Below are 115343 nucleotides of genomic sequence, written 5' to 3' on the forward strand. Positions count from 1 at the left end.
ATCTATCGCGATATTTTTCTCAAGGTCTTTACGCAAGTTTTTAAGATAATGCTAAGCTTGAGTCGAAGAAATATTTCACGTTTTTTCGTATTTTTAAATAGCAAATGTCAATCGCATATAGTAGCGGTGTATTACAAATAAGAGACGCATTAACTGGCTAGCGTTGTTTTTATTACTTATAACCAAAATAATATAATAAGCTAGATGTAATCGTTTTTTCGTATTAAAAAAGTCTTGATCACTGTGTGTATTTACAGCACTTCATAAATCTGTAATATAGCGATGGCAGTCGAATGGTTAGTAACGACTTACATAAGGTTTTGTCTATTTGCACCAATCAACCGTCATTCTTAAGGCGCAGCCACTTATCCACTTTTTCTGTGGATAAGTCTGTGTATTAAAATGCGGACATGACGGAAAAAGTTTTACGTGCTATGTCAATAAAAAAAATCGCTTTTTTATGAAAAAATTACTTTTCTTATTGAAATCAGCTACTTAAAATTTTTTATACATTTTAAAATAAAGTTGTGGACAAAACACGTTCTAACACGTAACACCCTGTGTGTTATTTTTAAGATGAAAAACTAAAATCTTGATTTGTCAATGCTTTGACTGAGACTTATGTCATTTTTATGACAGTTAATATTTATAAGCATAATGTAAATTATTGATTGTAAGAGAAGTTTTTCGAACAACTAAATCGATTTTTCTGGACGTTTTATTTATTCCAGCAAAACCAACATGAGATTTGAATATAAGTGATAACTTTGTGAGTCGAAGGCCCAGAGATCTGACGAGCGGTGACATCGCAAGCACCCTAAAAAGCATGACGCTCCCGATGATCATCGGCATGATCATGTTGATGACATTTTCGCTGGTTGATACTTACTTCGTAAGCCTTTTGGGAACCGAGCAATTAGCCGCTATCAGTTTTACTTTCCCCGTCACTTTTACGGTTATTAGTCTAAACATTGGGCTAGGCATTGGCGCGTCAGCGGTTATTGGTAAGTTCTTAGGAAGCGGTGAAAGTGAGCATGCAAAGGCCATTGCTAGCGGCTCGCTTATGCTCTCTGTCATTTTGGTCAGTGGTTTGTGTTTTATTGGCTATTTGCTCATTGAACCGATTTTCTATGCAATGGGTGCCACCGATAATCTTATGCCTTACATTCGCGACTATATGTCGGTCTGGTATTTATCAGGCGTGTTACTTGCCATTCCTATGGTGGGTAATAGCGTGCTTCGGGCGGCGGGCGATACAAAAACTCCCAGTATTATAATGGCAGCGGGAGGCGGCATAAACGCCTTGCTCGATCCCATATTAATCTTTGGTTTCGGACCGATTCCAGCGTTTGGCATTATGGGCGCCGCTATTGCAACCTGTATTGCTTGGGCCGTTTGTGTGGTTTGGATACTTTACTTGTTGGCGTACCAACGAAAGCTAATAGAACCTCGTTTACTCAACTACACTGATTTCAAACATGCAGCGAGAGGGGTACTGAGCATTGGCATCCCGGCAGCGGGTGCGAATATGCTGACGCCAATTGCAGGCGGTGTATTAACCGCGGTAGTTGCAACATATGGCGCAGAAGCTGTCGCTGCATGGGGGGTAGGGAATCGGCTCGAGTCAATGGCAAGTATATTAGTGCTCGCTTTGTCAATGTCGCTTCCCCCGTTCATAAGCCAGAATTTTGGTGCAAATCAATTTGACCGCATAAAAACGGCCTATCGAATCAGTTTACAATTTGTAATGGTGTTTCAACTTGCCATGTTTGCCGTATTGGCACTTAGCGCACCGTTTATTGCTGAGGCATTCGCAAAAGAAGAAGTGGTAAGTGATTATATTCAACTCTTTTTATTAATTGTGCCTATTGGCTATGGACTGCAAGGCATCATTATTCTTACCAATTCCTCTTTTAATGCACTTCATAGGCCTATGTCCGCGCTCATTTTAAGCGTGGTGCGACTTTTTGTATGCTATGTGCCGATTGCGTACCTAGGCAGCATGCTTTTTGGCCTCCATGGCTTATTTTGGGGGTGTGTGGTAGCAAATTTTGTGACCGCCGTGCTCTCATATTATTGGTTTACGAAAGAATTAAGTGAGCAGCAGCATCGATTTGAAGCAAGCGTTCTTGCAAAGAACGTGACTTAAATTAAATGACAATGTGAAATTAGGAAATGAATGAGTAAAGGTTTTGATTTAGTCTCAAAGTATTCTCCAGCAGGTGATCAACCACAAGCGATTGATGCTCTGGTCGATGGACTCGACAGCGGCCTTGCTCGCCAAACACTTTTAGGTGTAACCGGATCCGGTAAGACCTTCTCAATGGCGAATATTATATCTCAAGTGCAGCGTCCAACGCTTATACTTGCTCACAACAAAACGCTTGCGGCGCAGTTATACGGGGAAATGAAAGACTTTTTTCCAAATAACGCAGTTGAATACTTCGTGTCTTACTATGACTATTATCAGCCTGAAGCCTATGTGCCAAGCACTGATACCTTTATTGAAAAAGACGCCTCTATTAATGATCACATTGAGCAAATGCGTTTGTCGGCAACAAAGGCGCTGATGGAGCGCAGGGACGTGGTGATTGTCGCTTCGGTGTCGGCGATTTATGGTTTGGGCGATCCACAAAGCTATATGAAAATGCTCCTGCATTTGCGAAAAGGCGATTTGATGGACCAAAGAGATATATTACGTCGCTTGGCCGAATTACAGTATAAACGCAATGACATTGCTTTTGAGCGCGGAACCTTTCGCGTGCGTGGTGATGTAATCGATATTTTTCCTGCTGATTCTGAAAAACAGGCGGTTCGCGTACAGCTATTTGATGAAGAAATTGAAAAAATATCTTTGTTTGACCCGCTAACAGGAGCCGTCGACAAAGACGTTATTCGCACTACCGTATTCCCGAAAACGCATTATGTGACGCCGCGTGAGAAGATAATTGATGCGATTGAGCATATTAAAAATGAACTAGGTGATCGCCAAAAACAGTTAAAAGAAAATCACAAGCTCTTAGAGGAACAAAGAATATCTCAACGTACACAGTTTGATATTGAGATGATGTTAGAGCTGGGTTATTGCTCTGGTATTGAAAACTACTCTCGCTATTTGTCAGGCAGAGCGCCCGGTGAGCCCCCCCCAACATTGCTCGATTATTTCCCAGCGGACGGATTGTTGTTTATTGATGAGAGTCATGTAACCGTGTCGCAAATAGGTGCAATGTATAAGGGCGATCGCTCGCGCAAAGAAACGCTGGTGGAGTACGGTTTTCGTTTGCCCTCTGCGCTCGATAATCGTCCGCTCAAGTTTGAAGAATTTGAACATATCTCTCCGCAAACTATCTACGTGTCGGCAACGCCGGGCAATTACGAGCTGGAAAAATCAGATGGAGACGTAGTTGAACAAGTGGTGCGGCCCACTGGCTTGCTCGACCCCGAAATTGAAGTGCGTCCGGTCGCAACGCAAGTAGATGATGTGCTGTCTGAAATTCATAAGCGTGTTGAGCTAAATGAACGTGTATTGATTACGACCTTAACCAAACGAATGTCGGAAGATTTGACCGAGTATCTGGCTGAGCATGGTGTTCGAGTAAGGTATTTACATTCAGACATTGACACCGTTGAGCGTATCGAAATTATTCGCGATTTGCGCATAGGTAAATTTGATGTGTTGGTGGGTATAAACCTATTACGAGAGGGCTTGGATATGCCTGAAGTATCATTGGTTGCCATTTTAGATGCAGATAAAGAAGGCTTCTTGCGTGCAGAAAAGTCTTTAATTCAAACCATAGGTCGCGCCGCACGTCACCTTAATGGCCGCGCTATTTTATACGCCGATAGAGTCACCGGCTCAATGCGCAAAGCCATTGATGAAACTGATCGCCGACGTGAAAAACAAAAAGCTCACAACCTTGAGAACGGTATAGAGCCTCAACAGTTAAATAAGCCCATCACTGATATCATGGATGTAGGGGACAGCTCTGCGCACCCAGCATCAAGTAAGGTAAAACTGAAGAAGGTTGCAGACAAGCAAAAAGCGAAGAAGGCCTCATCGGTTACCGAAATGATGTCGCAAATTGCTGATTTGGAAAAACGTATGTTTGAATATGCCAGAGATTTAGAATTTGAAAAAGCGGCATCGTTGCGAGACGAAGTCGAAACCTTGCGCGCAGAGGTAGTTAAGCTCTCCTAGTTTCTTTGCACTTGGATGTATTCGTTTGTAGCAGCGAAAATAAGCTGCTATTCACAAAAAGAGTAAAGTTTAAGTTATATAAAACGATAACTAACTTAAGATTATTAAAAATTGCTTCTGTTTGGCACGCATTGTGAAAGTCGCAATACATATTCAAAGCAAACGCGTTTCACTAGCGTCATACTTTTTTTGAGGATAGATCATGTTAAATCGACTGCAGGAATCTGATATAAAACTTCTGCGTGTTTTTTATGCGGTTGCATCTTGCAATGGCTTTACTGCCGCAGAGCCGGTGCTTCGCATGCAGCGCCCCAATATTAGCGCGGCAATAAAAAAGCTTGAAGAACGCCTTGATTTGGTTTTATGTCATCGTGGCCGCGGTGGTTTTCAGATGACGAAAGAGGGTGAGGTGGTTTTTTTGGAAACCAAGCGCATCTTCAATGCTTTTGACAATTTCGTGTTTAACCTGAAAAGCCTTCACGACGATTATTCGGGGCATATCACTATTGTGTTAATGTCTGGTTTGGCAACGTCGATGCAGCTTGCCGTCGCAAAAGCGGTTAAAAGCACGATGAAGAAGTTCGATGATATTCATGTGAACATTCAAACACGATTGTATAACGAAGTTGAGCATGTTGCGCTTTCGGGCGAGTGTCATTTAGTGTTGTCTACTTATGATATGGTTAAGCCAGAGTCGGTGATGTTTCATCCAGTGGGTATCGCAACAGAGGGGCGTTTGTATTGTTCTCCAACGCACCCTCTAGCACGCTATAGAGAGGCGGATGCCTTGCCAGATAATGTCAATATAGAAGACTATCCTGCAATTGGCATCTCGGGTTTGTCATCATCTAATTATATACATAATGACAAAAGGCTAAGTATTCAAACTTTTTCAGATTCGTTTGACGTGTGTATGGCAGCAATCATGACTGGCGAATATGTGGGCTTATTGCCTGATTACATGGCGAAAGAGCAGGGCGCCGCAACAGGGCTTGTCCCGATTGCTAAGGGTTCCTTATTCCCCTTCGCTCACGACTTATTTGTGATGAATGGCAAAAACACGCGTCTTAACCCAGTATTGCGTCACTGCATTAAAGAAATAGAATATTTCGTCTCTGAAAGTCAGAAGTAGCCATAATTGCTGAACAAAGAAAAAACGCTTTAGAAATACGCTATCGGATCGATAGCGTTATTTTTTTCAAACGCTTCTAAGCGCTCCTGACAAGAACCACATTTACCACAGGCTTTTTCTAAGCCCTTATAGCAAGTCCACGTTTCACTGTAGTCTAATCCAAGCTCAAGTCCAGTGCGTAAAATGTCGATTTTGTCACTTTGAAGAAATGGTGCACGAATCTCCACTGGCGAATAATTGGCAATTTGGCAAACAGCGTTCATAGCCTCTACAAACTCGGTTCGACAGTCTGGATATATGGCATGGTCTCCTGAATGAGCACCAAAATAGACCGCTTCAGCGTCTATGGAGACCGCATAGCCTACAGCCATGGAAAGCATGATCATATTTCTGTTGGGCACGACGGTCTGTTGCATAGAGGCTTCTTCATAGTGCCCTTCAGGTACGTCGATATCGTCGGTCAGTGCAGAGCCTTTAATTAGAGGATTAATATTCGAAACATCAACAAGTTGGAAGGCATATTGGTATTTTTCACATACCGCTTTGGCGACATCTAGTTCTTTGCTGTGGCGTTGACCGTAGTTGAAGGCGAGTGCGTGTACTTCATATCCAGCCATATCTGCTTGCCTTAAAACGGTGTATGAGTCCATTCCGCCTGAATAAATGACCACTACTTTTTTGTTTTGCGCTGCGTGTTGCTGCATCAACCGTATCCACCTAGATGTGCTTTATGTGTATACTTAGCATTTTAAGGTATTGGCGCACCAAATCCTATTGCTAATCGCACGCGCAAGCATAAAGGTAGAAGATGACAAACCTGCTGGTTAATGAAGTATTTGAATCTATTCAAGGCGAAGGCTCTTACACGGGAGTTCCGTCTATTTTTGTGCGTTTGCAAGGTTGTCCCGTAGGCTGTCCGTGGTGTGATACGCAGCATACTTGGAAAACAAAACCCGATAAGCTGCGCGACCAAAACATCATCATGCGACAATCTGGCGATACTGATGAATATTTTTCTGCTAGTCCTGATGATTTGTTTGCTCTATTTAAGCGTGAGAATTACCGCGCAAAACACATTGTGGTCACTGGTGGTGAGCCGTGCATGTTTGATTTACGAGCCTTAACTGCTGAAGCAAAGCGTCGCGGTTTCAGCACCCAAATTGAGACAAGCGGCACCTTTGAAGTGTTGTGCATCGACGATACATGGGTCACATTGTCGCCTAAAATCAATATGAAGGGCGGGTATGAGTTGCGCGATGATGCACTTTTGCGTGCAAACGAAATTAAACATCCTGTTGCCATGAAAAAGCATATTCATGAATTAGATGAAGTGCTTGATACCTTAGGTAACTTGCGCCAACAAGCTGACATTATCGCTTCATACCCGCAGGTATATTTGCAACCTATTAGTATGCAGGCACGTGCCACTGAACTTGCGGTGTCTACTTGTATCGAACGCAACTGGCGTTTGTCTTTGCAAACTCATAAATTTATTGGAGTTGAGTAAATGCGCACTGTTGCCATATTGCTATGCTTGTTTCCGATTTCGGTAAATGCAGCTGTGTGGGTGATTACCTACCCACAGTCGAGGGTTCAAAACGATTTACGATACGAATATCCCCTTGCGATGCTCGAGCTTGCACTTGAAAAGACGGGAGTACGCTATGAGCTTAAGCCGTCATCCACGCCAATGCGCCAAGGTCGTTCAGTAAAACGGCTTGAAGAAAATCTAGAAATAAATGTTATGTGGTCGATGACGGACGATGATCGTGAGGAAAGCCTGCTTCCCATTCGTATTCCCATTGCCAAAGGCTTAATTGGCTGGCGGTTTTTCCTAGCGCCGCGCGGCTCTGCGTTTTTGAAGGCCAAAATTAACGAAATCGATGGCTTGTTAGAGTATGAGCCCGTGCAGGGAATTGCATGGCCAGATACAAAAGTACTGCAGGCGAATGGTTTCAATGTGGTAACGGCGAGAGACTACTTAGAAGCAAAAATGATGGTTAGCAATAGGCTTGCAGATTTCTTCCCTAGATCGATTATAGAGGTGCTTAGGGAGTTGGAAAGTGACCCAGACGGGAAACTTGCTTTGCGCCCCGATTTGGCCTTGCAGTATTCCACAGCGATGTATTTTTTTGTGAACAAACGTAACGTGACGCTTGCTAAACTGATTGAAACCGGGCTTCAACGAGCCTTAGACGATGGTAGTTTTGATGCCCTTTTTTATAAGCATTTTGGCGATACGATTAAGCAACTTAAGCTTGATGAGATTAGGTATTTTGAGTTAGCAAATCCGCTGCTTCCAAGTTTAACGCCTATACACGACGAGTCGCTTTGGTATAAGCCGCAGAATTAATAAGGAAATAGTCAGCTAGACATGGGTAGAATAAAAAAAATATCGCTTTTGTGCGCTCTCAGTTTATCCATTGGTGCTTGCACACAATTAGGATCTAACCAGGTTGAAACCCAGCGCAATTCCTATACAGACGTTATTGCCCTCTCTGATAAACAAGAGCTTCTATCAAATATCGTGCGAGCAAAGTATAACGACCCGCCGGTGTTTTTGCAGATTAAAACCATTACCGTTGCGCCCTCTATTCGCTTTGCAAGCAATGCTAATCTCTCATACGATACACGGGAGTCAGGCCTTGGAACGTCTATAGGTCCCTCTATTGAGTACAAAGATGAGCCTCGCATTATTTTGTCACCACTGGAAGGTGCCGAGTTTGCCAACGAATTGCTACTTCCCACCGGTTTAATGCCGGTGTATTTAATGCTAATAAATGGTTTTAGCTTCGACAAAATAGCAGATCTCATGCTGATATCCGTCAATGACATTTCCAATCGGCGAAGTGCCAGTTTAGAAGAGCGTAAAAAATTTAGACAAACGGTACAGCTCATCCAGTCTCTTATTGATCAGGGCGTCCTGTATGTGACGGTGTCTGCACAAAGCGTTAAAGATGGCATTAGCAATCTGAATGTAAAGGTTAAGAACGATCAAGGCCTGCATCCTGAACTTCTCGTGCTTATGCAGCTTTTGGATATCAAGATTGAAAATGGCGATATTCCAATCAGCATTGGTCAAGAAGCCGGCGTTAATAAAATCAATGTTCACACGCGTTCACTGCTGTCGGTGATTAACTATCTTTCTAACTATGTTGATGTGCCTGAAATGGACAAAAGCAAGGTGTGGCCGGTTGATTTTTCCAATGAAACACAACGACCAATTCACGTTCGTACTTCCGACGGCGAGCCGACTAACGCAGATGTTGCCATTAACCATCGCGGGCAATGGTTTTATATTGATGAGACCGACATTGACTCGCAAAATGCGCTTTATTTACTTCGTGTGATGTTTGATTTGCAAGCAGAGAGAAATGAGAACAGCAGCAATTTGTTGCTGACGCTGCCTGTTCAGTAAACGCCTAATTCATAGCGTTCTAATATGTCATCAAACGCATTGTTTTGTAGGAGCTGATGAAAGGCGCTATTAAAGTCTCGTTCAAAAGTTTTTAATTTAGGGTTTGCTTCTAAATACTTTTCAGAAAAAGCGATATGTATCGACGTTTGTCCAATCACTGAGCTTTGAAATAATTTGGGCTTTGACGGTAATTCGTCTCGTTCAATCAACTTAGCGAGTTTGTAGGCATAAGTGGCTCGCTCAAAAATTCCGCAATCGACTGTCCCTAAATGAATCCCTCTTAATAAAAAATCGGGTGATGGAAATTCTAATACATTCATGGTTCCGAGGTTTCTCGCCTTTGCACCGAAGGTTAACCAATCAGAATAATCTCGCACCGTACCGAGTTTTGTTCCCTCATGTTCGTCTGGCCAATCTTTACCTGCACTTTTTTCAGAGTTACATATTAATAAGTGTTGTTCATAAAATAAGGGATACGAGTAGGGATAAACATCCTCCCATCTATTAATGCTGTAATATGCTCCTAAGTATCCAGCTGCATTACCATCGATAATATGCTGTGAAATTTTATTAAACGGCATACTCGTAATTTGCATATCGTAGTTCGGCAAATTTGGTGCGACTCGTTCAATAAACTCAAGTAGCGCACCTTTTTGCTGACCATTTTCCAAGTAGGCAAAAGGAGGGTAAAAGCTCGTAGTCACAAGAGGGACCACCGTTTTTGCATACGTGCTTGTGACGCTCATTATGGCGGCAACAATAGTCAGCCCTTTGAACATCAAACTGCGCAAACTTGAGCTTCTCATCTTATTCGGTTGCCCTTATATTAATCGCTTTTAAACTCACCTGAATGCACAGATGTCATGGAGCGCCCAGAGGGATCAGCCATTTCTTTAAATGAGGCATCCCACTCTAGAGCTTCAACCGTGCTGCATGCTATGGATTTCCCACCGGGTACACACTTTGCTGCTGTTTCTTGCGGGAAAAAGTCTTCAAAGACCGTGCGGTAAAAATACCCTTCTTTTGTATCGGGTGTGTTGATTGGAAAGCGATATTCAGCGGTTGCCAGTTGCTGGTCGCTAACTTGCGTGTCTACAAAATCTCGTATGGAATCTATCCAAGAGTAACCAACACCATCGCCAAACTGCTCTTTTTGTCGCCAAAGAACTTCCGCAGGTAAGTAAGACTCATCGTCAAACGCTTTGCGCAGAATCCATTTTTCCATACGTCCATCAATGCACATTTTGTCTTGAGGGTTAAGTCGCATGGCAACATCAATAAAGTTTTTATCTAAGAAAGGTACGCGTGCTTCTACCCCCCAGGCAGAGGTGGCTTTGTTTGCGCGTGCACAGTCAAACATATGTAGACGGTCGAGTTTACGCACGGTTTCTTCGTGCAACTCTTTCGCATTTGGTGCTTTGTGGAAATACAAATATCCACCGAAGATTTCGTCAGAACCTTCACCCGACAATACCATTTTTATGCCCATCGCTTTTATTTTTCGAGTCATCAGGTACATGGGAGTGGCTGCTCGGATAGTGGTCGTATCAAAGGTTTCTAAGTGATAGATAACGTCTTTGATCGCATCTAAACCCTCTTGAATTGTAAAATGAATCTCGTGGTGCACAGTGCCAATCATATCGGCTACTTTACGCGCGGCAATTAAATCAGGCGCGCCCTCAAGACCAACAGCAAAGCTATGCAATCGAGGCCACCACGCGTCACTCTGATCTTCATCTTCTACCCGTTTTGCGACATAGCGAGCTGCAACGGCTGATACTAAAGAGGAATCTAAACCACCCGATAGCAAAACCGCATAGGGAACGTCAGACATCAAGTGAGACTTAACGGCTTTTTCAAAGGCTTCTTTTAAATCTGCTAAATTAGTTTGCTTGTCTTTCACGTTGTCGTACTGCATCCAGTCGCGCTGGTAGTACTTTTGTAATTTACCGTTAAGCATGTAGTGCCCTGGGGGAAACTCTTGTACGGTTTTACAAATTGGTACAAGGGCTTTCATTTCAGACGCTACGTAAAAATTACCGAATTCATCAAACCCTGTATAAAGCGGAATAATACCGATATGGTCGCGCGCAACTAAATAATCACCGCTTTCTTTATCGTAAAGAATGAATGCGAACATGCCTTGAAGCTTGTCGATAAAATCTGCACCGTACTTTTTATACAAAGGCAAAATGACTTCACAATCAGAGCGTGTTGCAAAATTGTAATCCTCGCAATGTGCCTCTGCGAGTTCTTTGTGATTATAGATTTCACCGTTCACAGCCAGTATCTGATTTGAGTCTTCACTCACTAACGGTTGCGCACCTGTATCTACGTCAACAATTGCTAAACGTTCATGACACAAGATGGCGCGTTCATCGTGCCATATACCTGACCAGTCTGGCCCTCTATGGCGTAATAATTTGGAAAGTTCCAGCGCTTTGCTGCGCAAGTCTGCTACGTCAGATTTGATATCAAGGATACCGAAAATACCACACATATATGGGTCTGCCTTGGTCTTAGTTGGTCAGCGAGAAGTATTGCTGAGGGTCATATTACTGTTGTCGCCATGAATGTGCCATGATGACTAATAAATGCAAGTATTTATTGCGTCAAAGTGTGAAATTTCTTTTAAAAGCGGATGTGTATTGCGGTACTGGTGTCAGACGTCTTTGCTAGAGGGGGAAGCTTGGCCATAAAAAACCGCTGTGAACCCATCCATGGGCGCTCGGCGAAATCATCCCTGATTTCGACGTTTTTTATGGCCAAGCTTCCCCCTCTAGCAAAGACGTCTGACACCTTCGTTAATTACCGTTGAAACTCGCTAGTCGCATTCCATTGAGGCCAATCGCTAGTATTTGCCAAGTCATAGCCTACTTCAAATAGCAGCTGTGTATCTTCCGTTATGCCCTCAAAATTCCATGTTTCACGGAACTGATCACACACCTGATGGTAACAACCGGTCACAATTACATTCATGCGTTTACGATATTGTGCTATTTCGTCATTAATTGGCTGACTACCGCCTTTCGCATAAAGCGCTGGCACACCTAGTTTTGCAAAACTAAAGTGATCAGAGCGATAGTAATATCCCGCTTCAGGACGGTCTTCTTGGGTTAGCACTCTGCCTTGATTGGTCGCTGCTTTTTCTAAATAGCTTTCTAGCTCAGACTTGCCCATGCCAACAACCGACACGTCTTTTGTTGGGCCTAAAATATTCATTGCGTCCATATTGATATTGGCAACCGTCTTGTCCAACGGAATGATAGGGTTTTCTGCATAGTATTTGGAGCCAAGTAAGCCTTGTTCTTCAGCGGTGACCACTAACATGCTAATGGTGCGCTTGGGCGCAACTTCAAGGCTAGCGAAGGCTCGCGCCATTTCTATAATTGCCGCTGTGCCGGTGGCATTGTCGTGAGCCCCGTTGTAAATTTGATCGCCGTCTTTGGTTTCATCTTTACCAAGATGATCCCAGTGAGCCGTATATATAATGTGCTCATCGGGAAGTTCGCTACCAGGTAAACTTGCAAATACGTTGTAGCTTTTCGACTTCTCAATGCTGTTATTAACGGTAACTGATGCACTTAAATCCAGCGCTTGAGAGTAGGGGCCTTGTAATGCCTTTTCTTTCTCTTGGTCAAAGTCCAAACCTGCATCAGCAAACACCTTTATCGCAGCATCACGCGAAAGCCATCCTTCAACCTTTACTCTACTTTGTCCTTGGTCAGGGCTTACAAGCCCATATTGAGGCCCGCTCCAGCTATTGGCAACTACCGACCAACCATAAGAAGCAGGCGCCGTTTCATGCACAATGAACACGGCGTCGGCGCCTTGTCGGCTTGCTTCTTCATATTTGTAGCTCCATCGACCGTAGTAGGTCATCGTAGAGCCTTGGAATTTGCCTGAATCAGCCGCGGCAAAGCCCGGATCGTTTACAAGCACAATAACCGTTTTTCCGCTCACATCGACCTGGTCATAATCGTTCCAGTCATATTCTGGAGCATTAACACCATAACCCAAAAAAACAATGGGAGATTCAGATAATTCGATACTCGGCACTTCTCGTTTTGAGCTAGCCACCATGTTCACTTTATACACGAATTCATTTTCACCGATGCGCAAAGTCATATCGGGGTCGGCTGTGATCTGCATCAAGTCAACCTGCTGAAAGAAACTATCGCCATTTCCTGGCTTAAAGCCCGCCTCAGTAAATCCAGCCGTTAGGAAGTCGAGGGTTTTTGTTTCCCCCTCCGTTGTTGGTAGGCGTCCTTCAAATTCATCAGACGAAAGCACACGAATATCGTTTTTTAATCGCTCAGTAGATATGCTGTTGTATGCGGCTTCGAAATCAGCCTTGGCTTGTTCGGGTGTTTGTGATGCTTGTTCGCTGCATGCTGATACACTCAATAGAAGCGCGCCCGATAAGGCGCATAACGTTAATTGTTTTAATCTGCCTTTGAGGGCTGGAAAAGAAGTGATTGCTTTTATATTCTTATTTTTGTGCATGGTTTCTCTCTTAAAACGCGCGAAACATCAAGTTAATAGACAACGGTAAAGACCAAAACAGAGTCCTACTCGAAAACGTGAGCAACAGTATAAGGAATTTACATATTCATACAAGATTACCCGGCTCTGCCAACTCAAAAGCTTTTGCGCAATTCTCAAAAATGCTGGGTTTAGATAACATGGCCTCCTGTAAAACAAGCGACGCTGCCAGCCACATAGATGCATCCTTGTTAAATGCATTGGCAGTACATAAGCGATGGGGCAAGCATACAGAATTTGCCTATGAGTTTTACGCTCAAGATCAGTTTCCAGATGAACGATATTATGAAGAGATTATTTTTCAAGACAGACGCATTCCAACCCGAACAAACAACTTGCACGATTTCTTCAATGGCCTCATATGGTTGCAATTCCCGCAAACCAAGGCGCTATTAAATGCCTTACATTGGGAGGATATGGTAAGTGTTGGCCGTAAAAAACGCACGCCAAAGCGAGATCGCATCACACACTTCGACGAGTGTGGCCTGATTATTTTAAGTGATTTACCCGAACTAGAGTCACGACTTAGAGCGCATGATTGGCAGTGGCTATTTATTGAAAATAGAGATGCATGGTTCACGCGCATCCTTCCAATTCACTTCGGCCATGCGAATCTGGAAATGCTGTGTGAGCCTTTTATAGGCTTGACTGGGAAGGCCTTGGTTTTGAGTCAAGAGGAGGCGGGCGTAAGTCATTCAAACTCTTATGAAAATAGGATAAACGAACTAGACAGTCGTTTGGTAGCGCACATTAAAGAGCAGGGCGTATTTGATCAAAAAGGTGCGCTGTGCCCCTTACCCATATTAGGTATTCCCGGCTGGCATAAAGGTCATCAAGATACTGGCTTTTACGCTAACCGAGAATACTTTATGCCACACCCATCAAATCGTAAACGCGATGGTTAGGCCCCAAAGCAGCAGGCTAGGGATGATGGCGATGATTAGTGCTTTCGATTGACTAAAGTTTGTCCATGAACGCAGGCAAACCATGCCTAAAAATATACCCCAAAAGCTATGGATTGCGATGCCGGTTAATAAGTTTATCCATTTGTCGCCAATTTCTGCGCCTATCACAAATGCAACCGAGAGCGGCGCCAAAACAGCTTGCGAGATTTGAGCGCCGGGGTCTTGCATCGCTAAAACGATGCAGGCTAACAAAGAGTTAATGACAGTAGGCATACTCATCCACCACATTGCACCATACCAATCGGTGTAGCCATGCACACTTTTTTCGTCATTGCGCGTACACAAGGTAAAGTAACCCGCCAATATTGCCATAATGATGGGAAAGCCAATGGCCACGCTTAGAGCGGTAATAATCTGAGTTGAGCCAAGCTCCATGTAATTAGCGAAGGCTTCGATTTCAGCGGGACTTCCTTCAGGATTTTGGGCGAGGGCTACTGCATTTTTATACCAATCAAAGTCGACAATGTTAAAATATAAATAGGCTGGAATGGCGGCCGTGATAACGACTAATAAGAACGGGATCCATGACCAGTTGTCTTTCACGGCAATGGCGTCAAATACGGCAGTGGGTTTGTAAAAAATTTCACTGGCTGCTTGGATAGGGTTAGTCACTTCAAGCTCAGGTGGTTTAGGTACTTGGCTTTGTGCTTCTTGCGATTCTTGCATGTCTACTTCTCCTTGTGTGTTAAATGAACATTCAATACTTCTTAGCTTATGCGTTTTAGAAGATTATTGCGCCTATCATCAGATTTCACAATCCCCGAAGTTGTTACAAAGCGTAATTCAGGACCGATGTACAGGCTGTTTCCCTCAACTGGGAAACATATGATCGAGAAAGGATCCTAATCAATCGTAATTAATGAAACACTTTGGAACAAATTTTATTGGCTTTATGCATAGATTGCCATAAGCTTTGCAGTCGCCGATTTTGGTAAGATTCGATGTAGGGCGTTAGACATGTTTATGTTTGAATTTGCTGTAGAACACAATAACGGCACGCTCTCAACTAAAGGCTATTTTATTTCATGATTCAAATTTCCGGGCTTGCGAAAAAGTTCAAAGTAGAAAATCCCAAAAAGCTTAGCGACCAAGATAAAAAAGATCCACGGCTTGAAGGTCGGTTTTTTCACAGCGTACGCAATGTCGACTTATCTTGCAGTAAAGGCGAGGTGCTTGGTTTGCTTGGCCCTAACGGCGCAGGCAAAACCACTACTTTACGTTTGCTCTCGACGGCGCTAAAGCCAGATGCTGGCTCTATGCTGATTGGCGACACAAACGTCATTGCAGATCCGATTTCAGCGCGTAAAAAAATAGGGTTTTTGTCAGGCTCAACCGGCTTATATGGGCGATTGAGCGGGCGTGAGAATATTGCTTATTTTGGGCGTTTAAACGGTATGACGGAAAGTGACATTGAATCTCAAATCGACATGCTGGCAAATAAATTAGACATGCATTCTTTTTTAGACCGTCGCAGCGAGAACTTTTCAACGGGGATGAAGCAAAAAACTTCTATCGCCCGCGCCATGGTGCATCGTCCTGAGGTAGTTGTGCTAGACGAACCGACCACTGGCTTAGACATTATGGCCGCAAAAACTGTGATTGACTTCATTCACGATTTAAAAGACCAGCATGTTCCGGTGATATTTTCTACTCACCATCTAGAGGAAGTGACTGAATTGTGCGATAGCATCACCGTTATCGACCATGGTGAGACAACATTTTCCGGCACTCTCGATGCGTTTAAACAACTATCTGATGAAGGCTTACATGCATCTTTTATCGCCAGTTTAAAGCAAGGAGTTGCCTAATGTGGTTAATTTACAAAAAGGAAATTACTGAACTACTGCGCGACAGAAAAGCCGTTTTTTTCATGGTGGCTTTGCCTTTAGTTATTTTTCCGTTGATATTTGGCATTATGTTTTACTTCACCAGTCAGGCTGTCACTGAAGCGCAAACCAAAACGCTGACCTACGCAATTGTTGGTAAAAGCTTTGCGCCTGATTTAGTGTCTGAATTTGAAAGCATTGAAAATCTTGATTTAAAAACGCTGGATCTTGCATCACCGGATGAAGATAGCTTAAAGGCTGAAGTCAAAAATGGGAATTTCGATTTTATTATTTCTATACCTGACAACTACAGTGAAGACCTTTTCCGAGCTGGACAGATTGTCTTTACGATTTATTTAAATGATGCAGAGCTCAATACCGTACAGATGCGCTTGAGTGAGATAATAGACGAGTTTGCTTCACGCTATCAACGCACGGCATTTGAGTCACTTGGCGTAGATGAGCAAGCTCAGCTCTCGCTTATCGAGCCCATGGTTATTGAAAAGGTTAATGTCGCAGACAAACGCGAAAGTATTGGTGCACTCATTGGTGGCTTTATTCCTTATGTACTCTTTTTGATTTGTCTGCAAGGCGCTATGATGCCTGCCGCAGATATTGGTGCCGGTGAAAAAGAACGAGGGACTTTAGAAACCTTATTACTTTCTCCGGTCAGTCGAAAAGACATTGTTATTGGCAAGTTCTTTACAATATCCACCGCGGGGGTAGTCACGGCGCTAGTCACAGTGCTTAGCGCCGCCGTTTGGGCGCTAATTGTCGGGCAGGGCATGGCTGTGCAGGCCATTACAGAGTTTATGGCGGCGTTTGATATTATCGATATCTTATTGGTGTTTTTAATGTTGGTACCGATCGTTTCAATTTTTGCTGCCTTATTGTTATCGTTATCGATTTATGCGCGTTCATTTAAAGAGGCACAGGGTTATATGGGACCTCTTATGTTGATAGCGATTGTCCCCGTAGCCATAGCGCTTGCGCCAGGTATCGAACTAAAAGGCGTGTGGGCATGGATTCCACTCACCAATGTTGCGTTGGCGATAAAAGAGCTCGTAAAAGGCACGATGGACTACATGCAGCTATTTGCCATATTTGGCTCATCTGCAATCATTGCAGCGCTAGCCATGGCGTTTTGCGTCTACTGGTTCAATCAAGAAAAGGTGTTGTTCAGATAGACTCACGCAAAGTGCTTGTTAAAAAGTTCATTACAGGAAAATCGCTGCACAATGAGTAGTCTCGTAAACGAGTTCTTTGCGCAAGACGGCCCGCTGTCAGAAATCATCAACGGGTACAAAGTACGAGAGGCTCAAGCCGACTTGTCATGTGCGATTGCCGAAACTATCGAGGACAAGTCGACGCTTATTGCAGAAGCAGGCACGGGCACAGGTAAAACCTTTGCTTATCTCGTGCCTGCTTTACTATCAAAGAAAAAGGTAATTGTGTCTACTGGCACAAAAAATCTCCAAGAGCAGCTCTACGCTCGCGATTTACCCTTAATCAAAAACGCCATTGATAAAACGCAAGAAACGGCTCTTCTGAAAGGGCGTTCAAATTACTTATGTTTGCATCGACTAAAGCTAAACGGCGGCGAGCATATGCGTCTTGAAAAAGAAACGCTGAACGAGTACAGCGTCATTAAAAAGTGGAGTTCGAGCACACAATCTGGCGATATTTCAGAAGTCAGTAATTTGCCTGACAACGCCAAAGTCATTCCCCTTGTGACCTCTACGGTGGATAATTGCTTGGGCAAAGACTGCTCAGACTATCAAGATTGTTACTTAGTAAAAGCCCGTAAAAAGGCGATGGAAGCAGATGTGATTGTGGTAAATCATCATTTATTTTTTGCTGATTTAGCCCTTAAAGAAAGTGGTTTTGGTGAGCTTATACCCGACGTCGACCTCATGGTGTTTGACGAGGCACATCTGATTCCAGATATCGCAAGTGAATACTTTGGAGAGGCGATTTCGTCGCGTCAATTGGACGATTTACTGAACGATTTGGGAAAGACTCAACGCGTTAATTTGAAAGACGCAGATCAAATTCAGCTTGTGGCAGAAAAAACCCGACAGCTAATTGCTGATCTGCGGATGCAATTTGATATTGAGCCAAAGCGAGGTGATTGGGATGAAGCGATTACGCAAAAAGCATTAGGTCCAATGCTCGACCAAATATATGCACAAATTAAGCAGTTACTTGCCGTGTTGGATGTGCATTCGAGTCGTGACAAAGATATCGACCAATACGCAGAAAAGCTTTTAGGCATGAGCGAGACTTTTCATCAATTAATGAATACTAAGACACCTGATGTAAGCTTTTGGTATGAAACAACCCGACGCCACATCATATTGCATATGACACCTTTGTCTATTGCAGATAGATTCTCAAAAATTGTTGAAAAGAGCGATGCTGCTTGGGTATTCACATCCGCTACGCTGAGCGTAGATGGCACATTTGACCACTATCAGCAACAAATGGGGCTCAATGAAGCCCGTGTCATTGAAATGGAATCTCCGTTTGATTATCAAACACAGGCTATGCTTTGCGTACCGCGCTATTTGCCTGAGCCTCATGAACGCTCCATGACTCAGCATTTAGCCGATATATCACTGCGATTGATTGATGCGAGCAAAGGCCGGGTATTTTTGCTCTTCACGAGTCATTGGATGATGCGAGAAATTGCGAGTCGCCTCAAAGATGAGCATGATATGTCCGTATTAGTGCAAGGAGAAGGCAGCAAAACGCAGTTACTCGAGACCTTTAAACAGGAGCAAGACATGCCTCTATTGGCCACTGGTGCATTTTGGGAAGGGATTGATGTTAAAGGTGATGCGCTATTATGCGTGCTCATCGATAAACTTCCTTTTGCATCGCCGGATGATCCTTTGTTGCAGGCGCGCATAAAAGATTGCACAAACAAAGGTGGCAATGCTTTTGCAAGCATACAGATCCCGCAAGCGGTGATTAGCTTAAAACAAGGCGCGGGCCGTTTGATACGTGACAGTGATGACAGAGGCGTCTTAGTGATTTGTGATAATCGCTTGATGACCAAAAACTACGGCAAAACCTTTGTCGCTAGTTTGCCGGACATGCAGCGCACACGCTCGCTGGACAATATATGTGAGTTTTTAACCAGCATTGAATAAGTGATGAATCAGAATCTGGAATTTATAAAATGAAGCTACTGGCTGTTGATACCGCAACTGAAGCTTGCAGTGTTGCTTTGATGCTCGGTGACAAAACAGATCATATTTTTGAATTGTGTCCACAGCAGCAAAGCCAGCGAATTTTGCCAATGGTTGACGAAATTTTGACACGAAACCATACTAAAATTTCAGAGCTTGATGGTCTCGTCTATGGACGAGGGCCAGGCAGCTTTACGGGGGTGAGAATTGCGAGTAGCACGATTCAAGGTTTGGCGCTGGGGGCTGATTTGCAAGTGGCCGAAGTGTCAACACTTGCCGCAATGGCACAAGAAAATTTGGAAGTATATGGTCAAACGGACACACTTGCGCTAATTGACGCAAGAATGAGTGAAGTTTACTGCGCACGTTATGTCGCTTCGGAGTTAGGGCTCGTTGAACTATATAAGGCTGACGATAAAAGCGACGATAAATTGCTGTTAAAAGAACACGTGCTTCGACCCGAGTTAGTGCAGCAGTACCTTGGCAATCAACATAAAGAAATGGATAAAGCCGCGTTTGTTGGAACCGGATTTGAGACATACTCAGAGCAATTAGGCCAAAAATTGCAATCCATTGAAGTCAAGGTAAAATACCCAAATGCGCGATACATGCTAGCAATAGCAAGGTCGCAATTTGAAAAAGGCTTAGCAGTACCTCCAGAGCAGGTGAAACCCATTTATGTGCGCGACGAGGTTACATGGAAGAAACTACCCGGTAGAGAGTAATTATGGAAAGCATTTCGAGTATCAGTCAAAACGTCTATCTTGATAATAATGCGCACTCTAGTAAGCGTGCTGAGCTAGGGCAGCAGTCGCCACAGAATAAAAAACAAGATGCCGTCGAGCAACAGCAGGTCATTAAGCTGGGTTCTGCGCAAGCCAGGTCAGATGCTGAGGCCATATACGCAAAAGCAAATAGTTATTCTGAGGCGTCTTCCAAGGTACAAAAGAATTTGCAAGCTTACGAAGCCGTCGAAGTTTCTCTAAAGCGCGAAGCGGTCAGTCAGCTAATGGGCGTCGATTTATACGCGTAGTTTGCCAGTATCAGTAAAGAGAAGGTGACAGCAGGTAGTTTTTAAGGATGAACTAATTGCTTTGAACATGACTCTTAGCTTCATTAAGGGCTAGTATTAATTACCACGAGCTAGTAACTTAAGGTGTATTGTTATCTAACCCACATGTTTAGCATGTTCGCAAGTGCATGTTCATAATTTCATAGCAAGTGAGGCCTTATGAAAAAATTGCTCACCCTTATAGGGCTTATTTCGTCACTCGGTGCATGCACTATGGTGCCTGATCCAATCCGTGTCCAAGACGAGCTTGCGCTTGTTCCTTTTGATCAGATTATCAACAACCCTGTTACCGACCTCGCAAGCGGCGAAAACGCTCGTTGGGGTGGAAAAATTGTTGGCGTACAAAACTTAGAGTCGGTGTCCGAAATTGAAGTGGTGTATTTCCCTGAGAGCAGCAACGGAAAACCGCAAACCTCTGAACAAAGTGCTGGTCGCTTTAAAGCGGTAGTTGAAGGGTTTATTGATCCATTAGTTTTTGAGCAAGATCGTTTAATTACCTTTGTAGGTCAGGTTGGCTCGCCTGTGGATGGGATCATTGGTGAACAAAAATATAGCTATCCCACCTTAAACGCGGACGGCTACTACATGTGGCGTGATACCACTGAGGTAGATGTTCGCCAAACGGGTTTTAACAACATGGTTTGGTTTGGCGGCGCGCGGCCGGGGCTGTGGGATCCATGGTTTATTGGCCCACGCTACGGTTTCTACGATCCATGGCTTGCACACAGACGACACCTCCACCATTCTCGCTATCGTGTGGTACAAACCAACGCGAAGGCTCAAGGTGGGCAATTGAGACCGCCTACAAGGACAAATAGCCGAAATATTACGCGGCCTAGCCCTAACATCTCTGAACCTCGATCACCAAGAGTAAAGCAGTTGCGAGCAGAGCACTAAGGCGGTTGGCGATACACCTTTCACCATCACACAAGTGCGAGTTAATTGAGCGCCAGTTTCTTAAAAAAAAGATTGCTGCTCAGTGCACAAAGCGTTTTGGTGAATTGCATTGTGAAACGGTTAATCTGTTTGTTCACGGGTATTTGGACAATAGCCAAAGCTTTCGTCCCTTGCTATCAAAGTTCACTAACTTTGCTTGTGTAGCGATAGATTTGGCTGGGCATGGAAAGTCAATGCATCGCAGTGATGATGCGCACTACCATTTGACTGATTATGTTTACGATATACATCAGCTGCTGCTTGAGCAAAAGTGGACCAAAGTGAACCTTATTGGCCACAGCTTAGGCGGCATTATTTGCAGTATCTATGCTGCATCGTTCCCAGAACACGTCAATAAACTCATTTGTATCGAAACCTGCGGGCCCTTGTGCGAAAAGGAAAACACCACGGTTGCTCAACTTAAGGCGTCGATGCAAAGCCGAGAGCGCGCGAAGGGTGATATCAAACATCCGGACTCGTTGCAAAGTCTTGTATCTGCTAGAACGCGTATTAGCGATTTAAGTGAACAAAACGCAGCTTTGATTCTTGAGCGAAATCTTAGGCTTGCTGATAACCGTCTTAAATGGCGCACCGACAAGCGATTACGCACAAAGTCAGCCATACGCTTAACCCACGCACAAGCAATGAATGTCATAGAGAATATTTTATGCCCCACCTATGTGATTTTAGGTAACTCAGGCTTTGAAAAGGTAAAACTGCTTTGCGAGCAACGGGCAGGTAAGTTTAAAAATGTGTCAATTTCTGAATTTAAAGGCGGTCACCATGTGCACATGGAAGCCGTAGATGAGATTGCCGATTACATCCAAGCCCTTGTGTCCATTGACTAGCGCAATTTTGTATTGCCCAGCGAACATAGTGAATATATAAACAAACCTTAGCCATAATCTCTCGTTTCAATTTGAGCAATAGTCCTTTAATATGTCGAATGCTAGCCCTGCAATGGTATGACCATTCCGTAAACAGGATTCAGGTTATCTAAGGTATTTTGTGGAAAAGATTTGGATTAAGCACTACGACGACTCAGTTGCGCCTACCATCGACCCCGATAGAGTTCCGTCGTTACTTGAAATATTTGAAAGTGCGGTGACGACATACGGCGATAACACTGCATTTATCAATATGAATCATCAAATTAGTTTTGACGACCTAGATGTACTTTCGATGCAGTTTGCAGCGTATTTGCAGCATTTAGGGCTTAAGCAGGGTGATACAGTAGCGCTCATGATGCCAAACTTGTTGCAATATCCCGTTGCACTATTTGGCGTTTTACGAGCTGGCTTGACCGTGGTCAATGTCAATCCCATGTACACGCCGCGAGAGCTGGAACATCAGCTAAAAGATGCGAATGTACAGCTGATTGTTATCGTTGAGAACTTCGCTTCAACCTTAGATGAGATTATTCAAAAGACGCCCGTACAGCACGTAGTGCTAACTCGTATTGCAGATATGCTGCCATTTCCAAAGCGCACGCTAGTTAATTTTGCGGTTAAGCATATTAAAAAGATGGTGCCCAAACATGAGCTGGCTGACTGCGTATGGTTTGCCGATGCCTTAAATATGGGCGAGAAGCGAGATTATAAGCGACCAGATGTAAGTGGTGAAGATATTGCCTTTTTGCAATATACAGGTGGCACAACCGGTGTTTCAAAAGGCGCCATGCTCACTCATCGCAATATGGTTGCGAACTTAGAACAAGTGAGCGGTATCCTAGAGGCGGCAGTTGTACCGGGTAAAGATATGGTAGTAACCGCATTGCCGCTCTACCATATATTTGCGCTTACCAGCAATTGTTTGACCTTTCTGAAATACGGGTGTCCAAATTTACTCATCACAAATCCGCGTGACATGCGCGCATTTGTCAAAGATTTAAGCAAACACGCGTTTTCCGTGATTACCGGCGTAAACACCTTATTTAATGGCTTACTGCACACGCAAGGCTTTGCAGACTTGAATTTTTCTCAATTTAAGTTTGGTTTGGGCGGTGGCATGGCTGTGCAGCGGCCTGTTGCAGAAAAGTGGAAAGAAGTGACGGGTAAGGCGCTCATCGAAGGTTATGGATTGACCGAGTGTTCTCCCGTAGTTTGCGTTAATCCAGTCAACTCCCAAAATTACAATGGGTCGATTGGGCTCCCGGTGCCATCAACTGATGTCAAAATTTGTGATGAAAACGGCAACGCTTTGGAGATTGGAGAGGCGGGCGAGCTTCACGTCAAAGGGCCCCAAGTTATGAAGGGTTACCTCAACAGAGAGGAGGCCACTGCCGAGGTAATCCATGACGGATGGTTAGCCACTGGCGACATTGCAAAAATGGACAAAGAAGGATACTTGTATATTGTTGACCGCAAAAAAGACATGATTATTGTCTCGGGCTTTAATGTATTTCCAAATGAAATTGAAGAAGTAGCAATGATGCATGACGGGGTGCTTGAAGCTGCCGCCATTGGTATTGGGCATGAAGTATCAGGCGAAGTCGTGAAGCTATTTGTGGTCAAACGAAACAAGAGTCTGACCGAAGAAGACGTGCTTAAGCATTGCAAGTCACTGCTGACCGGCTACAAAGTCCCAAAAATCATCGAATTTACCTCTGAACTACCAAAATCTAACGTCGGTAAAATTCTGCGCAGAGAACTAAGGAGTTGATTGCCTTTGACTTCTAATAATATTACTCAGCTGGCACATTTAAAGTACGAGTATGTAGACACACAATCAGCCCTTGCAGAACTCTGTGCGAAACTGAACACCGCTGACGTTATTACCCTTGATACCGAATTTGTAAGAACAAAGACCCTTAGGCCTCGCTTAGGTCTATTGCAGGTGTTTGATGGACAGCATTTAGCGCTCATTGACCCAGTAGTACTTGATGATCTGTCTTGTTTTGTCGACATCCTGAGCAACCCTAAAATTGTCAAAGTATTACACTCGTGCTCGGAAGATATTGAGGCACTACTGCACAATTTGGATGCCACACCTTATCCTTTGTTCGATACACAGTTTGCAAATAGTTTATTGGGGAAAGGCGCCAGTGTTGGATATGCCAACATGATTGAAACTATGTTTTCAGTCACGTTAGATAAAGGCGAGTCTCGCACCGACTGGCTGGCTCGACCGCTCTCGCCAAAACAGCTAGATTATGCTGCTAAAGACGTAAGCTATTTAATGGCTGCATATGAGGTTTTAAAGCAAGAGCTTGAGCTGGCAAATCTAAGCGATTGTGTATTCTCGGAATCAGAGTTACTGATTGAGAAGAAGCGAAGCCCTTTTCCAGAAGCTTCTGCTTACTTGCTTGTAGCGAATAATTGGAAGCTTAATGGCAAAAGTCTTTACGCACTTAAACTATTAGCGCAGTGGCGTCTAAGGGAAGCTCGCAAGCACGATATTGCAATTAATTTTGTGGTAAAAGAGTCAGCAATGTTAGAGATAGCGATGAAATTGCCAGAAACGCCGTCGCAGCTTCATCAGATGCATGCATTATTTGGTAAGCAAGTTAGATTGTATGGTCAAAAAATTCTCTCTATTGTTCAGCAAGCACGAGATGCAGATGAAGAAGAACACTTAAAGCCAATTCAGCGCTTAATAGGCTTTGCTGCTCACAAAAAAGCCATGTCGGATATTAAAGAGTTAGTCTTAAAGGTTGAAAGCAAAACAGGCATTCCCGCAGCGGTACTGGCGTCCAAAAAGCAAATCGCACAAGTATTAAAATGGTGCTGGTTTGACTTAGATGAAACTGAAATACAAGGCCTAAAGCCTGACTTGCTGCACGGTTGGCGTCGTGAATTGTTTTTGGAAGGTTTGCAGGCTTTGTTTGACTTGGATAAGCCCTCTGAACCTACACAGGGGAAGTATCGTGCTTTGCGCAGTTTATAAATCCAAGAAAAAAGCGGATAGCTACCTGTATATAAATAAAAAAGATGATTTTAGTCAGGTCCCAGAGTCACTCCTGCAGATTTTTGGTCAGCCTCAATTTGTCATGCTTATCCCGGTTAACAAACGAGAGCGCTTGGGCGGCATGCCAAAACAAGTGATACTTGATAAATTAGAAAGTGAGGGTTTTTATCTGCAGCTGCCGCCAAAAGTCGAAAGTTTACTTGAGCAACATCGTGCAAGTTTAGTGAATGACAGCTCCACCGGAAAAGCGTCCTCATGAGCTATTACCATCGATTGTATAACAGCGCGAAAGCATTTAAGTACCGCCAAACAGATAGTACCCTGGTGCCCGCGGCAAGCAAAGTGGTTTGCGTTGGACGCAACTACCTTGACCATATAAAAGAGCTTGGAAATGCGCCAAGTGAAAAGCCAGTGCTGTTTATGAAACCCAGTACAGCACTTTGCGACGTAGAGAATCCAATCAAGCTTCCTCGAGACTTAGGTGCATGCCATAACGAGCTTGAACTAGCATTTTTAATCGACGCAAAGCTAAAAAATGCAAACAAGGAAGAGTGCTCTGATGCCGTTGCCGGCGTTGGGCTTTCTTTAGATCTGACACTTCGTGATGTGCAAGACGAGCTCAAAAAGGCGGGTAAACCGTGGGAGCGCGCCAAAGCTTTCGATGCGAGCTGTCCTATCTCCGGCTTTGTTCCGCTAAACGGCTACCACGACGATGCTTTTACTTTTTCCTTGCATATAAACCAAGTATTGAAACAAGCGGGCGACTCGAAAATGATGTTGCATGCGCTTATTCCTTTGTTGCAAGAAATAACAGCCCACTTTACGCTGTTACCCGGGGATGTTGTGTTAACGGGCACGCCTAAAGGCGTCGGACCCTTGCATGAGGGTGACTCACTCAGACTTACATTGGATAATCATTTTACTGTATCAACCACAGTGTGCGCCTAAAGATGAAAAACTCACCCTATTCCGCCTCGCTGATTGCGTCTAAGTTTTGGGAGGATGTATCTCTTGAGAACATGAATCAAGCTCAGTGGGAAGCAATTTGCGATGGCTGTGCAAGATGCTGCTTGCATAAATTCATTGACGATGAAGACGTTGAAGAGGGTATGCATCCCACAGATGTGCCAAGTGAAGACGGCGATATGATGTACACCAATATTGCGTGTTATCTGCTCAATCAAAAAACCTGTGCGTGCACCTCATACGACCAGCGCAGTAAGCTTGTTCCCGATTGCGTAACGCTAACAAAAGAGAATTTAAAGCGTATCTTTTTTATGCCGCCATCTTGCAGTTACAGACGCTTACACGAAGGGAAGGGCTTAGCATCATGGCATCCACTGTTGAACAAAGGCAAAAAAACAAAAATGCACGAAGTTGGCATCAGCGTGCGTAACAAAGTGGTCAGTGAAGACAGCGTCAACCTAGATGACTTTGAAGATTACATCGTTACTTGGCCGCTTTCAGAGATTGACTAATTGAAAGTATGTGCCCCACTAGCGCAAGAGCTGCGCCTGCAATATATAAAATAAATATAATTTGCATCCATTCAGGCATACCCATGCCCAAAAACTGCCAGTCGTTACTATCACAGCTGCCAGGCGCGCCGAATACGAGCGGCAACCACTCATGAAGCGGCATAAACCCCGGGAATTCAGGGAAAAAAGGGCAAGGAGGAATAAAAAAGCCTTCAGCGAACACGACTTCTAAATGCTCTTGTGCCACGCTCAAGCCCCAAATCGAAAAGCCTCCCCAAAGTATAATGCCGATTGAGCGCAGGACAAAGTGGGGATAAATCAAAGGAATAAGACCTGCGAAGCATATTCCAATGACCGCAACGCGCTGATAAATACATTTCACACAAGGCTCATGACCAAGCACATGCTGAAAGAACAAAGCAGCCAAAACCAGACCTAAGGCAGACAAACAAACCATCGCCCACGGCGTCCGACTGCGACTAAAATTAGCAAGGAATGAAACAAGCGGCTGTGCTTTCAAATTGATGTCCAACAGTACATGAAGTTCAATAGGCCTAATGTAGCGTGTAGCCAATAAAAATCAACTCAAACGGAGCAATGGGCTTGATATATAATTTTCAACCCGCAGCTCGCAACATTCCGCTCACTGATTAGGTCATTGCATCTTCAATGTAACTTCAATTTTGGCCCAACAATATTCCCAAGTTTACGCGTCAATAACACCAAAAAACCCTTCAGTGGCCCATGAACCGCGAACTGGTGCATGTTGTAAAGGGAAATGTAGACTAGCCTTGCTAATCGTCCCTCAATAAACATGCTGCTGTTAGAAAGGCTACCCATCAAACTGCCCACCGTACTGTACTTACTCAAATGAACCAGAGAGCCATAGTCAACATATTGATACTGTTTTAAAGGTTTATTGACGAAGGTGTTCTTGATGTTTTTAGCCGCAATCGCTGCCATCTGGTGAGCGGATTGCGCCCTTGGCGGCACCCAACTTCCATCATCTTGTTTGAAGCCGCAACAATCACCGATAACGTAAATAGCTTCATTTACGGTGCTTTGCAGATAAGGGTTGACCAAAACTTGTTGCGCTTGATTAAGCTCAAAAATCTCAAGCTCTTTAATGAAGTCGGGAGCTTTTACACCTGCCGCCCAAACTAATAAATCAGCCTCGATAAGGTTTTCGTCAGCAGTAACAAAGCCATTTTTTTGCGCCTTGGCAACCCGTGTGCCTTCAAGTACTTCTATATTTAATTTGCTAAGTGCTTGGCGAGCAGAGTTGGCGATGCGTTCGGGGAGTGCAGGCAATATTCGTTCACCCGCCTCTATAATAGAGACTTTCAGGCGCTCGGACGACATTTTAGGCATGCCATATGATTTTGCCAGATTCGCGACATGGTAGAGTTCAGCGGCTAATTCTGTTCCCGTAGCGCCACCACCCACAATTGCCACTCTTAAGCATTTATCATCATCGTTTAATTGATTTATTTTCAATAATTGATTGAGTAAGGCTTTATGAAAACGTTCTGCTTGCGCGAGAGAATCTAAAAGATAGCTGTGTTCGATGACCCCAGGCGTGCCAAAATCATTGCTTACACTACCTACCGATAACACCAGATAATCAAAGTGAATCTTTCTTTTCGGAAGCAGCACTTCGCCCTGTTCATCGAGAAGTGGATCTAACTCAATGTATTTTTCCTGCGAGTGAATATTGCTAAGTGTTCCTAGTTGGAACTCGTAGTGATTTCGCGCCGCATGGATTGGATACTCGACGCCGTCGGACATCTTGTTGATGACTCCGGCTGCAACCTCGTGTAAAAGCGGTTTCCAAACATGTGTTTTGCTTTTGTCTACAAGGATAATATCTGCTTGTTTCTTTTTTCCAAGCGATTTACTTAATTTAGTGACCAGTTCTAAGCCGCCAGCCCCTCCACCTACAATAACTATTTTTTGCATGAGTATTCCTAAGTAAGCTGAATCCTGTTTAAGAAACGGCGCTCAGTACCGCTAGAATTGCGAATTACTGCGTTGCAAAAGCCAGCAATAGAATAACTATTACGTGACTTTTGCGCCTTGTACTACACAATTCTAGCAGCACTGAGTGTTAAAAGTAGATTAAGGTATGCAAAACACATGCTTGCACCATTTCTTAAACAGGATTCAGATTAAGTATTATTTTGAATGAGGAAAGTCTTACGCTTTGTTATGCGTTGATCATGCCTAAAAGAAACGGTTTTGTCCAAGATATCGTCGTTATATGTAAGAGCCATTTTCGTACATCAAATTTTTATCCTTTCCTTAACTCAATCATCTGGTACAATCAGTTAATAACTCGTTAACAAACCATTGCGTAGTATGATTTATAAATCCCAAAGTCCGGCCGGTTTCGCTGAAGAGTACATTGTTGAATCTATTTGGAGTGGACGCTTTCCCCCCGGTACGATTTTACCGGCAGAGCGAGAGCTTTCAGAGCTTATCGGTGTTACGCGTACCACTTTGAGAGAGGTTTTGCAGCGTTTGGCGCGCGACGGCTGGCTGACCATCCAGCACGGTAAGCCCACCAAGGTAAATAACTACTGGGAAACCTGTGGTTTGAACATTTTGGAAACCCTCGCACGGCTTGACCAAGAGGGGCAACCTGCACTGTTAGATAATTTACTTTCCGCTAGAACCAACCTTAGCGCTGTATTCATACGCGCTGCCTTTCGCCAGTCTCCACAAGAAAGCCGTAGCATTATTTTGCGTTACAAAGACGTTCCTGATGAGGGCGACGCATTTGCTCAAAACGATTACCAAATGCATCATGATCTTGCATTCGCGTCCAATAACCCTGTTTACGTGTTAATGATGAACGGCTTTAAGAACTTGTATGCTCGTCTTGGCGGCCTGTTTTTTTCGGAGGCGCCGGCCAGAGAAACCGCCATTCGCTACTACCTTAAATTGCTTGAAGTGTTGGACGAAAACGATCCAGACAAAGTGGTATCCGTAGTGAGACGTTACGGAATCGAAAGTGGCAAATTGTGGAGTGAGTATCGCGAGGATATGCCGAATAATTTGGTCGACTGATTACCCGCTAGAGTGAGAAGTCTGCTCAGAGCAAATTTGAATGCCTTTTCGACCTTGCTCGTATCGTATTTGTTTGAACCATTCAATTCTGTGTTATTGAATAAATTGAGGCTAGTTGATGAACGCTGTTGTCGATACTCCCTACCCACATATTTTTAAGCCGCTAGATCTTGGTTTCACTACCCTAAACAATCGAATCATTATGGGTTCAATGCACACGGGGCTTGAAGAAGTTGCCAATGGTCATGAACGCATGGCCGCATTTTTTGCCGAACGTGCCCGTGGTGGTGTCGCCTTGATTGTGACCGGAGGTATTGGTCCAAATGATGAAGGTGCAACCCATGCGGTCACTAAACGATTAGATTCGGATGAAGCGGTCGAAAATCATAAGCTAGTTACCGATGCGGTGCACGCTGAAGGCGGTAAGATATGTATGCAAATTCTGCATACTGGCCGCTACGCTTATAATGCAAACCTAGTTGCTCCATCATCTATTCAAGCGCCGATCACTCGATTTACGCCAAAAGAGCTAACGCCAGAAGAAATCGACGGGCAAATCGAAGATTTTGTTTTTACTGCCTTACAAGCCCAGCGCGCAGGCTATGACGGCGTTGAGATTATGGGCTCTGAGGGATATTTCTTAAACCAATTTATTGCTCAGCGCACCAATCAGCGCAAAGACGAGTGGGGCGGAGAATATGAGAATCGCATTAAGCTGCCAATAGAGGTAGTGCGCCGCGTTCGAAAAGCAGTGGGCGAGAAGTTTATCATTATTTACCGTTTGTCTATGCTGGATCTTGTTGAAGGCGGAAGCACCTACGATGAAGTACTGACCTTAGGCAAGCGAATTGAAAAAGCCGGCGCAACCATCATCAATACCGGCATTGGCTGGCATGAAGCGAGAATACCGACCATCGCAACAAAAGTGCCGCGCGCTGCATTTACATGGGTTACGGCAAAATTCCGAAAAGATCTTAAGGTGCCCGTTATCACGTCCAATCGAATCAACACGCCTGAGGTGGCTGAAGAAGTTCTCGCGCGCGGTGATGCAGATATGGTATCCATGGCTCGACCATTTTTAGCGGATCCAGACTTTGTTAACAAAGCGCAAAACAATTTAGCTAGTCAGATAAACACGTGTATTGGGTGCAACCAAGCCTGCCTTGATCATGCTTTTGAAGGCAAAATGACCAGTTGTTTAGTCAATCCAAGAGCATGTCATGAAACTGAATTTACGATTGAACCTGCTACTGACCCTAAACGCATAGCGGTTGTTGGTGCAGGCCCTGCGGGGCTAGCAGCTGCCACAACCGCTGCGTCCAGAGGACATTCTGTCACTTTATTTGACGCCGACAGTGAAGTGGGCGGCCAGTTTAATATTGCGAAACAGATCCCCGGCAAAGAAGAGTTTTATGAGACTATTCGTTACTTTTCAGTGATGTTAGAGCTGCACGGTGTTGAGACAAAACTTAACACCAAAGTCAGTGCCGATATGCTCAACGAGATGGATTTTGATGAGGTCATTATTGCCACTGGTATTGAGCCACGTCAGCCTGACATTAAAGGTATCGAGCACCCTAAAGTATTAAGCTACATCGACGTAGTAAAGCACAAAAAACCGGTAGGAAAGCGCGTGGCAGTAATAGGCGCTGGAGGAATTGGTTTTGACGTGTCTGAATTTTTATCTCACGGTGAAACATCCACTTCGACCAACATTCCCGCGTTTATGAAAGAGTGGGGGATTGATATGGAGTTTAAAGCTCGCGGTGGCGTAGAGGGTATGACTGCCATGCCTGAACCTTCGCCGCGTGAAATATTCTTGCTACAGCGAAAAACCACTAAAGTAGGTTCCGGCTTAGGTAAAACTACCGGTTGGGCACATAGAGTGGGATTGATGCAAAAAGGCGTGCATATGATTGCTGGCGTGGAATATCAAAAAATCGACGATGAAGGTTTGCATATTTCAGTTAATGGTGAAGGGCGCGTGTTGAATGTCGATAACGTCATTATCTGTGCCGGTCAGTTGCCGCTTAAAACCTTACAAGAAGGTTTGAAAAAGCCCTCTCACCTAATTGGCGGTGCTGACGTGGCAGCGGAGCTGGATGCAAAACGAGCGATTGATCAGGGCACGAAATTAGCGGCAAAACTGTAGCGGTTTACGCGTCATCGGTTTGTACGTAAGCCTTTTTTAAACAAGCACTTGTGCAAATTCGCGTGTTGCCTATGGCATTGTTTCTAAGTTCATTTTATAGTTTCGCGACGCGTAAAATAGTGGACTGTCAATGCATCCTGCGGGCTCAATGAAGGTTAAGTGTCTGCAACTCACCTTACAAAGGCTTACTTGCCTGAGCATATTGCTGCTGAGCTCGCTAATGGGGGCGAATGCACATGAGTATGAAGACGTGGGCGTGCCCATTACTCGGGTTTTCGATGCAGGGGAGCATAAAGCAGGTAGCCAAGTCTGGTGGCTTGGTAGTAATACTGATAACGTCATTTTTGTCGCCTCAAGCAACGGCCTGGCAAGTTGGGATGGTGAGCGCTGGCTGCAGCATGAAACGCCCAATGAAACCCTAATTCGCAGTTTTGATCAGTGGATTGATAATCGAATTTACGCGGGCACCATCAACGATGTTGGCTTTTATGAAAGTGATGACACAGGCAATTTAAGCTGGAACAGCCTTCTGGCAAATAACCCCGACATAATCCCTACCGAGCTCGGTGAATCGTGGTCTGTTGCATCAGACAAAAATCAAGTGTTGTTCAGTACAAAGTACAAACTGTTACGCTGGGATGGTGCGCATTTAAGCGAAGTAGAGGGCATCGAACCAGATGGCTATCGGCTATACAATGTTGATGGTGAGCTTCTGTTTATGGGGCGAAAACACAGTCACCTTTACACCATCAACAGTGCAGGTGAGGTTTTAAAAACTGACTGGAAGGTGCCTGAGGGTGCAGATGTAAAGTTGCTGCTTAAAAATCGCAGAAACGAACTTATTTTGGTCACTATGCTTGATGGTATTTATCACATTACGAAGGATGGCTTTGAGCAAGTTGTGCCGCCAGAGGCTTTTCCCTCCCAAACGCTTTTATATAATGGCCTTCAGTCCCAAGACGGATTCTATTATTTGACCAGTATTCGACATGGGGTTTTTATTCTCGATGAAGATTTGCGTGTTTTGCGAAACTATCAGGCCATTCACGGCATTGGCAATCAAACCGTTTTGGCCGTTCATGAAGATAGTCAGGGCAATATATGGACTGCAGGTGAACCAAATATCAGTGTGTTCGCGCCGCCGCACAAAAGAAGTGTGCATGATAGCGTAGGTATTTCAAAAACCGCTGATAAGATAAAGCTTTTTGAGCAAGACATCATTAGTCTTGGGAATGGCATTTTTCGATTCAAACAAGGAAGCGAACTTGACGCGCCATTTTTCGAAAAAGTATCGGATTTTTCAGAAAAAACATGGGACGCGTTTAAGGGAAACAACCAGCTTTTTGCTGCCTCCGAAACGGGGGTTTATGCATTCAATATGCAGGATGATATTTTTGTCGGCCAGCCAACACAGATAGCAGAGGGTCGAAATGTGCAGGCACTCGCCTCGCTAGCAAATGCAAAACTCATGTTTATGGGCGACGACACAAGTATCCATCTGCTGACTGAAACTATGGGGGAATGGAAGCAAGTTGCACTACAAGGTATTCGAAATCAATTTGAATTTTTGCAGATTGACCCGCAAAGTCTCACTGGTTCATCCACAGATCTCTTTGACATAGTGCTGTGGGCCTCGTCTACTGACAATAGGCTGTACCGTGTTGAAGGCATTAACGCTGATGGGACGGTTGAGGACATCCAAGTATTTGACCCTGTAAGGTTTAAGCTCGGTAACGACAATGTCGCGTTGTTTGATATTGACCAATCACTGATGATTGGTACCTCAAATGGTGTGCTCCGATATGATGAAGACCTTCCAGAACGTTTTCAGTTAGTGCAAAAGCTTCCAAACAGATTGCGAGAGCCAGACGAAGATGTCTTTTTGCTTAGCAAAGATAGTAAAGGCCGTTTACTCTATCAGGCTGGGAGTCACACGGGGGTTTCGCAGCTTAGCGAGGGTGAGCAGTGGAGCACAAATGAAGCTGACTTCCGCCCTTTCAATCAGGCTGGAACACGATCTTTGTTTTATCACAACAGAGCCTTTTGGTTTTTAGTCGCCACATCTGAAGTTTACCGCTTAGGTGAAGACTATTTGGGCGATCTTCCCCCGCTTGCCCCTTTAAACTTTCGCAGTATTGTTGATATTAACAGCAATAAATTAATTACTAACTTTACGCCGAAAATACCGCTCGGTGAAATTGCTTATCATTCAAATTCTATCCGCATCTCATTTGCCCTTGCAGATCATTCTGCACCTACTCAAACCTTGTATAGAGCGAGAATCAGCGGACAAGGACATCAAAACTGGACGCAATGGTCAAGCGAGTCTCACAAAGACTTTCCTCTTTTAGCCGGTGGCCACTATCAATTTGAGATTGAAGCAAAAGACCCATGGGGGCGCACAATTAGCGCAAATTTAGATTTTACGATATTGCCACCATGGTTTTTGACTTCAACAGCGATTGCAAGCTATGTATTGCTTGGGATATTGATGATGCTACTCAGTGGTTGGATTGCTCAAAAATGGCGAACACAAAAACTTAGGGATCAGAATTTGGCCCTGGAACGCGCGGTTGCAGAGCGAACCGCACAAGTTCAAGAAAAAGTGGAAGAGTTAAAACAGCAACAAGCACTTAAAGACCGCTTTTTTGCAAACGTGTCACATGAGTTTAGAACGCCGCTTACGCTTACCATAGCGCCAATCGAAGAAGTCTTGAACAGCAAGTCACATGACTCTAGCAGTCAAAGCCTGCTCAATACCGCCTTGTTAAACGCGAAAAAGATGCTCGCGTTGGTGGGGCAGGTGCTGGATGTGAATCGTTTGGAAGCTGGGAAGTTGCCGTTGCGGGTCGCAAACTATGACATTGCATTACTAGCCCGAACAATTGTGGCGCGTTTTACTCCATGGGCCGAACAAGAAAAACACACGATTGTTTGCGCAGGCTGTGAAAATCCCTTGTGGGCATATTTTGATGTAGATCAGGTAGAAAAAGTCCTCGTTAATCTGCTTGCAAATGCGATTAAATATTCAGGCTCTGCTTCAGATATCATACTGTCACTTAGTCAACAGAGCTCACATATTATCATTGCGGTGCAAGATAACGGTGTTGGGATTGATAAAAGCGCACAGGACAAAGTATTTGAACGCTACTATCAGGGCGAGGCAAGTCAAAACCATACAATGCCGGGCACGGGGATAGGACTTGCTCTTGCCAAAGACATTATTGAGCTTCACAAAGGAAGCATCTACCTAGACAAAGAATATCACCATGGCTGCAAATTCGTTGTAAAGCTCGCCACAGGATATGCTCATTTTGAAGCCAATCAGGTGGTTGAACCTATTTCTGAAAATGCCATTGCTGCAGACCTCATTGTTGACGAACTTTTAACTGATAGCGATAAGCATCCGCACCCTATAGACGCAGAGGATCTTACAACACTGCTCGTGGTGGACGATAACGCTGAGCTTAGAAACTTCATTGAGCGCCAACTGAAACTGTCTTTCAAAGTGATTACGGCGGAAAACGGTGTGGATGGTTTATCGACTGCGATCAGTGAATTACCTGATCTTATTGTGAGTGACGTGTCAATGCCGCAGATGGATGGCCTTGAATTGACCAAACAACTAAAGAAAAACCCACTCACTACCAATATTCCGCTCATATTACTGACGGCAAAAGCCACTAAGCGGGAAACAGTTGAGGGCTTTGAGCATGGCGCAGACGATTACTTAACAAAACCTTTCGATACGTCCGAATTAGTGATGCGCATAAAAGCACAAATTAATACGCGCAAAAAAATCAGAGAGCAACTAGCTTTCGAAAACACCGCTGCGTCTCTTAAGTATGAGCAAAAGAGCGACTTTTCCAAATGCCTATTGGCTCTGATTGAGGACAATTTGAGTTCCCCTGACTTTTCTGTAGAGTCTATGGCGAAGTCTATGTATATGAGCCGAGAGACGCTATCTCGGAAATGTAAGAAAGAATTGGGCGTATCACCAATCGCCTTGCTGACTCAAGTCAGAATGCACCATGCAACGAATCTTGTTAAAGAGGGAAACATCACGATAACCGAGATTGCATACGCAGTTGGCTACGAAAGCTTGGCTTACTTTTCTAGGACCTTCAAAAAGCACGTCGGTAAAGCGCCTACCGAATATATCGCACGCGGTGCGTGAAACAGTCACAAAAGTACAAAGCGATGACCGAATAGTGAAAACATAATTTGTCTACAAGCGCTACATTGCCCCTCACAGAATCAACCTTGTTATGGTCCCAGAGGAGTCAACAAGATGGAAGTGCTAATTATTGTTTCGGTATTAGTTTACGTTACCTTGCTGTATTTATTTTTGAAAGAAGGTTTTCATACGGAAGATGAGAATTCGCGGAGTAATAGCGCAAAGAAGTCAGCAATAAATGAGATGAATCACGCTTAAAAAGCACATTCAAATCATCAGCGCCCAAAGCGCTTATACATTCTCATATACCCTGTGGACGGGTCGTAGGTGATATTAAAGCGGCGAATGATATTCATACCCAATAGCCCATCAAAGCCCTGTATGTCGCCGGCAGGGAGTACCATGACGCTGACATTATTCAGTTGTTCATCGCCTACTGTAAATGATGAGACCTTATATAGTGAGCGCGAGACCATTCCAGCGGCGGTTTGCACATTAAATGTGCCCATGTAGGTGGTGTCATCGTCATCAATTTGCTCAAACACCTGGTCGCTTACAGCGGTAATTGACGCGCCGGTGTCGATCAGTAGATCAGCCTCCCAGCCGCTTACCGCCACTTGCGTATAATACTGTCCTCGGCGACGAGTTAGCTGCACTTCGCTCTCATATGACTGCTCGAATGCATCATTTTGTGTGAGTAGTAGTTCATCATCTACAGATTCGGCATTCTCATCAGGACGATATATATCCTCTCTCAGACGCTGTGCTCGCGGATCATCAGGCGCTAGTGACGCAAGGACGTTTTCCATAAGCACGGTCTGCTGCTGCATCCCGTAAGCTTTCGCAAGCGCAATGATATAACGCCGATTAAGCGGGTCGACTTGAATCAAGGGCTCTAAAAACGCGGCTAGCAAATCCCAACTGCCGTCCCCGCTAAATTGCTGAATAATGCGTGTTGTGTTTACATCAATCAACTTTTTGATTTGTTCCAATTGATCGATTGAAAGTGGGGAGTCGAGTAAGCCATAGTAATTCACTAAGGCTAAGTTGAGAGGTTGGGTGAAGTAATATGCCTCAGCTTCCAAAAGTAAGGCGTCCATATCTCGCGGGAAAGCTCTTAAATAGCTTTGCACATAAAACGCGAGCAATTCATAGTTTTTCGCTTTTTGGAGTTCGCGCAAATATTGCAGGGTGACTCGAGTAGTGGGTAATTGTCCGGAGCTTGCAATTTCTATCGCATTTTCATTCTCTGTTTGGGTATTTGCTCGTTCGCTTAAGGATATTAGATCACCCTGAGATGAGTCTGCGTCATTAGCACTACTGCTTTCATCCAATATCGCTGTCGGAGAGGCTTGCGTACGAGCATTTTCTTCCAAGCGACCTTGATTTTGCTGCGACAATGCGAGTGCGTCATTTTGTAGCGCTAGCTTCCATAGCAAATAAACGTTAGCTGCAAGTGAAAAAATGAGTATCCAGATCAAAAGCGCTTTCATAAGCTTCTATAAGTCTTTCGCAAGGTCGATACAGTTGTTGCCATAAATATCGATAAACTCTGCGGGCATTTTTTTTGGTGCGCCCTTGGAAAGGCTCACGCATACGAAATCGGTGCTGCCGGTAAAAACCGTTTTGTGGGTGCGGGTGGAAATGAATTGAAATTCTCGCTGTAGCCTGAAGCGTTCATCGCATCGTGTTATCCATGTGGCGCATGCCAGCCCCTCTTTTTCAAAAGAAGGCAGATGGTAGTAAAGATTGTGATGTTGAATAACCATGGCTCTGTCGAGCCTTTCGTAATCATCAAATGATAAGCCTAAGTAATTTGAATGCGCCCATGCTAGCTTTTCGAGCTGTTTAATATAAGCGATGTTGTTGGCGTGCTTATAATGGTCAATATCATCCACTGAGACTTCCCAAAGCACAATAAATGGGCGTGGGTGTTGCCAATCCAGTTCTTGCCAATGATTTTGCTCATCGCAGCAAAGCGTATTTTCAATCATAGATGCACTTATGGTTTGCCTTCATGCTCGGTGATATGTTGAATAAACTAAAGGATATCCCAAAGCTTAAGGCAGTTAGTAATGCTTATGTAGTAAATAATGATAATATAGCGCGCCTAATTTAACCATAGATAGCCACACGCCATTTGTAATGAAGGTAGTTGACGTATTTAACGCGTGCTTTGCGCATTCAAATCTAGCACCGCCACAAAGAACCTTTTTGATTGGTGGAGCAAGCGAACCTATTTATTTACCATCGACAGCCTCGGTCGATGAACATATCTACGCAGCTAGCGCTGACGATGATGCACACACAAGTGAAAAAATAAGCCTGACTGGCGTCAAAACGCTAAGCTTACTGCCACAAGGCAATAAAGTGTTTTTTCGGCATGATTACCTTGCCAGTGCCTTGCATGAAGTCGCACATTGGTGCATTGCAGGGGAGGCTAGACGCCGCCAAATTGATTATGGTTATTGGTATGCACCAGACGGACGAACGCATGCGCAGCAAAAGGCCTTTGAACAAGTTGAAGTCAAACCACAAGCGCTCGAATGGGCGTTTTCAAATGCTTGCGCAATTCCGTTTAAAATAAGCAATGACAACTTGGCGCTGGCCAACGATATATCAGTAGACAGCACTGCATTTGAATGCGCGGTTGAAAATCAATTAGTAAAGTATATGCGAGAGGGGCTACCGCCTCGTGCTAAACAATTTAGGGAGAGGCTGCTTGAGCACTTCGCATAAATTCAGACTCGGTTTGGTGATTAACCCTTACGCAGGCATTGGTGGTGCGCTGGCGCTTAAAGGCAGCGATGGAGCAGATATCCGTCAAAAAGCCATGGCGGCAGGCGCAGAGCAACTCGCTATGCACAAAACTAAACGTGCATTGGAGCAGCTCGCATCCCTTTATGACTGCTTTGAGGTGTATACGGCAAGTGGCGATATGGGCGAGTCTGTCGCTACCGAATTAGGCATAACCACGCATATTGTCTATCGTCCGGCTGACAAACAAACTGAAGGTGACGACACCCAAGCGCTTATTCGAGCGCTTGGTCCTTACACGGTAGACTTATTGCTATTTGCTGGGGGCGATGGTACCGCGCGCAATGTTTTTAAAGAAGTAGGCAATACCTTGCCCGTGCTGGGTATACCTGCAGGCTGTAAAATCCATTCAGGTGTATTTGCGATCACGCCAAGCGCAGCCGGTAAAGTGCTACAAAAAGTGATCAGTCGAGAGCTAGTCAGTTTATTTGATGCAGAAGTCAAAGATATTGATGAAGAAAGGTTTAGAAAAGGAGAGGTACGCGCGCGCTACTACGGTGAAATGCAGGTGCCAGCGGAGCTTAACTATATACAGGCCGTTAAAATGGGCGGCAAAGAGTCCGATGAATTAGTGCTTCAGGATATTGCCGCGCATGTCATAGAGATGATGGAGGATGAGCCCCATCGCATTTTTGTGATGGGCTCTGGCTCAACAGTAGATTACATTATGCACGCGGCAGGCTTAGACAATACCCTGCTTGGTGTCGATATTGTGCAAAATATGAAAATCATAGCCAGCGACGTGACCGCCAGCACCTTACTCGCGCTCACCCAAAACCGTGATTGCAGTTTGATTATTACGCTCATCGGCGGGCAAGGGCACATCTTTGGTAGGGGTAACCAACAATTGTCACCAGAGTTTATTCGTCGCCTGGGCAAAAACAACATTCACGTTGTAGCGACCAAAACCAAGTTAAACCAGTTGGGACAAAAAGGCATGATTGCCGATACCACCGACTTAGCATTAGACCAAGCGCTTAGCGGCCCGATGCCTGTCATAACAGGGTACAAAGATAAGGTGCTATATTTTGTTCGCTCGGAGTAAACTCATGACGCTTCTGATAATTGAAACATCAACACAATCCAAAAGCTGAGGACTAAATGAGTGAAACAAAACACAGTTTGAGTGAACAAAAAGAAGCTTTTCTAGCACAGCAAGAGGCATTTCTTGATCAATTCATTCATCAAGATGATGATGAAAAGCTTTTCATTTCAAGCTATATCCATGGGCATTTTTCGCTGATTGCAGCCTCTATGTCAGGTGCCGAATACCACAGCGACGACCACGCCTTAGAAGCATACGCTCATGCCTTTCATCATCGTTTATCGGATGCTGTCGACACGGCAATCGCCAACAATGAGCTGTCAAGCGAAGATGCTAATGCTGTAGTGAGTATGCTGTCTGATATGTATGCGTCGTTTGAAGGAGATTCATAAAGGGGCGGCAAGTTAGTGCCCCTGCACATACAACTTTGCCCTGTGTTGCCCCTTTTTGCCGTCTTATGCAGCTATCTGCCTTTGAAGCCGCTTACCTTTAGTACTAAGTATATCGTTATTGTCACCATGAAACGCCCTAAATATGCCCGGGTGAGAAAGTTGGAATCGTTTTTGCAAAGCGTTTGTCATTATTTAGTCATTCACGGCAGGTACTATGAAAAATATGCTGCAAAGCGCGGTCAACTTCATACTCGCAATTCTATGTGTGTTGATTGTTATTACCTTGTCGGGATGCGTTAACACCTCTTACAAGGGTGCGCGTCAAATCCCTGACCAAAACCTGCCCCAAGCGCTTGGCAATGCCGAGCTATACACTCATCAATTGGCTAACGAACTTTTTGCTAATACGACAGCAGACCGTCAATATCGCTATGCTGTGGTGGGTTTTGTGCCGGTGGCAAGCTTAGAGCATAACTTATCTGCGCAAGGACCATTGATGCTCTTAGGGCATCAGTTGGAGCAGGGGCTTACGACAGAAGTGGTTCGTCGAGGCTTCATTGCGCAAGACTACAAAGTGACCAACACTATCATCATGAGCGCTGATTCGGAGCGTGCATTGTCAAGAAACGTCGAACATTTGCGATCAGTTCAAAACATCGATTACTACATCACCGGTACTATCACCGAACAAGAAAAAGGTGCAATGGTCAATGCTCGCATTGTTAATGTGCGCAATAAAGACGTTATTGCTGCGGCGACAAAATTCTTTCCTGCCGAACTGTTTTGGCAATCTGAACAAGTAACCTTACGTAACGGCATGCTCTATCGCAGTGTTAAAACGCCAACCCCTTATTTTACCTCTGGAGACTAAATCATGAGAGTCATCATCATACTGTTAGGCTGCTATTTGCTCAGCGCATGCACGAGTATTCCTGGCATTGACTACATTACTGGCAAAAGTGAACAGCAAGCTGGTCTTGCTCAAAGCGTAAACCAATATGTGCAAGTGGCCGATGTGCAAACCATGCAAACGCAAAATGCTGCTCCTTCATCGTCACCTAACGGCACTGTAGATGCCTTTGGCTCGATGGAAAGACCTAATATGATAGGCTCTACACCGGGCGCTTTTAAAAGCCTTCCCTTAACGCGTCACGTGGGCTTTTATGTGCGTAACATGGCACAAGATTTAGTCGGTAATATGGAATATGTCACCGAGCGCACGCCCGTAGCCGTCACTAATTTTTCTCTCATAGACAGCAACTTGAAAGAAACAAACCTTTTAGGTCAGCAAATGGCGGAATCCTTCGTACATGAATTCCACAAATTTAGAATGCCGGTGGTTGAGTTTAAAGCCACACAGTTTATTCGTGTCACCGAGACAGGCGATTACGTGCTATCACGCGATTTTTTGGATTTGAACAATTCTACGCCTATTCAATATGTGCTGACCGGCACTATGACAAAGCATCAAGGTGGATATATTGTTAACGCGCGGATGTTGGGTATGGAATCTAAAGTGGTGGTCGCAAGCGCACAAAGCTTTATTCCGTTTTACGTGGTGGATGCCCTAATTCCAAGTGAATCGAGCCGTCAGAACGAAGTTATCGATGGCGTTCGTATCATTCAAGGTGAATAAGTAATGAATAATGTTAATCCAGTAGCGCGCATAGTCCATAAAATCACTGAACCAATACTCTTGATTTCTGCCGTGATGTTGTTGGGGGGATGCGCAGCGGGTAAAATGTTTATGGCAGGTTACACGCCACCGCAAACTATTGCAGACTTGATTAATGAACAGCAGGCACAAGTAGGAGGCTTGCCCTCGGAACTTGCCTTTGATGGCTCTCAATACAATGAGATTGACAGTTCAGACTACCTAGACAGTGAAGGTGAACATTTAGATGTCACCACTGGCCGAAGCGACGCGTTTAGCATGTCTAACTTCAGACAAGTCGAGTCGTTTCGTCCGCGCTTTTCATATAAATCGATTGAAGATTATGCAGCCCAGCTCTCAATGGACTTAATGCAGAATCGCTTTGGCTTAAGCGCTGATGCCAAAGTGGGTGTAAGCTCCTTTGTAAAGCTTGATACGAGCTTGCAAAACACAACTGTCCTTGGTAATCAATTAGCAGAATACTTAATTGGTGAAATGCAGCAGTTAGGTTTGCCTGTCGTTGATCATAAATTGATGCCAGCCTTGCAAGTAACGTCGCGTGGAGATGTCACATTTTCTCGTGATGTGCTGCAGTTAAGTAATCAAAACGTCATGGATCATGTGTTATCGGGTACCTTAATTGAGCGCCCAAATGGCGTGTATGTAAACGCGCGAATTATTTCTGTCGATAGTAATAAAGTGGTTTCCAGCGCGAATATTATGATTCCAGGTTTTGTATTAGATTCATTGAACATGGGCTTTTACTCGTATCAGTAGCCGCCAATACACATGATTAGAGGAGTGGACCACTAGACCTCGTTTGACAAATAATAATAAATTGAATACAAAATGCGAGCATTGTTGAAGTGTGATTGATTGGGGTATGCTCATATCAACGCAATCTAAAATGAGTCACAGAATAAATATGAGTGTTTCAAACCCCATTATTCTCGCATGTATGCTTTGCTTAACCTTCGCCTGCAGTGAGAATCAGTCGAACAGTGACACTGAAACAACAGCACCGCAACATTCAGATTCAGCTGACGACGCTTCTGAAGTCTCTGAAACGTCCCGAACTATCGATCAATACGATTCAAAATCTGCACCGCTAGTAACGCATATTTATACTGCCGACCCATCGGCACACGTTTTTAACGATCGTCTTTATATTTACCCCTCACACGATGTTGACAGTGGTATTCCAAGTAACAATGCTGGGGATCACTTCGATATGCGTGACTACCGCGTTTTGTCAATGGATAGTGTTGGGGGTGAAGTTACTGAACATGGTGTGGCGCTGAGTGTTGACGATATCCCTTGGGCAACACGTCAGCTCTGGGCTCCCGATGCTGCTGAAAAAGATGGTAAGTATTATTTGTATTTTCCTGCGCGTGATAAGGACAATATTTTTAGAATTGGGGTGGCAGTAAGCGACTCCCCAACGGGCCCCTTTGTCGCTGAGCCTAGCTATATGAAAGGTAGTTACAGTATTGATCCCGCTGTTTATAAAGCAGACGATGGTAACTACTACATCTATATAGGCGGTATTTGGGGTGGGCAACTCGAAAGGTGGCAAACTGGAGAGTACGTGGCTGAAGATATTTATCCAGCTGATGATGAGCCGTCGATCATGCCTGTAGTCGCAAAACTATCAGACGATATGCTGTCCTTTGACGGTGAGCTGCAAAAAGTCATGTTGCTCGACACTGACGGAGAGCCTATTCGCCACGGCGACAACGATAAGCGTTTCTTCGAGGCGGCATGGGTACACAAGCATAATGGCAAATACTACTTTTCATGGTCAACGGGCGACACACACAATATAGCTTATGGTATTGGTGACAATCCGCTTGGGCCATTTCACTACAAAGGCGTAATTTTGGAGCCTGTGGTCGGCTGGACTAATCACCACTCCATTGCCAAGTTTCAAGGCAAGTGGTATTTGTTTTATCATGATAGTTCGCTGTCGGGAGGGCAAACCCATTTACGTAGCGTAAAAATGGCAGAATTGGTTCACAATGAAGATGGGACTATTCAAACCTACAATGCGTATCATACGTTGCTAAACAAATAAGTTTAAACACAAAAAGATAAGAGCAAGGGATACCACCGCGTTTTAAAGAAATGAGATCCGCCAATTAAAAAGGACTTGGCGTATTCTAATGCTCAATTACAACCATCAAGTACCACTGCATGTTTGGCAAATAGCTGGAAAGATAAAGTGCGTTATTGTCGGCTGTTATTGCACGATTAATATCGTTTTGATTCATCAGCGCACTTAAAGTTTGAGAAGGGACAACACTAGAGACGTGCGCGCCTTGCAGACTCTCGTAGCTGGCGGCAACCTGAACAATGCCTTCGCCGTCAACTAAAACGACTTTGGGCTGCGCCGCGTTTGCCATATTTGATTGGAGACTTTGGGGTAGTGTTGTCTTAAGCAGGCCTAAAATAGAGTCAAACGAGGTGGCAATTCCCGACAGCCCATCACCGTCTATCTGCTGATAGTTAACGTACAAGTCGACACGCTTCTTGTTTTTATCATGATATACGCTCACTAAATCCTGTTGACCACTTTCTAAGTAGGCAAAGTACCATGTGTCTGTTTCAGGTTGTAAAACCCTCAAGAAGCCTTCATGGTTCCAGTAACCATTTGTTGCTTTGTCGGCAAAGGATGCGCTGGTTAGCTGATTATTGTTTACCAGAAACTGAAGCTTTTCCAGCAATAAGCTTTGCTCAGCAGCGGGACTTCCTTTTGCTAGCCAGTCGTGAATAAAGGGATCATTCGCTGTCGATTCAGCTATATGTTTCAACAAACTTATGCGAGCATCAATTTTGCTTGCAGTTAACTGCACTGATGTTTCTAGCAAAGCCTGATATTGGAGAGCGAATGCTGTATCTTCACGCTTAGCGTGCTTTGAATCTGGCTGTTTCGCCTGACTGTCTAAAATGCCCACACTTAAGGCGCAAACTAGGGCAAAAGTGAAGATAGAAAGCATGCTGTGCTGTCGTGTCATTTGACGTCCTTAGGTCAAGATTCATCCTTACTGACATGCGTCAGCTTGCGCTTGCTGTTGAGATAGCTCTTGAGATTACCTGCCGATAGCCTGTTTGAATACACTGGCTATTATTATAAAACCCAGCTTGTTTAAGCATATTGTGCATTCGCTTTAAATTGTATGGCGGAATATTGGGAATGAGATGATGTTCAACGTGATAATTAACGTGGTTTGGCGCAATAAAACTGCGGGTTAAGCCGTTAACAAGTGTGGTATTGGTGTTTTCTCTTGGGTCCTTCGACTCACGATCTCGCACTGAACCATGCTCCCCAATGTGTCGAATTCGCGCAACCAAAGGAAATACAAAAAGTTCAGCGGCCCACCACATTAGGTAGGTCCATGCACTGTCAATCAGGATAAGGCCAGTTAGCAATAAGCCGTGAAACAAAATCCAATTAACGGTGTGATAGTTAAAGCTTTGAATACGATACGCCATCAGCTTAATACCGGTAATACCAAACATGTCGCGCAATATTTTTCGTGCCATACTCGCCTTTGATACGGGAAAATGCTCGACGAGTTTTAAATCAGGGTCTTGTTCTTGCCCTGTGTACATATGGTGAATATTGTGCTCTTTGCGATAGTTATATAGCGACATACAAATGGGCGAACCACACAAGTAATGCCCTACAAAGTCATTCAGGCTGGCACGTGTAAATAGGGCATTGTGACCGCAGTCGTGAACCAAAATAGCGAGGCCAAGCTGACGAACACCAATAATTAAGGTACTAAATACGATGACAAGCGGGTGAGGAAACATGATGGCCAATGTAAACGCCAATACGATGAGACCAAAATTTACACTTATAGCCCACCAAGCCTTGGCGTTTGACCTTGTCCGTAAGCCTCTAATTTGTTCACGGGACAGATAATTATTCAGGTTTTTGATCATCAACGTGACTCAGATAAACCATACTCAATATCAATCAATACTAGATTATGTGGGTCGGCAAAACAAGGTATAAGCGCTGATCCTCGCATGAGGATGGGCGCAAATGTGAGTGCATCTTTGTTGATATTCGACTCACGTTTTTAACAAGGATCTAGTTCTACAAAAGTATCTAAGGCAAAACAATCGACTTCAAACGCTGGCGACTGTGGAAAAGCAATCTCATGGGCGTAAGACCTTACGGTACCATCGTTAGTATCTAAAATGGTAAACACCGTGAAGTTATTGGAGCTTAAAAACGGTAGGTCTTGATCAGCCTGTTCAACTGAGCGCATAAAGTCCACCCCCTTTAGCACGCGAGAGGGAAGTACATCGGGACGATTATGAGCATCGCCTACGCGTGGATAGTCGCTAGGATCCCAAAAAGTGGGATCTCTGGTTGTCTCACTATCTCTATTCGGCCAAAACTGTGTTGCCCAAGTGGCTCTGGGATTTGTGTTTACAGTAGGTCCAAACGTGTTGCCGACATTTGAGCTCTCAATATAATTGAGTCTGTGCTCACCTTGAGCATCTTCAACAAAGGTCCGCGACCAAACGTGAGAATGGCCTGAAACCACTAAATTCACTTTGGCATCTAGCAACTCTTGCTCTACAGATAACCAAAGATCTTTTTCACGTTCGTATTTGTATCGTACTCGCGAAATTAAGTCTTGTTGTGATGCTTCAACAATTTGGGACCAGGTCTTTTCGTCGGTTGGGAAAGTCGTCACGATAGGCATTCTTGCGTCGGTAAAATCTATTGTCGCTTCTGGTTGAGCCATCACTGGGATAACATTATCACCGTATCCATGCATACTTTGGTGGGTTAGTATCAGATTATAGGGTGCTTCTACAAAATCAGCAGATGTAAGTTGTTGTGCTAACCATTGACGTTGAGCAGATCCTTCTGAATAGTCTGCAAAAAACATATCTCCAAAACCCCAAGTATCCAGATCATTAATGGTTTCAATAGGCTCAGCAAACTTTCCTCTTGAGGCGTTTTCAAAACCGTTATTCCAGTTTCGCCATACTCTGGACACGTTCATTGATATCAAGCTTATATTGCCGTAGCGAATTGAATAAAAATTCTCTGGATCTTCTCCTTCAACGTTATTTTCAGGTAAATTCCACATCTCGTAATAGGTCACATGGTCATAGGAGTGAGTTCTGACGTATTCTTGTTCAGTCATGCCTGTTTGTTGCTTTTGAGATTCACTAAGCTGGTCCCATTGCCACTTTGCAAACCAGCGAGGTCGAGGTTCATTGTCTTGTTGACTGAGCGACTGTGAACGGTCAAAACGCCCCGGGCTTTCATGGTTACCTATAGTCGCAAAAATAGGGGCATGTTGAAGAATTTCGCCACCTCGATATGGATGTTCTGGAAACATATCTTGGAACCGACCTTGAAAGGCAGGAAAAAAAGAAGGGCGATCCACGTCGTCACGATAAAACCATTCAGACGCTCTGTTAGGCGTATCTACAAGGTCTCCGGCAAATATAACAGCATCAACCATGCCCACTGTTTCCACCACTTTTTCAAAATTAGCGGGAGACATGGCTCGGTTCTGCTGATCACTGGTAATAAGTAATCTTACAGGTTGATCAGATGATGGAAGGGGCTGAAGTGTATAAACGCGGCTTTTAAAATCGACGCCATTAACGGTACTGACAGCATAATATGGCACTCTTGTATTGGCACTCAAACCAGTTACATGCGCTTCGTGTCGATAAATGCTTTGTTCTATGACAGCTTCCCCTGTTTGTGGCGAACCAAGTGAACGACCAAATATGCGTGAACTTTCATCTTCGAACATTTGTGACATTTTGCTGGTTGTCGCAATTACTGATTCATTTAGCAAATCTCCGAAGAATACGCGGTGAGTCTCTCCTTCAACAGCTGTATACCACACTACACGAACGCTACCTTGTTGAGGGCCGCTAAGCATGGGGTCACTGATAATTTGATCATTATCTTTGAAAAATGGACCGGTGAGAGCAGCAGCGGTGGCATCTTGACCTGCTTGCCCTTGCTCGCCTCTAGGTCCCTGCTCTCCGGTTAAACCTCGCTCTCCGTCGTCTCCATCTAAACTGCAAGCGTTTAGAATCATTAACACGCTCGTTACGGTCAAAAACATCACTAACTTTTTTAGTTTGTACATACCCTAATCCCTTCTAACAATAAGTAAATGCTAATAAACCTGAATCCTGTTTAAGAAACGGCGCTCAGTACCGCTAGAATTGCGAATTACTGCGTTGCAAAAGTCAGCAGTAGAATCACTATTACGTGACGTTTACGCCTTGTACTTCACAATGCTAGCAGCACTGAGTGTTAAAAATAGATTTAAGTATGTAAAACAACAACTTGCACCATTCTTTAAACAGGATTCAGGTTAATAAAGACCAATTCACTGTTAACGCAAGATTTAGCTTAATGATTGTTAGTGAAAGTCGTTTTACAAAAAAGTGACAATGACATGACAGTTTGTTTGTCATTCTTTGTTTTGTGGTGTGGGCTTGGCTTAAAGGTCTTAAGTTCGTCTTAAAAAGTGTTATTTCTTGATTGATTACGTCGGAGCACAAACACACCATATTGTTTGATTCTCGAAGCGATAGTCATAAAGGTTTCGCATTTCTGTCATGCATTGTTAATAGTGCGCTACTACATTGATGCAAACTTGATAGATAGAAGTTCAAGTAGGACTTATGAATATCAAAGCGCTTTCCTATTACGATACCCGATTGTTTTTCTGGTTATTCAGGTTGACAAAAAACCGCAGTTGCCGTCCCATTATATGGGTGTCTAAAACGGGAGACGGCTACTTATACTTTGTGATTGGTGTCGCGCTGTGGGCGTTTGAACCTGACTATGGCACTTTATTTCTGTTTACTACGCTGATGGCATACAGTCTTGAACTGCCCATCTATATTATCCTCAAGTCCACGCTAAGACGCCCCAGACCTTGTGATTTCTTGCACAATATGACGTCTCATATCACACCGGCTGATAAATTTAGTCTGCCTTCGGGACACACTGCAGCGGCATGGTTGATGAGTACTATCGTGGCTTACTTTTACCCCCCATTTTGGTTTATCGCGTATGGCTGGGCTTCGATGATAGGGATTTCTCGTGTGTTATTAGGTGTGCACTATCCGTCCGACGTATTAGCGGGCATGACGCTTGGAATACTTATCGCTAATTTTAGTTTAGCCATACTTGCGTAAACAGGAGTGTCTTACATGAAAATTCTTTATGGCGTTCAGGGCACAGGTAATGGCCACATTGCTCGAGCAAGAGTTATGGCAAAAGCTATGTCTGAGCGAAACGACATTAGCGTAGATTATGTATTTTCTGGTCGTCGAAGCGAAGATTATTTTGATATGGAATGTTTTGGGGAGTACTCCTCTTATACAGGCTTGAGCTTTATGACTAAGTGCGGGAAGGTTGACAAACTGAATACAGTTATGAAAGCGCAGCCTAAAAAACTACTTAACGATATTCGTCACATGGATTTAAGCAACTACGATTTAGTACTTAATGATTTTGAACCTGTGAGCGCGTGGGCAGCGAAGAATCAAGGTGTAATGTCAATTTCAATTAGTCATCAAGCGGCGTTTGACTATGCTATTCCAAAAAGGGGGCAAAACCTTGTTGACAAGGCCATTATGAAATTGTTTGCTCCGACTGATTTGCGTTTGGGTGTGCATTGGTATCACTTTAATCATCCTATTTTACCGCCTTTTATTATTGATAAGCCGAGCAAGCATCCAAACAAATCGTATATCCTAGTGTATTTACCGTTTGAATCTATGGCGGACATCCAGCAGTTGCTTGAGTCTATAAGTGACCAAGCCTTTGTTTGCTATCACCCGGACATATTAAGTGCGTTATCGAATGGAAATATTAGTTGGAAAGCGCTCTCTAAATCTGGTTTCAGTGAGGACCTTAAACAATGCAATGGAGTCATTGCCAATGGTGGTTTTGAACTGTCTAGTGAGGCATTGCGTTTAGGCAAGAAATTACTCTTGAAACCGCTTCACGGGCAATTTGAACAAGCGTCTAATGTCCATACCTTGCAACAATTAAACCTTTGCAAGACCTTAGCGCAGCTTGATACCGACACCGTTGAAGATTGGCTACTAACACCCGCAACAGAGCCCGTTATATTTCCCGATGATCCCCATCCGTTAATAGACTGGATATCAAAGAAGCAATGGCAAAGCCATTTGTCACTATGCAAATACTTTTGGCAGCGAGTTAAGTTTCCAGAGGATACGCGAAAAAAGCTGTTGGCACTTTAAGCTTATTAGCTCAAATTCTGATGGTGTCAGGTGTTGTTAAGACACTCACTAAAGCACTAAGAAAGGCGGCAACCAAACCAACTAAAAAGTTGGTTCCAACCATCAATATTACCTTGAGGAATTGTCACAAAATCGCAAGATTTTCGTCACTAAACTGCCACTAATCATTCATATTTTTGACTGCAAACTGTCATTTTAGTTAGGCATTCTTTCCAAACAACTGGTCTGCAGTGAATGATCATCTTCGTAATTTAGATAACCACTTTTCAATGATAGGAATAGGTAATGTTGACAAATACCGACGAAGCTGTTGATAACGGAAAACTACACGATGATAAAGAAGATTTATCATCAAACGAGTCTGGCAATCGGAGTTTCAGGGATGTGCTGAAGATTAACGTATCAAGACGTAAGGTTTTGGCAGGTAGCGCAGTGGCAGCTGCCGCAGGATTTTTCACGCCAGCGGCAACAGCAGGTTTGCGTGGTTTAGGCGCAAATAGCATAGACCGCGACAACGATAGAATAAACCGAGAATTGGTTGGGTTTAGGCCTGTCGAGCGCGCGAGCGTACTAGACACACGTATGCCGACCATTTCTGAAGATTATGAATACCAGTCTCTTATACCTTGGGGCACGCCGATAGAGCCGGGCATTACCAACGAATATGCTGGCGACCCCAGTACTCGTCCAACATCTTCAGAAGCGGCCTTGCAGGTGGGGATTGGTCACGACGGAATGTGGTTTTTCCCTATCGACTTAAAAAGTCGGGAATCGTTTGGCCCTCGCTATCGTACCCGAAGCGACGAGGGCATGTTGTGTATCAATCATGAATTTGGTCGCAACGATCATGTATTAGGGAAAGCAGCGCCAGAGAGCTTAGAAGACGTGCGTCTTTCTCAAAATGTGCATGGTGTATCGGTAGTTCGCATCAAAGAGCACTTTGACGGTTGGAAGGTCGAACAGAGTGAAGCGGCGAGACGCATAACCGTCAACACACCGGTGAAATTCTCAGGACCTGCAGCTGACTCAGATTTACTGCAAAATCCGGCGGGTAACATGCCGCTTGGAACCGTCAATAATTGCGGCTCAGGTCCCACCCCATGGGGAACCTACTTAACGTGTGAAGAAAACTTCAATGGGTATTTTGGCTCAGCTTCACTTAGCGGTGACGAATTCGATACCGCAAGAACCGAAGAACAAGCTCGATATGGATTTGATTTCGATGGTTTTGGCTACGGTTGGCACTTTTTTGATAGACGTTTCGATTTAAGCGACCCCGATTATGTGAACGAACAGAATCGATTTGGTTGGATAGTCGAAATTGATCCTTTCGACGGCACTCAAACACCCGTCAAACGCACAGCAATGGGTCGGTTTAAGCATGAAGCAGTTGCGATTGCCCAGAGCAGTAACGGTCGTATTGCCGCCTATATGGGTGATGATCAGCGTTTTGACTATTGCTACAAATATGTGTCTAACGAAGCTTGGGAAACTGCGATTGCAGAAGGTCGAAGCCCTCTAGATGATGGCAAACTATACGTTGCACGCTACGACGATGACGGCACTGGCGAGTGGTTAGAGCTGACGATTGATAATCCTATTCTTGCTGACCGATTTGCTGATCAAGCTGAATTGCTGGTATACGCGCGAGTTGCTGCCGACCTTCTAGGTGCGACACCAATGGATAGACCTGAGTGGACGACTATCGGCAAAAATAGCGAAGTCTATTGGACCTTAACCAACAACTCTCAACGCGAAGTAGCAGATGCAGCAAACCCGATAGCGCCTAACAGCGATGGGCACATCATTCGTACTGTGGATGCGGACGATCATATGGGCACACGTTTCACTTGGGAAATCTATCTACTTGCAGGCGATACGCGAGACACGGAAGGTGTTTTTACGGACCCCGACTTAGCTTGGTCTGATGCCAGTGGTCGCTTATTTATTGGAACGGATGGTGGACAACCTGATGGCCTGCAAGACCAACTAACGGTAATCGATACTAACAAAGACGTGCCCGAGCCAAAACGTCTGTTGGTAGGGGTGCAAAGCGACGAAGTAACTGGCTTTACTGTTACGCCTGACAGACGCACTGCATTTGTCAACTTGCAGCACCCAGGAAATGGGGATCCAGCGTCAACGAACTTCCCAGCAGCTCCTGACGGCGTGACTATTCCACGCGACTCAACCTTGGTGCTTAAGCGAAAGAATGGCGCCGTGATTGGTTCTTAAGCTGTTGCGGAGCACTTTGTAAAGGGCGCATGCAGCGCAAGCGCCCTAAATACTAAACACTGATTGAGGCACAAACTATGGGTATAAGCGCATGGCAAATTCTAATTGTTCTACTGATCGTCGTTCTTCTTTTTGGTACAAAAAAATTAAGAGGTATCGGTGGTGATTTGGGCGAGGCAATTAAAGGCTTCAAGTCAGGCTTGAAGGAATCGGAGCCGTCTTCTGTTCAGTCACTTGAAAGTAAAATCGAGGCATCAGATGAGTTGGTTGACGCAGATTTTACGAAAAATTCACAGAGTTAAATAGCGCGTACGGACGGGATACAAATTATGCCATTTGATATCGGCTTCATAGAGCTTTGTGTACTGATGGTTGTCGCTCTGATGTTGCTTGGACCTGACAAGCTCACCGTTACGGCGAGATTTTTGAGTAAATTCTCTAGAAGAGTGAGCTACAAGGTTAATTCATTGAAGTCTGAGATTAGCAGAGAGCTAGAAATGGACGAGCTGCGCAAGCAACTAGAATCGCAGAATAAACAGATGAGCGAAGCAATAGAACAAAAGCGTAATTTGAAAGGCAATATGAAAAAGCTTTAGAAATGTGCATAGACCTTAGTTTAGGGGCTCCTATGGTTTGCTTAATATCACTGTTTTCTCAAAGCAATGTTGGTTGAATTTTATGTTTTTTTGGCGAAAGGGTTGAAGAATAGTGTTGCACAAAACGGGGTCACAACCAAAAGAATCGTGTCGAAAACAACACGCCTACGTAAAAGCTGAAATGCCGCTTTTGCTTCATTTACTTGAACTGAGAACCCGACTCATCAAAGCAGTCTTAGCAATTTTGATACTTTTTGTAAGTCTCATCGCATTTGCCAATGACATTTACTTAACCCTGGTAAAGCCACTCATGCTGCAGTTGCCAGAGAACAGCGAAATGGTAGCAACTGGGTTAATCGACCCATTTTTTACGCCATTCAAACTTGTGCTGATTTTGTCATTTTTCTTAGCGATACCGGTCATTCTTCATCAGCTATGGTCGTTTGTTGCACCCGGTTTGTACAAGGGCGAGCGCAAAATGGGCGGATTAATTCTCCTAAGCAGTATTGTGTTGTTCTATTCGGGCATGCTGTTTTGCTATTTTGTTGTTTTTCCACTCATGTTTCAGTTTTTCCCTTCAGTTGTGCCAGAGGGTATCCGCTACATCCCGGATATGACCAACAGCTTGAATATTATGTTGAAGCTTTTTTTCGCCTTCGGTTTAGCGTTCGAGGTGCCTATTTTTACTATGGTCGCGATATTTAGCGGCGCAACGACAGTTGATAAACTCAAGCAAAGCCGCTCATACGTTATTGTCTCGGCTTTCGCGATTGGGATGTTGCTTACACCTCCCGACATGATATCGCAAACACTATTGGCTATTCCTATGTGGCTATTGTTTGAATTAGGCCTTGTGTTAGCTACTTGGTTTAAACCTGATGCCACTTCGACAAGCAAAAACACAGAGCCTTCACGGCAGCCAATTAAAAGCGATTGAACGCATATGTAGGATACGACTTATGATGAAAAGAATCATTTTGAGCGAGTAGAATTTGAGCTACTTAGCAAAACACTAATCGCTTAATTTGTAAACGAGCTTAACACCGAATAGGACTGCTTATTCGGAACGCTCAAGCTATATGAACCATCACGTACTTTTAATGGAATGAACATGAAAAAACAAAGTTTTATTGCAGCCGCACTACTATTGTTATCTGTGCAAGCCAATGCACTGATAATTTCTTTAGAGGGAGAACAAGCGGACGGGGAATCGTTCAATATCTTTACCGTCAACAATACAGACACTCGCGAGGTGTTAGATCTCAGTTTCAATTTTATTTATGAGGCTTTCACGCCGTCTTGGGGGGCTGATTTAGTGCTTGAAATCGCGCATATAGACAGTGGCAGCTTTTTTCAAGTTGGTACGCAAGACTTCGGATGCACTGATTTGGGCGTATTGTGTGAGTTTGACTTATGCTTACCTGACGAATCAGGTGTTTTCAGTGCCGCCGGAATGATTTCATTGCCTTTTAGAGCAATTATAGATGGGTCAGGCGTTTGGGAAATCCTAATCGCAGACTCCTTCGATGACTCGGGCATCGACGGACAGTTTTTGAGTGGTTCTTTTGTTGAAGTGATTCAAGGCGAACGAGTCATTGCTGCATCAGGACCCTCTTCAATACTGATTCTAGTGTGCATCATGCTGATGTTATCTGCTCGAAAAAGACGAATATAATGCCCTTATAGTGTACATCTTTTATGTGAAGCTACAGAGTGTATTGTCTCGGTAGCTTTTGTTTTTATAAAAGTTGATTATTCCCAAGCCATCTCAAGCATATGATTATTCAAATGCATAGCATGGGCTCGCTCATACTCGTTTTTATTCAACTGCCCATATGCAAAGTGCTCTTTAAGCTTTCCTGAGTGCTTAGCAAAACGCTTGATGGATAGGCGAATTGACTCGATTGCAAGGGGTAGGGGCGTATCCGCATTAATGGGCTGGGTTCCCGGAATGTCTTTATCTAGCGCATGGTGCATTTGATGCTTAGCACTGAAACCCGAAAAAGCTAAAGTACCCACTGTTTGTTTGAACAGCGTGGAGTGATGTTGAGGATAACCATCAATGGATAAATCAATGCTTTGGGCGCAATGCAAAAGTGTTTTACTCAAATTCCATTGGCCTAACATGGTAATATTTTGTTGCTCAATAAGGTCTACGTTTTTAAGCATTTGCTTAAGGCTCAGTATTGCATCGCTCTTAGGAACGAATTGCCACACCAAAAAGCCACCTGCACCTACCGCTAAGCCTGCCAGGGCTGTGTTTTTCAAGAACTTTCGCCTGTTCATAAATGCTCATCTACCTTTTTTAAGTGTGCAATCTCTCATATACTCGCGATTCATGGCTAAACAATTGTGACATACATTATCATGAGTAAAACAAATTGTTTTTGCGGTAGCCAAGTCGATTTCGCCTCATGCTGCCAACCCTATCACAAGGGAAAACTGGCACCGAATGCTCAAGTATTGATGCGTTCTCGTTTTAGCGCATATGCGGTTAAGAATTATCAATACATTGCGCGTACATATGCCAAGGGATACGGCGATGACGTGGACGAAACAAGCCTTGCTGCGCATGATCAACTCACTAATTGGTTGTCGTTGGATGTGCTAGAGCACTATGAACACGGCACAACGTCGCTTGTAGAGTTTAAAGCATACTATAAAATTCATGGGCAATACTATGTCATGCATGAGCGTTCTAGTTTTATCTTCGAAGATTCACAATGGTTCTACACCAACGGGCGCATGATGGACGGTAGCGGGCCATTCAAACCACAACGAAATTCCCCATGCATTTGTGGGAGCGGCAAGAAGTTTAAAAAATGTTGTGGTGCCTAAATTCACTTTTATCGATTGATAAGTTGATCCAGATCCACTAAAGACAATTGAAAAGGCAAGCCACTATCGTCTACACTCGTGATATGTTTTGACTGTTTGGTGAGGAAAGGAGCGTGTTAAACAAGCTCAATGCCTTAGATCTCGCGTTTTTATCGCTAGAGAAGCGCAGCACGCCAGTAAACGTCGCCAGTCTCACCATTTTCGAGATTCCGAAGAACTATAAGGGTCATTTTCCAAGCGATTTATTTAACAAATTGCTTGTGCAAGAAGCTAAACCGCCCTTTAACCAAAAGCTTAGTTCGGTTCACAGCACCGCCATGCCCCACTGGGTGACCGATACTCACTTTGACATTCATTATCATGTGCGTCATTCGGCCTTGCCGCATCCGGGAAAATTGGAAGACTTACTGGCGCTAACTTCTCGCCTACACAGCCAATTGCTCGACCGCACAAGACCCTTGTGGGAATTTCATTTAATTGAGGGCTTAGAAAACAATCAATTCGCTTTGTATTTAAAGATGCATCATGCGGCCATTGATGGCATGGGCGGGGTTGAACTGATGAAAAACTGGTTCAGTTTATCATCGGGCGATGAGGTAAAAGCGCCTTGGTCTTGCATGCCTGCTCATCGCGATAAAGAGCAAGGGCATGACTTATTTACCAACGCAAGCAAGCTTGTTGACAAAATGGCAGCAAACACAAAAATGGTGCAAGACCTATCGAAGATGGTGTTCGGACAATATCTAAAGACCATAGGATTTGATAGTAATGCATCACCAGTGCCCTTCAGTGCGCCGCAGTCGATGATAAACGTGCCAATTACATGCTCGCGCAGTTTTGCAGTTAAAACCCTGCCATTCAAAGATATTGCGGCGCTTGGAAAAAAGGTAAACGCTACCGTAAACGATGTAGTGCTTGCGATGTGCTCAAGTGCTCTGCGCAAATACATGCTTGAGCATGACGCATTACCAAAAAAATCTCTTATTGCTTCTGTTCCCGTATCTGTGCGCCATAAAAGTGGGTCTGGCAATCAAATCACTTACGTGATTGCAGACTTGGCGACTGATGAGCCTGATACCATGACGCGCATTCAGCGGATTGGGCGTTCTACAAAAGACGCTAAAAAAGAATTGGTCGGCATATCTTCTGATGCTGCAAGCAATTTTGCATTTTTAGCCCAAGGGGTGGTTGCGATAATGAATCAACTCAATATTTCAAGCATGATGCCGCCTGCTGCGAATGTCATCATCTCGAATATTCCGGGGCCGCGCAAAGCACTGTATTTCGGAAAAGCTAAGCTTATAGCGACGTATCCTTTATCAGTGTTATTGGATGGACAAGCCTTAAACATTACCGTTGTCAGCTATCGTGATTCGGTATGTCTTGGGCTGATGGCATGCCGCGATACGATACCCGATGTTGGGATTATTGCAGATTATATAGAGTCGGCGATGGACGATATTAAAGCCGGTGTGTTTTTGCAAGATGCAATGCAAGCAGACTAATCAAAAAGCAAGCCACTTTAAAAAGTGGCCTTTTGAATTTAATACAAGCCTTATCCGATTGTTGATCCGCCATTGTGCAGTCCTATTTTTTTACTTGGGTTTGGGCGCAGCGCTCTTCGATTCAGACGTTTTATTGGTTGTGACTGCGGCTTTTCTGGCGCTCGTTCTTTTTGGTGCGGCTTTTTTCACCGTTGCTGCTTTCCTGACTGGCGCTTGTTCGGCCTTCTTTTCAATCAAATCATCTACAATCTTCGTAAGTTGTTCAACTTTTGCGTTCAGCTTCTCTAGTTTTTGTTCATGCGAATGATTAGCGTCTGTTTTAAATAAAGATTTGCCTTTTGAGGTCATCCCTCCTGTCGTATCGTTAATTTTGCTTTGAATCTGAGTACCTTGGGTGAGCAGTTCATTGTACAACTGCGTTGATTGTTTTTGAGCATTATCAATTGACTTGCTAATTAGCTCTATACTCGTTTCAATCGAGCCCAATCCTGCTAACCAGGTGTTTCGAGCAATTTTTTCGAAGCTTTGTTTAGTTGACATAATAAATAGTCCTCATTAATAGAAAAAGTCATGCACTGCCTGCAAAATCGAGCGAATTGCGGCCGTTTCACATGCACTAAAAGTTTTTAAAAACGCTAAGACAGTTTGCTAACGGCAAGTGTTAAAGCATCTACTTTTTGTGAAAGCTCATTAATTTTGGCGTCTATATCTGCGGTATCACCACCAAGCTTTTTCTTCACATCTTGCACCCGCTTCTCAACAGATGAGCTTTCTTTCAGCTTCTTTTTTGTATCTTTTTCCAATTTTTCGCCTTTTGAGACTAAGTCGGTAAATAGGCGGCTGGTTTCGGTGTTGAGTTTTTCGTACTGGCTTTGTATTTCTTCGAAACTTTTGCCGTAAGCGCCCAGACCGGCAAGCCAGATCTTACGCGCTAACTCTTCCGCTGTTTCAATTGTGTTATTCACTACTTTTGCATTGGTCATGTGCTTTCTCCATCGCTTTTGAATCAAATTTGTGACGTAGATCAAGAAGACGAGATCTCCTTTACCTTTACAATCTACCTAAGACGATTAGAAAGCGCATACTAAAGACGGATGCATTACAAAAATGCTGGTAATCGAACGTGGTGTGTAAATACCCATCCCTTTGTTGTAATGCCCTTTTTGGAGATATGCCTAATGAAGACTGCTGAAAAAGTGCTGATGATCAGTCTTGAGCTCTTTAATCAGGAAGGTGAGGGCAATGTGAGTAGTGTGGATATTGCCAATGAATTAGATATCAGTCCCGGCAATCTTTATTATCACTACCGCGGTAAAGATGAAATTATCGAAGCCTTGGTTGAGCGCTATGTTAGCAGGATGAGCGCCATCGAACAGTCCTTCAGCGAAGACGTGGATTTCTATCGATACTTACACCATTGTTTAGAGATAATGCATCTGTTTCGATTTTTGTTTCAAAATATCGCTGAGCTTTGCGTGCGCTACCCCGCTATTAATAAAAAACTGCAAAGAGTGGCGAAATTCCAACGGAAATATTTGCGCGAGTTTTTAATCAAGCAACAAAAAGTCGAGGTGCTGTCGGGGAGTTCTGAAGATATTGATTTATTGCTCGATGTGATTAGCTTAGTCTTGTTTCAAAGCTTGAACTACTATCGTATGCAAGGCGAGGTTTTAAATAATCCTGATATAGTATATCGAGAGCTAATGACCATTTTCTTCTCTCTACAACCGTATTACAAAAACAGGGCACGGGCATCTAACATTAAACAGGCGATATTGAATAAAACGATAGTTTGAAGGATTTAGTCTAGCTCAGGCAAAGGGTTGTTTTTTGTGCTCTTTGCGGTAAAAAGGCTATGCATAAGCGCTTTTTCGCGGGTGATGATCGGGTCAATAAAGTCATGTACTTCGCCAATATTTTTAAATGACTTAAAGCCGTTTTCAATAACTTCATGTAAGCTTGATAAGCCAGCCAGTTTAGCGGGTCTTCGTGCCAGCATTAGAATGGTTGAAACGCCACGAATTTTGACAACTTGTGCTAAGCCTAAACCAAGACTCTCAACTAAATGTATTTGCTCTTCGCGAGCGGCCTGATTATTACACTGGCGGTAGCAAGCAAAGTAGCTATCGCGGCTTAACTTTTCGTTGCCTAAAGCTTCAACCATGGCAACATCAAGTTCTAAAGAGAGGCTATTTAGCCTAAGTGCATTTTCCAGTGCCTCAAGACCTTTATCTGGGAGTACTTTGGCAATTTTGGGAGCCGCTTTTGAGAGTTCTAGGTCGCGTTGACTGAAGTCTTTCGGACCGTATATTTCGTCAATAAAAAACTGCATGGCCGGTTTAAATCGCTTCGATTGCCACAAATCCTCATGCGAGGACAACAGTCGTTTAGTCTGCCAAGCTTGTAATGCTCTGATGATGGACCTTAGATTCTCTTTTTGAATCAAACGGTGAATATCTCGTGTTTTATCCAGATCTTGTGTTATTCGCTCTAGTACTGTTGACATCGCCCAAAATCAGTTAATTTTTCATGTGTTCTATATCTTAAAGGTACGCACTAATACCAAATGAAACAAGCGCTTTTAGATAATCTATAGCGTTTAATTGATTGTGCTGAAATCATGCAGTTATGCGCATTTATGACTATACTTAAAGTATATGTATCCTCTTCATTCAGGGTGTTTTTCATGTTGCCAATATCTTCTAATATTTCTCTTTACTGGTTGGATCGCAAAATGCGGCGCGCCAAAAATTATGCAGATTGGAAAGAGGCGGCACTCGAACATGACGCACTTTCAGGGCTTGAAAAATGGAAACATAAAGAAGCGTCAAAAAGCTATGATTATCAAAACATTCGCACCCGACTGGACGCGATCAAAAAGTTGCGAAAACAAAAGGACGATATTGGACTGTTGTTCGCATTAAATGAAGGGATCCATGGTAATCAGGGAGGCATGGGAAAATCCATACTCTACACCGCCGCAAAATTTGGTACAAAAGCCCTAATTGAAGAGTACGTAGATGAAATTGTCGATGCGCTGGAACATATTTCACAGCTGCCTGACACTATCGATATTACCAAAGAAGACAAAATCGATTTTTTTGAGCGCGCCAGCTTATGTTTTGGTCGTTCCGCATTAATGTTGAGCGGTGCAGGATCTTTGGGCTACTTTCATCTTGGCGTGATTAAGGCCTTATTTGAAAACCAGATTCTACCTAACGTGATTTCTGGTTCCAGCGCAGGCGCTATCTTTGCTGCTGTACTTGGAACACATAACGACGATGAACTACAAGCGATTTTTGATAGCGAATTGCTACTCACCCCTTTGCAACTGCAGCCAAACGAGAAACCTAAAGGGCTTACTCGCAAACAAATGGACTCTGCTTCGCTGCAGCTTACGCTGGAATCCGCTATCCCAGATATCACCTTTCAGGAAGCCTACGAAAAAACTGGTCGAATGATCAGCATTACTATTGCCCCCGTTGAGGAGCACCAAACATCAAGACTAATGAATGCAGTGACTTCACCCAATGTTTTTGTGCGAAGTGCCGTGATGGCCTCATGCGCGGTGCCAACCATTTTTACGCCAGTCATGCTGATGGCAAAAAATGTATATGGCGAAAGCCAACCCTATTTGCCTGACAGACGATGGATTGACGGTGCGGTAACCGATGACTTACCTGCGAAGAGGTTAGCAAGGCTCTATGGTGTGAATCACTATATTGTGAGTCAGGCAAACCCGCTTGCACTTGCCATTAACAAGGGTGAGCAAAACATGCCCATTCCTAAAAGCATCAAAAATATCATTCGCTTTTCTTCCCATGAAATTCTAAAAAGCAGTGAACAGTTCAGCCGTCGTTATCTGCGAATTCTACCGGATGTAGGTAAGACGATTAACTTAGCCTATTCAGTTTTAGCTCAAGACTATGAAGGTGATATTAATATTGTGCCAAGCTTTACCTTTGTAAATCCGTCAAAGCTTTTAGCGCAACTGAACTCAGATGAAATAAGAGCGCTTGTGGAGGAGGGGGAGCGCGCCACATGGCCTCAATTAGAGCGAATTAGAATATGCTCAAGTATTGGTCATAAGCTAGAACAAATCATGGATCATCACAGCGCTCACAGCATTGAGCGTTTCTACAAAGTGAAAAGGCCAAAGTCTACGCGCGCTAAATCGCCGAAGAAAGTTAAGAGGGTCAGCGATAAAAGCTAATTTGTGTTATCGACAACCAAAGGCAGTCAAACTCTTATGGTGAGTCTGGAATCTATCTAAAGTCTTTAACGGCCTGCGTTGCAGCGATATCAAACTAAGTATAATTGCCTTACTTGACAGTCTTGTTTCATTTAAGTACTTGACATTCTCTCACTTATCTCTACATTTGTAGATATAAAGCTACAAGTGTAGAGGCAAGAGTCATTATGACATCACATCAGCACGACCATCCTCAGAAGCTCAGTGAATTCGAGCTGGACGTAATGAGTTTGCTTTGGGACGAGCAGCCCTTGTCGGCTCCACAAATGCATAAGTTAATTGTCGCAAAGCGGCAGGTAAGTTATTCGACAGTCAAAACCATTATTGACCGCCTTGAAGCCAAGCAAGCCATCGAAAGACATTCTCAAGTGGGTAGAACGATTTTGTATGCACCTATTATCAAGCAAGCCAGTCTGTCTAAACCAATTGTAAAAGGTTTTTTAGACCGCCTATTTGATGGTAATCCGAAGAATATGATTGCGCATTTAATCGAAAATCAAGACCTAGACCAAAAAGACATTGCGCTTTTACAAGCCATGCTTGAAAACAAAAAACATCGATAAGGAGGACGGACTATGACTGCATATTTTGTCACCAACACGGTAATTTTTACGATTTGTGTGATTGCATGTTATGCCCTTAGGCAAGCTCCAAGTAGACTTCGATTTTACATGTATGTATTGGCCAGCCTGTTTTGGCTCGTGCCTTGGCCCCTGATTGAGTTAAGCATAGCTCAACCTTCAGCCGAATTTATTAAGCAGGCTTTGCTAATTGATATCGATTTGAATTTTGAGTTTGTGAACGTTGCGGCATCACAAAGTACGCCGTCCGGTTTTAGTCTAACAGCATGGTTCAATACATTGGATTTCGTGTGGTATGGGCAGATAGTATTTATCTCTGCTGTGCTCCTCGGTGCTGTCTATCTCGTTTATTCATTACTGAATCTACGTCGCTGGCAATCCTCGCTTATAAGAGACGCACAGCTAGCAAATCATCTATGGAAAAGCACGAAATATCCTGATGCCTCTATCAATATTTATCAGGGCGAAGCAAGTGGCTTAGGAATGACACTCGGCCTTATCGAGCCTAAAATTTGGGTCAACAAAAAGATAAGTGATTCACAAGAGATAGCGGCGGTGTTAAGCCATGAGCTGACGCACATAAAACAGCATGATCATTTTCACATATTGATGCTGCACGCTCTGCGCTGTCTATTTTGGTTTAATCCGCTGCTTCAATACTTAGTAAAAATGGCCAAACAAGAAATAGAGGTCAGTTGCGATGAGCAGTGTCGGAAGATGCTGGACAAAAACCACTATCAGCAATCACTAATCAAACTCAGCCTTCAATACCAGTGCATAAAGCACACACTTCCCGCAACGGTTGCCATGCATCAAAGCCGTAGCCTAACCATTAAGCGAATTTTGTTACTCAACGAGGAACGTCACATGAAAAAACGATATATAGCAGTATGTACATTAGCCGCGCTAGGCATTGCCTTTGTGGGCTTGTCGAATAGTTTTGCTGGTCCTCTGGTTAAGCATGCTTCTGCAAACACCTCTGCGCTAGAAGAAATGCCATCAGCTCAATCTTTGCAACAAGAAACATCATCGCGAAGCTCAATGACAGTCAACACTATTTTGCAGCAGTCGAGCAATATCGACACCTCAGATCCGTTTGCAGAGGCCACGACACTATTCGCAAAGGGTGATTTTGTTGCGGCTTACGAATATCTGCAACAATATACTCAAGACGACGCTCATTACTCAGAACCCGTTAAATTTCAACTATACGAAATGTTAGCTACGTCGGGGGCAAGCGCAGGTATTAGCCCAGAGGAGCTTCAACAGTATATTGATAAAGCACGCCTTTATGTTGATAGCGTGAGCGAAGCGAGAGTAAGGAATCTACACGAGAATGCGATTTATTTTTCAGTTCAAGTCAAAGACTGGAAAGGTGCGACCCGCTACAGTGACGCTCTTCAAGCCTATACGGGAGAGCCCTTATCCGCTCAGCAACATCAGCTAATGGCAACGGCTAACCTAAAGCTTGGCAATTACGTTGAAGCGGTGAGCCACGCAGAGATATATTTTCAAGATAGGGAGGCGAAAGGCCTGCCGTTTAGCAAGAGCGAATATAATTTGTTGTTGACTGCTTATATTAAAAATAATCAGTGGCGAGAAGTAATTCATTTTTATGAAAATAGCGAGGCGCGCTCGGGGGAGCCCATGTCAGCGTCCGACAACGAGATCATGGCAACTGCTTTCGCTAAGTCAAATCAGTTCGACGAGGCCATAATTTTCATTACCGAGCACATGGCATCTATACGCGCAACAGAACAAGAAGCTAGCGACACTATGTATGCACTGCTTGCGATGGCATATGCAAAGGTGCAGCGATGGGAGGAAGCTGTTGATACTGCAAAGAAACGTCAAGCGCTTTATCCAAGTGAAGGCAACGCACAAATGATAGGTCAGTTTGAAAGTGTGCTTGCTTCCTTATAACCGGAGCAAACGCTTATAAGCTATATAACATGACCATTAGCAGGCGCATTACAAAGGAGCTGGTTGGCTCCTTTTACTTTTAATTGTTACCGATAATCTCAGCCTAATTTCGCCCAAGCTCTTCATGGGACGTGACCCAGTCTAAGGATGAAATAGCCGATGCGAGGGATATTTCACCGGCAAGCACTACTGACGCAACAATTTCTGCAAACTTCAGGGCTTTGCCCGGGCCTGAGCAGTTCAACATTTGCAGGCATTCTTTTTGTGTGCCCAAGCCGGTTCCCCCACCGCAGGTGGCAACAATCAAAGAGGGTAGAGTGATAGACAAATATAGGTCTCCGTCATCGTTAACTTCGGCATAAAGGATGCCGGCGGATGATTCCGACACATTCGCAACATCTTGGCCGGTGGCAATAAACATCGCGGTAATGCCGTTTGCCGCATGTAAGCCGTTATTGTTCACGCCCGCTAAAAATGAGCCGACTGAGGCAACGCGCTGATGCTGTGCAATTAATTTTGGCTCAACACGCATGATGTCAATTAAATCCGAAGCTTTGATCGTCACTTCAGCAACCACTCTTTTACCTCTTGTATTCAATATATTGATGAACGAGGATTTCTTATCTGTCGCCATATTCGATTCAAGGAAAAAGTTATTCACGCCTTTGTACTGCTCAAGTATCCAGCCGCAGGCCACATAAGTAGCTCGTCCAACCATGTTTTGACCACCTGCATCGCCGGTTTTAAAATTAAAGCGCAAAAACGTAAATTTATTTGAATAGTAAATCTCAATGTCGTGCAGTTTTACAAATGGGTCGGTGGCTTCGGCCTGATGTCGAATGTCTTGAATATGTTGGGTGACCCACTCGCCAAACTCTTTCGCTTTTCTGGCATCATCAAACACAAAGACTGGTGCGCGCTGCATCGCATCATTGACTACGGTTGCTTTAACACCGCCTGATTTATTAAGCAGTTTCATGCCGCGATTGTAAGAGGCTACTAATGTCCCCTCTGTCGTTGCCAGTGGGATAAGAAACTCTCCTTTGGCATGTTCACCGTTAACCTTAATTGGCCCAGCTATGCCTACTGGAATTTGAGCTACGCCGCAGAAATGTTCAATGTTGCCACTGAGGGAGTTTAGGTCAACATCGCTACTGAACAACTGTTTAGGCGTGAAGCCAGTTTGTTCGTTTATATAGTTTTGGCGAGTTTTGATGATCTCAGGTTCAAAGTCATTGTGGATATTCCGTGGTATCTCCTCATCATTTTTGTCACCGTGGGATACCTTGTCCTTTAGGCTTAATTTGATGTCTCCAAAGGGTTTAGTATTGAGCGTGATGTTGATATCAAACACTGACGGTTGTGAATTGAAGTTTCCGTCAACGTATACACTCAAGACTGAGCCCAGCGGAAAATCAATACCTTGCTTGCGCTCAAGTGCATCTAAGGGAATTGGCTCTTGTGAGTCAAAGGCAACCTTGATTTGTGGTTTTGAGATACTCTGATTGTTTATGCTTAAATCAATAATTTGATGAAAAAGGGCGCTTTTGATGCGATTTTTTAAAGAGAAGCGTAAACCTCCATCTGTCACATTTAGGCTACCGATAGTATAAAGCTGCTTGAGCATGGCGTTTGGCAAAAACATAGTCAATCCTTAATGAGCGTGTATGCTTCAATTATGTATGTTTTCTCAATAGATACATTGATAGAGATCACAAAAAATTTTCCTTATCTGGATAAGCTTGTTTTAAGCCTAGGTTTTTTAGATTTTAGGAAAAGGAGTCGAAATGACCATACGAGTGAATATTGATGTAAATCGGAATTTTGAGGTGAATGAAGATATTGAAACGGTGTTTTCACTATTATCAGACGTTCCAGCATCAGCTGCACACTTCCCAAAAGTGGAAGCCTTAAGCCCACTCTCAGACGATACATTTTTGTGGGAGATGGAAAAGGTGGCATTAGGCGCTCATATTATTCAAACCGCCTACGCCTGCCAATATATTTGCGACGACGAAAATAAAACCATTGAATGGGTGCCCATTGAAGGAGAGGGAAATGCGATAGTGGCCGGAAAATGGGAACTCTCAGAGCTTGAAAATGGCACCGAAATTTCATTTGAGACACAAGCGATACTGACCTTACCCATTATGGGCCTATTTCAGTTAGCGGTGAGCCCTTTAGTCAAGATGGAATTTACCGGTATGGTAGACACTTATTTAACCAACCTTAAAGCGCTTTGGTCATAGAACAACAATTGCGCTGAAATGCAGTTCAGCCTAGCTAACTGTGCGACGAATCAACTCTCGTACAAGAAAACGATTCGGCGCAAGTGCGTTTAACAGGCTATTGGACAGCGAAATAGGATGGCCGCATATTTGATTGACGAGCACATCGGCGAGCAGTGGAGCCGTGGTTATTCCGCGTGATCCAAGTCCTGAGATAATAAATACATTATCCACATTATTTGCCTGCGGATAATGATGTTCCTTAAGCGCTTTATACAAGCCTTTTAATTGTTCCGTTTGCGCTTGAATATCAGGTAGTGCGCCCACTATGGGCAAGTGATCCGGTGTACTCAGGCGAATAGCGGCTCTGCCTTTGATACGGTGTTCATCGTACTCGCCAAATTCTTTAATCCAAGGCGCGTCATGCATGGCTTTAATGTGCATTTGAATATTTGTTTTTGCCTCATTTGCGCTGTGTGCGGTGTGGGTAGCGTCTTTAACGTAAGTGGAGCCCATTGCGTGTAAGCCCTTGTATGCGGGCGTGAAGTATCCTTTATGGCAAAGCACGCTCTTGAGTGCCTGAGTGCTTGGTGTAGGCGGCGCACACTCCACTTGCCCTCGTGTGATACGGGTTGGCACATCGGGAACTAACTTTGCCGTTTCGTGACCGCAAGCGAGCACCAAGGCATCTGCGAAGAACCTTGTTTCTATAGGTGTATCAGCGCTCTGTGGATTGCATTGTAGCGCTGACACTTCAATTTTATTGGAAGAGCGTGAGTGTGAGGAGTAATGCTTAAAGGTATTGAACTCATGATGGTAATGAATTTCTAGCAATCCAGTGTTGGAGGCTAAATGCAAACAGGCCTCGATTAGACTTACGGGGGCTATCCAGCCTGCATTGGGAAGATGCAGAGCGTCATAAGGAATAGCGATGCCCGCAATGTCACTTGCCTGCTGAGCGTTGACAACTTCGGCAAGCGGCTTGGGCCACAATTGCTTTTTTTCAATTTTTTCCAACCGCGTTCGCGTATTTTGATTAAATGCCAGCTGCAATACGCCACACCATTGATGATCAAACTCTGCACCTTGGTTGAGAAGCGAATCATAGAAACGGCGCGCATACAAAAATGCGTGAACGAAAAACTGGCTGTTGATTCCTGCTTCTGCATTAAGTTGTGGATAAAAACCGCCGACCGGATTGCCAGATGCGCCTTTGGCAGGGCCATCATCTTTGCATAGAAGCACCACACGCTTCCCTTGTTGCACAAGTTTAAGCGCGGTGATCGCACCTGCGATGCCTGCTCCGACAATAACGATTTTTTGCATTTGTTTAGCTGAAGTATCACGCTTCAATAAACGCTGAAAATAGGGAGGTTGAGACTTTGAGTACACGCTAAATTTTTCCGCAAATCGGGTACTCATTGTTTCGTCTTCATTATCTTTAGGATAATCTGACATTACGGCGGTAATCATCTCCCATTTGCGGCCAAATCCCTTTATTTTTTCAACCTTGAAACCGACAGAGACTAAACCTCGCTTAACTGCGCCTGCCGCGGTAAAGGTCGCCAGACTTGCATCTTTTGCGCTTAATCTAGCCATTTGTCGATACAGCTCTTCAGACCACATGCTTTCGTTCTTGCTTGGCGCAAAACCGTCTAAGTACCACGCGTTTACAAGCCCTCCCACAGGACAATGAATTTGATCGAAGCCCTTTTCAGCATCGTCTAGCACTAAATCGAGATTCACGCAGCCGCTTAAACATGCAATTCGATGTATACCTTTTAGCGGCAGTGGATACTGGCTAAGAAGCTCATCCGAATGGCGTTTTAAAGAGGGCCATCGCGCTATGATGCTCTTAAGCTTATCAGGTGCGATGGGATACTTTTCGACACTGATAAAATGCAAATGTTTTAGGGGGGAGTAGGGGTTTGCTGCTAAAAAGCTATCAAATGCCAACACGGTAAGCAAAAAATTTAGCCCAGTGCCAAAGCCCGTTTCGCCAATACAAAATCGAGGCTCAGTCCATGTTGCCCAACGTTCATGTAAACGGTTGGCATCTATGAAAACATATTGGCTTTCTTGAATCCCGCTATCGTTAGAAAAATACACATCTTCAAATGCCTCAGACTGAGGTGTGCCTTTTTCATTCATTGAAAGCTGAGCGTAATCGAGTTTCATTTATTCCTATTCAATGGCAAAAGTTAAGAATCTTTGCTTAATTTGTTAACGGATATATGCCAGTATATTGCGCTATTCGACATGCGTTAACGCAAAAGCATAAGTATATGCGTTGATGGAACTGATAAACAGTTGTTTTATATAGGTGATTAATGAAACGAGCCGTCATCACAGGTATGGGTATTGTATCGAGCATTGGCAATAACGCTCAAGAGGTTACTGAGTCGCTGCGTGCCGGGAAGTCAGGCATTCGCTTCTCTCAGCAATTTGCGGATATGGGCATGCGCAGTCAAGTTTGGGGCAACCCACAAATTGACTTAAGAGAGCATATAGACCGCAAAGTGCTGCGGTTTATGGGTGATGCAGCAAGTTATGCATATTTGTCGATGGAGCAAGCAATTGAAGATGCGGGCTTAACAGAATCTCAGTATTCAAGTGAGCGTGTAGGCATTATCGCAGGCTCTGGTGGTGCGTCATCCGATAATCAGGTGGTCTCGGCGGATACGCTTCGAGAAAAAGGCGTTCGCCGCGTAGGCCCTTATATGGTAACTCGATGCATGGGCAGTACGGTATCGGCATGTTTAGCGACACCATTTAAAATCAAGGGCGTGAATTACTCCATTGCATCAGCGTGTGCCACCAGTGCGCATTGTATCGGAAACGCTTGGGAGCTGATTCAATTAGGAAAGCAAGACATGGTGTTTGCCGGTGGCGGGGAAGAGCTACATTGGGCGCTATCGAGTCAGTTTGACGGCATGGGTGCACTTTCAACTAAATATAATGACAATCCGGCGGTTGCTTCGCGTACCTATGATGCTAATCGAGACGGTTTTGTGAGCGCTGGCGGCGGCGGTATGGTGGTAGTGGAAGAGCTAGAACATGCGCTTAAACGCGGCGCCAAAATATATGCAGAGCTGGTAGGCTATGGCGCGACTTCAGATGGCTATGATATGGTCGCCCCCTCCGGTGAAGGTGCAATTCGCTGCATGAAGCAAGCACTTCATGGCTTAGATGAACCCTTGGACTATTTAAATACGCACGGTACATCAACCCCTGTAGGCGATGTTAAAGAGTTAGAAGCCATTCAAAGTTTGTTTGGTAACAATAGCCCGGCCATTAGCGCTAGCAAATCCATGACGGGGCACTCACTTGGCGCTGCAGGAGTGCATGAGTCGATATTTAGTATTTTAATGATGCAGAATGATTTTATTGCACCAAGTATCAACATCGACGAATTAGATGAAGCGGCAAAGGGCTTGGATATCGTGACTGAAACCAGAGAGCAGTCTTTAAACCTGGTGATGTCGAATAGCTTTGGCTTTGGCGGCACCAATGCCTCTTTAGTATTTAAAAAATATGGGGCTTAGTCATGAAGTCGCTAAAAGAGTCGGTTTCTGAACAAGAATGGCAAGCGCGCGTAGATTTGGCCGCTTGCTATCGGATGATTGCTCACTATGGCTGGGACGATTTGGTGTTTACGCATATTTCAGCTCGTGTGCCAGGGCCAGAGCATCATTTTTTGATTAATCCCTATGGAATGTTGTTTGAAGAAGTTACTGCATCAAGCCTGGTAAAGGTGAATTTGCAAGGGGAAAAAGTGCAAGACAGTCCGTACGACATCAATCCAGCGGGCTTTGTTATTCATAGCGCAGTTCATGAGTCGCGAGAAGATGCAAGCTGCGTGATGCACCTACACACAACTGCCGGCGTTGCAATTTCTGCGCTTAAAGACGGTTTACAAGCATACTCACAGCAGTCTTTGTTTGCCTTAAGCTCGCTCTCTTACCATGACTACGAGGGAGTGGCGCTTAATCCTGACGAAAAAGTAAGGCTAGTGGCAGATTTGGGAAGCACTAATTTCATGATATTGCGTAATCACGGATTGCTAACCTGTGCCAGTACCATACCCGATACCTTTCTGTTGATGTTTATTTTACAGCGCGCTTGCGAAATCCAGTTACAAGCACAAGCGAGTAACCAGCCGCTGATTACAATCAACGATAAGATTTTAGCGGGCATTAAAGCTCAAGCTGATGAAGTCACACGCTCTGCAGGCGGGGCTTTAGCGTGGCCTGGTATTTTGCGAAAGCTTGATAGAATGTGTCCAGACTTTCGTGACTAATACTTTGTTAAACTATACTCGAAGCGTTTTTCTGTTTACAAAGCTGTTACTGTCCACACTGACATGAATATCCTGTTTGATGATAACATGCCTTACGCTGCTGACTTTTTCTCCGGTCTAGGGAAGGCCAAGGCCTTTTGTGCAGGCCAAATAAACGGTGATGATTTGGCTCGGTGTGAGGCTTTGTTGGTGCGTTCAACAACTAAGGTTGACGCTAAACTGATAGAATCTGCGCCCAATCTTGAATACGTCGCAACCGCAACAGCAGGCTTCAATCATATAGATATCCAAGCGCTTAGACAGCGCTCAATTAAATGGTATGCAGCCGGAGGATGCAATGCGCGGGCGGTGGCAGAATACGTGACCTGTGGACTCTTTAAGCTCTCTGTTAAACACGATTTCGACCTGCTATCAAAGTCTGTCGGCATTGTTGGAGTGGGTAATGTGGGCAGTGCCTTATCTTCTATGTTGCAGTCAATTGGTATGAAGGTGGTGGAATACGATCCGCCAAGAGCGCAGCGAGATGAGCACTTTGAGAGTGCACCCTTTGATGATGTGTTGAAATGCGATGTTATCAGCCTTCATGTCCCTTTAGTCACTCAGGGTGATTTCCCCACTCTGCATATGTTCAATAAGCAAATTTTAAACCGCCTTTACCCTGACCAAATCTTAATAAATGCTTGTCGCGGTGAGGTCTTAAGCAACGCGGATTTGCTTGAATGCTTTGAGCAAAATGCGCATTCTATGCCAAGGCTGATTTTAGATTGTTGGGAAGGCGAGCCTTGTATTGACAAACGCTTGCTGCCCTACCTAAGTTTTGCTACCGCGCACATTGCAGGTCATTCTCTCGAAGGCAAGGCAAACGGAACTGAGATGGTTTATCGTGATTTGTGTCGTCATTTAAACATCAGCCCATCGCTAGATTTACGCCAATTTTTACCCAAATTTGATAGCAATATCGCATTTGAACCCGTCCTTCAGAGCACCTCCAATGAGCAAGGTGTTCTGACCATCGTCTCAAAAGTCATAGACTGCATGTATGACATTGAAAATGATGATAGTTTTTTTCGCCGCTACATGGCAAAATCTGATTCGTTTTCTGAAATTCGTCGCAACTATCCAGTGCGACGTGAATGGCATGCTGCACGTATCCCCCTTGATCATGTTCAAGGCAACAAGAAAGCAGCAGCCATATTAGAAAAGCTAGGTTTTAGTCTGACCAACGACAGTCGCTGCGCTTAGGATTTTTTGAACGCATGTTTTGCCGCATAAAAAGCAAAAGCTGAACGAAAAGTCCAGGATGTTAATCAATCAAAAATACTAGAAAGGACAATGAAGTAATGTCAAATGTTTACGATGTAGCGGTGCTTGGCGCTACGGGATTAGTCGGTCAGACAATCATGGATATTCTTGCACAAAGAAAATTTCCCATAGGTACGCTTTATCCACTGGCAAGTGAACGCTCTGCAGGCGGCGAGATTGAGTTTGGCGGCAAAAAGATTGAAGTGCTCAATGCAGACACATTCGATTGGTCTAAGGTGCAGTTTGGTTTTTTCAGTGCTGGTGGCAGCGTATCCGAAAAGTTTGCGCCCATTGCCGCAGACGCTGGCTGTATCGTGATTGATAACACATCTCAATATCGCTATGAGCCAGATATTCCATTAGTTGTGCCCGAGGTCAATAGTCACGCTTTGGCAGACTATCGTAATCGAAACATCATTGCCAATCCAAATTGTTCCACCATCCAAATGGTAGTTGCTTTAAAACCGATTGCGGATGCTGTGGGCATTGAGCGCATCAACGTCGCTACCTATCAGTCAGTGTCCGGCGCAGGAAAATCGGCTATGGAAGCGCTGGCGCGGCAAACTGCCGAACTGCTCAACGCAAAGGATGTCACTGGAGAGGAATTTTCCCGTCAAATCGCGTTTAACGCTATTCCTCAGATTGATGTTTTCATGGATAACGACTACACCAAAGAAGAAATGAAAATGGTGTGGGAAACGCGCAAAATTTTAGGTGATGAGTCTATCTTGGTTAATCCGACGGCGGTTCGCGTGCCTGTGTTTTACGGTCACGGAGAAGCCATTCATATTGAAACTCGTCAGCAAACTGATGCAGAGCATGTTAAGCAACTGTTGGCGGACGCGCCTGGCATCAAGTTATACGAGCAGCGTGATGCCTTTCCAACGCAGGTCTCAAGCGCAAGCGGCAATGATTGGGTGCACGTTGGACGGGTGCGAAATGACGTATCACATCCGCAAGGTATTAATATGTGGGTGGTGTCTGACAATATTCGTAAAGGTGCTGCAACGAACAGTGTTCAGATTGCAGAAGTGTTAGTGCGCGATTATTTATAATTGCGCATTAATTTTGAATAAAAGTGAGTATACATGCGAGCGAAACTGCCTCAATGGAGGCCACGCTTTAAATAAAATGCCTTGCAGGCCGATAACCCACAAAGGGTTGTGCGCTAAGTGTTTGCACTTTAGGAGTTAACACAGGTTTGAAATGGTACGTTAATAAAGGGCTGTCGTGTAGAGATTTGTCAGTCAGATCTTTAGGTCAACGAGCATCAAAATTTACTAAAACGCTCAGTCGCGCCATGGTCATGAGTGTGTTTGCACTGATGACTTTAAACCTTGGCTTGCATGCGCCTGAAGCCTCTGCTCAAGTTCAACTGCAGGGACCCACAAACAATGCCGAAGCATTCTCCGGAGTTGTGTACGGCCCAATTGACGAAACCGACACGCTTTGGCGCATTGCCACTCGCTATAAACCAGACTCTGAATTTTCTGTTTATCAGGTAATGCTGGCGATATTTCAACTTAATCCCCAAGCCTTTGAAAACCGAAATTTCAACACCATGGTAAATGGCGCGACGCTGCAGTTGCCAAGTGACCAATTTATCGCCCGAATGGATCGTCAGCGCGCCCGGGCGAAAGCCGAAGCAGACGATCGTGCATTTGGACGTCCCAATTCTGTTCAGCCTCAGGAAGTACTAAACGCAGCCGCAGTGCCGCCTGAACCAGAAGTGCCACTGGTTAATCAAGATGATTTGAGCGAAACTGAGCAGGTCTTACAAAATCAGCTTAATGCGCTCAATCGCCAGCAAACGACCCAATTTAACGAAGTAAAGGAACAGGTTTCATCATCTATTGACAGTGTACAGGCCTTACTCGACGAAAACCGTCGTTTATACGAGCGCTTTGATGCTGTTAACCAAGACATCGCGGATTTACGCGCCAAAGTAGAAGGCGAAGTACAAGAGCAGATAGACGAGCAACTGGCTCTGCAAAAAGAGCTCATTGAACTAGTCAAACAGGCTGAGCAGCGGCAAATTGACAAAGAATCAGAATCGATTTTAAACACGCTTTCCAGCCCACTTGCGATCATTACGCTTTCGTCCATTTTTTCAATCGGTTTACTGGCGATTTTAGGGTTTTGGTTACTAAGAAATCCGAAACAAGAAGCGCCCGTAAACGAAAGCAAAGCCTCACAAGAAGAAAAAGTCGATGACATCGTAGATGACGAATTAGTCATTGGCGAAATGGACGACGATGCTGATGATCTCATGGCAGCACTTGAGCAAGAAATGGGTGACGATGTTTTATCAGCGGACTTAGAAGACGGTTTTGATGAACTTGGCGTTGGTGATGGCGATTTTGACGCCGCCGAAGACGACATGCTCGTGCCAGACGCACCGCAAAAAGACAGTGAGTCGACAGTTACCGAAGAAGTCAGTTTTGACGCTGACTCCATCAGTCTTGATGACGACGATTTTGAAAACCAAGAGATTGATTTAGATACACCACCTAAACAAGAAGAAAAGCCCGCGCAGCGCGAGGTGGTTGAAGATTTAACAACCGACTTAGATATTGATGATTTTGAAGACGACGAAGACGATGTGGTAGAAGAAGTCAAAAATACGCCTGAGCTTGCGCAAGCTGAATCAGACGTAAATGCGGTTCCTGAGGGCGACAGTGTTCACATCGAAAGTGAAAGCGATATTGCAAGCGAAAGTTCTTCAACTGGACAGTCAGAGCAAGAGGCAGACAAACAGCCTACTGACGAAGATACCAAGCAAGCTGACGAAGCGAAACAAGAAGAAACAAGCCCTGCTAATGCAAATAAACTTGCGGCTGTTGAGAGTGACGTGCCTTTGGGCGTGCCAGAGAATGAAGCAGATGATCTTGATGATGAGGCTATTGAGCAAATCGAGACTGCTATAAATGAGACGACGGAAGAGTTTGGTAAGCTCGCCGAAGAGCTAACGGCCGACCTTGATGATCCCAACCGGAGTGTCGAAGAGGACGAGCCTGATGAAAGCGAAGTAGAAAATGACGCTAATGATGGCCAACAAGCGCCTGTGGATTCAAGTGAAAAAGAGGATAAATCTGCTCAGTATGGTGCGGCAGAGTCTACGGAGCAAGATGACATAGATGCTCTTTTAGATGAAGCGAATGCAGCTAATACTGAAGAACAAGAAGAATCAGCAGAACAAGAAGAACAAGAAGAACCAGTAGAACAAGAAGAACCAGTAGAACCAGTAGAACAAGAAGAACCAGTAGAACAAGAGAAGCCTGAAGTCCCAGAAAAACCTCAAGAACAACCTGCTCAAGAAACGCAAGTACCTCAGGAAGAGCCGGTTGATGAAGCGCAGCCACCGAACGAAGTTGCTGAAACGGTTTCTGAAGTTGAAGACTTAGCAGATGATATTTTGTCTGAGCTTGAGGAGGAGCAGGCCAGTGATGAATTGGATGATTTGCTCGATGAGTTTGCTGAAAATGACGAAGCAGATGACTCCCAGCTACCGGAATCAGATGATAGCTTTGCCCAAGACTCCCAAGGCGACACGCCTGAGCAAGATTCGGACACACCCGAAGCCGTTGATTCACAGGACGCTATCGATTTAGACAGCATCGACTTAGATGAATCTTTAACATCAGATAGCGAAAATGCTTCTCAGGATGCTCAAGACAGCGTCAGCGAACTCGCAGACGATTTGTTAGCTGAATTAGAAGAAGACGAAGCGGAAGATGAGTTGGACGCGCTTTTAGAAGAATTTAGTGAAGACCTAGCGCTATCAGAAGAAAACGACAGCAATTCAGATGATGCAGACGCAGCGTCTGACGCACTTTTGGACGACATACCCTCATTAAGCGAAATGGATCCCAGCGCGCCGCGTGACACCGAAGACGAGATAGCACCAGAAGCGTCAGAGCCTTCCCAAACGAAAGAAGAGGTAGAAGACGAAAGTGCTGAATCAGAGGCTGCAAATGCAGAATTGTCTGAATCAATCCTTGAAGAAGATGAAAATCAAGTAAGCACCAGCGCATCTGATACAGACGATACGGATGATGTTCTGGCTGATTTGCCAGGCCTTGATGATTGGCTGGAAGATGACAAAACGCTATCAAAGGATATTAAAGAGCTGCAAGGCACACAAGATGATTCTGAATTAGATGTGTTGGCAGACATAGAGGGTGCAGATTTTGAAGAGTTGTTATCAGAAATCAATTCAGAAGAAAGCATACCGCAAGATGCAATAGAGCCTGAAGAATTATCGAAGGCGCAATCAGATGATGCTTTTGCCGATGCTGGCTTAGACCTCGACAAGCTTTTAGCTGAAGATGAAGACGCCGAAAATAGCGCAGAAGACTTTGTTAACGTAGACGACTTGCTGAGTGAAAGCGAGGCGTTAACCCCGTTGTCTGACGACGATGTGGAGCTTGACCTCAATAAATCACTTGACCGTCTGATGGGCGACAAAGATGGTGACGCAGCACAATCGGAGAATAGCCAACAAGATATAGATAGTTCTGAGAGTGATGCAATAGATGACCAAGCCAGTAACCTCGATTTAGCGCAGGTGTATATTGATATGGATGATATTGAAGCAGCAAAAGAAGTCCTCGAGCAGGTTGTTTCAAAGGGCAGCAGTGAACAAGCCGATGAGGCAAAAGCGCTTTTAAAGCAAATCTCTGAGCGCGAATAAAGCAATGGCGACGGCTTGTGCACTTCATATTCTGGTCAAGACAGAGAAAGAAGCCAAGGCACTGTTGATTCAGATAAAAAAGGGAAAGAATTTTGGTCAGCTCGCTAAACGTCACTCGCTTTGTCCCTCCGGCAAAAAGGGAGGCGATTTGGGTGAATTCCGCCGAGGCCAAATGGTTAAAGCTTTCGATGATGTAGTGTTCAAAAAAGACCTTTTGACCGTTCACGGGCCGGTAAAAACGCGTTTCGGCTATCATTTAATTAAAACCCTCTACCGAAATTGATCAAGTGATAGTCAACCCACGCTAGAATTAAATAGAGCATAAGGAGCTTGCCATGCTTGATAAACCTAAGCTTTCCAATACCGCTGAACTCCTCAATATCATGGGTCGACTAAGAGACCCCAAGACCGGTTGTCCATGGGATCTAAAACAAGACTTTACTAGCATTGTGCCATACACCATTGAAGAAGCTTACGAGCTTGCCGATACTATTGCTTCTGGCGATATGGACGACATAAAAGACGAATTAGGTGATTTACTGTTTCAAGTGGTGTTTTATGCGCAATTGGGCAGTGAGCAGGGTGCCTTTGATTTTGATGAAATTGCTGAAGCGATAAAATCCAAATTAATACGTCGTCATCCGCATGTATTCGGGGAGCTCAAAGCGGAATCTGCCGAACGTGTGGCTGAAAATTGGGAGCAGATAAAACAACAAGAGCGTCAATCCAAAGGACTTGATCTAGACAGCAGTGTACTTGCCAACATTCCAAGCGGATTAGCCCCTGTTTTGCGCGCTGAAAAACTACAGCACCGATGCGCGAAAGTCGGTTTTGACTGGCCCTCAGCAAGCCCCGTGCTGGAAAAAGTGCAAGAAGAGATTGACGAGGTAGCCCACGAGCTAAAACAGAAAGAGCAGGATTCGGCGCGTATCGAGGAAGAAATTGGTGATTTGATGTTTGCGGTTGTTAATTTAAGCCGCCATACAGGCGTGAATGCCGAGCAAGCGCTTCGCAAAGCAAACCTTAAGTTTGAGCGGCGATTCAGAGCGGTAGAAAAACTGCTAGTTAACAAAGGGATTCAACAGGCTAGCTTAGATGAAATGGAAGCAGCATGGCAGCAAGTTAAACACTCTGAATAGTAAAATGTAGGGTTTCCCAGGGTGAGCGTGTAGCAGATTCTGTGTAACTGCCAATAAAACCATTTTCAAACGGATTGAGAACAAAGACCCTATATTCCCATTTCGGGCTTTTTGATTGTATACGCAGGCGAGCCGCTTTACTTCCTGCCTAAGACCTTACTAAAAGCAACATTTCACTATATGCAACAAACACACTTTTCATCATCAAATCTAATTTGCGATAAAATATATGTGCTCACATTGATAACAATCGGCTTTGATGTTGAAAAATTGGGACAAAAATCATTAACTCTACAGTCTCAAAACTTTCGATAAACGATTTGACGGCGCTTTACCGTCAAATCCGACTTAATTGTTTTGTTAACTTTCCTTCGAATCATGTCAATAGTGATAACGACAAGAAATTATGACTATGGCGTCACTCTCAACCGCATAAACTAATCGATTTGTATCGTCGATTCTGCGAGACCTAAAACCACTCAAGTTCTCCTTTAGAGGCTCTGGTTTGCCAAGCCCATCAAAAGGTGATCGTTTAACATCAATTACCAGTTTATTTATACGTTTTAGGGTTTTCTTGTTCTGTGTTTGCCAATAAACGTAGTCCTTCCAAGATTCATCGGTCCATGACAATAACCTTTTACTCATCCATCAAATCCCTTTGAGTATGCTCAGCTTTTTTATATTGGGAAATAGACTTCGCCAAATGAGCAGCATTTGCGGGTGATCTCAGTAAGTAAACAGTTTCCATCAAACTATTGTAATAGTCGAGAGACATTACAACCGCGTCTTCAGAGTCTCTTCGAGTAATTACCGTGGTATCCGCATCGTTAACAACATTATCTAAAACCGTCTTTAACCCATTTCGCGCTTCAGTAAAGGATACGACTCTCATAACACTTCCTCATGTACAGTTTATAAGACAAGTCTAGCTCATAAATCGAGAGTTGTACAGTTAAACAGACAACTGTCCTTGTCAGAAAGTTAACGAGGCTGAAGAGTTAGTAGTATCCTCAAAATTTGCCGACTCCTGTGTCGATTATTTACTTCAATCAATGCTCAAACCAATCTAAGATTTACGTAGCGTTAGATTTTTTGATTAAATTTCACACAATTTTTAAATTTGCTTCTGAAATCGATTAATTCTAAAGTCTCAACACGTTGAATAAGCGGTTTTGGGTTCTCTTGCCAAAATCCGCTTCATGCTTGTGTTATGCGCAATATGACTACCAATCTGTTGAGATGTAAGAAGTGAGTTCTATGAGCGCATTGACTTTTTCATTTCTTTTAATCCAACTGTCCCGTAGATGAGGTAGACCCTCTATTTGAGGAGGCCTATGCTCCTCCAGCAATTTGTTGCGTAAAAGAGCTTTCTCCTTTTCGTTCAACATTAGAGATTGGAGCTTGCTCAATTCTCCAGTATCTAGCCAAATCCCCCCACATCCTGGACATTCATCGATTTCAACAACATGAAGTGGGCTATAGTAGCGCCGTAACATAATGGTATCTATACACCTTGGGCATGTTATTCTCTCACTTAAGTTAAGTGTCTCGTTATGAAATTGGCTGAGATGTTTAGAAAGGGCTTTTCCTCGATCTTTTTCGGGGCATTCGAAAAGTATGAGTGTTTGATTCTCCAGAAATACCCCACCACAATTTTCGCTGACAAACACAGAAACTTTTCCCACGTTCACCTTTTTTAAAGCTAAACCAGTCCTTGGACACTTCATTTTCTCGTAACCTCCTTAATGCGCATACACTTACTATAAGCGGTTTTCACGCGCTCTTCTGGAAAATCCGTCTTAATCGTTTTGTAAATTACGGAATACGGGAATCGACTTAAGATAAAGCGCCTATGATATTGTCCCATTTTAGGCCAAGTTTGCGGTAAGGATTGGATAGAATTGAAGGCATCATCTAGCTCTTGCACAAACTCGTACCCGAGACCTTTTACTTGTTCTTGATACCAATCAAAGGACGATTTTATTTCTTCTGTGGTGTCTGGGTGAAATAATAGTTCAAGCATATAGCTTATAACTTTTGCTTGATTTGGTCCCATGTAGTTGGTCTAATTTTACCGTTTTCCAATTCATTACTTCGTTTTTCTGCCAGTAATAACCACTCTTGTTCAACGTCATCATCTGCACGTCCATCCATTGCTGATAATAAACAATGAACAGCAAGAGCTTTCTCTTTAGTGCTCAATTGATCAATGCTATCCATAAGGTTTTTAAGAGCTTCCGACATAAAATCAACCCCAAACAATTTAACTGTGATGAGTTTAGCAGTTTATAGAATCAAGAGTAATACATTTTCACACTTAGCAATTAACAATTTAATAGTGAGCGATTGGGTCGTTTTTCTACCAGCAATCGTCTCATTTACATCGTGTGAATATTGTTACCAAATTACCTAACACATTGCCAACTATCTTCTTTTTTGCGCTTTTTAAAAGAGGTCTAAGGTGATAAATAACCTCTTGGGTCATTTGCATTAATATGGGAAAACATTCATTATACTGTATATTTAAGCAGTATTAATTCAAGGATGAATTATGTAAATTTGCTTATTATTTTTAACGTCCATCGCCGATTTTATGTTAAGTCGTGATTATTCTCTGAGAACAATTGATACATATCTAAAATGGATAGCATCATTTATTCACTCTCACGGTAAACGCAATCCTGCTTTAATGGGAGATAACTGGCTGGTATGCTATTTACGACAAAGTCGTTCGGTAATTAGGCCGACAGTATCAATAGGTAATCACACCACTACAACAAAATAAGCAACAACTTATCAGACCCTCATTGTTCGCTGTGCATCTTATATCTCCAAGAGCCTTTCAGCAAAGACACTTAAAGTAAAAGCTCCCGCAACTTTCTTATTTGACAGTCGTAAATCATCAATAAGCCAAGCAATATTTCGGCGTATGGCTTCGTCCATCTATCAATATTTACAGGGAAATAAAATGAGAAAGCGTCTAATCAATTCACTCCTAGCGATATCTTTAGCCACGATGTCATGCATGTCTTTTGCCGAGATCATTACATTTGATGATGTGGACGAGGAGCTTTTTGTAAGCGCAGGCGAAAGCTTTTCCGAAAATGGCTTTACGCTTTTGGTCAATATTGGAGAAGTATTTAGTATCAATGATGCTGTAACACCATCGCCGTCTTTTAATTCTGGATGAGATATCGAGCCTGAGCTTGGAGATTCGTTTTCCATATTTGCTGACGATGGTGGACGTTTTTCAATTGCGCAACTCGACCTGGCGTCCTTTTCAGACAGCATTACAGACACCATCAGCATTTTCGGATCCAATGGTGATGCTTTGCAAGAAGCTCTTTTCGATATAAGCGCAGATCAAACGGACATTGTGAGCCTAGCGCTAAACACCGGATTTTTTGATACTTTTACCTTCTTCGTGTCTCAGGTTGGGGACGAAGGCTTGTCTATTGATAACATCGTGCTTAACCGCTTAGATGATCCGGCATTGGTGTCCCAGCCCAGCGTGATTGGACTTTTGTCACTAAGCTTATTGGTTTTGATGTTTAAACGCCGCAACTCGTTGAAGCACGTGCTTCGTTAATGAAGGGTATAGACTTAAGAACGCGTCTTCAAATAAAGGCGCGTTTTTTTGTATAAACGCTAAGCCTTCATTCGCAAACGTAATTCGGCCCCCAAGACGTTGTTCAATTTGTAAAAAGGCCTTTAGGCAGGCTTGAAGCTGTGAATAATTTTCAAGCCAGCGATGCTTTATTAGGCTGTTTCGCACCAGATTAAAGCGTTCACTAATATCCAAATTATCATCTTCCAGCTCTCGGTAAAATCTATCTAGCACTTGTTCGAGAGATAGGTCTGTAAAATGCTCGTGATGCTGGGTCAATAAGTGGTCAAAATATACATCAATGATAACGCCTGAAATACGCCTCAGATTGTTAGGGAATTGCTGTCGTAGCTTAACCACGCTGTCATGACTGTCTGTAAAACTATCAATGCTGCGGTGCAATTTAATGCCCGTTTGAATAGGCTTTGGCAGATGCGACAAGTCACTGCCTTTTACAAAATCACCGAGAAAATTGCCGACTAAGCTTGTGTTTGATATATGCGCTAACTGAATGTGAGATAGGTAGTTCATAAGCTTATGTTAGCGAATCAACTATGTGTTAGCGAGCCGAATGTGTGTCAACGAATCGCTGAATGCATGGGCTTTAGACTTTATGCTCATCATCGTATACTTTGAGGGGCAAAATAAAACAAGGAATAAGAACAATGAAGTTAATTCACTCAGCGCTTGTTATCTCATCGCTTGCGCTAGCAACTGCGTGCGCACCTAGTGATGTAGCGCAAAAAGATGCAAATGAGGCAATGCAAACCAAGAGCAATTCATCGCTGCAAACCTTGACACAAGAAGATGCAAAAGGCTTTTTGCAAAAAGTCGAAAATGACATTACCAAACTCTCAACACCCGCAGCTCATGCTGCATGGGCATATGCAACCCACATTAATTACGATACTGCCAAAGTAAACACCTATTTTACTGAACAGATTTCGGTACTTTATGCAAAATATGCAGTCGAAGCAGCCAAGTTCAATGACGTACAAGTGGATGCCGATACGCGTCGGCAGCTAGATCTATTAAAATCAAACCCTGAAATTGCTTTTCCAGCCGACCCCGCAAAAGCTGAGCGTCTTGCCACCATAGGCTCAGATATGATGGGAATATATGGCTCGGGTGAGTATTGCCGTGACAACGATACATGTCTTTCGCTGGTGCAAATGAGCGCAGAAATGGCGACCAGTCGCAATCCTGACTTATTGCTCGAATACTGGGAAGGCTGGAGGCAGGTATCAGTGCCTATGCGCGACATGTACGCAGAGATGGTAAGCCTGGCAAATGAAGGTGCTGAACAGTTAGGTTTTGACAACACGTCTGAGCTTTGGCGTGCTAAATACGATATGCCAGCAGATGATTTCCCCAAAGAGCTGGACCGGATATGGGGTCAAGTTAAACCCTTCTATGAATCACTACAGTGCCATGTGAGGGCGGAGTTGTCTGAGTACTATGGTAAAGATTATGATGGCAATGACATCGTGCCTTTAGATAAACCCATCCCAGCGCACTTACTGGGTAATATGTGGGCGCAGTCATGGGGTAATATCTACGATATCGTCAAGCCTGAACAAGAAATGAATGTGCCCAATGTGACTAGCGCGCTTCAAAATCAAGCTTATGATGAAATACAAATGACTAAACAAGCCGAAGCGTTTTTCTCTTCGCTGGGTTTTGAGCCTTTGCCAGATACCTTTTGGGAGCGTTCAATGTTCCAAAAACCTGAGGGCAGGGATGTGCAGTGTCATGCTTCTGCCTGGAATTTAGATGATGTTGACGATTTGCGCATCAAAATGTGCATTCAAATTACCGGCGAAGAATTTAATGTGATTCACCATGAGTTAGGGCATAACTACTATCAAAGAGCATACAATCAACTGCCCATGTTGTATCGCGGTTCGGCTAATAGCGGATTTCATGAAGCCATTGGCGATACTATTGCGCTTTCGATAACACCGACGTATTTGCAGCAGATTGGTTTGATAGATGAAATTCCAGATGCATCTAACGACATTGGCATGCTGCTTAAAGTGGCACTGGATAAAATCGCTTTCTTACCTTGGGGCTTAATGGTCGACCAATGGCGCTGGAAAGTCATGTCAGGTGAAGTTACCCCTGAGCAATACAACGAGCTTTGGTGGGAGTTGCGCGAGAAGTATCAGGGCGTAGCTGCGCCTATAGCAAGAGGCAATGATGCCTTCGACCCGGGTGCGAAATATCATGTGCCTGCAAACGTGTCATACACACGTTACTTTTTAGCCCATATTTTGCAATTTCAGTTTCATAAAGCCTTGTGTGATATAGCTCAAAGCGAAGAGGCTCTGCATAGGTGCTCTATTTACGGCAGTGAAGCCGCCGGAAGTGCATTAAACAATATGCTAGAAATGGGCAAAAGCCAGCCTTGGCAAGAAGCAATGACCACTTTGACGGGACAGCCGGATATGGACGCGTCGACCATTGCAGACTATTTTGCGCCACTAAAAACATGGCTAGACGAACAAAATGCCGAAAGACAATGCGGTTGGTAGCTTGCTTTCGAAACGAGATAGTGATTAACAGGGCGCGAACTGCGCCCTGATATTAGCTCGCTATATCAACTTTTACGACGGGCGATTAAGCCAGTCATCATCAGTCCAATCAATATCGCGATCGATGGCGCATTGACGTCTGTGGGCGGCACAAGTATTGTTGAAATGGCACCTACAGCATCGATATCTGCACCAACCGTTAAGCCAGTTAGGTCACCTTCATCTGGATCGTCCGTTAAGCGAACAAATCGAAGTAAAGATGACGCATCGAATCCAAATGCATCTAAATCAATGCCTGAGGTTGCCCCAAATACTTTACCAACAGAGGTCCATACAAGGCCATCCGCGCTGACATCTACAAAAGTATCTTCTACATCCGGCCCAATTTCAAATACCCATAAGTCCAAATCAGAATTATTGCTTCCGGTGAGTAAGTTATCTACGAACTCTAAGACAATTGAACCACCCCTACCAAGGGATACATACTCACAGTCAGTGTCGGTGCAACTAGTGCTGGCAGCATCAAAGTCTGGAATACCAATCGCATTCTCTGGATTGGAATAAGGCGAGGTGGCTGATGGATCGCCTGGCGTGAATGACACCACCTTATCCGCAAACGAGGCTGCACCATCTGGGAATTCTACCCCACCAATAATTGCTGCTTGCGTACTGAATGATATTCCTGCGAGTAAAAGTGTAGAAAGCGTAAGTTTTTTTATAAGTTTCATAGTTATCCTCCTTGTTTGATAACGTTTTTAGCTTCCTCCAGTGTCCATGTAAGTGCAATACGTCCAATATATTATTTATATAAGAATTGAGCCGAGTGGTGAACAAAATATATGGAAAATATAAGGTTTGGCCTTTTGATAGGTTCTACCTAATGATAGTGTGTGTTTTACCGCATTAACAATTGCGCTTTATAGAAAAATAGGGGCATACAATAAGTGAGGTCATTAAGGTTTTTTTAATGTGGCTAATGCAAGGTTGGTCTGCTTTTCACTGTACTGATTAAGCTTATGATGCGAAGGCGACCATCCTCTTAAAAAACGCTCAAAGTCGGCCCATGCAAACTTATACAGCTCGCTCCATTCTGTCTTTACGCTTGGGAATAGATGGTCTTGCTTTGAAAAGGCTAAGGCCTGCTTTAGCTGTTCGAAATAGTACTCCTTGAGGTCGCTCGCATAACGCTCTAAATCATCAGCGCTTAAGCAGCTACCTAAAAAATAGACAAGATCCTGAATACCACATCCTTTGCCAACATATTGAAAATCGAGTGCTAATACATCGCTGCAATCAGAATTAAAACAGAAGTTCGCAATTTTGGCATCGCCATGCACCAGCGTAGAATATCGACAATTCTGAAGTGCGTTCGAAACGTTTTGTGCTTGCTGTTTTAAGTTTGAGTCTGGCATCGCTTGCCATTCTTGTTTGCGGGTTTGCAGATGCCAATAGGTGCCAATTGGCCACAGGCCTTCGCCCTCACTGTTTAAAAACTGAGCGTGAAAATTAGCTAGCCATGTTACGCCAAGACTAGCTTGTTCAAAGCTCGCCGTATTGCGTCTTACTTCATAGCCCTTATGGTCTGCGTCCTCCAGAACCAGCCACATCGCATTGCGGTTTGCCCCGCTGGAAATGTACTTAGGTGTTCGGCATCTTTCGTTCAACTGCTCACTGAACTGTTTATAAAACACCTGTTCGTTCAAATATGAACTCAGTTTACGTGTGTGGGCTGTCGCACTTTCCCATCCTCGGGGGTGAGCGGCTTTTGCGTGGATATTAATAATTTTAAGAATAATGGGCGCTGCACGACCTGATACGTCATAGCGAGCAATTTCTCCATACCCACTCCAAAGAGACTGCACACTCCTGAGTTTATTGAAATGCAGTGTGCCAAAGCATGCCTCTAAGGCCTGATGTGAGATGTTGTCTATCATTATTTTGCGAACATGCTTAAATCAAATGTGAGCTGTCAATGGCTACATGATTAGTAGCAACGTCAATCAACGACTTCGCGGTTAAGTTAAGCACGCTGTACACGGTGCTTTTGCACGAATATGCTCGTGCTATATGTTCAAGAAGTATGGCGAAGTCTCCATCGCCCGACAGGAGAACAACTCTGTCGACATCTTTTGCTGTTTCTAGGACGTCTATGGTAATGCCGACATCCCAATCACCTTTAGCACTGCCGTCTGCACGCTGAATAAAGGGCTTTAACTTGATTTCAAAGCCGATATGGCGCATTGCACTTTGAAACTTTTGTTGTTGAGTATCACCTCTATCAATCGCATAAGCATAAGCACACACAATTTCAGCCTCGCGACTGAGCGTCGTGTGCAAGCTGCGATAGTCGAATGGTTTTCCAAAGGCGTCTCGCGTGGTGTAGTAAATATTTTGCACGTCAGCAAAAATAGCAAGTCTTTCCAAGTGATACCTCAAGTACATTCGTTATACAAAACTGTTGTTAATCAGCAATAGGACTCAGCACACTATAGCAGAACTTATACTGAGCTCCGCACTGTTTACTTCGCTTACATCGATAAAACACTCGCACATTATAGCTTAGATGGTTTTGTTTGTTTTTGTTGTGATTTGGCTGATTTTTGATGCTATTCGACTATTTTGGTGAAATTTACACATTTTTCGTTTATAGGTACTTAATTAAATTTAAAGGTTTTTAGAGGAATTTTGCTACATTTGCGTATTTCTATGAAAATTTAATTTTCCCGAATTTTACAGGGTTTTAAAGATATTTTCATGGAAGGTGGTATGTTTTCACTTGTATTGAGAGTTTCAAGAGTTACAGTCTATCTTGCGGTTTACATGGCCATTCAGCCCACTGCTAATTTCTAAATTCAATACAGAATCTTGAGAGTATGGTGCTTACTTACCCGGAACTAAAAATTCGCGTGCTAAGCCAGTAAATGTCAGTAAAACCTTAAGTGAGTGGTTCGTCGAATTCTTCGGGTTTGGTAAAATCACCGTCAATATCGGCTAGCTTATTGTCGTCAAAGCTTAAAATGAGCTGCTTTTTCACGTCTTCGCCGCGCTTCGACATGCCGCGTTTCATTTCGTAATAATAGTACCAGGTATCATCGTTGAAGCTATCTTCCACCACTGGATTGCCCAAAACAAAGCGAACTTGTTCTTTGGTCATTTCAACGCGTAATTTATCGACGTCTTTTTGGTCTAAGAAGTTGCCTTGCGGCACATCAATGCGAAAAATCCAGTCTGAACATGCAGACAATAGACTCAAACAGAGCAGGGCGATGGCTATGTGCTTCATACGTAATCCATAAGTAAAATCGAGAGCGATACTACATCACATGCCTCAGACCGATCAATCCTTATTTGGTTCCCATGTAAAACACAGCTAGCTCTTAGTCTAAAAGCCTATTCGTTATCGTTTACACTGACTTGTTGACTTTGACCATTACGATACCTTCAAAAGGTCTTTAGCGTTAGCGATTGCTGTATCTGTCAGTTCATCGCCGGCTAGCAAACGCGCTATTTCGTTTACGCGTTCTTGTTTTGTAAGCTGCAGCACTTTAGTCTCAGTACTCTTCCCATCTGTCAGTTTAGTGACAAACAATTGGTGGTGCCCTTGAGCGGCGACTTGCGGCAGGTGCGTCACACATATCACCTGGCTTTGTGCACCTAAAGAATGCAGCAATTTTCCAACAATAGATGCGGTCTGACCGCTGATACCTGTATCGACCTCATCAAATACCATTGTGGGAATACTAAAGTCGCGAGAACGAATTACTTGGATAGCAAGACCAATTCGTGCCAACTCGCCTCCAGAAACTACCTTCTCCATCAAGTCAGGCGCTTGACCTGGGTTAACGGATACTAATATTTCTATCTTGTCATTGCCTCTAGCGCTTGGTGCAGAGCTTTCATCGTGTTCAACATGGGTATTAACAACGGCATGAGGTAAGTTCATTTGTTGAATGCTGGTAGCGATCTCTTTCGATAATTGCTGCGCTGCAGTTGCCCTTGATTGATGAAGCGCAGTTGCACTATTTCGGTATGCTGATAGCGCCTTTTCGCAGCTTTCTTCTATAGCTTGTAAAGATGCTTCCTGTTTATTTAGTTGGGATAGTTCTTCGGCCAAACTAGCGTGCGTTTCGTGAAGGAGCTCGGGCGCGACCTTATGCTTACGCGCAATGTCCAACGCATCTGAGTAACGTTGCTCAATTAATGCTAGCTGTGCAGGGTCTGATTCAAGCGATGACTGGTAATTGCTCAGCTCTCCATAGGCTTCTTCTAATTGAATGGATGCGCTTTGAAGTAAGTCGTAAGTCGATTGCAGAGCATCATCAGAGTTGAGCAATTCTCCTAGTTCTTTATTTACTGTGTTGAGCATCGCGATCACGTTACCGTTATCATCATCTTTTAATGCATAGCATGACTTCTCTGCAGTTTCTCTTAAGTCTTGTACGCTATTGAGCTTTTTGAATTGCGCTTCAATGTTTTCAAACTCGCCTTGTGCAATAGCAAACTCATCAAGCTCATCGACCTGATATTGTAAAAGGCTTAATCTATCTAAGCGTTGTTGCTGCGCATCTTGGAGTGCCTTTAATTCTTGGGATTGTTTTTTATATTGTTGATAACTGTCTACCGTGTGTTCGAGTAAATTTTGATGCTGTGCGTAGCCGTCTAAAAGCGATAGCTGATTCTCTGATTTAAGGAATTGATGATGGTCGTTTTGACCGTGTATATGAATGAGCTTACTGCCAAGCGCTTTGACCTGCGAAAGATTTACCGCTATGCCGTTAATAAAGGCTTTTGAACGGCCTTCAGCGCTGACTACGCGGCGTATGAAGCACTCATCAGGATTGTCTTCTTGACTGAGCATTTCTGTATTCAATAACTGCTTTACATGCTCAAGCTTACTGATATCGAAATGAGCAACAACTTCCGCTCGTTTTGCTCCATTTCTCACGATATTCGCTTCGGCACGCTGACCTAAACATAAACCCAGTGCATCTAAAGCAATAGACTTACCTGCACCGGTTTCTCCGGTGATGGCAGTTAGTCCTTTTTGCACGCTCAATTCTACATGTTTTACGACGGTGAAATTCTTTATGTCAATGTGAACAAGCATATCAGTCTCCGATTTACGCTATACTGGTAATATATACAGTATGTGAAATTCTGTAAAGACTGATTTCAGATCAAGCGCGATTTAAATCCAGAATCATTTAACCTTGGTAGGTGTTCAGCGATTAAAACGCATACGCAAGTACGCTATAACACCCATCAGACCCAAAAAGAACACACTCGTGCTTCCACCGCCACCACCATCGGAGCTTGGATTGTTTGGTGTAGGGGTTGGAGGAGCGTTTAGTAAGGTATTGCGAACAGGGTTAAGATTAGGGTTTGTTATACGGGTATTGTCAATTACCACCACGTCGGTAACTAGAACGAAGTTATCACCATCTGGAATAGTGCCTTGAGCTACATCTAGGTCGCTAAAGTTGCGCAAAGGTACTTCTGAGAAAGTGCCTGAGTCTAGATTAACTCTTCTTAATTCAGCAATCGCGTCGACCACTTCCATACCGTTATCGAGCACTTGACCAAACACGGTAAAACCGCCGTTTTGCACATCAAGATTGCCTGAATTGTTGGCTAAGTTTACAAAAAATTGCGATGTCGCACTATTTGGATCGCCTGACAGTTTTGCCATCGCAAGCGTACCGCGCACATTTGACAATACCGGCTCGTTTACCACAGGCACACCGGTAGGTACGGTATCAAATGGTATGGAGTTGTTATATTGAAAGCCGCCCATTTGGATGATGAAGTTTGGCACACCGCGGTGTATTACATTATTGGCGTAAGCGCCCGAATTGACATATTCTAGAAAGTTTTCAACGGTTTCGGGGGTGGTGTCGTCAAATAAATTGACTTGAAAGTCACCTAAAACAGTTCGTACCTCAACGACAGTTGCCCTTGTAAAAGGCGCAACTAAAAGCAAGAAGCTCAATGCAAATAATGTTGAATATCGAGTAAAGTTCAAAACAATTCCTATACTTATCAATAGTAGTGCTATGGTCACAAAAGGTGAGATGATAGCTCACTTCGTCTAGTAAAACTATCACGCCAATGAATAACAAATTTATAAGATATAGTGATTAGGATGAAGCCATTATCAATCGTCAATCCAGCCAGATACTTCTCTGCGTTTGTTTAACGCGGCATGTCGTATCAGTAGAGCTTACTGCCCCAATTAAGCTTAGTTCTAAGCACATTGAAGTAGTTATAGTCTGGCGGGTGCACAAGGCTAAGATGATTTTTATTCTTGCGAATTTTCACGTAATCACCAGGTTCAACCGAAATGACGACATGGCTGTCACATGAAATCTGCACATTGTCTGTGTTTTGCTTTGAAATTTTGAGCGTTATTTCACTGTTTGCATCAATAACCACTGGACGACTACTGAGGGTATGCGGAAACATCGGAACCAGAGTCAAGGCGTCTAAGTGCGGCACCAGAATGGGGCCACCACCTGAAAGAGAGTAAGCAGTAGAGCCGGTCGGCGTAGCAATAATGAGCCCGTCTGAGCGTTGCGAAAATACAAAGTCACTGCCAACATACAGTTCGAACTCCATCATATGCGCCACTTTGCTATGGTGCAGCACTACTTCATTGATGGCGCTGTGTGAACGTTGGAGCTTTTCGCCGCTAAATACTTGAGCTTCTAAGATAAAGCGTTTTTCTCGAAAGACCTTATTGTTGAAAATGTTATTCAACTGAGAGGCGATATCCTCTGGATTAATGTCGGTTAAAAACCCTAAATTACCTCGGTTTACGCCAACTACGTCAATCTCGTGTTGTGCAAGTACGCGAGCAGCGCCGAGCATGTTTCCGTCGCCGCCAACCACGATTGCAAGGTCAGCTTGCTCGCCAATTTCAGACATGCTCGCAGCGCGAATATTGTCATTTAGGGTTTGTGCAATACGGGTCTCAGCAATAACGTTACAATCGCGTGATTTTAGCTCGTTGACGAGTGTTTCAATACTGGCTTGCGTGGCCTTATGACTGGGTTTACCAATCAGGCCGACCGTAGAGTAGCGCATAAACGGCTCTAGAGAATTAAGAACAATATCAACAGATTATACTAGCCTTGCCCAGATGCAATAGAAAAGCCGACAAAAATTGCTTTTACGGTTGCGATTGTTATAAAGAGCAAACTTATTGTGGCGGTCAGAGCCGTGTTAATACAGTGACTTGTTGTACTACAGTGTCTAAATAGCCTTTTTTCTTAATCGATTAAGTTTTTTGAAAGTTTTGCATAATCATTGCGGTCACTATTTGAACACTTGACAGATGATAAAGCGTGCATCACATGAAATACTTATTGCTTGTTCTGTACTTTACTAGTTTAAGAACAGGCGCAGAATCATTAACATTCGATGAAACATCAGACTCACCCTTTCACCAAGAGTTAAAAACTCTCATCGAAAAGGCGTATCAAGAATTGGGCTATACGCTCAACTATTTGCACCGTCCATTGAAACGAAGTTACCGTGAAGCGGAGCTTGGAAGACTTTCGGGCCTAATGGGAAGAGTAAAGCAACGTGACAGTGCATATGAAAACCTTATCAGGGTGCCCGTGGCTGTAGCTAAGTTTAATATTGTTTTACTGGTGAATACCGACATTTGTTCGCGTTGCGACCTCGATAATATTGAAAGGGTCGCGACCGTATCTGGCTTCGTTGGATTACAAAAGGCCATTGATAATCAAAATCTGCAGCTCAATTTAGTGGAAGCACCTAACCGGCTCGACCTATTTAACCTGAATCCTGTTTAAGAAACGGCGCTCAGTACCGCTAGAATTGCGAATTACTGCGTTGCAAAAGCCAGCAATAGAATAACTATTACGTGACTTTTGCGCCTTGTACTTCACAATTCTAGCAGCACTGAGTGTAAAAATTAATTTAAGCATGTAAAACAAGCGCTTGCACCATTTCTTAAACAGGATTCAGGTTACTTAAAATGATAGATCATGGTCGCGTTCAGGGAGTTATTGTTAGTGACGGCCTTATTCCGAGTGAAATTTATGCGTCACATCCAAATTGGAAAACAATACACATCGCACAAGAAGAGTTGTTTCATTACCTGCATAGAGACAATGAAGTGCTAGTTGCGGCCCTTACAATAAGGCTTAATCGCTTGTTACTGGAAAAGAAAGCTGAAGATAACGATATGTATGTCAACGATAAATAATGAGTTGCTTTCACGACATGGGTGAATTAGCTTAAGCAAAAGAGCTCAACGCTAACGGGAAGGTATAATGAGAATCATCGACATACAGAAAGCCCTGAAACACGCAGGTTTTGACCCCGGACAAATTGACGGCATTCATGGTCGCAATACAACTAAGGCGATTAAAGCCTTTCAAAAAGAAAATGGACTTAAAGTAGATGGGCTAGTTGGCCGCAACACAATTGCCGCACTGGTCAAAGCGAACGCAAGCAATGAAGTCTCATCCGCTAGCAACGATTTTGACATTCCATTGAGCATGCCTTGGATGTCAGCCGCACATAATTTAATGGGGACGCAAGAAGTACCCGGCCGAGGCTCTAATGAAGCTATTATGGGCTGGGCAGAAGATTTAGAGCTGACATCTTATGATGATGACGATATTCCGTGGTGCGGACTGTTTGTTGGTCACTGTGTTGGCTCTCAATTACCCGATGAACCCTTACCTAATAATGTACTGGGCGCCAGAAAATGGCAAAAGCTTGGAAATCAAGTTGAACCTCGTTTTGGGGCTATCATGGTGTTTTGGCGAGGCAGTCGGGACGGTTGGAAAGGGCATGTTGGGTTTTATTGGGCTGAAGACGATGATGCGTATCACATTTTAGGGGGTAATCAATCCAACTCTGTCACCATAACTCGCATTGCTAAAAACCGTTTGTTAAGTGCCCGCTGGCCTGATAGTGCGCTTGAGCAAGATGTTCATACACGTATTGCAGCGGTAAATGGAAGAGTATTGTCGGTGAATGAGGCATAGCAGCGTCCGTTAATACGAGATTGATGTGTGTATCAAATGCTAATGTCGACTGCGCTATACAGACAACCAGTCGTCACGGCTTTCATGTTGAGTCTTCAAATAATTTAGCTCTGCCAAGTTTATTTGCTAAAAGCTGGTTGTCTTCAGCATATTTTTCCACAAAACCGGCAAGTTCATCTTTGTGTTTGTCTAGCAGACTGTTACTACCTTTAAACTTCTCGCTCAGTTCGGCCATTTTTAACTTGCGCAGGTTTTCAGGCATACCTTGATTGCTTTTATTAAACTCTCGAATCACCTTCAAGCCCTCATCGGTAAAGGCTGTGTTCTCCAATGTCGGCATCGTAAAATGACTAAGGTCTTCTAATCCAATTACTTTACAAAAGTCGTGTACTACATCACCGTGTTCTAAACACCCCTTTTCATAGATATGTACGAATACATTCGCCATGCCAAAGGCCTTGCTCCAGTTATCAAAAATCGAATTGTAGTTGTAATAATATGGCTTACCGTAAGGGATTGGGAATGGAAAGCTTTGTCCTGATTTCATAGCGGTTGAGTAAAGGCTGCAAGCGACGTCATCTTGTTTTCGAATGTACATGTGCACTTGAATGCTTTCGAAAATGCTACTTAGCAACAACTTTAGCTTACTAAACTCGTTGGTTGCTTGGAGTCTCGAGTGCAGCCATTCATTTGACATTACCACTGTATTAGCACTTGTTCGTTCAATTTCTTCTTTCAGTAGAGAATCTAAATCCCTATATATCTCGCGATCCTTTTCTTTAATAAATTGACGTAATTTGTTATCCGCATTGCTGGCATAGATAGCAAGTTTGGTGTGATTTTCTAAACCCAACACCGTTGGATAGTAAAAACCTGCTTTTTCCAGTAGCGGTCTGTTTATACGGAAGAATTTTTGAATTGATGTGCTGCCAGTCTTTTCACATCCAATATGTAAGATTAGTTTTTTGCCGCTTTTTCCGTCAACCTGCAAATTTTTACACCTTCAGAGCTCTTTAGCGCTTATTATCATTCAAATTTAGTCAGTATTTCAACGTTATGAAACTAAAAAACTGTTCAGGCAACAGTGTGAATTTCAATATATGGTTCGCCTTTATCGAATAGTGCGTTGAATGCAGCGCCAATTCACCATAAGCATTAGATTTGATGTTGTAACGCCGCGCTTAGGGTCGTTACTTTTCGCAAGAGCATTTCATGCTGACGGCTATGATTTTACAGTTTAGCCTAATTCACAGCATTGTGAGCGTCAGTTGAATGCACAAATTACATCGTTTATTCTCTTAACATTGCAAAATTTGGTTGTGCTTAGGTTTCATGCCAATGCTGTTCATCACCTACTTTGCTGTTACTGCGGAAACACGTTTTAACGCCACTGAATTAGGACAGTCATTATGAGTGCAATCCCATATTTCTATCGACTAAATGCTCGATGCGTAATGCTTATTCTTTGCATTTTCACGCTTTGTTCATGCGCTCAATTTCAAAGAAGTAATAACTTGAAAGTTTTCCACTCGGACGAGCTTGCGTTACATGCCACGGTGGCAGATTTACCTGTTGCAAGTGCGACGGTGATAACGGATAACGAAATTGCCTTCCAATCAAAGTTAGCGCTCATTGAATCCGCCACTCAACAAATCGATTTAGCTTATTACATTTTTTCTGATGACCATACGTCCTCCGTATTGGCCTTAGCACTTATCGACGCAGCTCAACGCGGTGTCAAAGTGCGTATTTTATTAGACTACTTAAGCAGCTATAAGCATCTTGACATGCTTTCGTATCTTGAATCGCAAGGCAAGGGAAAAATCGAGGTGCGACTATATGGCCGCCCCAGTATCAATATTGTAAAAGATGCCGTGTATTTAACCTCAGGATGTAAAAGCGCGCAAACATCTGATAGTGAATGCAATGCAGAGAAATTTGCACAAATCGAGGCTATCTTTAGCGAGGAGCAAATCAATGGCGTGCCAGCCTCTGAACTGGCGATTTCAAATTTATCTACTGATATGTCCGGCATCTTCTTGTCGGGCTTGTATGGTAAAAATCCAAATTTGATGGCGTTTGCGCTTCAAAAGGGGCAGGCGGTAGATGTAGCAGCGCTTAAAAATAAAGCGGGTAGCGCTGATAGCAATCAATCTGAGCAAGTGAAGAAACTAGGAAAGCTATACTTTGATGCGCGATATGGCGGTGGTATCACTGCCTTAAGCGCGCGGATCCAACTCGCGTTAGCAAAGGCGGTAATGGGAGATCAAATTAACCCGGTGTTCAACACAATTAATAGCTTTTTACCCACTGAACGTGAAAATAATGCGCAGGCCAGAAAAGACTGGGACTACCTGACTGAGTTTTTGCATCATAAACTGCTGTGGGTGGACGAGCAGCGGCTCATTTTAGGTGGTCGAAATGTTGAGAATTCCTACCATATGGCGCCCAATTCACTGGCGAGCAAATACATATTCATGGATACCGATGTTGAGCTAAGGCTCAGCCAAATGAGTCCTTCTTTCACAAATAGCTTTGAGCGTATTTGGGGTTTTCGCATGATGGTGGCCAATTTGGACGAAGTACGTATGCATTCTCCGAATGATTTTTTAGCAAACCAAGTCGCCTATAGAAAAGCTCAGAAAATCTGTGCTCAAAAAGCATATAAGCTTGAGACCTGTGTTGAAGATGAATATGCCAAGCACTTTCAGCCCTTGGCGGAACGTTTTAACAGCGTTGAAAGGAAGCTAGCGCTGCTGAAAGCGAGATTTGAAGATGAGTACACTATAAGCGCGGCGCAAAGTGAGAGCTTCGATATCCAAGCACTGTCTAGCGTGAGCTATGTTGAAAACTTACCGTTTTACAATAATTCGCGCGGATACGGCTCGCTAGACGGTTTCGAAGGCGAGTATGGTAAGGGGATTCACGCAACATGGCAGCATTTGCTTCAACAGACATGTCAGGAAGCAAACGCGTCTAATCCTAAAGACATTGTCATACAAAATGCGTATTTCTTTTTACCCGCAAACCTACTTTCGTCGCTAAGTGCGATGGTGACCGGAGAGTGGGATTGTCGCCATGTGCACATAAAGGTCGTAACAAACTCTGTTCAAACGACTGATTTGAATGTGGTTAATTTAATGGCTATGTGGCAACTAAAAGCCTTTGATGACTATCGAAAAACGAATACACAAGCTGAAACTGCTGCTCAGTTTAGCTACTTCGAATATCAGGCAATCGAAGGCGAATCAATACTCTCTTTGCATTCTAAGGTTATGCTATTTGGAGATCATGCATTTATTGGCTCGGCGAATGCGGATGTGCGTAGCTACATTCTTGACACTAACAATGGCCTTCTTTTTCAGAATGTGCCCAGTTTCGTTGATGACTACAAAAACTGGCTATTTACAAAAGGCGAAGCCCGACCGCTAGTGAAAAACGAAACCGCTTCTATTAGCGTAGCGCAAGACATGCTTACGGCGAAAATGACGGCCGTGCTAAATACCATGTATACGCGATATGATAGCGGTGAGCGCGCTAGCGCAGAGCAACGCTCTGAGCTTAAAGCTCATGCATTGAAGACCTCTCAAGATGTTTATCAATTGTCGCTTGACCTGATGGGCGGCGATAAAGCGGCGGCTGAGCAATTTAATGCGCTTTATAAAGTGATCTGAGCGCTTATCTGAGTGTCACTGTCAAAGGCCTTGCAACAAAGCGAGTCTTGCTTTGGCGATAGAAAATCGCCAACAAGACTTGTGTTGGCGTTTCATCTAAAGCGATGAAAGCCAATGTCGGCAAGGTGGTGACAGGCGTACTTTGCTTAGCGTGCTGTCCAGCCACCATCCAATACAATCGTTTGCCCAGTAATATTTTTACTCGCATTTCCCATTAAAAATGCGGTGGTCTCTGCTAGCTCATCTACACCAATAAAGGCCTTTTTAGGCATAGGCTCTAACATGATTTCGTTAATGACATCTTCTTCGCTCATATTATTTTCTTTGGCTTGTGCGGCAATTTGTTTTTCGACCAGTGGTGTCTTAACGTAAGCAGGGCATAAGGTGTTAATGGTGACATCAACGTCGCCGGTTTCAAGAGCAAGTGTTTTGGAAAAGCCCAGTAAGCCGTGTTTTGCAGCTACGTAGGCCGACTTGTAAGGGGATGCGACTACTGAATGGATGCTGCCAATGTTAATAATACGTCCAAAATTTTGTTCGCGCATGTGCGGCAGAAGTGCTTGAGTGAGAAGCGCAGGGCCGACTAACATCACATCAATGAGCAGTTGCCATTTGTCGGCAGGGAAGTCCTCCAGCTTTGAAACGTGTTGTATACCTGCATTGTTAACCAAAACGTCGACAGGGGTGTCTTTGAGTCGCTCAGGCAGGGTAGCAATGTCCTGTGCGTCAGAAACATCTACTTGTACCGCTAAAGCATGCTTGCTGCCCCCGAGTTTTTCTGCACTTTCGCGCGCAGCGTCAATGTTTAAATCCGCTATAATAGCCTTATGCCCAAGTGAGACAAGATGCTGAGCAACGCCGAAGCCTATTCCGCTTGCCCCGCCAGTAATGAGTACGTTGTGTTTTTTATCCATAGTGCTTATTTGCCTTTATTTGGTATCTTCGTTAGCGCATTTAAAGAACTAGTCATTTGTAGATGACAGAGCCTGAATCACTTCAAACATGGCGCGAATTTGTGGCCCTTGTTTATTGGCATAGTTTTCACCCGTATAACCCCACCAGTCCCAACAGCCCTGTGGGTTAAGAGGCATCATCATCGACTTTTTAATTTGCGGATACAACACCACAATACTGTTGCTTTGCGCCCATCGGTTAAATCCAGCATTTTCTGCATATGCACTTTGCACAAACTCGCTGCTCTGATTACACCCATGAAAGCTCAGATGCAAGGAACAGGTTTGGCCATCTGCACAGGTTTGAGGAACAAATATAAATGCTTCATCAGAAATGGACGTGCCGCTTAAGTCTGTCAATTCACCTAAATCGATGTGTTTAAGGGCTGCATTGTCCTTTACTTCTACTGGCGGGTTAAGTTTGCCGTAGATATGCTGCAATATTTCACCCGCACCATCGTAGTTACAATTGCCTAAGTAGGGCGCCTCTGACACCGCACAGTCGCTTCCCTCATTAACAGTGGGCATATGATGCCCAAAGTCTTGATCATTTACGTAGCGAAACTGACTCTCTGGCAACCACATTCGATACTGCTGCGCCAATAAGTCCGCCGCTGTTCTATTTACGGTGTCGTCAAGTTTGCCGTGAATCAATAATACTCTATCGTCGCTAACGCTGCTTGGCTTGGCTACGAGACCTTCTTTGACGTACGTTTCATACTGAGCAATAAAAGGACTGTTTTCAATACTATGAGATGCTTTATTTACGCATTGTCCTAATGCAATAGCAATGTCTCCCAAGGCGCAATAATATGGGCCAGCGCCAATAATTCCAGCACCAACAATCGTCTCAGAATGCGATAACTGCAACTGCGTTGCCATATAGCCGCCAGATGACAGCCCGCTCACTGAAGTTTTACTGAGGTTTAAATTAAGGCCTGAGTTGTTTGCATTGCCATCAGGGCTTTTCCCACAAGCAGAAAGGCCTAAAACGGCAATGGCGATAGCGCACATTGGCTTTGTTTTACTACTTATTGATTTCAGTGCCTTTAAAGCGTGTGTGTTGTTGCTAACGAGTCTTAGGTCGCGAAAGTATTTCATTGCTAAAGCCTTTATGTTCAATTGTGTGTTAATTCAAACCTATGCGTTTAGTACTATTGCGCTAAAAATTCGCGTATTTCGTCTGAAAAAAGGTGGATATTATTCACGCCCTCAAGATGCCCAAGATCGCCATCAAGATACAGCAGCTCAATGTCTTTTCCCTGTTGCTCCATTATCTTTGCTGCATTTTGCGCGTGGTAGGGCATTAGCAGTAAATCTTGCGTGGCGGGGATGAACAGGGTTTTTGCTTTAATTTTCGCAAGCCCGTCTTCGAGATTATCGCCCATTCCCGTTAAAAACAGCTGATTGGCACGCACTAAATACAACAGATGATTTGCATCCATCTTTGCACTTCGCTCGCGAGCGCGCTCCATTAACCAGGCCACTATGGGCGGATTTTGCGTGATGTCATACAGTCCGCTTTTAATTGAATTTGAGGGTATGTCGCTAAGCTGACTTTGCATATGTTTAAAGAATTCAGGCGCTAAGGCACTTTGCGTGATGAGCGCGAGCGCTGCGGTTAATCCCTCATCGGGTGAATTTCCGTTGTAGTAGTCACCACCGTTCCAGTTTGCGTCTAGCTTAATCGGAAGCGTCCATTGTTCGAGTAAAGCGGTTGTCCATCCATCTGCTTGCGCGGCGCCTATCACAGATATTAAGCGCGGTACTTTGTCAGGATAGGTAGCGGCCCACTCAATTGCCTGCATTGAGCCCATCGAAGGTCCAGCCACCGCATAAAGTTCAGTAATGCCCAGCGATTCAAGCACCGATTTTTGTACATTAACAAAGTCTCGCATAGTCACGACCGGAAAGCTTAAGCCATATGCCTTTCCCGTTTCAGGGTTTATGCTTGCGGGACCAGTGGTGACGACATTTTCATCATAGGCACTAATGTTGACGAGGCTATCAACACTGATGACGAAAAACTGATCAGTGTCAATGGCCTTGCCAGGTCCAATAATGCTATCCCAATAACCAGGCTCTTCATCGTCTTCGCTATATTTGCCAGCAGCATGAGAACTGCCGGTGAAATAGTGCGTAATGAGAATGACATTACTTTTATCTTCATTCAGCGAGCCGTAATGTTCGTATCCGACTTTGAGGTCTCGAATGGTTTCGCCTCCAAAGGTGACAAACTCGTCTATGGTGTGCTTGCGTTTTTCAACCAGCATGTAAGGGCTTTCCTGTGACTGTGCGTGTGCAGTGTGGTGGATTGTAATGCTGAAACTTAAGCCTATCGTTATTAATATGGACGAAAGAAATTGCTTAAGCCGTGGCAGGCTTTCAACAGTTTTCATAATGTTGCGTCTCTCCTTTCGCACGAGTGCTTTGTATGTCGTCGTTTTGCACGTAAAGAACAACGGATGTAAAAAAAAGTACTGCAGATTTACTCATACGCTTCAAATTAAAAAAGAATAAACAAAGCAATTGCCATCGACAAACCAATTAATGGCACCAGCACGGTAAGCGCGGCCATTGGCGCATACGCAGCCTGATGTGTTTCATGGCAGATTGCGCGAATAGTGGTTACCACATATCCATTGTGCGGCAGCGAGTCTAGCGCGCCTGAACTAATTGAAACAATTCGATGCAGCTCTTCAGGGTCAACACCCTGGTCCAGATAATAAGGTCCAACCAAGGGCAGGGCGATGGCTTGACCGCCCGATGCACTGCCAGTTAAACCCGCTATAACGCTCACTGCTATGGCAGCGCCAATTAGTTCATTGCCGGGAATTTGCGTCATGATTTCCACAGTCGATTGAAATGCTTCGGTGGTTTTTGCGATTGCGCCAAACCCCACCACGGCAGCGGTATTGCCAATGGCAATTAAAGCACCTGTTGTGCCCAGATTGACTGCTGCGCCAAGGTTTTGAAAGTAACGAAAGTTAATCAGCATCAAGGTTAAAACGCCGCCTCCCAGTGCGGCAATTAGCGCCATTTCTTTATATTGCTCATGGAATAAGAAGGATACAATCAACACCACAAACAGGGGTACTAAACCGGTGAAAGGGTGAGGGTAGTCTCGCGCTTTAATTTCTGGATCTTCAAGGTTTGCTTCAAACCGTTCGCCATTCGCAACGGCTTTACCAACCATCTTTTTCAGCCACCAATAGCCAAATACAGCCATAAACACAGCAACCACTGCGCTCACTTCCCAAGCCGCAAATGGCGAGGTGCCCAGGTATTTAATTGGTATCCAATTTTGTATTTCAGGCGAACCAGCAGATGTCATGGTAAAGGTCACCGAGCCAAAGGCCAGAGTCGCTGGAATGAAGCGTCTGGGTAAGTCAGCGTCTTTGAATAAGCTCAGCGCCATTGGATATACCGAGAATGCAACTACAAACACACTCACGCCGCCGTAGGTTAAAATGGCACAGGCCGCGACCACGGCAAAAATTGCACGTTTATATCCTAGCTTGCTAATTATCCAACGCGCCAGTGAGTCGGCGGCGCCGGTATCTTCCATGAATTTGCCAAAAAGCGCGCCAAGCAAAAACATGAAAAACCAGTTTGCAATGAACGAGGTGAAACCTGCCATGTAGGTTTGCACAAAATTGACGTCGCCAGCAAACACCGTCATTCCGCTGCTTAGCGCAACGAGTAATGCACAGGCGGGTGCTGCGATAAACAGATTCATGCCGCGTATGGTTAGTACAATCAACAGTGTTAATCCGCCAACCAGTCCAATAAGACTTAACATTTATTATATCCTGTTATTAGAATTCGAAACGTCTGTGACCGCAGATCGCCAGGATTAAAATAATGCTTCTTTTACATGAAGATGCACAGTGTGAGTCACGCCCAGCAAAATTCCCATAGTACGATGGTACTAGTTATTTTTTCATTTTTTTAACTTAAATTTAAAAAAGACCGCAGTCCCAGACGCACACAATGTCCATTTTTAGGGAATAAATATGAATCTCAAACATTCAGCATGCGCAATTGCCGTAATATCCGCATTAAACGTGCTTACTAGCGCACAGGCTATCGCTCAAACACCAGAAAGTGACGTTCAAATACAACAAGCCGGTGAGCTTGAAACGATTGAAGTCACTGCTCGCCGCACCACTGAATCTTTGCAAGAGGTGCCGATTGCAGTAACGTCGGTGTCGGCGGACGACTTACAAAATATTGGCGCGCAAGTGATTACCGAAATACAGCAATTCTCGCCAAACACCACCTTACAAACAAGTCGCGGTACAAACTCTACACTAACTGCATTCATTCGTGGTGTTGGCCAACAAGATCCCTTGTGGGGCTATGAGCCGGGTGTGGGGATTTATATCGATGATGTGTATATCGCACGCCCTCAAGGTGCGGTGCTTGATATTTTAGACGTCCAGCGAATCGAAGTATTAAGAGGGCCACAAGGCACTTTGTATGGGAAAAATACCATTGGTGGCGCGGTTAAATACGTGACTAAAGAAATGTCAGGTGATGCTGAATTTAATGCGCGCGCGACGCTTGGAAGCTTTTCGCAGCGAGACATTGCAATTACAGGGCAGATTCCACTTATTGCAGACAAATTGTTCTTAGGAGGCGGATTTGCTGACTTAAATCGCGATGGATATGGCGAATACTTGCAGTCTGCTTTGCCAGACCAAGATTTAGAAAACTATAACAAAGACCTTTGGGTAGCACGGTTAAATTTAGAATATCGGCCAACTGAAGATTTGTTTTTCAGATTAGGTTGGGATAAAACGAATGATAGCTCAAACGCAAAAGGGGGTTTTAGGCTCTTACCAAGTTTGCTCACCGACGCGCCCGTGCCGGACAACGTGTTTGATTCCTACACCAGCTTACCCACTTTTAATCGAGTTGAGCTTGAGGGCTGGAACTGGCTAGTGCGTTATTTTGTGAATGATGATTTAGAGCTCAAATATATTGGCTCTGACAGAGAAGGTTATTCTCCTACCAATATTGATTTTGACAACACCGCTTTAGATATTTTTGATGTCCCTGCCGAATATCGTGACAATAATACCACCCATGAATTGCAGGCAAACTACAGCTCTGATTCATTTTCCTTGGTGTCTGGTCTGTATTATTACGACGGTGAATCCTGCGGTAATTTCAACGCTATTCTCGGCTTCTTAGGTCGCGCTGCTTTTGGCACACCTGGCTTAACGCGAGAAGTAGCGGGCTGTAATAATTCAGAAAGCTATGCGGTATACGGTCAAGCGTCTTTTAATATTACTGAAGACCTTTCCATGACTTTAGGCGCGCGCTACACCGATGAAGAAAAGACCGCCATTGTCAACAATGGCCTTGTGTTTTTTAACTTGTACCCGAGCACAGGTTGGGTGCCCGGATTTGTGCGCCCAGAAGGGCAGCTTGTGCCTACCGTACTGGGCTCTGACTCGGATGGCGATGGTGTGCTAGATTCACCTAAGTCGGACAGTTGGACGCGTTTTACGCCGCGAGTGGGTCTCGAATACTTCGTTGACGATGACACTATGCTGTTTGCTTCCTATTCTCAAGGCTTTAAATCAGGCACCTTTAATCCGCGTGCTGAGCAAAATGAACCGGGTGTGAATCCGGAAATAGTGGATTCCTTTGAACTTGGGATGAAGCGTGACTGGAATAGTCAGCTGCGAACGAATATCACTTTATTCGCTTATGATCACAAAGATCGGCAATATATTGCGGTAGGCGGAGCGGGAGACGGCACCACTCTTGACCAGTCGCTACAAAATGCGGCCGAAACAGCAGGTGAAGGTATTGAAGCTGAAATCACCTTTGTTGCCACTGACAACCTGACTTTTGATGTGGCATTGGGCTACGTAGATTTTGAAATTAAAGAAAACAACATTATTCCGCCGTTGATTGGATTATCAAATACACCGGAGTATACGGCGAATATAGCGGCGTCTTATGTTATGGATACCGACATGGGATATTTCATTTTCAATGCAAACTATTACTATCGTGACGAATATCTGCTCTTTGAAACCAATGACCTACTCAAGCAAGATGGATACGGCTTAATGAACGTAAGCGTAAACTGGGAAAGTAATGCAGGCAATTGGTACGCTAATTTGACCGCTAAAAACCTCACAGACGAAGAATATTTAGTGGGCGGTTATGATTTTGTGGGTGCTCCCGATGCCAATGGAAACTTTACACCTGGCCTTGGTGGAGATACGACCCTGATTGGTTATTACGGCGATCCGCGCACCATTCATCTCACCGTTGGCTATCGTTTTTAGTCACGTGGCACGAGGATTAAGGGCGGCGCATGCCGCCTTTTTCCGTGTATACTTTAGGAATGAATACTTCTCAAATTGCATTAATTGCAGATGATCACCCACTATTTCGCAGCGCGCTAAACCAAGTGCTTGCGGGTCAGCTAGGCCTACAGGTCTTGCAAGCAAATAACTTTGCATCAACGCGCGAACTCATGCAGCAACATCCGGAAATTGATTTGGTGTGTTTAGACTTAAACATGCCAGATAGTCAAGGCTTGAGCGGCATGACGTACTTGCGCGCGGAGTTTCCAAATACCCTTGTCATCATTGTCTCATCAGATGAGAGCGCCACCACCATTGCTAAGTGCATCGCATTAGGTGCCAGTGCTTTTATTCCAAAATCAGTGGGTTTGGAGAGTATTTCTGAGGCGGTGAATGCTGTACTTGATGGGGAACAATGGCTTCCTGAAAATATATCTGTCGATGAGACTAGCCAAGCTCATTCTCAAGACTACGTCAATTGCGAATTGCTCGAGAGCCTAACGCCCCATCAACTCAAAGTCTTAAATATGATTGCAGATGGTTTGCTTAACAAGCAAATAGCCTTTGAACTAGATATTTCTGAATCAACCGTGAAGCAGCATGTATCTGCCGTATTACGCAAGCTCAAGCTAAATAATCGCACTCAGGCCGGCATTATGTACAAACAGATAATGAGTATTGATTCGTAAGCTAAGTCTTTGTTCACCGCGTCGTTAGATGCTAACTCAAGATGCGATCTCTGCCAGCTGCTTTTGCTTGATACAGTTTAATATCTGCCTGGCGTACCGTCTCTTCAAACGACATGTGGCGGTGTGCGCTGGCTATTCCAAAGCTCATGCTTAAGCCTATCTCTGAGACTTCAGGGATATCGATTTCGTTTTTTATACCGTGTCGAATTTTGTGCACAACTTTCTCAGTCGTTTGCGTGTCCGCATTCGCCAAAATAATCAGGAATTCTTCACCGCCCCAGCGACTAACAATATCAGAGTCGCGCACTTTGTTTTTGAGCACTTTAGCCACCTCTTCTATCACTTGGTCTCCAAGCTGGTGACCTAAACTGTCGTTTATTTGTTTAAAGTGGTCCACATCCCCTAATACGAGGGTGTAATTATCAAAGCTGCGTCGGCGTTGTTCGTTATCGGAACTGCCCATTAAATCATTCACGAATCTTCGATTATAGGTGCCGGTCAGCGCGTCCATGTTGGCTTGCGAAAATAGCTCCTTCTCGTTGTTAGCTCCCGTGGAGCGCAGATAAAGCACCGATAAAACAAAGGGGAAAGCAGCAAACACGATATTTACCGCAAAAACGTAGTTGGTAATACTCGGTAAATTATAACCGTACTGAACGTTTTGGAACAAAATGGATACTGCGATAAAGGTCAAAATAACAATCACGCAAATAAAGGTAGATTGTTTTAACTTGTTAGCCGGCATCGCCAGCAATAAGCCCATAACAGGCCATAAATAATAATGAAATCCTAAATCCAGACCCACAAAATAGCTGGCAATAATTGCGTGAAAATACATTTCAGCGGTAATTAGATGCATGCTGTTTTCGTAATCACGCTTATGGGCGAGTAAATACGCACCAATCCAAACTGCGACACTTAACACATTAATCGCGGCCATGAAACTTGCGCCCACCATGGCGAAGAAAAATAAGAATAAGATGTGTATTATTGCGCCCGCAAAACACACTACGCGCATGGATTCCTGAAATCGACCCATGTCTTGCTGGTTTTCAAGGGCTTTATAACTGTCTTCTAAATGGTCTCTACCACTTGTGGGCGTATTCATTGACTACCTACTTCTGAGCGCATTTACTTTTTATTATGGGCATCTCGTTTCACGGGGATGCTGTGTTTCTTATCGCGTCATTTTACACATTTAACTTGCTTTGTATTAGTCTTTTTAACGCGGCGCTTTTGATGGGTTTGGGTAGATAGCGCATGTCGTTCTCAATCGCCAACTCTTGAATGTGCTCACTGCGATCTGCACTACTTAGAATCATAAGCGGTTGGTGCTTCATTGATGCAATTAGCGCTTGGCACACCGACACACCATTATCTGAGTCGTTAAGATGATAGTCCGCAATGATTATGTCGGCTTTTTTCAGGCCGATCGCATTTGCTTTGCAGTTAGCGCTGGAGACTGAGGCACCCCATTCGCTAAGCAGTGTGAGCAATGCTGCGCTAATCTGAGCGTCATTTTCCAGTACAATGACATGCTTGTCTCTTAGGAATGCTTTGCCTTCCATATTGACTTTATTGATAGATATTTTGCGAGCGCTTGATTGTTGCGCATTTGTTGTTTTTCGAGGTAAGTTCTCAAGCACTAATCCAAAACACGTTCCTCGGCCAAGTTCTGAGGACAGTTTGATGTGTATCTTAAGCAGCTTCGCACTGCGTTCAACTATGGTTAAGCCTAACCCCAAGCCTAGCGAGTCCTGCTGCTCTACGCGTTTAAATTCGTCAAAAATTTGTGACTGGTATGCTTTCGCGATGCCTCGACCTGTATCGAGCACCATAATTTCACACATATTATCGTTGCGTTTTCGCACGCCCAGCAACACCTTTCCTTCGCTGGTATAGCGAATCGCATTAGCCATCAAGTTTTGAACCATTCTGCTAAGCAGACGTTTATCGGTATGCACCCGCAAAGTGCTTTTTACATACCTTACCTCTATGCGCTTTTGCTCGGCGATGACTTTAAACTCATTGGCAAGTCCCTTCAGCACGCTATCGAGTTCAAAGGTACTTGGGCTTGGTTTAATGGTGCCCGTTTCCAATTTAGTGATTTCAATGAGCATATTTAGCAGTTCATCGGCACTCTCCAATGACTCCACCAGTTGGCTGGATATCTCGGTTAATTCACTTGTGTGTAACTTATCGTGCAAAATAGAGGCAAATAACGACGCCGCATTGAAAGGCTGCATCAAATCATGACCGGTGGCAGCTAAGAATTTGCTCTTAGACTGATTGGCCTTTTCGGCTTCGGTTTTTGCTACTTCGAGTTCTTGGGTTCTTTGCTCGACCCGCTTTTCAAGGTCACGCTTAGCACTCTCTAACTGCTCTTGAATTTGAATGTATTGGCTAATGTCAGTAAAAGCAGTGATGTAGCCGCCGCCAGGCAATGGATTGCCAGAAATCTCAATCGTGGTATTGGGCTGATGCTGTCGGATTGCTTGATAAGCCTCTCCTTGTCTCATTAGCTTCAGCCGCTTCTCTACTGCGTCCTCAAAATTTGCCTGCTTAGGAAACATTCCGCGCTTTACGTTAAACTCTAAAATATCCGCAACACGCATTCCGTGATGTAAAAAATCATCCGGATAGCTAAACAAGTCTTGATATTTCTGATTCCAAGCGACAAGCCTCAAATCTGTGTCTACCACACTAATGCCTTGAGGTAGGTGTGCAATTGAAGATTGCAATACTTCATGATTGAACTGAAATGTCTGACTTGCTTGATGTGCCAATGCAGTCAACTGTTCGCGCGTGTCGTCCTTGTTTAAAGCAATCGCATTTAATAGGATTCGAGCGCTCGCATTCCCCATGTGCGCGGCCAAGGCTCTTTCCGCTTCCATAACAGTATCTGGATTAGCAAGGGTTTGAGTCGATATATCTTCCAGATTGTGACTGCCAGCAAAGTCTTCCAGCGCGTGTGTTGGCAAAATGCGACTGAGCATGGCGTGTAAACTGCTGCTTTCTATTTGCAGAGACTGGCCCAGCCTTGATTGCTCATCGAAAGGGTTGGTTAAAGTGTGTGAGAAACGATTTAACATAAGTGAACAAAACATCGCAAGGCTCAGGTTCAGTCCTAGCGATAGGAAAATAGCATCTGCAAAATCGGCATCACTTGGCGCAGGCGCAAAATAATAGCTCGACATTATTGCTGGATAGAGCATCAGTGCCACAACGATAGCCGAGCCGCTGATAAGGCCTAGTAAAATTGCAAAAGTATGAGTTTTCCGCCAATACAAACCGAGTAAAATTGCGGGTAAAGTTTGTGCCATTAGCGCGATCGCAATTGTTCCGGATTTCACTAATGGTGCAGATTGACTAATATTTTCATGATACCAATAGGCAATGAACAAGAGCATTACGATAGTCAGTTGACGAATTCGCAATACTTGCAGTGCAGATAGCTTAAGATCATTACCGATTGAGCCTTCTCGCAGATTTGTTCCAAGTGTTCGTGAATATATCAGTAGAGGCGTGAGTAAGTTGTTGGCAATCATATTGCCTAACGCAAGCGTCGCTACAATTACCATGCTGGTAGAGGCCGCTAACCCGCCAATAAAAGCAGCAATGCTGACGCCGTAATTTTGCTGTGAAATAGGGATAGAGAGCACGAAGGTATCTGCATTTTGCGCGTCTAAATCAAACATCATCTGGCCGGTTAATGCAATTGGTAAAATAAACAGACTCATCAGGACTAAATAGCTTGGAAACAGCCACCTTGCCTGTTTAAGCTCTTCAGTATTATTGTTTTCGATAAAATTAATGTGAAATTGACGAGGAAGACAAAACATGGAGCACACGCCAAGCATGACATGGCTAGCATAGACCCAATAAGCAGACCCTTGTTCTAAGGTTTGGCGAGCCTGAGGATGCGCTAAAGACTTGTCAAACAAATCAACCCAGCCGTCAGATATAAAATAGACGCAATACATGCCAACAATTAATAGCCCGAGGAGTTTAAGAATCGATTCAAACGCAATCGTCAACATCAAACCATGTCGTTTAGTGGTGAGTTTGAGCGTACGTGTACCGAAAAATATCGCGAACACCGCCATAAATGCAGCTACGTAGAAGCTCAAAGACGCATCAGAGCCATCGCTGTCAGCAGTCATGGCTACAATGGCAGAACTTATGGCGTCGAGTTGAAGTGCGATGTAAGGAATAACACCGACAAAACACAGTATGACGATTAGCGCAGCTAAGCCATTAGCATGATGGTAGCGAATGCCAATAAACTCAGCCAGAGAACTGATGTTTTGGGCTCTGCAGATTTGGGCGATTTTGCCAAGCGCTCCAAAGGCAAAAATCATCACCAAGATAACCCCTAAATAGGTGGGCATAAATGCCCATCCAAAGTTAAGCGCTTGGGTAGTCGTACCAAAGAAAGCCCACGAAGTGCAATGAACACCCAATGCCAGTGAATAAACATACTTAGGGGGGGATTTTGTTCTGTTACCCACAATGGCGATTAAGAACAAGACGACTACATAGACGCTCGTAATAAGAGCTAAAGTCCAAATTGAAAACATGGCGTTGTGATGGCGTCCTGATTGTTTGAGTGAGCGTTTTTTAACTGTGTTGCTTACATTCAAATGCGGTGAATGAAACTTCGCTGCAAAAAACTAAAAAAAGTGCCTTGAAGCCCTTCAAAACATCCCCATTATAGCCAGCATTGCGATGATATGAACCCTTTATCCAAGACCAAAGCAGGTTGAGGGGTAAAAGATAAGATAGCGAGCGCGGAGAATAGCATGAGTCAAGAACGAGAAGCTGAGCAAGCAAATAAGGAATCGGGCGCTGATAATGCAGCCCAAGAATCTCAGGTTGAAATGTCGGATGAGGGCACATCTTCTGATGAGCTTGAAACAACTTCTGAACAGCATAGCGATGATCAGATGAGTTTCGAACAAGCACAAATTCAAGCGCTTGAGGAAGAACTAGCAAAGGCGAATGCAACCATTGAGGAGCAAAAAGACGGCGTGCTTCGTGCTCGTGCCGACATGGAAAACGCAAGACGCAGAGCTGAGCAAGAGGTTGATAAAGCACGTAAATTTGCGCTTGAGAAGTTTGCTGGTGAACTCTTGCCCATTATCGACAACTTAGAACGTGCTATGCAATCTGCCGACGCGTCACAAGAGCTCGTTAAGCCTTTGCTTGATGGCGTTGAGCTAACCCATAAATCGTTTATCTCAACCGTTGAGAAATTTGGTATGCAAGTTGTCGACCCTCAGGGTGAAGCATTTAATCCTGATCATCACCAAGCGATGTCGATGCAAGAGTCAGACGAATTTGAGCCAAATACTGTGATGGCGGTGATGCAGAAAGGTTATGTTTTAAACGGACGTTTGTTGCGCCCCGCGATGGTCATGGTGTCGCGCGCGTCGAGCGACGGGATTGATACTCAAGCATAGAAAGAAGCGAGGTTTAGCTTTAAGAATTTCATAATTCTGAAATAAACCTATTGAAATTAGGGGTATTCATCCCAACTTTGATTACAAGCGAAATGCTACATGGTCAGAAGCAAAGCAATAAAGCTCTAATCTGCATTTAGCAAGTATAGAATTTAGCAAAGAGATTTTGGAGAAAGTCACATGGGTAGAATTATTGGTATCGACTTAGGTACAACCAATTCATGTCTTGCCGTACTTGACGGCGATAAAGCGAAAGTGATTGAAAATGCAGAAGGCGATCGTACCACTCCTTCTATTATTGCGTACTCACAAGACGGTGAGACGCTAGTAGGCCAACCTGCAAAACGTCAAGCGGTTACCAATCCTAAAAACACCTTGTTCGCAATTAAGCGTTTAATTGGTCGTCGCTTTGAAGATAAAGAAGTACAGCGCGACATTGACATTATGCCGTTTTCGATAGTAAAAGCAGATAATGGTGATGCTTGGGTTGAAGCGAATGGCGAAAAAATGGCGCCTCCTCAAGTGTCTGCTGAAGTCTTAAAGAAAATGAAAAAGACAGCTGAAGACTATCTAGGCGAAGAAGTCACAGCTGCGGTAATTACGGTTCCGGCTTACTTCAACGATTCACAGCGTCAAGCGACAAAAGATGCTGGCCGAATTGCAGGCTTAGAAGTTAAACGCATCATTAACGAGCCAACTGCTGCTGCCCTTGCTTATGGAATGGATAAGAAAAAGGGTGATAATGTTGTAGCCGTATATGACCTTGGTGGTGGTACATTTGATATCTCTATCATCGAAATCGATAATGTAGACGGCGAGCACACTTTTGAAGTACTTGCGACAAACGGTGACACCCATTTAGGTGGTGAAGATTTCGATAATCGCATGATCAACTATCTAGTGGAAGAGTTCGAGAAAGAGCAGGGCTTTGATTTACGCAAAGACCCACTCGCCATGCAGCGTTTGAAAGAAGCGGGTGAAAAGGCAAAAATCGAATTGTCTTCAGCGCAGCAAACAGAAGTAAATTTACCTTACATTACCGCTGACGCATCAGGGCCTAAGCACTTAGTGATTAAGGTGACTCGTGCAAAACTTGAGTCATTGGTTGAAGAGTTGGTAAAACAGTCACTTGAGCCTTTGAAACAAGCGCTTTCTGACGCTGACTTATCAGTAGGCGACATTCAAGATATTATTTTGGTCGGCGGTCAAACGCGTATGCCACTAGTGCAAAAATACGTGACAGACTTTTTCGGTAAAGCACCACGTAAAGACGTAAACCCTGATGAGGCGGTAGCGGTAGGCGCTGCAATTCAAGGCGGAGTATTGTCCGGTGATGTTAAAGACGTCTTGTTACTTGACGTAACGCCATTGTCATTAGGCATCGAAACAATGGGGGGTGTAATGACACCGCTTATTGAGAAGAATACGACCGTACCCACCAAGAAGTCACAAACCTTCTCAACGGCTGACGATAATCAATCTGCCGTTACGGTTCATGTACTTCAGGGTGAGCGTAAACAGGCAACGGGGAACAAGTCTTTAGGGCAGTTTAACCTAGAAGGTATTCGCCCGGCACCGCGCGGTACGCCTCAAATTGAAGTCACCTTTGACATCGATGCAGACGGTATTTTGCATGTATCTGCGAAAGATAAAGATACCGGCAAAGAGCAAAAGATTACCATCAAAGCATCTTCTGGCTTAAGCGAAGATGAGATCAATCAAATGGTACAAGACGCTGAGTCAAATAAAGAAGCTGATGAGAAATTTGAAAAGCTTGTTAGCGCTCGAAATCAGGCTGATGGTCTAGTCCATGGTACACGCACTCAAGTCGAGGAAGCGGGGGATGCACTACCAGCGGACGAGAAAGAGAAAATTGAAGCTGCAATCAGTGATTTAGAGGAAGCGCGTAAAGGCGATGATCTGGAAGCGCTTGAGCAAAAGAGTCAAGCTTTGATTGAAGCTTCCGCTAAGCTAATGGAAATTGCCCAAGCGAAAGCGGCTGCAGGCGCTACTGAAGGTGCTGCAGACGCTCAAGCTCAGGGTGAGCAGGCTTCAAATGCCGGTGACGACGTTGTTGACGCTGAATTTGAAGAAGTGAAAGACGACGATAAGAAGTAGTCTACTTCATATAGCTCAGTTGACATGCGGTAGTAAATATCACATGACTTGGCAGCAGATTATTTGATTTGCCAAGATAAAAAAGCAACCTTCAGGCGCATCCTCAAAAGAGCATGCGCCTGTTGTGTGAAGACGATTTGAAAAATTCAATGCACTAGCAGGAATAGTGGTTTATGTCTAAAAGAGACTATTACGAAGTATTAGGCGTGGCAAAAAGTGCCAGCGACCGCGATATCAAAAAAGCCTATAAGAAGCTTGCGATGAAGTATCACCCTGATCGGGCGCAGGGTGACAAGGGTTTGGAGGAAAAGTTTAAAGAGGTTCAAGAAGCCTACGAAATCCTTTCTGATGAGCGCAAACGCGCAGCCTATGACCAATATGGACATGCAGGCGTTGACCCAAATCGAGCCGGCGGTGGCGCTGGCGCAGCGGATTTTGGTGATATTTTTGGCGATGTGTTCGGTGATATTTTTGGCGGTGGACGCCAACGTCAATCTCGAGCCCGACAAGGTTCAGACCTTCGATATAACTTAGATATGAGTCTAGAAGAAGCTGTTCGAGGCAAAGAAGTCGAGATTCGCGTGCCGACCTTGGTTGAGTGCGATACCTGTCATGGCTCAGGCGCCAAAAAAGGTACCTCTGCAACAACCTGTCCCACATGTAAAGGCAATGGTCAAGTGCAAATGCGCCAAGGCTTCTTTGCTGTTCAGCAAACCTGTCCAACATGCTCTGGTAAAGGCAAAATTGTGTCGGATCCCTGCAGTCCTTGTCGCGGTCAAGGGCGCGTTGAAAAAACCAAGACGCTTTCAGTCAAAGTGCCAGCGGGTGTTGATACAGGCGACAGAATTCGCTTGAGTGGCGAAGGTGAAGCGGGAGAGCAGGGTGCCCCAGCAGGCGATTTGTACGTTCAAGTGCAAGTGCGTGAGCACCATATTTTTACAAGAGATGGCAACAACCTCTATTGTGAAGTTCCCTTAAATTTCACTACCGCAGCGCTTGGTGGCGAGATTGAAGTGCCAACGCTAGATGGCAAGGTCAAACTAAAAATCACACCTGAAACCCAAACAGGAAAGATGTTCAGACTGCGTGGAAAAGGCGTTAAGTCAGTGAGAAGTGGCGCCATTGGTGATTTGATGTGTAAAGTAGAAATTGAAACGCCTGTTAACCTCTCTAGCGAACAAAAAGAACTGCTAGAAGCGTTTGAAGCGAGTATTACTGGGCAAGGTGCAAAACATCGCCCTAAAGAAAAAGGCTTTTTTGATGGCGTTAAACAGTTCTTTGATGATTTGAAGAGTTAATCATTTAATTGGTAAAACGTTCTGCGCTGAATAGGGTGTAAATGCTCGCCCAATTCAGCGCAAACTGTTTGTAATGCTACTTGTTTGCCATTCTTTTTCTAACGTTCTTTGCATATAGCGCAGCGGGAATAATTACCATAACAGACATTATCGCCAGTACCCATAAGTAGCTTTGATCAAAAAGACTTAAATTGGAAAGGTGAGAAGCAAGCTCATTATTAACGTGTTTTGCGTAGGCTACCTGACCTATGGCCGCATCTTTTGCCACCGAAAAGCCATTACTGAATGCAGATTCCCAGCCTAAAGAGGACAAAGAAGCATAAGCCTTATAGCCGATAGCAGAGGCGCCAAAGGCAATTAGACCCATGGCTACCGTACCAATGGCGAATACACCTACACCCAGTGCGCCAACACTAAAAATTCCTATGGACAGAATGCCGACGCTAACAGGTGCAATGGCAACACCACCCCATGCGAACAGAAGCGCATGAGCAACGTCTCCACCTGCAATCCAAGCGAATACTGGCTTGTCATTTTGCTCCTGCATACCAAATCGAATGTGCATTAACGGCACACTCAGTAGAGTCCATGAGCTTATGTATTCTCGTTGCTTTGCGTTGGGCTGGTTGTGTTCTCCCGTAAAAGCTTGAGGCGCGTTTATACGCTCCTGCGCTCTTAAGGCCCGTGCAGATTTGAACAAGTAATAGGTCATTAATACATAGCAAATCGCAAAACCAAATACCAATGCTTGGCTAAGCCACGTAAGGACAGGGGCATTGGCTGGTGCGCTCATTGCGAAATAGCGCAGTACAAACATACCTAAGACATAAATAAGTGCCACGGCAAAAAACAAAGCGGCCGTTTTAACAGTATTGCGACGCTCTCTGCGAGTGCGAGATTGATCCAGACCGGCCCTGAGGCCTAAAAATCCGCTGATCAGACCCGAAAACGAAGCAAGTAATGCAACCAAGGTGCTAAGCTTAAACAGGGAACCGGTCTTGGCAGCGCCAGCGCCCCATACAGCGGCTTTTGCTTCAGGCGCAATATTGCCTATAGTTGTCAAGACTGCCGCGGTAAAAATCGCGCTTGGTTTGCTGTTTTCAAGCACCTCTTCAACAATGACTTGCATGGATTTTTGCAGCATTTTACGACCGCGAGATAAGCGCTGCTTTACGGTGTCCTGTGTTAAGTCTAGTTGATTGGCCACGTGTTCTACGGAGCGCTCTTCTCGATAATAGAGGATCAGTGGCTCTCTATAGGAATCATCCAGCTTATTCAAAGTCTGCCACAGCAAGGCATGCTGCTGCTCGCGCATGGCTGAATCTTCGAGTTTGCCATGCTCAAGCTTTTCTATATCAAGCGTTTCTACCTCGTCGGTCGACAAAGGCTGTTTTTGCTGTTTGCGGCGATAGTGACTCACTTTGTATCGCAATATGCCACACAACCAAGCTTTTAGTTTTTCTGGCTCTAAGAGTGAGTCGAGCTTTTTCCATGCTTCAACAAACACTTCCTGTGCTAAATCCTCACTTTGTTTGATATCCCCAATGGAAGAATAAGCTAGTGAGCAAAGCAAGTTCTGATATCGAATGACAATTTGGCCAAAGGCATCTTTGTCTCCACCGAGTACAAGCAATACTAATGTTGCGTCGTCGGTGTCAAGCAAAGGCGGCACTTTCTTGAAAATGCTCATAGTGTTTATCTCTTTTTTGGACTTGAAACACTTAAGTGCCTTGCTTCGGATAAAAGGTGACAGAATTATTCAAATAAAAAAATAACGATAATGCTGTCACCTAATTCAGAAA

At 44.1% G+C, this 115343-nt stretch carries 103 protein-coding genes (1 of these 103 cut by a window edge); 64 read left to right on the forward strand and 39 right to left on the reverse strand.

The features are described from left to right. The first annotated feature begins 754 nt into the window (after positions 1-754). The 3 genes from PN836_RS00545 to PN836_RS00555 all read left to right on the forward strand — a co-directional run bounded on the left by PN836_RS00545 (position 755) and on the right by PN836_RS00555 (position 5330). A complete protein-coding gene (locus PN836_RS00545; protein ID WP_395345385.1) occupies positions 755-2149 on the forward strand; it encodes an MATE family efflux transporter in 1395 nt (464 codons plus the stop codon). Positions 2150-2179: 30 nt separating this feature from the next. Then, entirely contained in the window at positions 2180-4198 is a 2019-nt protein-coding gene (gene uvrB, locus PN836_RS00550; RefSeq protein WP_395342316.1) for an excinuclease ABC subunit UvrB, read from the forward strand. 202 nt (positions 4199-4400) lie between these two features. Further along, complete coding sequence (locus PN836_RS00555; protein ID WP_395342319.1) at positions 4401-5330, forward strand: LysR family transcriptional regulator; 930 nt, start codon at positions 4401-4403, stop codon at positions 5328-5330. Between the two features lie 29 nt (positions 5331-5359). On the opposite strand, the gene queC is transcribed toward PN836_RS00555, so the two are convergent. Further along, positions 5360-6034, reverse strand: coding sequence for a 7-cyano-7-deazaguanine synthase QueC (gene queC, locus PN836_RS00560; protein WP_395342321.1), 675 nt, complete (start codon positions 6032-6034; stop codon positions 5360-5362). 104 nt (positions 6035-6138) lie between these two features. Between queC and queE the strand changes: the two genes are divergently transcribed. From queE to PN836_RS00575, 3 genes are read left to right on the forward strand one after another with little or no spacing between them, the layout of a single operon-like run. Further along, positions 6139-6837, forward strand: a complete 699-nt coding sequence (gene queE, locus PN836_RS00565) for a 7-carboxy-7-deazaguanine synthase QueE (protein WP_395342323.1) — start codon at positions 6139-6141, stop codon at positions 6835-6837. Beyond that, on the forward strand, positions 6838-7683 hold the full coding sequence (locus PN836_RS00570) for an amino acid ABC transporter substrate-binding protein (protein ID WP_395342325.1): 846 nt from the start codon (positions 6838-6840) through the stop codon (positions 7681-7683). A gap of 21 nt (positions 7684-7704) precedes the next feature. Beyond that, positions 7705-8748, forward strand: a complete 1044-nt coding sequence (locus tag PN836_RS00575; RefSeq protein ID WP_395342327.1) for a hypothetical protein — start codon at positions 7705-7707, stop codon at positions 8746-8748. On the opposite strand, the gene PN836_RS00580 is transcribed toward PN836_RS00575, so the two are convergent. From PN836_RS00580 to PN836_RS00590, 3 genes are all read right to left on the reverse strand, one after another. Beyond that, positions 8742-9554, reverse strand: a complete 813-nt coding sequence (locus PN836_RS00580) for a hypothetical protein (RefSeq protein ID WP_395342330.1) — start codon at positions 9552-9554, stop codon at positions 8742-8744. The genes PN836_RS00575 and PN836_RS00580 overlap by 7 nt on opposite strands. A gap of 20 nt (positions 9555-9574) precedes the next feature. Then, entirely contained in the window at positions 9575-11248 is a 1674-nt protein-coding gene (gene asnB, locus PN836_RS00585) for an asparagine synthase B (RefSeq protein WP_395342332.1), read from the reverse strand. Between the two features lie 308 nt (positions 11249-11556). Next, positions 11557-13254: a M28 family metallopeptidase gene (locus PN836_RS00590; protein ID WP_395342335.1), complete on the reverse strand. Its 1698-nt coding sequence runs from the start codon at positions 13252-13254 to the stop codon at positions 11557-11559. 179 nt (positions 13255-13433) lie between these two features. On the opposite strand from PN836_RS00590, the gene PN836_RS00595 reads away from it, so the two are divergent. Further along, entirely contained in the window at positions 13434-14198 is a 765-nt protein-coding gene (locus PN836_RS00595) for a DUF3025 domain-containing protein (RefSeq protein ID WP_395342337.1), read from the forward strand. Here the strand turns inward: PN836_RS00595 and PN836_RS00600 are convergent. Then, positions 14175-14924 carry a YIP1 family protein gene (locus tag PN836_RS00600; protein WP_395342339.1) on the reverse strand — a complete coding sequence of 250 codons (750 nt, stop codon included), beginning with the start codon at positions 14922-14924 and terminating at the stop codon, positions 14175-14177. The two genes, PN836_RS00595 and PN836_RS00600, sit on opposite strands and share 24 nt — an antisense overlap. Before the next feature lie 359 nt (positions 14925-15283). Between PN836_RS00600 and PN836_RS00605 the strand changes: the two genes are divergently transcribed. The 12 genes from PN836_RS00605 (at position 15284) to PN836_RS00660 (ending at position 26670) form a co-directional block, all read left to right on the forward strand. Then, the gene (locus tag PN836_RS00605; protein ID WP_395342341.1) at positions 15284-16066 is read left to right on the forward strand and encodes an ATP-binding cassette domain-containing protein; all 783 of its coding nucleotides are present in this window, start codon (positions 15284-15286) and stop codon (positions 16064-16066) included. Then, the gene (locus PN836_RS00610; protein ID WP_395342342.1) at positions 16066-17271 is read left to right on the forward strand and encodes an ABC transporter permease; all 1206 of its coding nucleotides are present in this window, start codon (positions 16066-16068) and stop codon (positions 17269-17271) included. Before PN836_RS00605 ends, PN836_RS00610 begins: the two co-directional genes overlap by 1 nt. A gap of 51 nt (positions 17272-17322) precedes the next feature. Then, positions 17323-19239 (forward strand): ATP-dependent DNA helicase, encoded by a 1917-nt coding sequence (locus tag PN836_RS00615; RefSeq protein ID WP_395342345.1) that lies wholly within the window; start codon positions 17323-17325, stop codon positions 19237-19239. 29 nt (positions 19240-19268) lie between these two features. Then, positions 19269-20003, forward strand: a complete 735-nt coding sequence (tsaB, locus tag PN836_RS00620) for a tRNA (adenosine(37)-N6)-threonylcarbamoyltransferase complex dimerization subunit type 1 TsaB (protein ID WP_395342347.1) — start codon at positions 19269-19271, stop codon at positions 20001-20003. Between the two features lie 2 nt (positions 20004-20005). Beyond that, positions 20006-20311, forward strand: coding sequence for a hypothetical protein (locus PN836_RS00625; RefSeq protein WP_395342350.1), 306 nt, complete (start codon positions 20006-20008; stop codon positions 20309-20311). Positions 20312-20509: 198 nt separating this feature from the next. Then, on the forward strand, positions 20510-21247 hold the full coding sequence (locus tag PN836_RS00630; protein ID WP_395342351.1) for a Slp family lipoprotein: 738 nt from the start codon (positions 20510-20512) through the stop codon (positions 21245-21247). Positions 21248-21417: 170 nt separating this feature from the next. Next, positions 21418-22134, forward strand: a complete 717-nt coding sequence (locus PN836_RS00635; protein ID WP_395345388.1) for an alpha/beta fold hydrolase — start codon at positions 21418-21420, stop codon at positions 22132-22134. Positions 22135-22294: 160 nt separating this feature from the next. Further along, positions 22295-23947: an AMP-binding protein gene (locus PN836_RS00640; protein ID WP_395342354.1), complete on the forward strand. Its 1653-nt coding sequence runs from the start codon at positions 22295-22297 to the stop codon at positions 23945-23947. A gap of 6 nt (positions 23948-23953) precedes the next feature. Next, the gene (gene rnd / locus PN836_RS00645) at positions 23954-25171 is read left to right on the forward strand and encodes a ribonuclease D (protein WP_395342356.1); all 1218 of its coding nucleotides are present in this window, start codon (positions 23954-23956) and stop codon (positions 25169-25171) included. Further along, positions 25152-25451, forward strand: coding sequence for a YcgL domain-containing protein (locus tag PN836_RS00650; RefSeq protein ID WP_395342359.1), 300 nt, complete (start codon positions 25152-25154; stop codon positions 25449-25451). Before rnd ends, PN836_RS00650 begins: the two co-directional genes overlap by 20 nt. Next, positions 25448-26140 (forward strand): fumarylacetoacetate hydrolase family protein, encoded by a 693-nt coding sequence (locus PN836_RS00655; protein ID WP_395342361.1) that lies wholly within the window; start codon positions 25448-25450, stop codon positions 26138-26140. The genes PN836_RS00650 and PN836_RS00655 overlap by 4 nt, the downstream gene beginning before the upstream one ends. A 2-nt stretch (positions 26141-26142) precedes the next feature. Continuing rightward, on the forward strand, positions 26143-26670 hold the full coding sequence (locus tag PN836_RS00660; RefSeq protein WP_395342363.1) for a YcgN family cysteine cluster protein: 528 nt from the start codon (positions 26143-26145) through the stop codon (positions 26668-26670). Here the strand turns inward: PN836_RS00660 and dsbB are convergent. Then, positions 26642-27244 (reverse strand): disulfide bond formation protein DsbB, encoded by a 603-nt coding sequence (gene dsbB / locus PN836_RS00665; RefSeq protein WP_395342366.1) that lies wholly within the window; start codon positions 27242-27244, stop codon positions 26642-26644. The two genes, PN836_RS00660 and dsbB, sit on opposite strands and share 29 nt — an antisense overlap. Positions 27245-27336: 92 nt before the next feature. Further along, complete coding sequence (locus tag PN836_RS00670; RefSeq protein WP_395342369.1) at positions 27337-28629, reverse strand: NAD(P)/FAD-dependent oxidoreductase; 1293 nt, start codon at positions 28627-28629, stop codon at positions 27337-27339. Positions 28630-29028: 399 nt separating this feature from the next. On the opposite strand from PN836_RS00670, the gene fadR reads away from it, so the two are divergent. The 3 genes from fadR to PN836_RS00685 all read left to right on the forward strand — a co-directional run bounded on the left by fadR (position 29029) and on the right by PN836_RS00685 (position 36068). Continuing rightward, positions 29029-29739 (forward strand): fatty acid metabolism transcriptional regulator FadR, encoded by a 711-nt coding sequence (fadR, locus tag PN836_RS00675; protein WP_395342372.1) that lies wholly within the window; start codon positions 29029-29031, stop codon positions 29737-29739. Between the two features lie 118 nt (positions 29740-29857). Then, positions 29858-31891: an FAD-dependent oxidoreductase gene (locus PN836_RS00680; RefSeq protein WP_395342375.1), complete on the forward strand. Its 2034-nt coding sequence runs from the start codon at positions 29858-29860 to the stop codon at positions 31889-31891. A 130-nt stretch (positions 31892-32021) separates the two neighbouring features. Next, positions 32022-36068, forward strand: a complete 4047-nt coding sequence (locus tag PN836_RS00685) for a response regulator (protein ID WP_395342377.1) — start codon at positions 32022-32024, stop codon at positions 36066-36068. Between the two features lie 275 nt (positions 36069-36343). On the opposite strand, the gene PN836_RS00690 is transcribed toward PN836_RS00685, so the two are convergent. Both PN836_RS00690 and PN836_RS00695 read right to left on the reverse strand, forming a co-directional pair. After that, complete coding sequence (locus tag PN836_RS00690) at positions 36344-37561, reverse strand: retropepsin-like aspartic protease family protein (RefSeq protein WP_395342380.1); 1218 nt, start codon at positions 37559-37561, stop codon at positions 36344-36346. Between the two features lie 6 nt (positions 37562-37567). After that, complete coding sequence (locus PN836_RS00695; protein ID WP_395342383.1) at positions 37568-38062, reverse strand: acyl-CoA thioesterase; 495 nt, start codon at positions 38060-38062, stop codon at positions 37568-37570. Positions 38063-38213: 151 nt separating this feature from the next. Here PN836_RS00695 and PN836_RS00700 point away from each other — a divergent pair, with 151 nt between their 5' ends. The 7 genes from PN836_RS00700 (at position 38214) to PN836_RS00730 (ending at position 44050) form a co-directional block, all read left to right on the forward strand. Next, complete coding sequence (locus PN836_RS00700; RefSeq protein ID WP_395342386.1) at positions 38214-38807, forward strand: elongation factor P hydroxylase; 594 nt, start codon at positions 38214-38216, stop codon at positions 38805-38807. Beyond that, positions 38791-39930 carry an ATP-NAD kinase family protein gene (locus tag PN836_RS00705; RefSeq protein WP_395342389.1) on the forward strand — a complete coding sequence of 380 codons (1140 nt, stop codon included), beginning with the start codon at positions 38791-38793 and terminating at the stop codon, positions 39928-39930. The genes PN836_RS00700 and PN836_RS00705 overlap by 17 nt, the downstream gene beginning before the upstream one ends. Before the next feature lie 56 nt (positions 39931-39986). Next, positions 39987-40322, forward strand: coding sequence for a YfcL family protein (locus PN836_RS00710; RefSeq protein ID WP_395342391.1), 336 nt, complete (start codon positions 39987-39989; stop codon positions 40320-40322). Positions 40323-40536: 214 nt separating this feature from the next. Next, entirely contained in the window at positions 40537-41193 is a 657-nt protein-coding gene (locus tag PN836_RS00715) for a FlgO family outer membrane protein (protein ID WP_395342393.1), read from the forward strand. A 3-nt stretch (positions 41194-41196) separates the two neighbouring features. Further along, a complete protein-coding gene (locus PN836_RS00720; protein ID WP_395342396.1) occupies positions 41197-41958 on the forward strand; it encodes a FlgO family outer membrane protein in 762 nt (253 codons plus the stop codon). Between the two features lie 3 nt (positions 41959-41961). Next, a complete protein-coding gene (locus tag PN836_RS00725; RefSeq protein WP_395342399.1) occupies positions 41962-42753 on the forward strand; it encodes a FlgO family outer membrane protein in 792 nt (263 codons plus the stop codon). Between the two features lie 130 nt (positions 42754-42883). Continuing rightward, the gene (locus PN836_RS00730) at positions 42884-44050 is read left to right on the forward strand and encodes a glycoside hydrolase family 43 protein (protein WP_395342401.1); all 1167 of its coding nucleotides are present in this window, start codon (positions 42884-42886) and stop codon (positions 44048-44050) included. 85 nt (positions 44051-44135) lie between these two features. On the opposite strand, the gene PN836_RS00735 is transcribed toward PN836_RS00730, so the two are convergent. The 3 genes from PN836_RS00735 to PN836_RS00745 form a co-directional block, all read right to left on the reverse strand. Beyond that, positions 44136-44990 carry a chemotaxis protein gene (locus PN836_RS00735; RefSeq protein WP_395342403.1) on the reverse strand — a complete coding sequence of 285 codons (855 nt, stop codon included), beginning with the start codon at positions 44988-44990 and terminating at the stop codon, positions 44136-44138. Positions 44991-45030: 40 nt separating this feature from the next. Further along, positions 45031-45792 (reverse strand): fatty acid desaturase family protein, encoded by a 762-nt coding sequence (locus PN836_RS00740; protein ID WP_395345391.1) that lies wholly within the window; start codon positions 45790-45792, stop codon positions 45031-45033. Positions 45793-46064: 272 nt separating this feature from the next. Continuing rightward, the gene (locus PN836_RS00745) at positions 46065-48119 is read right to left on the reverse strand and encodes a metallophosphoesterase (RefSeq protein ID WP_395342405.1); all 2055 of its coding nucleotides are present in this window, start codon (positions 48117-48119) and stop codon (positions 46065-46067) included. A 544-nt stretch (positions 48120-48663) separates the two neighbouring features. Between PN836_RS00745 and PN836_RS00750 the strand changes: the two genes are divergently transcribed. The 7 genes from PN836_RS00750 (at position 48664) to PN836_RS00780 (ending at position 54765) form a co-directional block, all read left to right on the forward strand. After that, positions 48664-49182, forward strand: a complete 519-nt coding sequence (locus tag PN836_RS00750; RefSeq protein WP_395342407.1) for a phosphatase PAP2 family protein — start codon at positions 48664-48666, stop codon at positions 49180-49182. A gap of 15 nt (positions 49183-49197) precedes the next feature. Next, the gene (locus PN836_RS00755; RefSeq protein ID WP_395342409.1) at positions 49198-50259 is read left to right on the forward strand and encodes an MJ1255/VC2487 family glycosyltransferase; all 1062 of its coding nucleotides are present in this window, start codon (positions 49198-49200) and stop codon (positions 50257-50259) included. A gap of 285 nt (positions 50260-50544) precedes the next feature. Beyond that, positions 50545-52494, forward strand: coding sequence for a PhoX family protein (locus PN836_RS00760; RefSeq protein ID WP_395342412.1), 1950 nt, complete (start codon positions 50545-50547; stop codon positions 52492-52494). 77 nt (positions 52495-52571) lie between these two features. Next, positions 52572-52796, forward strand: a complete 225-nt coding sequence (gene tatA / locus PN836_RS00765; protein ID WP_395342414.1) for a twin-arginine translocase TatA/TatE family subunit — start codon at positions 52572-52574, stop codon at positions 52794-52796. Between the two features lie 27 nt (positions 52797-52823). After that, a complete protein-coding gene (gene tatB, locus PN836_RS00770) occupies positions 52824-53090 on the forward strand; it encodes a Sec-independent protein translocase protein TatB (protein ID WP_395342417.1) in 267 nt (88 codons plus the stop codon). Positions 53091-53271: 181 nt separating this feature from the next. Next, on the forward strand, positions 53272-54027 hold the full coding sequence (gene tatC / locus PN836_RS00775; RefSeq protein ID WP_395345394.1) for a twin-arginine translocase subunit TatC: 756 nt from the start codon (positions 53272-53274) through the stop codon (positions 54025-54027). A 174-nt stretch (positions 54028-54201) separates the two neighbouring features. After that, complete coding sequence (locus PN836_RS00780) at positions 54202-54765, forward strand: hypothetical protein (RefSeq protein ID WP_395342418.1); 564 nt, start codon at positions 54202-54204, stop codon at positions 54763-54765. A 77-nt stretch (positions 54766-54842) separates the two neighbouring features. Here PN836_RS00780 and PN836_RS00785 read toward each other — a convergent pair whose 3' ends face one another. After that, positions 54843-55358 carry a DUF1569 domain-containing protein gene (locus PN836_RS00785; RefSeq protein WP_415926383.1) on the reverse strand — a complete coding sequence of 172 codons (516 nt, stop codon included), beginning with the start codon at positions 55356-55358 and terminating at the stop codon, positions 54843-54845. A gap of 99 nt (positions 55359-55457) precedes the next feature. On the opposite strand from PN836_RS00785, the gene PN836_RS00790 reads away from it, so the two are divergent. Together PN836_RS00790 and PN836_RS00795 are read left to right on the forward strand one after the other, a co-directional pair. Further along, the gene (locus PN836_RS00790) at positions 55458-55928 is read left to right on the forward strand and encodes a YchJ family protein (protein WP_395342423.1); all 471 of its coding nucleotides are present in this window, start codon (positions 55458-55460) and stop codon (positions 55926-55928) included. Positions 55929-56041: 113 nt separating this feature from the next. Beyond that, positions 56042-57433, forward strand: coding sequence for a WS/DGAT/MGAT family O-acyltransferase (locus tag PN836_RS00795; RefSeq protein WP_395342426.1), 1392 nt, complete (start codon positions 56042-56044; stop codon positions 57431-57433). A gap of 90 nt (positions 57434-57523) precedes the next feature. Here the strand turns inward: PN836_RS00795 and PN836_RS00800 are convergent, their stop codons facing one another. Continuing rightward, positions 57524-57973: a hypothetical protein gene (locus PN836_RS00800; protein ID WP_395342428.1), complete on the reverse strand. Its 450-nt coding sequence runs from the start codon at positions 57971-57973 to the stop codon at positions 57524-57526. 95 nt (positions 57974-58068) lie between these two features. After that, positions 58069-58416, reverse strand: a complete 348-nt coding sequence (locus PN836_RS00805) for a phasin family protein (protein WP_395342430.1) — start codon at positions 58414-58416, stop codon at positions 58069-58071. A 195-nt stretch (positions 58417-58611) separates the two neighbouring features. Between PN836_RS00805 and PN836_RS00810 the strand changes: the two genes are divergently transcribed. Beyond that, positions 58612-59229: a TetR/AcrR family transcriptional regulator gene (locus tag PN836_RS00810; RefSeq protein ID WP_395342432.1), complete on the forward strand. Its 618-nt coding sequence runs from the start codon at positions 58612-58614 to the stop codon at positions 59227-59229. A 5-nt stretch (positions 59230-59234) separates the two neighbouring features. Here PN836_RS00810 and PN836_RS00815 read toward each other — a convergent pair whose 3' ends face one another. Then, positions 59235-59939 (reverse strand): FFLEELY motif protein, encoded by a 705-nt coding sequence (locus PN836_RS00815; RefSeq protein WP_395342434.1) that lies wholly within the window; start codon positions 59937-59939, stop codon positions 59235-59237. 180 nt (positions 59940-60119) lie between these two features. On the opposite strand from PN836_RS00815, the gene PN836_RS00820 reads away from it, so the two are divergent. The 3 genes from PN836_RS00820 (at position 60120) to PN836_RS00830 (ending at position 64189) form a co-directional block, all read left to right on the forward strand. After that, positions 60120-61646, forward strand: coding sequence for a DUF3336 domain-containing protein (locus PN836_RS00820; protein ID WP_395342436.1), 1527 nt, complete (start codon positions 60120-60122; stop codon positions 61644-61646). Between the two features lie 206 nt (positions 61647-61852). Then, positions 61853-62248, forward strand: coding sequence for a BlaI/MecI/CopY family transcriptional regulator (locus PN836_RS00825; RefSeq protein ID WP_395342439.1), 396 nt, complete (start codon positions 61853-61855; stop codon positions 62246-62248). Between the two features lie 12 nt (positions 62249-62260). After that, positions 62261-64189 carry a M56 family metallopeptidase gene (locus PN836_RS00830; RefSeq protein ID WP_395342441.1) on the forward strand — a complete coding sequence of 643 codons (1929 nt, stop codon included), beginning with the start codon at positions 62261-62263 and terminating at the stop codon, positions 64187-64189. A 103-nt stretch (positions 64190-64292) separates the two neighbouring features. On the opposite strand, the gene PN836_RS00835 is transcribed toward PN836_RS00830, so the two are convergent. Further along, the gene (locus tag PN836_RS00835; RefSeq protein ID WP_395342444.1) at positions 64293-65834 is read right to left on the reverse strand and encodes a hydroxymethylglutaryl-CoA reductase; all 1542 of its coding nucleotides are present in this window, start codon (positions 65832-65834) and stop codon (positions 64293-64295) included. A gap of 142 nt (positions 65835-65976) precedes the next feature. On the opposite strand from PN836_RS00835, the gene PN836_RS00840 reads away from it, so the two are divergent. Next, complete coding sequence (locus PN836_RS00840; RefSeq protein ID WP_395342446.1) at positions 65977-66438, forward strand: SRPBCC family protein; 462 nt, start codon at positions 65977-65979, stop codon at positions 66436-66438. A gap of 30 nt (positions 66439-66468) precedes the next feature. Here PN836_RS00840 and mnmC read toward each other — a convergent pair whose 3' ends face one another. Then, on the reverse strand, positions 66469-68595 hold the full coding sequence (gene mnmC, locus PN836_RS00845) for a bifunctional tRNA (5-methylaminomethyl-2-thiouridine)(34)-methyltransferase MnmD/FAD-dependent 5-carboxymethylaminomethyl-2-thiouridine(34) oxidoreductase MnmC (protein ID WP_395342448.1): 2127 nt from the start codon (positions 68593-68595) through the stop codon (positions 66469-66471). 152 nt (positions 68596-68747) lie between these two features. On the opposite strand from mnmC, the gene fabB reads away from it, so the two are divergent. The 7 genes from fabB to mazG all read left to right on the forward strand — a co-directional run bounded on the left by fabB (position 68748) and on the right by mazG (position 77851). Further along, a complete protein-coding gene (gene fabB / locus PN836_RS00850) occupies positions 68748-69962 on the forward strand; it encodes a beta-ketoacyl-ACP synthase I (RefSeq protein WP_395342451.1) in 1215 nt (404 codons plus the stop codon). A gap of 2 nt (positions 69963-69964) precedes the next feature. After that, positions 69965-70717: a class II aldolase/adducin family protein gene (locus tag PN836_RS00855; RefSeq protein ID WP_395342453.1), complete on the forward strand. Its 753-nt coding sequence runs from the start codon at positions 69965-69967 to the stop codon at positions 70715-70717. Positions 70718-70780: 63 nt separating this feature from the next. Continuing rightward, the gene (locus tag PN836_RS00860; protein WP_395342456.1) at positions 70781-71959 is read left to right on the forward strand and encodes a 4-phosphoerythronate dehydrogenase; all 1179 of its coding nucleotides are present in this window, start codon (positions 70781-70783) and stop codon (positions 71957-71959) included. 98 nt (positions 71960-72057) lie between these two features. Then, the gene (locus PN836_RS00865) at positions 72058-73074 is read left to right on the forward strand and encodes an aspartate-semialdehyde dehydrogenase (RefSeq protein ID WP_395342457.1); all 1017 of its coding nucleotides are present in this window, start codon (positions 72058-72060) and stop codon (positions 73072-73074) included. A 185-nt stretch (positions 73075-73259) separates the two neighbouring features. Then, on the forward strand, positions 73260-76712 hold the full coding sequence (locus PN836_RS00870; RefSeq protein ID WP_415926384.1) for a FimV/HubP family polar landmark protein: 3453 nt from the start codon (positions 73260-73262) through the stop codon (positions 76710-76712). 4 nt (positions 76713-76716) lie between these two features. Then, positions 76717-76995, forward strand: coding sequence for a peptidylprolyl isomerase PpiC (gene ppiC / locus PN836_RS00875; RefSeq protein ID WP_395342461.1), 279 nt, complete (start codon positions 76717-76719; stop codon positions 76993-76995). A gap of 52 nt (positions 76996-77047) precedes the next feature. Beyond that, complete coding sequence (mazG, locus tag PN836_RS00880) at positions 77048-77851, forward strand: nucleoside triphosphate pyrophosphohydrolase (RefSeq protein WP_395342463.1); 804 nt, start codon at positions 77048-77050, stop codon at positions 77849-77851. 381 nt (positions 77852-78232) lie between these two features. On the opposite strand, the gene PN836_RS00885 is transcribed toward mazG, so the two are convergent. The 5 genes from PN836_RS00885 to PN836_RS00905 form a co-directional block, all read right to left on the reverse strand. After that, entirely contained in the window at positions 78233-78496 is a 264-nt protein-coding gene (locus PN836_RS00885) for a Txe/YoeB family addiction module toxin (protein ID WP_395342465.1), read from the reverse strand. Beyond that, positions 78489-78743 carry a type II toxin-antitoxin system Phd/YefM family antitoxin gene (locus PN836_RS00890; RefSeq protein WP_395342467.1) on the reverse strand — a complete coding sequence of 85 codons (255 nt, stop codon included), beginning with the start codon at positions 78741-78743 and terminating at the stop codon, positions 78489-78491. Before PN836_RS00890 ends, PN836_RS00885 begins: the two co-directional genes overlap by 8 nt. A gap of 331 nt (positions 78744-79074) precedes the next feature. Continuing rightward, complete coding sequence (locus PN836_RS00895; protein ID WP_395342469.1) at positions 79075-79578, reverse strand: zf-TFIIB domain-containing protein; 504 nt, start codon at positions 79576-79578, stop codon at positions 79075-79077. Beyond that, entirely contained in the window at positions 79575-79874 is a 300-nt protein-coding gene (locus tag PN836_RS00900) for a type II toxin-antitoxin system RelE/ParE family toxin (RefSeq protein WP_395342471.1), read from the reverse strand. The genes PN836_RS00895 and PN836_RS00900 overlap by 4 nt, the downstream gene beginning before the upstream one ends. Before the next feature lie 5 nt (positions 79875-79879). After that, complete coding sequence (locus PN836_RS00905; protein WP_395342473.1) at positions 79880-80095, reverse strand: addiction module protein; 216 nt, start codon at positions 80093-80095, stop codon at positions 79880-79882. Positions 80096-80444: 349 nt separating this feature from the next. Here PN836_RS00905 and PN836_RS00910 point away from each other — a divergent pair, with 349 nt between their 5' ends. The 3 genes from PN836_RS00910 to PN836_RS00920 all read left to right on the forward strand — a co-directional run bounded on the left by PN836_RS00910 (position 80445) and on the right by PN836_RS00920 (position 81440). Next, complete coding sequence (locus PN836_RS00910; protein WP_395342476.1) at positions 80445-80636, forward strand: phage integrase N-terminal SAM-like domain-containing protein; 192 nt, start codon at positions 80445-80447, stop codon at positions 80634-80636. Positions 80637-80819: 183 nt separating this feature from the next. Next, the gene (locus PN836_RS00915; RefSeq protein WP_395342478.1) at positions 80820-81041 is read left to right on the forward strand and encodes a hypothetical protein; all 222 of its coding nucleotides are present in this window, start codon (positions 80820-80822) and stop codon (positions 81039-81041) included. A 141-nt stretch (positions 81042-81182) separates the two neighbouring features. Continuing rightward, positions 81183-81440: a hypothetical protein gene (locus tag PN836_RS00920; RefSeq protein ID WP_395342480.1), complete on the forward strand. Its 258-nt coding sequence runs from the start codon at positions 81183-81185 to the stop codon at positions 81438-81440. Here PN836_RS00920 and PN836_RS00925 read toward each other — a convergent pair. Then, the gene (locus tag PN836_RS00925; protein ID WP_395342483.1) at positions 81387-81989 is read right to left on the reverse strand and encodes an ACP phosphodiesterase; all 603 of its coding nucleotides are present in this window, start codon (positions 81987-81989) and stop codon (positions 81387-81389) included. The two genes, PN836_RS00920 and PN836_RS00925, sit on opposite strands and share 54 nt — an antisense overlap. A gap of 230 nt (positions 81990-82219) precedes the next feature. On the opposite strand from PN836_RS00925, the gene PN836_RS00930 reads away from it, so the two are divergent. Then, positions 82220-83992, forward strand: a complete 1773-nt coding sequence (locus tag PN836_RS00930; protein WP_395345397.1) for a M2 family metallopeptidase — start codon at positions 82220-82222, stop codon at positions 83990-83992. Between the two features lie 65 nt (positions 83993-84057). Here PN836_RS00930 and PN836_RS00935 read toward each other — a convergent pair whose 3' ends face one another. From PN836_RS00935 to nadK, 7 genes are all read right to left on the reverse strand, one after another. Next, positions 84058-84720 (reverse strand): hypothetical protein, encoded by a 663-nt coding sequence (locus PN836_RS00935; protein ID WP_395342485.1) that lies wholly within the window; start codon positions 84718-84720, stop codon positions 84058-84060. Between the two features lie 225 nt (positions 84721-84945). After that, entirely contained in the window at positions 84946-85926 is a 981-nt protein-coding gene (locus PN836_RS00940) for a phosphotransferase (protein WP_395342488.1), read from the reverse strand. A gap of 16 nt (positions 85927-85942) precedes the next feature. Next, positions 85943-86416: an NYN domain-containing protein gene (locus tag PN836_RS00945; protein ID WP_395342490.1), complete on the reverse strand. Its 474-nt coding sequence runs from the start codon at positions 86414-86416 to the stop codon at positions 85943-85945. Between the two features lie 511 nt (positions 86417-86927). Beyond that, the gene (locus PN836_RS00950; protein ID WP_395342492.1) at positions 86928-87275 is read right to left on the reverse strand and encodes an outer membrane protein assembly factor BamE; all 348 of its coding nucleotides are present in this window, start codon (positions 87273-87275) and stop codon (positions 86928-86930) included. Positions 87276-87422: 147 nt separating this feature from the next. Further along, entirely contained in the window at positions 87423-89099 is a 1677-nt protein-coding gene (gene recN / locus PN836_RS00955; RefSeq protein WP_395342495.1) for a DNA repair protein RecN, read from the reverse strand. 114 nt (positions 89100-89213) lie between these two features. Beyond that, positions 89214-90014, reverse strand: a complete 801-nt coding sequence (locus PN836_RS00960) for a peptidylprolyl isomerase (RefSeq protein ID WP_395342498.1) — start codon at positions 90012-90014, stop codon at positions 89214-89216. A gap of 188 nt (positions 90015-90202) precedes the next feature. Next, positions 90203-91075 carry an NAD(+) kinase gene (gene nadK, locus PN836_RS00965; protein ID WP_395342500.1) on the reverse strand — a complete coding sequence of 291 codons (873 nt, stop codon included), beginning with the start codon at positions 91073-91075 and terminating at the stop codon, positions 90203-90205. Between the two features lie 269 nt (positions 91076-91344). Between nadK and PN836_RS00970 the strand changes: the two genes are divergently transcribed. The 3 genes from PN836_RS00970 to PN836_RS00980 all read left to right on the forward strand — a co-directional run bounded on the left by PN836_RS00970 (position 91345) and on the right by PN836_RS00980 (position 93015). Next, complete coding sequence (locus PN836_RS00970) at positions 91345-91809, forward strand: hypothetical protein (protein WP_395342501.1); 465 nt, start codon at positions 91345-91347, stop codon at positions 91807-91809. 185 nt (positions 91810-91994) lie between these two features. Further along, positions 91995-92225: a hypothetical protein gene (locus PN836_RS00975; protein ID WP_395342503.1), complete on the forward strand. Its 231-nt coding sequence runs from the start codon at positions 91995-91997 to the stop codon at positions 92223-92225. Between the two features lie 67 nt (positions 92226-92292). Beyond that, positions 92293-93015: a TIGR02594 family protein gene (locus PN836_RS00980; RefSeq protein ID WP_395342505.1), complete on the forward strand. Its 723-nt coding sequence runs from the start codon at positions 92293-92295 to the stop codon at positions 93013-93015. Between the two features lie 82 nt (positions 93016-93097). Here the strand turns inward: PN836_RS00980 and PN836_RS00985 are convergent, their stop codons facing one another. Beyond that, on the reverse strand, positions 93098-94006 hold the full coding sequence (locus tag PN836_RS00985; RefSeq protein ID WP_395342507.1) for a hypothetical protein: 909 nt from the start codon (positions 94004-94006) through the stop codon (positions 93098-93100). A gap of 523 nt (positions 94007-94529) precedes the next feature. On the opposite strand from PN836_RS00985, the gene PN836_RS00990 reads away from it, so the two are divergent. Beyond that, a complete protein-coding gene (locus PN836_RS00990; protein ID WP_395342510.1) occupies positions 94530-96689 on the forward strand; it encodes a phospholipase D-like domain-containing protein in 2160 nt (719 codons plus the stop codon). A gap of 146 nt (positions 96690-96835) precedes the next feature. Here the strand turns inward: PN836_RS00990 and PN836_RS00995 are convergent, their stop codons facing one another. The 4 genes from PN836_RS00995 to PN836_RS01010 all read right to left on the reverse strand — a co-directional run bounded on the left by PN836_RS00995 (position 96836) and on the right by PN836_RS01010 (position 101444). Further along, positions 96836-97603, reverse strand: coding sequence for a 3-hydroxybutyrate dehydrogenase (locus tag PN836_RS00995; protein ID WP_395342512.1), 768 nt, complete (start codon positions 97601-97603; stop codon positions 96836-96838). A gap of 48 nt (positions 97604-97651) precedes the next feature. Further along, entirely contained in the window at positions 97652-98743 is a 1092-nt protein-coding gene (locus tag PN836_RS01000; protein WP_395342514.1) for a polyhydroxybutyrate depolymerase, read from the reverse strand. A gap of 53 nt (positions 98744-98796) precedes the next feature. Beyond that, a complete protein-coding gene (locus tag PN836_RS01005) occupies positions 98797-100041 on the reverse strand; it encodes an E22 family MetX-like putative esterase (RefSeq protein ID WP_395342515.1) in 1245 nt (414 codons plus the stop codon). Between the two features lie 107 nt (positions 100042-100148). After that, positions 100149-101444: a GntP family permease gene (locus PN836_RS01010; RefSeq protein ID WP_395342517.1), complete on the reverse strand. Its 1296-nt coding sequence runs from the start codon at positions 101442-101444 to the stop codon at positions 100149-100151. A 214-nt stretch (positions 101445-101658) separates the two neighbouring features. On the opposite strand from PN836_RS01010, the gene PN836_RS01015 reads away from it, so the two are divergent. Beyond that, positions 101659-103953, forward strand: a complete 2295-nt coding sequence (locus tag PN836_RS01015; RefSeq protein WP_395342518.1) for a TonB-dependent receptor — start codon at positions 101659-101661, stop codon at positions 103951-103953. Between the two features lie 29 nt (positions 103954-103982). Beyond that, positions 103983-104663, forward strand: coding sequence for a response regulator (locus tag PN836_RS01020; protein ID WP_395342520.1), 681 nt, complete (start codon positions 103983-103985; stop codon positions 104661-104663). 31 nt (positions 104664-104694) lie between these two features. On the opposite strand, the gene PN836_RS01025 is transcribed toward PN836_RS01020, so the two are convergent. Both PN836_RS01025 and PN836_RS01030 read right to left on the reverse strand, forming a co-directional pair. Then, complete coding sequence (locus PN836_RS01025; protein WP_395342522.1) at positions 104695-105771, reverse strand: GGDEF domain-containing protein; 1077 nt, start codon at positions 105769-105771, stop codon at positions 104695-104697. Between the two features lie 82 nt (positions 105772-105853). Further along, positions 105854-109243 carry a PAS domain-containing hybrid sensor histidine kinase/response regulator gene (locus PN836_RS01030; protein ID WP_395342524.1) on the reverse strand — a complete coding sequence of 1130 codons (3390 nt, stop codon included), beginning with the start codon at positions 109241-109243 and terminating at the stop codon, positions 105854-105856. A 222-nt stretch (positions 109244-109465) separates the two neighbouring features. Between PN836_RS01030 and grpE the strand changes: the two genes are divergently transcribed. The 3 genes from grpE (at position 109466) to dnaJ (ending at position 113541) form a co-directional block, all read left to right on the forward strand. Beyond that, a complete protein-coding gene (gene grpE, locus PN836_RS01035; RefSeq protein WP_395342526.1) occupies positions 109466-110125 on the forward strand; it encodes a nucleotide exchange factor GrpE in 660 nt (219 codons plus the stop codon). 180 nt (positions 110126-110305) lie between these two features. Next, positions 110306-112243 carry a molecular chaperone DnaK gene (gene dnaK, locus PN836_RS01040; protein ID WP_395342527.1) on the forward strand — a complete coding sequence of 646 codons (1938 nt, stop codon included), beginning with the start codon at positions 110306-110308 and terminating at the stop codon, positions 112241-112243. A 173-nt stretch (positions 112244-112416) separates the two neighbouring features. Next, complete coding sequence (dnaJ, locus tag PN836_RS01045; protein ID WP_395342529.1) at positions 112417-113541, forward strand: molecular chaperone DnaJ; 1125 nt, start codon at positions 112417-112419, stop codon at positions 113539-113541. 76 nt (positions 113542-113617) lie between these two features. On the opposite strand, the gene PN836_RS01050 is transcribed toward dnaJ, so the two are convergent. Further along, on the reverse strand, positions 113618-115231 hold the full coding sequence (locus PN836_RS01050; protein ID WP_395342530.1) for an RNA polymerase sigma factor: 1614 nt from the start codon (positions 115229-115231) through the stop codon (positions 113618-113620). A gap of 90 nt (positions 115232-115321) precedes the next feature. Here PN836_RS01050 and PN836_RS01055 point away from each other — a divergent pair, with 90 nt between their 5' ends. Continuing rightward, positions 115322-115343, forward strand: the 5' portion of a protein-coding gene (locus PN836_RS01055) for a CIA30 family protein (protein WP_395342531.1). 644 nt of this gene lie beyond the right edge of the window; only the first 22 of its 666 coding nucleotides appear in the window; it begins with the start codon at positions 115322-115324; its stop codon lies beyond the right edge, outside the window.

It is taken from the genome of Ningiella algicola (assembly GCF_028401415.2).
Taxonomy (GTDB): domain Bacteria; phylum Pseudomonadota; class Gammaproteobacteria; order Enterobacterales; family Alteromonadaceae; genus Glaciecola.

Coding starts and splice junctions, on each gene's coding strand:
- tatB (WP_395342417.1), top strand. CDS start 52,824: ATGCCATTTGATATCGGCTTCATAGAGCTTTGTGTACTGATGGTTGTC.
- asnB (WP_395342332.1), bottom strand. CDS start 11,248: ATGTGTGGTATTTTCGGTATCCTTGATATCAAATCTGACGTAGCAGAC.
- PN836_RS00730 (WP_395342401.1), top strand. CDS start 42,884: ATGAGTCACAGAATAAATATGAGTGTTTCAAACCCCATTATTCTCGCA.
- PN836_RS00760 (WP_395342412.1), top strand. CDS start 50,545: ATGTTGACAAATACCGACGAAGCTGTTGATAACGGAAAACTACACGAT.
- recN (WP_395342495.1), bottom strand. CDS start 89,099: ATGCTTGTTCACATTGACATAAAGAATTTCACCGTCGTAAAACATGTA.
- ppiC (WP_395342461.1), top strand. CDS start 76,717: ATGGCGACGGCTTGTGCACTTCATATTCTGGTCAAGACAGAGAAAGAA.
- PN836_RS00835 (WP_395342444.1), bottom strand. CDS start 65,834: ATGTTTTTGCCAAACGCCATGCTCAAGCAGCTTTATACTATCGGTAGC.
- PN836_RS00860 (WP_395342456.1), top strand. CDS start 70,781: ATGAATATCCTGTTTGATGATAACATGCCTTACGCTGCTGACTTTTTC.
- PN836_RS00750 (WP_395342407.1), top strand. CDS start 48,664: ATGAATATCAAAGCGCTTTCCTATTACGATACCCGATTGTTTTTCTGG.
- PN836_RS00915 (WP_395342478.1), top strand. CDS start 80,820: ATGAGAAAGCGTCTAATCAATTCACTCCTAGCGATATCTTTAGCCACG.
- queC (WP_395342321.1), bottom strand. CDS start 6,034: ATGCAGCAACACGCAGCGCAAAACAAAAAAGTAGTGGTCATTTATTCA.
- dnaJ (WP_395342529.1), top strand. CDS start 112,417: ATGTCTAAAAGAGACTATTACGAAGTATTAGGCGTGGCAAAAAGTGCC.
- PN836_RS00940 (WP_395342488.1), bottom strand. CDS start 85,926: ATGATAGACAACATCTCACATCAGGCCTTAGAGGCATGCTTTGGCACA.
- PN836_RS00910 (WP_395342476.1), top strand. CDS start 80,445: ATGTTAAGTCGTGATTATTCTCTGAGAACAATTGATACATATCTAAAA.
- PN836_RS00685 (WP_395342377.1), top strand. CDS start 32,022: ATGCATCCTGCGGGCTCAATGAAGGTTAAGTGTCTGCAACTCACCTTA.
- fadR (WP_395342372.1), top strand. CDS start 29,029: ATGATTTATAAATCCCAAAGTCCGGCCGGTTTCGCTGAAGAGTACATT.
- PN836_RS00970 (WP_395342501.1), top strand. CDS start 91,345: ATGAAATACTTATTGCTTGTTCTGTACTTTACTAGTTTAAGAACAGGC.
- PN836_RS00680 (WP_395342375.1), top strand. CDS start 29,858: ATGAACGCTGTTGTCGATACTCCCTACCCACATATTTTTAAGCCGCTA.
- PN836_RS00950 (WP_395342492.1), bottom strand. CDS start 87,275: ATGAAGCACATAGCCATCGCCCTGCTCTGTTTGAGTCTATTGTCTGCA.
- PN836_RS00830 (WP_395342441.1), top strand. CDS start 62,261: ATGACTGCATATTTTGTCACCAACACGGTAATTTTTACGATTTGTGTG.
- PN836_RS00715 (WP_395342393.1), top strand. CDS start 40,537: ATGAAAAATATGCTGCAAAGCGCGGTCAACTTCATACTCGCAATTCTA.
- PN836_RS00980 (WP_395342505.1), top strand. CDS start 92,293: ATGAGAATCATCGACATACAGAAAGCCCTGAAACACGCAGGTTTTGAC.
- PN836_RS00690 (WP_395342380.1), bottom strand. CDS start 37,561: ATGAAAGCGCTTTTGATCTGGATACTCATTTTTTCACTTGCAGCTAAC.
- PN836_RS00610 (WP_395342342.1), top strand. CDS start 16,066: ATGTGGTTAATTTACAAAAAGGAAATTACTGAACTACTGCGCGACAGA.
- PN836_RS00865 (WP_395342457.1), top strand. CDS start 72,058: ATGTCAAATGTTTACGATGTAGCGGTGCTTGGCGCTACGGGATTAGTC.
- tsaB (WP_395342347.1), top strand. CDS start 19,269: ATGAAGCTACTGGCTGTTGATACCGCAACTGAAGCTTGCAGTGTTGCT.
- PN836_RS00790 (WP_395342423.1), top strand. CDS start 55,458: ATGAGTAAAACAAATTGTTTTTGCGGTAGCCAAGTCGATTTCGCCTCA.
- PN836_RS00575 (WP_395342327.1), top strand. CDS start 7,705: ATGGGTAGAATAAAAAAAATATCGCTTTTGTGCGCTCTCAGTTTATCC.
- PN836_RS00925 (WP_395342483.1), bottom strand. CDS start 81,989: ATGAACTACCTATCTCACATTCAGTTAGCGCATATATCAAACACAAGC.
- PN836_RS01030 (WP_395342524.1), bottom strand. CDS start 109,243: ATGTTTTCAATTTGGACTTTAGCTCTTATTACGAGCGTCTATGTAGTC.
- PN836_RS00605 (WP_395342341.1), top strand. CDS start 15,284: ATGATTCAAATTTCCGGGCTTGCGAAAAAGTTCAAAGTAGAAAATCCC.
- PN836_RS00810 (WP_395342432.1), top strand. CDS start 58,612: ATGAAGACTGCTGAAAAAGTGCTGATGATCAGTCTTGAGCTCTTTAAT.
- PN836_RS00820 (WP_395342436.1), top strand. CDS start 60,120: ATGTTGCCAATATCTTCTAATATTTCTCTTTACTGGTTGGATCGCAAA.
- PN836_RS00660 (WP_395342363.1), top strand. CDS start 26,143: ATGAAAAACTCACCCTATTCCGCCTCGCTGATTGCGTCTAAGTTTTGG.
- PN836_RS00735 (WP_395342403.1), bottom strand. CDS start 44,990: ATGACACGACAGCACAGCATGCTTTCTATCTTCACTTTTGCCCTAGTT.
- PN836_RS00890 (WP_395342467.1), bottom strand. CDS start 78,743: ATGAGAGTCGTATCCTTTACTGAAGCGCGAAATGGGTTAAAGACGGTT.
- PN836_RS00695 (WP_395342383.1), bottom strand. CDS start 38,062: ATGATTGAAAATACGCTTTGCTGCGATGAGCAAAATCATTGGCAAGAA.
- tatC (WP_395345394.1), top strand. CDS start 53,272: ATGCCGCTTTTGCTTCATTTACTTGAACTGAGAACCCGACTCATCAAA.
- PN836_RS00720 (WP_395342396.1), top strand. CDS start 41,197: ATGAGAGTCATCATCATACTGTTAGGCTGCTATTTGCTCAGCGCATGC.
- dnaK (WP_395342527.1), top strand. CDS start 110,306: ATGGGTAGAATTATTGGTATCGACTTAGGTACAACCAATTCATGTCTT.
- PN836_RS00655 (WP_395342361.1), top strand. CDS start 25,448: ATGAGCTATTACCATCGATTGTATAACAGCGCGAAAGCATTTAAGTAC.
- PN836_RS00905 (WP_395342473.1), bottom strand. CDS start 80,095: ATGTCGGAAGCTCTTAAAAACCTTATGGATAGCATTGATCAATTGAGC.
- PN836_RS00935 (WP_395342485.1), bottom strand. CDS start 84,720: ATGAAACTTATAAAAAAACTTACGCTTTCTACACTTTTACTCGCAGGA.
- PN836_RS00995 (WP_395342512.1), bottom strand. CDS start 97,603: ATGGATAAAAAACACAACGTACTCATTACTGGCGGGGCAAGCGGAATA.
- PN836_RS00800 (WP_395342428.1), bottom strand. CDS start 57,973: ATGTCAACTAAACAAAGCTTCGAAAAAATTGCTCGAAACACCTGGTTA.
- fabB (WP_395342451.1), top strand. CDS start 68,748: ATGAAACGAGCCGTCATCACAGGTATGGGTATTGTATCGAGCATTGGC.
- PN836_RS00975 (WP_395342503.1), top strand. CDS start 91,995: ATGATAGATCATGGTCGCGTTCAGGGAGTTATTGTTAGTGACGGCCTT.
- PN836_RS00595 (WP_395342337.1), top strand. CDS start 13,434: ATGGCCTCCTGTAAAACAAGCGACGCTGCCAGCCACATAGATGCATCC.
- grpE (WP_395342526.1), top strand. CDS start 109,466: ATGAGTCAAGAACGAGAAGCTGAGCAAGCAAATAAGGAATCGGGCGCT.
- PN836_RS00630 (WP_395342351.1), top strand. CDS start 20,510: ATGAAAAAATTGCTCACCCTTATAGGGCTTATTTCGTCACTCGGTGCA.
- PN836_RS00670 (WP_395342369.1), bottom strand. CDS start 28,629: ATGCAAAAAATAGTTATTGTAGGTGGAGGGGCTGGCGGCTTAGAACTG.
- PN836_RS00600 (WP_395342339.1), bottom strand. CDS start 14,924: ATGCAAGAATCGCAAGAAGCACAAAGCCAAGTACCTAAACCACCTGAG.
- queE (WP_395342323.1), top strand. CDS start 6,139: ATGACAAACCTGCTGGTTAATGAAGTATTTGAATCTATTCAAGGCGAA.
- PN836_RS00825 (WP_395342439.1), top strand. CDS start 61,853: ATGACATCACATCAGCACGACCATCCTCAGAAGCTCAGTGAATTCGAG.
- PN836_RS00840 (WP_395342446.1), top strand. CDS start 65,977: ATGACCATACGAGTGAATATTGATGTAAATCGGAATTTTGAGGTGAAT.
- mnmC (WP_395342448.1), bottom strand. CDS start 68,595: ATGAAACTCGATTACGCTCAGCTTTCAATGAATGAAAAAGGCACACCT.
- PN836_RS01010 (WP_395342517.1), bottom strand. CDS start 101,444: ATGTTAAGTCTTATTGGACTGGTTGGCGGATTAACACTGTTGATTGTA.
- PN836_RS00590 (WP_395342335.1), bottom strand. CDS start 13,254: ATGCACAAAAATAAGAATATAAAAGCAATCACTTCTTTTCCAGCCCTC.
- PN836_RS01015 (WP_395342518.1), top strand. CDS start 101,659: ATGAATCTCAAACATTCAGCATGCGCAATTGCCGTAATATCCGCATTA.
- uvrB (WP_395342316.1), top strand. CDS start 2,180: ATGAGTAAAGGTTTTGATTTAGTCTCAAAGTATTCTCCAGCAGGTGAT.
- PN836_RS01020 (WP_395342520.1), top strand. CDS start 103,983: ATGCCGCCTTTTTCCGTGTATACTTTAGGAATGAATACTTCTCAAATT.
- PN836_RS00805 (WP_395342430.1), bottom strand. CDS start 58,416: ATGACCAATGCAAAAGTAGTGAATAACACAATTGAAACAGCGGAAGAG.
- PN836_RS00615 (WP_395342345.1), top strand. CDS start 17,323: ATGAGTAGTCTCGTAAACGAGTTCTTTGCGCAAGACGGCCCGCTGTCA.
- PN836_RS00700 (WP_395342386.1), top strand. CDS start 38,214: ATGAAGGTAGTTGACGTATTTAACGCGTGCTTTGCGCATTCAAATCTA.
- PN836_RS00900 (WP_395342471.1), bottom strand. CDS start 79,874: ATGCTTGAACTATTATTTCACCCAGACACCACAGAAGAAATAAAATCG.
- PN836_RS00580 (WP_395342330.1), bottom strand. CDS start 9,554: ATGAGAAGCTCAAGTTTGCGCAGTTTGATGTTCAAAGGGCTGACTATT.
- PN836_RS00895 (WP_395342469.1), bottom strand. CDS start 79,578: ATGAAGTGTCCAAGGACTGGTTTAGCTTTAAAAAAGGTGAACGTGGGA.
- PN836_RS00555 (WP_395342319.1), top strand. CDS start 4,401: ATGTTAAATCGACTGCAGGAATCTGATATAAAACTTCTGCGTGTTTTT.
- PN836_RS00625 (WP_395342350.1), top strand. CDS start 20,006: ATGGAAAGCATTTCGAGTATCAGTCAAAACGTCTATCTTGATAATAAT.
- tatA (WP_395342414.1), top strand. CDS start 52,572: ATGGGTATAAGCGCATGGCAAATTCTAATTGTTCTACTGATCGTCGTT.
- PN836_RS00930 (WP_395345397.1), top strand. CDS start 82,220: ATGCAAACCAAGAGCAATTCATCGCTGCAAACCTTGACACAAGAAGAT.
- PN836_RS00570 (WP_395342325.1), top strand. CDS start 6,838: ATGCGCACTGTTGCCATATTGCTATGCTTGTTTCCGATTTCGGTAAAT.
- PN836_RS00755 (WP_395342409.1), top strand. CDS start 49,198: ATGAAAATTCTTTATGGCGTTCAGGGCACAGGTAATGGCCACATTGCT.
- PN836_RS00710 (WP_395342391.1), top strand. CDS start 39,987: ATGAGTGAAACAAAACACAGTTTGAGTGAACAAAAAGAAGCTTTTCTA.
- PN836_RS01000 (WP_395342514.1), bottom strand. CDS start 98,743: ATGAAATACTTTCGCGACCTAAGACTCGTTAGCAACAACACACACGCT.
- nadK (WP_395342500.1), bottom strand. CDS start 91,075: ATGCGCTACTCTACGGTCGGCCTGATTGGTAAACCCAGTCATAAGGCC.
- PN836_RS01005 (WP_395342515.1), bottom strand. CDS start 100,041: ATGAAAACTGTTGAAAGCCTGCCACGGCTTAAGCAATTTCTTTCGTCC.
- PN836_RS00745 (WP_395342405.1), bottom strand. CDS start 48,119: ATGTACAAACTAAAAAAGTTAGTGATGTTTTTGACCGTAACGAGCGTG.
- PN836_RS01025 (WP_395342522.1), bottom strand. CDS start 105,771: ATGAATACGCCCACAAGTGGTAGAGACCATTTAGAAGACAGTTATAAA.
- PN836_RS01050 (WP_395342530.1), bottom strand. CDS start 115,231: ATGAGCATTTTCAAGAAAGTGCCGCCTTTGCTTGACACCGACGACGCA.
- PN836_RS00855 (WP_395342453.1), top strand. CDS start 69,965: ATGAAGTCGCTAAAAGAGTCGGTTTCTGAACAAGAATGGCAAGCGCGC.
- PN836_RS00780 (WP_395342418.1), top strand. CDS start 54,202: ATGAAAAAACAAAGTTTTATTGCAGCCGCACTACTATTGTTATCTGTG.
- PN836_RS00815 (WP_395342434.1), bottom strand. CDS start 59,939: ATGTCAACAGTACTAGAGCGAATAACACAAGATCTGGATAAAACACGA.
- PN836_RS00740 (WP_395345391.1), bottom strand. CDS start 45,792: ATGTTTCCTCACCCGCTTGTCATCGTATTTAGTACCTTAATTATTGGT.
- PN836_RS00725 (WP_395342399.1), top strand. CDS start 41,962: ATGAATAATGTTAATCCAGTAGCGCGCATAGTCCATAAAATCACTGAA.
- mazG (WP_395342463.1), top strand. CDS start 77,048: ATGCTTGATAAACCTAAGCTTTCCAATACCGCTGAACTCCTCAATATC.
- PN836_RS00885 (WP_395342465.1), bottom strand. CDS start 78,496: ATGAGTAAAAGGTTATTGTCATGGACCGATGAATCTTGGAAGGACTAC.